Source organism: Streptomyces sp. NPDC048420 (assembly GCF_040651535.1).
GTDB lineage: Bacteria > Actinomycetota > Actinomycetes > Streptomycetales > Streptomycetaceae > Streptomyces.
Genome location: NZ_JBEZKG010000019.1, coordinates 1 through 114,144, shown reverse-complemented (window position 1 = coordinate 114,144; position 114,144 = coordinate 1). Strand labels below are relative to the sequence as shown.

The following is a 114,144-nucleotide window of genomic DNA, read 5'->3' as shown; positions in this document are numbered from 1 at the left end:
ACGCCCAGACCGCGACCTTTGCCACCGACGCGGACGGGCAGGCGTGGACTCCGCCCACCTGGGAGGAGATCGTCAGCACGCACAGCGGCCGCGTCTACCGCCTCGCGTACCGCCTCACCGGCAACCAGCACGACGCCGAGGACCTCACTCAGGAGGTCTTCGTCCGCGTCTTCCGCTCGCTGTCCACGTACACACCGGGCACCTTCGAGGGCTGGCTGCACCGCATCACCACCAACCTCTTCCTGGACATGGTGCGCCGCAAGCAGCGCATCCGCTTCGACGCCCTCGGCGAGGACGCGGCCGAGCGCCTGCCCAGCCGCGAGCCGTCGCCCCAGCAGGTCTTCAACGACGCCCACTTCGACGCGGACGTCCAGCAGGCCCTCGACACCCTCGCCCCGGAGTTCCGCGCCGCGGTCGTCCTGTGCGACATCGAAGGGCTGTCGTACGAGGAGATCGCCGCGACCCTGGGCGTCAAGCTCGGCACCGTCCGTTCACGGATCCACCGCGGCCGTTCCCAGCTGCGCAAGGCCCTGGCGCACCGCTCGCCGGAGGCCCGCGCCGAGCGCCGCTCCTTCATGGCCCGGGTCCCCGCGCTGGGGGGAGGGGGCGCGTCCGCGTGAGTGGATCACTGCCCAAACCCGGCGAGGGCAGCCTCGCGGAACAGCATCTGGGAGACCGACTCGCCGCCCTGGTGGACGGCGAGCTCGGTCATGCAACGCGGGAGCGCGTCCTCGCGCACCTCGCCACCTGCCCGAAGTGCAAGGCGGAGGCGGACGCCCAGCGCCGCCTGAAGAACGTCTTCGCGGAGGCCGCCCCGCCACCCCCCTCCGAGAGCTTCCTGGCCCGCCTCCAGGGGCTGCCCGGAGGTGATCCGGAGGACGGCGACAGCTCGCCGTTCGGCGGGGGAGGGCTCACCGGTGGATTCTCGGGACGACCCGGCGCCGCCGGCGTCTTCGGCGTGAGACGTGGCGAGCGCTTCGAGTTCGGCTACGTCCCCGCCGGCCCGCACGCCGCGGTGCTTCCGCCGTCCGCCGGCCGGGGCTTCCGCATCCATGACGTCAGCCGTCACGAGGCCGAGCGCTCGGCGTCGCGCGGCATGCGGTTCGCGTTCGTCGCCGCCGGTGCGGTGTCGCTGGCCGCGATCGCGCTGGGCGGCGTCACCACCGGAGTGCCCGGCGACACCGACGCCCGCGGGGGCGGCAGCAATGTGACTCCGGCGCGCAGCCCGGGCACGGGGGCCGCGGTGCCGGAGAACCAGCGGCGCCGCGGCGTGGGCCCACTGCTCGCGCAGGAACAGGGGCAGCGGTCGCTCGGCGACACCCCGGTCGCCCCGACCGAGGCGTCCGCACCGCTGCTGCCGGGGATACCGGCCCAGGTCCAGGACGCGGCCCTGCACACGCTCACGGCGCCCGTGGTCGCCGGTGCGGCCGCGATGTCCCCTCTGATACGTCCGCTCAGCGCGACTCCGCCGCTCACCCTGACCTCCTGGTCCACGACCCCGGACCTCACCAACCCCGGTCTCCTCGCCGCACCCGTCCCCCACACCACCTCCGCGCCCTCCAGCACCCCCCGCTGACCGACGCCCTGCTCCGCGGCGCGTGAACCTGGTTGAATCCACAGGTAGGTCGACGTGCCGCGCACCGCGGCCGGTCAGCTGTGGGGAGAGCATGAACGAGGGGAAGCCCACGAAGGCGAAATGGTGGAGCCGACCTCGGCCGCAGGGGGGTCCGGGAGCCGGCGAGGGGGCCGTACCGGCAGCCGGCCCGATGGGGTCGGACGGGGACTTCGCGCCGCCGGCTCCGGTCGGCCGGGAGAACTCGGAGGGTGACTTCGAGTTGACGCCTCCGCAGAGCACGGACGGCGATTTCGAGCTCAGGCCTCCGCAGACCTCGCCTGTCGCGGAAGGCGGTGACGAGTCGGCGCGGCCCGCGGTGGGCGTCGGCCCGGTGGAGGGCTCCGGCTCGTCTGCCCTCACCCTCGACAAGGCTCCCGTCCAGCCCGTCACCGAGTCCCCCGAGCCGCTGCCCGACTCGGACTCCACCAGCACCCCGCCCTACGGCGTGCCCGGCCCCTGGGCCCCTGCTCCGCCGGTCCAGCACCCGGCGACCACACCCGCGCACGGCACACAGACGCCGACACGGACACCGCCCGCAGGCCCGTCCGCCCTGCCTTCAGACACCTTGGCCCCGCCGCCCGACACCCCAGCCCCTGACACCCCCACCCCCTGGCAGAACTACGACCCCTGGGCCCCCGTGGCCGCCCCCCTCCAGCAGAACGGTGCCGCCGTCGGTCCCAAGGGGGCGCGGGTGCGGCGAGGGCTCGTCGGGGCCGCGGCGGTGCTCGCGCTCGTGGCGGGCGGCGTCGGAGGGGTCGTAGGGGCGTATCTGGAGCGGAACGGTGTCGGGGGTGACGTCGTGGAGTTGCCGCAGGCCGGGCGGGAGGACAGCGGACGCGCTCCGGACAGCGTCGCCGGGATCGCCGCCCATGCGTTGCCCAGCGTGGTGACCCTGCATGTCAGCGGGACCGCGGAGTCCGGCACCGGGACCGGGTTCGTGCTGGACGACCGCGGCCACATCCTCACCAACAACCACGTCGTGGAACCCGCCGCGGCCGGCGGCGAGATATCGGTGACCTTCCACAGCGGGGACACCGCCAAGGCCACGGTCGTCGGGAGGGACAGCGGGTACGACCTCGCCGTGGTCAAGGTGAGCGGGGTCCGCGGGCTGAAGCCCATGCCGCTTGGCAACTCCGACAACGTTCGGGTCGGGGACCCCGTGGTCGCCATCGGCGCCCCCTTCGATCTGGAGGGGACAGTCACCTCCGGCATCATCAGCGCGAAGGAACGGCCCATCACCGCCGGCGGCGACAGCGCGGGCGGCAGTGACGTGTCGTATGTCGACGCCCTGCAGACCGACGCTCCCATCAATCCCGGCAACTCCGGGGGCCCGCTCCTCGACTCCCGGGCCCGTGTCGTCGGCATCAACTCCGCGATTCGTTCCGCCGCCGACGGCGTCGGCTCCGAGAGCGGTCAGTCAGGGTCCATAGGCCTCGGATTCGCCATCCCGGTCAACCAGGCCAAGCGGGTCGCGGAGGAACTGATCAACACCGGCAGGGCGACCCACCCCGTCATCGGCGTCACCCTCGACATGGGCTACACCGGCGACGGCGCCCGCGTCGGGACGAAGGGCGGTGACGGCGGCCCCGCCGTCACCGAGGGCGGCCCGGGTGACCGGGCAGGGCTCCGGGCGGGCGATGTCATCACCGAGGTCGACGACCGCCGTATCCACTCGGGTGACGAGCTCATCGTGAAGACCCGCGCCCACCGACCCGGCGACCGTCTGCGGCTCACGCTGGAGCGCGCCGGCAAGGAGATCACGGTCTCACTGGTTCTTGGATCCTCGGACGGCAGCTGACGCGCACCGATTGACACAAACCTCACAGGCACGGCTCCGAATCCTGTTCCACAAGGCAAACAACCCGGAAAACCGTTCACCGACCCGTGCTCGGAGCGCTCAGGACAGTACCGGTCATACGGGAACGGCAGGTACCGTGGTCCTGGCCCGGATCCCAAGGAGCTTCAGGTGTTCAATGACATAGGACCGCTCGAGCTGATCACGCTCGTTGTCCTCGCCGTGCTCGTCTTCGGTCCGGACAAGCTCCCGAAGGTCATCCAGGACGTCATGCGGACCGTGCGCAAGATCCGCGAGTTCTCGGAGAGCGCCAAGCAGGACATCCGCTCGGAGCTCGGCCCGGAGTTCAAGGACTTCGAGTTCGAGGACCTCAACCCCAAGACGTTCATCCGCAAGCAGCTGGACAACGACGAGCTGGGGCTCAAGGAGATCCGCAACGGCTTCGACCTGAAGAAGGAGATGGCCGAGGTCACCGATGCCGTGCACAGCACGGACACCTCGCCGTCCTCGTCCTCCTCCGGTGGCCGGATCGACATGACCAAGAAGCCCGAGGAACCCGGCAAGGACGACCGCCCGCCCTTCGACGCGGACGCCACGTAAGCCGTACGCCCCACCGGAAGGCGCCTGCCGAGCAGTTCAGCTCGCGGGCGCCTTTTCCCGTCGTACGTGACGCGTTTCATACCCCGATCGCACCTCGTAGGGCCCCTCGTACGGCCTGAACCGACCCCCCGTGCGCCCCGCGCGCCGGGCGGTTTCCCGGCAGCTCGGAGCGGTGTGGCTATGCTGCCGAGTTGTTGTGCGGGCCGTACGCGAACCAGCGACGCCGCCCGAAGGGGGGCGGGGCCGGTCCGGTCCGACGAGAGCTAGTAGGAGGCGTCCGGCACATGGAGACGACGAGTGGGGCAGTCGCGCAGGCGCCGGCCGCGGAGGGTGGCCAGCAGGTTCCCTCCGCCCGGCGCACGGTCGACGGCTACCTTCAGGCGCCCTTCCCCTGGTACGGCCTCGACGAGGCCTTCACGGGGCCGCGCTGGCTGATGCAGGTCGGCACGTCGGCCGACGGGGCCGTCGAGCACGGCTCCATCGGGCACGGCGACGAGCCCTCGGTGAAGAACGAGGCGGGTTCCACGGGAGAGCCGAAGGAGAAGTTCGCGGTCGTGGTGACCGTCGCCGCGAGTCCGTCCCGGAGGAGCGCCGATGGGACGGGGCTGCTTGAGGCCACGTCGGTGTCTTCGGCGGCCTGGCTTGCAGGAGTGGGCTTGCTGTCGTTCACCTGGCCCGGGCAGATGGACCACTCCCTGAGGGACGACTGGCTGGATCAGCAGACCGAGACGGCGTGGGTGCTGGCCGACGACCTTGAGGGGCCCGACTGGTCGACCTTGTCGCTGCCGGTGGACGGAGTTCCTACGCCCTTCCACTACCGGGAGTCCGAGTTCGGGTGGGTGCTCGCCGGGTCCACGTCGGAAGGGGTGCATGTGGGGGCGTACGGGAGAGGGATGAGCGCGTACGGACTCGGCTTCGCCGTCGTGAAGGACATCGGCGAGTACGCATGAATGTGAGTGGGGAACTGCGGGCCGTATGTGGCTGGTCGCGCAGTTCCCCGCGCCCCTGAGGGTACTTGTCTAGAACTTGTTCTTCGGGGTGATCCCCAGCGACAGCCCCGAAAGGCCCCTCTGCCTGCCTCCCAGCTTTCCTGCGATCCCCCGCAGGGCCGCGCCGGCCGGGGAGTCGGGGTCGGTGAGCACCACCGGCTTGCCCTCGTCGCCGCCCTCGCGGAGGCGGACGTCGATGGGGATCGAACCCAGGACGGGGACCGTGGCACCCGTGGTCCGCGTCAGTCCGTCGGCCACCGTCTGGCCGCCGCCCGTGCCGAAGACGTCGACCATCTCGCCGCAGTGCGGGCAGGGCAGGCCGGACATGTTCTCGACCACGCCGACGATCTTCTGGTGGGTCTGGACCGCGATGGAGCCCGCGCGCTCGGCGACCTCCGCCGCCGCCTGCTGAGGCGTGGTCACGACCAGGATCTCCGCGTTCGGGACCAGCTGGGCCACCGAGATCGCGATGTCGCCCGTGCCCGGGGGCAGGTCGAGCAGGAGGACGTCCAGGTCGCCCCAGTACACGTCCGCCAGGAACTGCTGGAGCGCGCGGTGGAGCATCGGGCCCCGCCACACCACCGGTGCGTTGCCCGGGGTGAACATGCCGATCGAGATGACCTTCACGCCGTTCGCCGACGGCGGCATGATCATGTTCTCGACCTGGGTCGGGCGGCCGTCCGCGCCCAGCATGCGCGGCACCGAGTGGCCGTAGATGTCGGCGTCCACGACACCGACCTTCAGGCCGTCGGCCGCCATCGCAGCCGCGAGGTTCACCGTCACCGAGGACTTGCCGACGCCGCCCTTGCCGGAGGCGACCGCGTACACGCGCGTGAGTGAGCCGGGCTTGGCGAAGGGGACCTCGCGCTCGGTCTGGCCGCCGCGCAGCGCGGTCGCCAGCTCCTTGCGCTGCTCGTCGCTCATCACGTCGAGCGTGACGTCGACGCGCGTGACACCCTCGACGGCCGAGACCGCGTCGGTCACGCGCTGCGTGATCGTCTCGCGCATCGGACAGCCGGAGACAGTCAGGTACACGGTGACCGCGACCGCTCCGTCCGCGCCGATGTCGACCGACTTGACCATCCCGAGTTCCGTGATGGGCCGGTTGATCTCGGGGTCGTTCACCGTCGCCAGTGCCTCGCGCACCGCGTCTTCGCTAGCCATACAGACGATGGTACGGCCCCTGACAGGCCCTCCAGTAAGGCCGTCAACGGTCGTCTACGTCACGTACCGACGGCCGATCCGACCGTTCTGCCGGGAATACGACATGCCCGTCGTGCTGCCGCCGTGCCTCCAGTTCCTTCATCAGGTCCTGGAGCTCCGAGCGGATCCAGTCGCGGGTGGCCACCTCCCCGAGACCGATCCTGAGCGCCGCGATCTCCCGGGTCAGGTACTCGGTGTCCGCGATCGACCGCTCGTTCTGCTTGCGGTCCTGTTCGAGGTTGACCCGGTCCCGGTCGTCCTGCCGGTTCTGCGCGAGCAGGATCAGCGGGGCGGCGTAGGAGGCCTGGAGGGACAGCATCAGCGTGAGGAAGATGAACGGGTAGTGGTCGAAGCGCAGGTGGTATGGGGCGAAGATGTTCCACAGCACCCACAGGATGATGACGACCGTCATCCAGACGATGAACCGCCCGGTGCCCAGGAAGCGGGCGATCCGCTCCGAGAGACGCCCGAAGGCTTCCGGGTCCCATTCGGGCAGCACCCTGCGGCGCGGTGCGCGCGGCTGGTCGAGGCGGGCGCGGGCGCGGCTGGTCGCCGTGGCGCCGGAAAGTGTGCGCTCGCGGTTCGGGGTCTCGCGCTCAGGCGTCATGGTGGGCCCCCTCCGCGTCGAACTCCGTCTCCCGCCAGTCCTCCGGCAGCATGTGGTCCAGTACGTCGTCCACGGTCACCGCGCCGAGCAGTGAGCCCGAATCGTCGACCACGGGCGCCGCGACCATGTCGTACGTCGCGAAGAACCCGGCGACGACCGGCAGCGTCGCGTCCGGATCGAGGGCCTGGAGGTCGTCGTCGACGAGCGAGCTGACCAGGGTGTACGGAGGGTCGCGCAGCAGTCGCTGGAAGTGGACCGTGCCGAGGTACTTGCCGGTCGGGGTCTCGTCGGGCGCGCGGCACACGTAGACCTGGGCGGCGAGGGCGGGGGAGAGATCGGCGTTGCGGACGCGGGCGAGCGCGTCGGCGACGGTGGCGTCCGGTCGTAGGACGATCGGTTCCGTCGTCATCAGACCGCCGGCCGTGTGCTCCTCGTACGCCATCAGGCGCCGCATGTCGGCCGCGTCCCCGGGCTGCATCAGGCTCAGCAGCCGCTCCTGCTCCTCGGTGGGGAGCTCGGCGAGGAGGTCGGCCGCGTCGTCCGGGTCCATGGCCTCCAGGACGTCGGCGGCCCGTTCCTCCTTGAGCTTGCCGAGGATCTCGATCTGGTCGTCCTCGGGGAGCTCTTCCAGTACGTCGGCCAGGCGGTCGTCGTCGAGAGCCGCCGCGACCTCCGCGCGCCGCTTGGGGGAGAGGTGGTGCAGGACGTTGGCGAGGTCCGCCGCGCGCAGCTGTTCGAAGGTGGCCAGGAGGCTCTCGGCGCCCTGTCCGTGCTCCTCCAGCGTGAAGCCGGTGACCGCCGACCACTCGACGGTCAGCGCCTCGCCCTTGCGCCGGAACGCCCCGCCCTTGCCGCCCTTGCGCACGAAGACGCGGTCGATCTCCCAGTCCCGGCGGGCCGGCAGGTGGTGCACCGACGCGTCGAGGACGGTGACCTGTTCGTCGGTCTCCACGAGGGTCACGCGCCGGTCGAGGAGCTCGCCGAAGACGAGGCGCTCGGTGGGCCGTTGCTCGAAGCGGCGGACGTTGAGTACGCCGGTGGTGATGACCTGACCGGACTCGATGCTCGTCACCCGGGTCATGGGCAGGAAGATGCGGCGCCGGGTGGAGAGTTCGACGACGAGCCCGAGCACCCGGGGTGGCCTGCGCCCGACGCGCAGTACGACGACCAGATCGCGCACGCGGCCCACCTGGTCGCCGTTGGGATCGAAGACGGCGACACCGGCGAGGTGCGAGACGAAGATCCGGGGGGCTCCCGCTGCCATGGCTGTGCTTCCTTCGGTTGGTCGTTCGTTGTCCGGTTTGCCCGCTCGGGAGGGCTTAAGGCTAGCCCGTACCGATCGGATACGCCCTGGTGAGGGGTCCGGACGGACTGGCTCCGCCCGCGGTCCCCGGCCCCGGTACGCTGCCGTACGCCGCTGAAGGACCCTCGTCGGAAAGGCAGCCCCACCTGTGACCGCGATTCCCCAGGGCCGTACCCGCAGGACCGTACTGGTGAGCGCGATGTGCGCCCTGGTCGTGACGGGGACGGGACTCACGGGGTGCAGCGAGGACCCCGACGCGGGCACCAACGGCGTCGGCAAACTGCCCGCCGAGCAGATCCAGTCCAGGACCCGCGCGGCCGCAGAGTCCGCCGACGCGCTGCGCCTGTCGGGGAACGTGGTCACCAGCGGACGTACGTACAGACTCGACATGCGCCTCAATGCCGACGGCGGCTCGGGATCGGTCACCGCCGAAGGGGCCACCTTCCAGCTGCTGCGGATCGGCGAGGAGCTGTATCTGAAGGCCGGCGCGGACTTCTGGACCCAGGCCGACGGCAAGGGAGACGACTCGGACGCGGCCGCCGACAAGCTGGACGGCATGTACGTGAAGGTGCCGTCGGGCGACCCGGCGTACAAGAAGTTCAGTGGGTTCACGGACAAGGACGTTCTCCTCGACGGGCTTTTGACCCTGCACGGCAAGCTGGGCACCGACGGGCATCACGAGCAGGCGGGTACCCGCACGATCCGCATCACCGGTGACGAGGGCGACGGCGGCACGCTGGACGTCTCGCTGGAGGGGCAGCCGTACCCGCTGCGCCTGGCACGGGCGGGCGGCGCGGGCACGCTGACCTTCTCGGCCTGGGGCAGGAACTTCGCCCTGACCGAGCCGAAGAAGGACGAGACGGTGGACTACGGCAGGCAGCTGCCGACTTCCTAGCCGCGTTTGCGGCGCTTCAGGAGCAGCCGGGGAAGCCCGGCCGGGATCGGTTCACGGGTGGTCGCCGGTGTCGGCAGCGGCGGTTCGGCGAGGTCGCCGTCGGGCAGCGGGCCCGTGACCCCGGTGGGCTCCAGCCGAACCACCCGGCACTCGCGGGACCAACGCTCCGTCATGGCCTCGCCGTCGGGGGCGTTCAGCCGTTTCCCCTTGAGCTCGGCGACGGCCGCTTCCCACGCCTCGGACCCGGGCGCGAGCTCCACGACCTTCGCCGTCCAGGAGACCAGTCGGCCGCCCTTGTCCTTGCTGCGGACGGTCACCTCGGCCGGGCCGCCGTCGGCAAGACCCGGCAGCGGCTGCTCCCCGGGCCCGTCGCCCACCAGGCAGGCCGCACCTTCGTGCCACACATGCCACAGCGCGCGGACCGGGCTCCCGGGCCCCTTGACCCAGACGAGGCCGGACTTCTTGGTGGCCTCCTCGACGAGGGCCCGGTCGAGCAGCTCACTGGTCATGGCTCCCACTCTAGAGCCAGCCGTTGCGCTTGAGGGTGCGGTGGATGCCGAGACAGAGGACCACGGTGATGCCCATGATCACGGGGTAGCCGTACCGCCAGTGCAGCTCCGGCATGTGGTCGAAGTTCATGCCGTAGACCCCGCACACCATCGTCGGTACGGCGATGATCGCGGCCCAGGACGTGATCTTCCGCATGTCCTCGTTCTGGGCGACGGACGCCTGCGCGAGGTTGGCCTGGAGGATCGAGTTGAGGAGCTCGTCGAAGCCGAGGACCTGCTCCTGGACGCGGGCGAGGTGGTCGGCGACGTCCCGGAAGTACTTCTGGATGTCGGGGTCCACGAGCCGCATCGGCCGCTCGCTGAGCAGCTGCATGGGCCGCAGCAGCGGGGCGACCGCGCGCTTGAACTCCAGCACCTCACGCTTGAGCTGGTAGATCCGGGCCGAGTCGACACCGCGCGAGACCTTGCCGCCGCGTCCCGGGGTGAACACCTCGGTCTCCACCTCGTCGATGTCGTCCTGCACCGCGTCGGCGACCGCGACATAGCCGTCCACGACATGGTCGGCGATGGAGTGCAGCACCGCCGAGGGGCCCTTGGCGAGCAGCTCGGGGTCGTCCTGGAGCCGGTGGCGCAGCGCCCTGAGCGAGCCCTGGCCGCCGTGCCGGACGGTGATGAAGAAGTCCCGGCCGGTGAAGCACATGACCTCGCCGGTCTCGACGATCTCGCTGTTGGCGGTGAGCTCGTCGTGCTCGACGTAGTGGATGGTCTTGAAGACCGTGAACAGGGAGTCGTCGTAGCGCTCCAGCTTGGGCCGCTGGTGGGCCTGCACGGCGTCCTCGACGGCGAGCGGGTGCAGCCCGAACTCGCTTGCGATACCGGAGAATTCGGCCTCGCTCGGCTCGTGCAGACCGATCCACACGAACCCGCCGTCGCGGCGCACCTGGCGCATCGCCTCGTGCGGGCCCAGCTGGCAGTCGGTCTCCACGCGCCGGCCGTCGCGGTAGACGGCGCAGTCGACGACGGCGGAGGGCGTCGAGGGGTCGCGCGTCGCGTCGTACGCGCCGGTGTCCTTGCGCAGCGAGGGACGCGACGGGCGTACGGCGGCACGCAGGTCACGGATCATCGACATGGCAGGCTCCTTCGTGACGGGCAACAAAGGGCACCGGCGACGGGTGGAACTACCCGGAATGGGGACGTCCGCAAAATCGGGTGTTTGGCACGTCCGCAAAGCGGGGAGCACCGCACCATCGCGGTGGCGAACTTCGTTACTGATTCAGGTACTGCTGCAGCTACTGCTTCAGATCAGACAGATCAGGCAAAACGAACGAAGTGCTCTTCCGCACGAAGACGCGAACGTGAAAGGCGGCGGTTGCCGAACGTCACAGAGCTGCATCAGCGGCCGGAAGAACGAGTGGTACTACCAGGTCGACTTCGATCCATGACAGCCCCACCTCCTCCGGCCGGTCCCTCGTAAGGGACGATCCATTCCCGCATAGGGAGTCTCACTGGCGTCGGGACTCGATACGCGACGCTTCTGCGTGCTGCCCCGACGACCGGGCCAGAGTATCAGCAGGCCGAAGTGTCAAGGCGCTGCTTTGCCCGGTACTGACGAGTTCTATGCTCGCCGCATGGCTGATGTTCTTCCTCTGGTCGAGGCCCGGTTGCGCAGCGCGCTGGGCGAGCCGGACGCGCGCGCGGCGGTCACCTTCCTGGGCACGGACCGCATCGAGGTGCTCCGTTTCACCGAGGGCGACATCGTCCGCTACGCCACGCTCGGCATGTCCGCCCAGCCGATGAGCGACCCCACCGCGATGCTCGCCGACCCGGTCGCGGGCCCCCGTGCCGAACTGGTCCTCTCGGTACGGGGAGGGCTCGCCGACACCGACAAGGTGCTCCGCCCGCTCGCCGTGCTCGGCGCGTCCCCGCAGGTCGAGGGAGTGATCGTGGCTCCGGGTGCCTCGCTCGACGTGGGCGAACCCCTGTGGCCCGGCGCCCCGTTCACCTCGGTCCTGGTCGCCGAACCGGGCGGCCTCGTCGAGGACCTGGAGCTCGACGAGCCCCTCGACCCGGTCCGCTTCCTGCCCCTGCTCCCCATGACGCCGAACGAGGCGGCCTGGAAGCGCGTCCACGGCGCCCAGGCCCTCCAGGAGCGCTGGCTGACGAACGGGACGGACCTGAGGGATCCCTCCCGCAGGTCCGTCCCACTTGAGTGACTGATCTCACCAACCGGTGGCCGAAAAGCGTCAGTTGGCGAACACCGTGACGCTGTCCTCCACGGCGTGCTTCGGAGACAGCTCCTCCGCCTCGTGTGTGAGCGCCTTCCGCCGTACGACGGCCACGAGCGCACCCAGCAGGGCGGTCACCGCCGCCACCACGAACGGGATGTGGATGTCGGTCCACTCCTCGATCTTCGGCGCGAAGTAGGGCGCCGCGGCGGCCGCGAACCAGCGCACGAAGTTGTAGCCGGCGCTCGCCACGGGCCGCGGGGCGTCCGAGACACCGAGCGCCAGCTCCGTGTAGACCGTGTTGTTCACGCCGATGAAGGCGCCGGACAGGATCGTGCAGACGATGGCCGCGGTGTGGTTGCCGTAGCCGAGGACGAGCACGTCGATCGCGAGCAGGACGAGCGAGCCGCCGAGCACCTTCAGCGAACCGAACCGCTCCTGGAGGCGCGGCGCGGCGAACACCGAGAAGACGGCGAGCAGCACACCCCAGGCGAAGAACACGGCACCCGACTTGTACGGGGTCATGTCCAGCACGAAGGGCGTGAAGGCCAGCACGGTGAAGAACGTGTAGTTGTAGAAGAAGGACGAGGCCGCCGCCGAGGCCAGTCCGCCGTGGCCGAGCGCCTTGATCGGGTCCAGCAGGGACGTCTTCTGGGCCGGCTTCGGCTGCTCCTTCAGGAACACGGTGATGCACAGGAAGCCGACGGCCATCAGGAAGGCCGTACCGAAGAACGGGTAGCGCCAACTGGCGTCGCCGAGCAGCGCGCCGAGCAGCGGGCCGCACGCCATGCCGAGGCCGAGGGCGGACTCGTACAGCAGGATCGCCGCCGCGCTGCCGCCGGCCGCCGCGCCGACGATGACGGCGAGGGCCGTGGAGACGAACAGGGCGTTGCCCAGGCCCCAGCCGGCCCGGAAGCCGACCAGTTCCCCGACCGAGCCCGAGGTGCCCGCGAGCCCCGCGAAGACCACGACGAGGGCGAGGCCGAGCAGCAGGGTCTTCCTGCCGCCGATGCGGCTGGAGACGAAGCCGGTGAACAGCATTGCGATCGCAGTGATCAGGAAGTACGAGGTGAACAGGAGGGAGACCTGGCTCGCCGTCGCGTCCAGGCCCTTGGCGATCGACGGCAGGATCGGGTCCACGAGTCCGATGCCCATGAAGGCGACGACGGACGCACCCGCCGTCGCCCACACGGCCTTCGGCTGGCGCAGGATGCCGCCGGCTCCCGCATCAAAGGGGTCCATGGTCTTTCCTCCACTCCTCACGGAGATAGTTGGTATATGCACATAGTAAGTTAGGTCAGCTAATGAATGCAAGCTACATCTAAATCTTCCTGGTGAGGCCCGGGTGAACCGCTTCCGTCCGGACGGGTGATCGTCCTTGACGTGGGGGAGCGAGGGTAGGACCGTGGGGCCCTATGAGGGGCGAACCCAGTTGCCCGAAGTGTGGTGGCCGGGTCAGGGCTCCCGGACTCTTCGCCGATACCTGGCAGTGCGATGTGCACGGGACCGTGCACCCGCTGCAGCCCGTGATCCCGCCCAGCGTCGAGGCGCTCGATGTCGTGGTGCATCGCACGCAGGTGCCGGTGTGGATGCCGTGGCCGCTGCCGGTGGGCTGGCTGTTCACGGGCGTGGCCTGCGCCGGCGACGACCGCAGTGGCGGTCGCGCCACGGCTGTGGCGTGCACGGGACCCGGACCGCTCGGCGGTGTCGGCGAGCTGATTCTCGTCTCCGAGGAGCTCGGGGTCGGGCTCGGGGCGCGGTACGCGGGCATCGACGGGCCGGATCCGGGGCCGTACATGAGCGTGGAGAAGCCGCCGCAGGCGAAGGTGCTGGCCGCCGGTCGGCCGACTCCGCTGTGGCATGTCTCCGGGGCGCCGGACGACAGAGCCGTGTTCGCGGGGGAGGCGCTCGGGATGTGGCTGTGGGCGGTCGTCTGGCCCGAGCAGTCAGGGCTGCTGATGTACGACGAGCTGGTGCTGACGGATCTGCGGGACGCGGGGGCCGAGGTGGAGCTGGTGCCCTGCGGGGCGTTGTCGCCGCGTTTGTTGAAGCCGTAGCGCCTGTCAGGGTGGGGCTTCTGTCGCCGGGCGGCTGCGGATTCGTTGCGGCTGGTCGCGCCCACGCGGCGGTAGCCGCACATCGATACAGCCCCGCGCCCCTGGGTTGGATACCCTTGGGTGTCCTTTTCTGTTGCAGCCCGTTGGAGTCCCCCCTCGTGCGTATCGATCTGCACTGTCACTCCACGGCTTCTGATGGCACCGACACCCCCGCCGAGCTGGTGCGCAACGCCGCCGCTGCCGGGCTGGACGTCGTCGCGCTCACCGATCACGACACGACCCGGGGGTACGGCGAGGCCATGGCCGCGCTGCCCGCGGGGCTGACCCTCGTCACCGGGGCCGAGCTGTCCTGTCGGATCGACGGGGTGTCCATGCACATGCTGGCCTACCTGTTCGACCCCGAGGAGCCGGAGCTGCTCGCCGAGCGGGAGCTGGTGCGGGACGACCGGGTGCCCCGGGCGCGCGCGATGGTCGCGAGGCTCCAGGAGCTGGGTGTGCCGGTCACCTGGGAGCAGGTGGCGCGGATCGCTGGGGACGGGTCCGTGGGGCGGCCCCACGTCGCCACCGCGCTCGTCGAACTCGGGGTCGTACCCAGCGTGGACGACGCTTTCACGACCGACTGGCTGGCCGACGGCGGCCGCGCCCACGTGGCGAAGCACGAGACCGACCCCTTCGAGGCGATCCGGCTGGTCAAGGGGGCCGGCGGGGTAACCGTGTTCGCCCACCCTGGCGCGAGCAAGCGCGGTCACACCGTCCCGGAGTCCGCGATCGCCGAGATGGCCGCCGCCGGGCTCGACGGCATCGAGGTCGACCACATGGACCACGACGAGGACACCCGCGTACGGCTGCGCGGACTCGCCACCGACCTGGGGCTGCTCGTCACCGGCTCCAGCGACTACCACGGCAGCCGCAAGACGGTCGCGCTCGGCGAGTACACGACGGACCCCGAGGTGTACGGCGAGATCACGCGCCGGGCGACGGGTGCGTTTCCCGTCCCGGGGACCGGCGGGGCCTGAATCGCCCGCGTTCCGTCGTGCCCCTTCTCCTTGTTAGGCCAGTTCCGTCATGTTCGACGTCGCCGTCTTCGGCTCGCTCTTCCTCACCCTGTTCGTCATCATGGATCCCCCGGGGATCACCCCGATCTTCCTCGCCCTGACCGCCGGCCGCCCCGGCAAGGTGCAGAAGCGGATGGCCTTCCAGGCCGTCTGTGTGGCGGGCGGTGTCATCACCGTCTTCGGGCTCCTGGGCCACCAGATCCTGAACTACCTGCATGTCTCCGTGCCCGCCTTGATGATCGCGGGCGGGCTGCTGCTCCTGCTGATCGCGCTGGACCTGCTCACCGGCAAGACGGACGAGCCGAAGCAGACCAAGGACGTGAACGTGGCCCTCGTGCCGCTCGGCATGCCGCTGCTGGCGGGCCCGGGTGCGATCGTCTCCGTGATCCTCGCCGTGCAGAAGGCGGACACCGTGGCCATGGAGGTGTCGGTGTGGTGCGCGATCCTCGCCATCCATGTCGTGCTGTGGCTGGTGATGCGGTACTCGCTGCTGATCATCCGGGTCATCAAGGACGGCGGGGTCGTGCTGGTGACCCGGCTCGCGGGCATGATGCTCTCCGCGATCGCCGTGCAGCAGATCATCAACGGGGTCACCCAGGTGATCCGGACCAGCTGAAAGGGCCCCGGTCCGAGAACCGGGGCCCTGAAGCGTCTACGGTGATCCGCGTCTGTTACGAGGCCGAGGTGTCGGCCGGGCGGATCCACAGCCGCTGCCCTATGGCGGCGGCCTGCTGAACGATCCGGTTGACGGAGGCGGCGTCCACGACGGTGCTGTCCACGGGCGTACCGTCGACGTCGTCGAGTCGCATGATTTCGAAGCGCACAGGCTTCTCCCTTCGTCTGGTCATCCTCCTGCGGAGAATTGCTGCGTACGTTGGTAGTCAACGGGGTGCGTGTTACAAACATTCCCTACGCTAAAGAAATTTTTCGAACGACTAACTACTGATCGGTAAGGGAGTTTTCGGAGACTCCTTGGGACCGGTTGTGTTCGCAGCGTGACCGCCGGGACAATGGAGGCGATGAACGACGACCTCGCGCCCCTGAGCGCCCGCATCGACCGCACGAACGAGCTGCTCCAGCGCATGCTCGCCGAGGTGGCGAAGACACCCTCGACCCATGCGATCTTCGTCGACGCGGGATACCTCTACGCGGCCGCCGGGCGACTCGTCGCCGGCACCGAGGACCGTCGCGCCTTCGACCTCGACGCCGAGGGCCTGATCGAGGCCCTCATCGACCGGGCCCGCACCATCTTCGCGGACAGCAGACTGCTGCGCGTCTACTGGTACGACGGCGCGAGACGCCGTATCCACACCGCGGAACAGCAGTCCATCGCCGAACTCCCCGACGTGAAGGTCCGGCTGGGCAACCTCAACGCCAACAACCAGCAGAAGGGCGTCGATTCGCTGATCCGCACCGACCTGGAGTCCCTCGCCCGCCACCGCGCCATCAGCGACGCTGCCCTGCTCGGCGGCGACGAGGACCTGGTGTCGGCGGTCGAGGCGGCCCAGGGGTACGGCGCCCGCGTCCACCTGTGGGGCATCGAGGCGCCGGAGGGCCGTAACCAGGCGGAACCGCTGCTGTGGGAGGTCGACAGCCAGCGCACCCTCGACCTCGACTTCTTCAAGCCGTACGTCTCCCGCCGCGCCGCGTCCACTTATGAGCCGGCGGCCACTCGGCCCACCCGCGAGGACGTGCGTTTCGTGGGCGCGCAGATCGCCGCGAAGTGGCTGGCGGAGCGGGGTCGGGCGGCGCTGCAGGAGTTGCTGCCCGGGCATCCGTATCTGCCGGGCTCGGTGGACCAGGACCTGTTGGTGGAGTCGGAGGGGCTGCTGCAGTACTCGCTGCGGGGGCAGGCGGATCTGCGGCGGGCGCTGCGGGACGGGTTCTGGGAGCATCTGCAGGGGCAGTACTGACTGCCCAGCGCCTAACGGCCGAGCGTGTCCCAGAAGTCGGCCAGGGCGTTCGCCGTGGGCTCGGGCCGGTCGGCGTTCGGGGAGTGGTCCGCCCCCGGGATCACCGTGCGGCGGGCGTGCAGTCGTACGGCCATGTCGTCGAGGAGACTCACCGGCCAGGTGTCGTCCTGGGAACCCGACAGGACGTGGAACGGCAGCGGGACAGCGGCCAGTTCGGCGACCCGGTCCGGTTCGGCGCACAACTGGCGTCCCGTGGCGAGGAGTTGGGCGGGCTTGTTGCCGAGCCAGCGGCGGCGCAGCTGCTCGATGTTTCCGATGCCCTTCGCGGGGCCGCCGACCTCCTCCGGTGGGCCCATGGCCAGGATCGCGTCCCACACCTCGGCCATCGTCATGACACCGAGCGCGTCCCGCAGCAGCTTCACGCGCTGCTGCTGGGAGTCGGAGATCTGCGCGGGCCCGGAGGAGACGAGGGTGAAGGACAGGAAGGGGGAGTGGTCGAGCAGTACGGCCGCGCGGGCGATCTGGCCGCCGAGTGAGTGGCCGACGAGGTGCACGGGGGTGTCGAGGGCTGCGGCCTGGGCGAGCACGTCCCGCGCCAACTCGCTTCGTGTGTAAGCCGATTCGTCGGTCTCCGGCCCGTCCGACTCGAACTGTCCCCGCCCGTCCAGGGCGACGACCCGGTATCCGCGCGCCGTGAGCGGCTCGTGGAGCAGCGTGAAGTCCTCCTTGCTGCCCGTGAAGCCGGGCAGCAGCAGCGCGGTGCCCTTCTGGGCGACACCGGGGGCCACGGCGGAGTCCACCGCCGCGAAGTCCCCGCGGGTGGTGTGGAGGGGGTGGACGCGGGCGCCGGGGGGTGGGGTGAAGACGGCTCGGGTGCTCACGGGGTGAGGGTATCCGCGGTAGGGGGTGGGGCGGGGTGTTGGGGGGCGGCTGCGGGTGTGGGGGGCTTGTCGCGCCCACGCGGCGGAGCCGCAGATCGGTACAGCCCCGCGGTCCCGGTGGGTGCGGTCGGCGTGAGCCGTGATGGGGAACGCCGAACGGCCCGGCTCCTGTGAGGAGGCCGGGCCGTTCGGGTGTGGGATCAGCTGTCCGCGGGCTCCGCGGCGGCCGTCTTGCGGGTCCGGCGGCGCGGGGCGGCAGCCTTGGGCTCCTGGTCCGCCTGGGCCGGGATGTCGGCGGTCACCGCGGGCTCGGCGGCCTTGCGGGTGGTACGGCGACGGGGCTTGGCCTCCGTGGCCTCTGCGGTGTCCACGGCGGCTTCGGCGGCGGGAGCCGGGGCAGCGACCTTGCGGGTGCGGCGGGGCTTGGTTTCGGTGGCCTCCGCCGTGTCGACGGCCGTCTCCGCCGGGGCGGTGGTGGCCTTGCGGGTGCGGCGCGGCTTGGTGGCCGTGCCCTCCGCGGTGTCCACGGCTGCTTCGGCGGCCTTTGCGGTGCTTGCCGCCGCCTTCCGGGTACGCCGGGGCTTGACCACCTCGGCCGCCACCTCCGGCTCCTGGACCGTCTGGGCCGGGATCTCGGCGGGCTCGGCGGCCTTGCGGGTGGTACGGCGGCGCGGCTTGGCCTCCGTGGCCTCTGCGGTGTCCACGGCGGCTTCGGCGGCGGGAGCCGCGGCAGCGACCTTGCGGGTGCGGCGGGGCTTGGCCTCGGTGGTCTCGGCCGTGTCGACGGCCGTCTCCGCCGGGGCGGTGGTGGCCTTGCGGGTGCGGCGCGGCTTGGTGGCCGTGCCCTCCGCGGTGTCCACTGCCGTCTCCGCCACGGCCGCGGTCTTGCGGGTGCGCCGCGGCTTGGTCTCAGCGACCTCTGCGAGTGCCGCGACCTCCGCGATGGCCGTGGTCTCCACCGTCTCCACGGCGGGCTCGGCGGCCTTGCGGGTACGGCGGCGCGGCTTGGCCTCCGTGGCCTCGGCGGTGTCTATGGCGGCTTCGGCGGCCGGAGCCGCGGCAGCGACCTTGCGCGTACGGCGCGGCTTCGTGGCCGGAGCCTCCGCGGCCGGAGCGACCTCGGTGACCGGTGCGGTCTCGACGACCGGCTCCACCGCGGCCGGCGTCTCCGCGGACTTGCGGGTCCGGCGGCGGCGCGACCTGGCCGGAGCCTCGGTGGTTCCGGACGTCTCGGCGTCGAGGGACGGGCCCTCCGCCGTCGTGACAGCCGTCTCCGCGGCCTCGGACGCGCTCGGCGCCGAAGCAGTGACCGGCGCCGCGTCGGCCGCTCCGCCGCGGGTGCGGCGACGGCGGCGCGGGGTGCGGGGCGCGGTGGTGACCTCCGCCGCGACGCTTTCCGCCGCGGTGGTCTCCGAAGGGGTGACCACCTCGGCGGTGGCCGTCGCGTCCAGCGGGGTCCCGCTGCGCATACGACGGCGACGGCGCGGCGTACGCTCTCCGCGCTCGCGGTCGGCGGAACGGGACTCGTCCCGGCCACCACGTCCGCGACCTCGGTCCCGGTCGCCGCGGCCACGCGCACCGCGTCCGCCCGGCTCGCCCAGGTCCTCCATCTCCTCCGCGTCGAGTCCGGCGCGAGTCCGCTCCGAACGCGGCAGCACACCCTTGGTGCCCGCGGGGATGTTCATCTCCTCGTAGAAGTGCGGGGAGGTGGAGTACGTCTCCGGCGGGTCGTTGAAGTTCAGCTCCAGCGCCTTGTTGATCAGCTGCCAGCGCGGGATGTCGTCCCAGTCGACGAGGGTGACCGCGATGCCCTTGGCACCGGCGCGGCCCGTACGGCCGATGCGGTGCAGGTACGTCTTCTCGTCTTCCGGCGACTGGTAGTTGACGACGTGGGTCACGCCCTCGACGTCGATGCCGCGGGCGGCGACGTCGGTGCAGACCAGGACGTCCACCTTGCCGTTGCGGAAGGCCCGCAGCGCCTGCTCGCGGGCGCCCTGGCCGAGGTCGCCGTGGACCGCGCCGGCGGCGAAGCCGCGCTGCTGGAGCTGGTCGGCGAGGTCGGCCGCGGTGCGCTTGGTGCGGCAGAAGACCATGACCAGCCCCCGGCCCTCGGCCTGCAGGATGCGCGCCACCATCTCGGGCTTGTCCATGTTGTGCGCGCGGTACACGTGCTGCTTGGTGTTCGCGACCGTCCTGCCCGCGTCGTCGGGCGAGGTGGCGTTGATGTGCGTGGGCTGCGACATGTAGCGGCGGGCGAGACCGATGACCGCGCCCGGCATGGTCGCCGAGAACAGCATCGTCTGGCGGCGGGCCGGCAGCATGTTGATGATCTTCTCGACGTCAGGCAGGAAGCCCAGGTCGAGCATCTCGTCGGCCTCGTCGAGGACGAGCGCCTTGATGTGGCTGAGGTTGAGCTTCTTCTGGCCCGCGAGGTCCAGGAGCCGGCCCGGGGTGCCGACGACGACGTCGACGCCCTTCTTCAGGGCCTCGACCTGGGGCTCGTAGGCGCGGCCGCCGTAGATGGCGAGAACGCGTACGTTGCGTACCTTGCCCGCGGTCTGCAGGTCGTTGGTGACCTGCGTGCACAGCTCGCGCGTGGGGACGACGATGAGCGCCTGCGGGGCGTCGGTCAGGGCCTCGGGCTTGGCGCGGCCGGCCTCGACGTCGGCGGGCACGGTGACGCGCTCGAGGAGCGGGAGGCCGAAGCCCAGCGTCTTGCCGGTGCCGGTCTTGGCCTGGCCGATGACGTCGGAGCCGGAGAGGGCCACCGGGAGCGTCATCTGCTGGATGGGGAAGGGGTTGATGATGCCGACGGCTTCGAGGGCCTCGGCCGTCTCGGTCAGAATGCCGAGATCGCGGAAAGTCGTAGTCAGGGTGCTGCCTCTTCTGTGTGCGCGGTGCGAGGCGAGCGCGGGGGTCGTCTTCAACCGTGCTGGGGACGTCGGCTGCCTTACGGGCTAGCCGTAATGGCACGGGACCACTGCCGACGCTCTAGCGCTCGTACCGCTGAGGGTCCCCCTCCGAACTCCGTACGCACTGTGCCGTACGGGCGAGGAGGGCTTGTCGGGTCGGAGCCGATCGGGCCACCGACCGGGCATCCTCATACGTGCAGCCCGTCGAATACTCGGCAGGCGCATTACCACCATACCCCGGAATCACGCACATGCGATGGCCGATTTGGTCACGTAGTCGTCGTCACACTGATTGACCAGGGACTTCCACGACTCGGCAAGCGGACTATTGTGCGCTTCATGACGACGCCTGACAACACCGCTGACGCACCCGCCGAGCACACCGGAGTGGCCGCCCAGGACTGGGCCCAGGCCTCCGCGGAACCGCAGTACCGGGCCGCGGTCGTCGATCTCCTCGGCGCTCTCGCCTATGGCGAACTCGCGGCCTTCGAGCGGCTCGCGGAGGACGCGAAGCTGGCGCCGACGCTGGCGGACAAGGCGGAGCTGGCGAAGATGGCGTCGGCCGAGTTCCACCACTACGAGAAGCTGCGCGACCGGCTGGCCGGGATCGGCCAGGAGCCGACGCTCGCCATGGAGCCGTTCGTCGCGGCGCTGGACGGGTTCCACCGGCAGACGGCTCCGTCGGACTGGCTGGAGGGGCTCGTCAAGGCGTACGTCGGCGACTCGATCGCCAGTGACTTCTACCGGGAGGTCGCGGCGCGACTCGACTCGGACACACGCGAGCTGGTGCTGGCCGTGCTCGACGACACCGGGCACGCGGAGTTCGCCGTGGAGAAGGTGCGGGCGGCGATCGACGCGGATCCGCGGGTGGGCGGGCGACTCGCCCTGTGGGCGCGGCGGTTGATGGGGGAGGCGCTGTCGCAGTCGCAGCGGGTTGTCGCCGACCGGGACGCGTTGTCCACCATGTTGGTGGGCGGGGTGGCCGACGGGTTCGATCTCGCCGAGGTGGGGCGGATGTTCTCCCGGATCACCGAGGCGCACACCAAGCGGATGGCTGCGCTGGGGTTGGCCGCGTAGCGCCTGAGGGGGCGGGGGCCTGGGGACGCCGGGCGACTGCGGGTTGTCCGTGACCGGTCGCGCAGTTCCCCGCACCCCCGAGCGTCTTTACGCCGGGGCCGATCGACGGCGAAGTCTCCCGCTGGGACGCAGGAGCAGCGACAGGGACGCCACCGATACCACTGCCGCGCCGAGCAGGATCAGGAGGATGTTGCCCGGGTCCAGTGCGGTGTGGGTGACGAAGGCGCCGAAGAGGGCTCCCGCGGTGCCTGTCGCGAGGACCAGGGAGCGGGTGGGCAGGCGGTGGGAGAGGCGGTGTACGGCCACCCCCGCCAGCACCAGACCGAGCAGAGCGGAGCCGAGCGCTTCGATCAACATCATGGGGTCCCTCCCACACGGCCACACTGCGCATCACGGTCGTAGCCCGTCATACCCGTGACCTGCGGAATGCAATCCTCCTCTGTGTGCGACCTGTGCTCCATACGTGAACGAAAGAATCTTGTGGACGACAAGCGGAAGGGCCCGGCGACCTGAAGTCGCCGGGCCCTTCCGCGTCTGTCCGCCTACAGCGCGCCGAAGCCCACCTTGCGCGGAGCCGGCTCGCCGAGCTCGACGTACGCGAGACGGTCGGCCGGGACGAGGACCTTGCGGCCGTGCTCGTCCACGAGGCTCAGCAGCTGGGACTTGCCGGCCAGCGCCTCCGCCACCGCCCGCTCGACATCCTCGGCGCTCTGACCGCTCTCCAGAACGATCTCGCGGGGCGCGTGCTGCACGCCGATCTTGACCTCCACGGTATGTCCCTCCGACGGTCAGTGAAGTGCGCGACCTGGCGCGCCGTACCCAGCACACATTAGCCCGGTGAGGGGAGGTACACGCTCCGCGCAAGAACGCCAACAGCGAACACCGGGCGGGAACAAACGACCCGCACACGTGCGTGCCATGTCGATCGGCGCCGCTCTCAGTGGTGGTCGATGCCGTGCAGCGGGAATCCGGCGATGCCCCGCCACGCCAGCGACGTCAGCAGCTGGACCGCCTGGTCGCGCGGGACGCTGCGGTCGCTGTGCAGCCATGACCGGGCCACCACCTGGGCGAGACCGCCGAGGCCCGAGGCGAGCAGCATCGACTCCGCGCGCGAGAGGCCGGTGTCCTCGGCGATGACCTCGGAGATCGCCTCGGCGCACTCGACGGTGACCTTGTCGACGCGCTCGCGCACCGCGGGCTCGTTCGTCAGGTCCGACTCGAAGACCAGGCGGAAGGCGCCGCCGTCGTCCTCGACATACGCGAAATAGGCGTCCATGGTCGCCCGTACGCGCTGCTTGTTGTCGTTCGTCGACGCGAGCGCGGTGCGCACGGCCTGGATCAGCGATTCGCAGTGCTGGTCCAGCAGTGCGAGGTAGAGGTCGAGCTTGCCCGGGAAGTGCTGGTAGAGCACCGGCTTGCTGACGCCGGCCCGCTCGGCGATGTCGTCCATCGCGGCCGCGTGATAGCCCTGTGCCACGAAGACTTCCTGCGCGGCGCCCAGCAGCTGGTTCCGTCGGGCACGGCGCGGCAGGCGCGTCCCTCGCGGGCGTGCTGCCTCTGTCTGCTCGATGGCTGTCACGCCGCCTCCCAATGTCGTCCACATGCGGTGTGCGCCGCGCCGCCATCGTACTTTTCGGTAACCGTGCTGTGCGCGGTGCGAACGCAGAATTTCACGGACCGGACGGTGACGAAAACCGCGCAAAGGTTTCAAACAGGGATGTGACGGGCACCGGCCGTCTCATTCCTGCTCAGGAATGCCCTGATGAGTGCATTGTCGGCTGATCGGCGCCGTCCCGCGGTCACCGATAGTCGTCCTCGTCGATCGAGACGACCCTGGCCTGTTCGATGAGGTCGGCTTCGTCGCCCCGGTCGGGGTTCACGCCGGTCAGCGGGTCGTCGCGGTGCGGCGCGATGTCGGTGTGCTGCTCGGCCGCGTCGCCCTCCGGGGCCTCGACGTCGAGCTCGACGACGTCGTCCTCTTCCTCGAAGGCCTCGGGGTCGGTGGGGTCGTGGGCCATGGCGGGCTCCCTTCCTAGAACGTCCCTGAGCGTCCCTGGTGCGCGCAGGGGGCCACATGCGGGTGCCCTGCGTACGAGCCTAGGAGACACACGATCTGGATGCCATGTGGCGTACCCGCCTTGCCCGACACGCCTCGTACATGTGCTCTGTGACAGCGAACACATGAACCACTGCGTGATCGTCTCGTAACATTGGCGCATGTCTTCGACCGAGCTGCCCTTCGTGCCGCCCGCCACCGTGCTGCCGAAGGTGGCGCCCGTGAGGGTCGGCGAGGGCGAGCGGCTCAGGTCGGTGGGGCTGCCGGGGATCAGTCTCACGGTGCGTTCGAGGCCGGCCGCGCGCGAGGGGCTGCCGCCCGCGTTGTACGTCCACGGCCTCGGCGGTTCCTCGCAGAACTGGTCGGCGCTGATGGAGCAGCTGGAGGGCGATGTCGACGGTGAGGCCGTCGATCTCCCCGGCTTCGGGGACTCCCCACCGCCGGACGACGGCAACTACTCGATCACCGCACACGCGCGTGCGGTGATCCGTTTTCTCGACGCCTCCGGCCGCGGGCCCGTGCATCTCTTCGGGAACTCCCTCGGCGGCGCGGTGTCCACGCGAGTCGCCGCGGTGCGGCCCGACCTGGTCCGCACCCTCACCCTCGTCTCACCGGCCCTCCCGGAGATCCGCGTCCAGCGCACGGCCGTGCCCACGGGCCTGCTGGCGCTGCCCGGCGTGGCCGGCCTGTTCACCCGGTACAGCAAGGACTGGACGGCCGAGCAGCGCGTCCGCGGGGTCACGGCGCTCTGCTACGGCGACCCCGGGCGGGTCACCCCGGAGGGCTTCCAGCACGCCGTCGAGGAGATGGAGCGGCGGCTTCAACTGCCGTACTTCTGGGACGCGCTGACGCGTTCGGCGCGCGGGCTGGTGAACGCGTACACGCTGGGCGGCCAGCACGCGCTGTGGCGCCAGGCCGAGCGGGTCCTAGCCCCGACCCTCCTCGTCTACGGCGGTCGCGACCAGCTCGTCGGCTTTCGCATGGCCCAGAAGGCGGCCCGGGCCTTCCGTGACTCCCGTCTGCTCACCCTGCCGGAGGCAGGACACGTGGCGATGATGGAGTACCCGGAGACGGTGGCGGGGGCGTTCCGGGAGTTCGCCGCGGACAAGGCGGAGACGGAGACTGCGGACAAGGCGGAGACTGCGGGCGAGGGCGACCCTCCTGACGTGGGTGACGCCGCGACGGCCTCCGGCGACGGGGTCGACGCCACGACCGTGGGGAGCTGAGGCGGGGCGTGGGACGCCACAGTCGACGCGGGCCCGTTCCCAAGAAGGGGCCCGACAAGGGCAGTTCGGGCAAGGGCGGTTCGGGCCAGACGGGTGCCGAGGGAGTGCGGGGAGCGGGACGCCTCGGCACCGAGGCGACGGACCGTGGGTGGACGCAGGCAGCCCCGCCTCCGGCGCCGACACCGCGAGCTGCCCGGCAGGGGATGCCGGGGGCGCGGGGGGCGGAGTACGGGGAATCGTCCGGCGCCGGGTCCGGGGGCGGCCCCGGGGGCGGTGCTGGTGGGTACCGGGCGCCTGCGCAGGGGGGTCCGCGGCTTCCGGAGGGCACTCCGGCCCATGGGTTTCCCCGGTTGGCTGACGGGACGGCTGCGCGTGGGGTGCCTCGGCTTGTGGACGGTACTCCGCCGCATGGTTTTCCTCGGCTGCCGGACGGGACGGCTGCGCGTGGGGTGCCTCGGCTTGCGGACGGCACTCCCGCACACGGTTTTCCTCGGCTTCCCGACGGCACTCCCGCGCGCGGAGTCCCGCAGGTGCCCGAGGGGCAGGCCGCCCAGGGGATCCGGCGGTTCCCGGACGGTACGCCCGCGCATGGATTTCCTCGGCTTCCCGACGGCACCCCTGCGCATGGGGTCCCCCGGGTCCGTGGCGGGCACCCCGAGCAGCGTGAATCAGGCAGTGGCTGGGGGGAGTTGAGCAGTCAGGGGCCGGGTGGACCTGGTGTCGCTCTTCCGCGCCAGCGGCAGGCGCCGTCGGCGCCGCGCCAGGCGCCCCGGCAGGACTACCTCGACGCGTTCGACGACGAGGCCGACGTCTTCGCGCCCGGCGGTCCGCAGGGCGTGGGCGGGCCCCGCGGTCCCCGTCCGCGAACCGGTCCCGCGCGAGGGGCCGTGGCGCCCGCCACCGCGCACCCCTCCGGCCCGTACGGCTCCGTCACCGACTGGCCCGACGACACCGGCACGGACGCACGCCCCGGCACGGACGCACGCCCCGGCACGGACGCACGCCCCGGCACGGGCACGCACACGGACTCGGGCGACGCGCCCCCCGCCGACCCGCCGCCGGCGGCCAAGGGCGGCAAGGGCCGGGCGTTCACCGGCATCGCGGCCGCCGCCGTCGTCACCGTGCTCGCCGTCGTCGTGGCCGGACAGGTCACGGACGGTCGCGACACCGCAGCGGGCACACAGTCCGCGACCGACCAGGCCCGGGACGCCCGGGACTCCGCCACGGACGGGCAGCCGACGCCGTCGTCCTCGCCGAGCGTGGCGACGCTGACGTACGAGCAGGCGATGGGCGCGAAGTACCCGCTCAGCGCCAAGCTCGACGGCTCGGGGAGGTTCGACGCGATCCAGGGCGTCGGCAAGGCACCCGGCAAGGGGCAGAAGTACACCTACCGCGTGGACGTCGAGCAAGGACTCGGCCTCGACGGCGAACTCTTCGCCGAGGCCGTGCAGAAGACGCTCAACGACGACCGCAGTTGGGCGCACAACGGCGCCCGGACCTTCGAGCGTGTCTACTCCGGCAAGCCCGACTTCGTGATCACCCTCGCCAGCCCCGGCACCACGGCCGACTGGTGTGCCAAGTCGGGACTCGACACCACGGAGGACAACGTCTCCTGCGACTCGGCCGCCACCGAACGAGTGATGATCAATGCGTATCGATGGGCGCAGGGATCAACCACATACGGTGATCGGATCCATGCGTACCGCCAAATGTTGATCAACCATGAAGTCGGCCACCGGCTGGGGTACTCCCACGTGACGTGCGACAAGGACGGCGAGCTCGCACCGGTGATGCAGCAGCAGACCAAGTTCCTCGACCACGACGGGATCCACTGCCGGGCCAACCCCTGGCCGTATCCGGGGAGTTGACGGATGGCGCCCATGTCACATTGACATGGGTTGATTCGGTCATACATATTGCTGCGCATGTGGTCTAGTCATGCCGTCGAGAACAGCGCCGCCATCGAGCTGGCGCTCATCGGTGTGACCACGCTCTGCGTGTCCGACATTCTCTGTCGCTGACGCCCGCCCTCAGGCGCGCGCGTCGCGAATCCCGCATTTCTCCGTGACCTGGATCACGGCATTTCGACGACCCGACGCCGGGGCAGACGTCCGTCCACTTTCGTCTCACCCTTCGTCAATCCGTCTCGCCATTCGAGACTCGTCATTTCGAGAGGTCGTCTCCGATGCGTCAACCGTCCCTCACAGCGCGCCGTGTGGCCGCGGTATCCGTAAGCCTGGTTCTGGCAGCGGGCGCCGCCGCCTGCGGCCCTGAGGACAACGATGCCAAGAGCTCCGGTGGCGACTCCACGCCCCACAAGGGCGGCACCCTCACGGTCCTGAACTCCAATCCGCAGCAGGACTTCGACCCGGCCCGCCTGTACACCTCCGGCGGCGGCAACGTGCCCTCCCTCGTCTTCCGCACCCTCACCACCCGCAACCGCGAGAACGGGGCCGCCGGCGCCAAGGTCGTCCCCGACCTCGCCACCGACACCGGACGCCCCAACAAGGACGCGACCGTGTGGACGTACACCCTGAAGAAGGGCCTCAAGTACGAGGACGGCACCGCGATCACCTCGGCCGACATCAAGTACGGCGTCGAGCGCTCCTTCGCGCCCGAGCTGTCCGGCGGCGCCCCCTACCTGCGGGACTGGCTGGTCGGCGCGGCCGACTACCAGGGGCCGTACAAGGACAAGAAGGGCCTGTCGGCGATCGAGACGCCGGACGACCGCACGATCGTCTTCCATCTGAACAAGCCCGAGGGCGAGTTCCCGTACCTGGCCACGCAGACGCAGTTCACGCCCGTCCCGAAGGCCAAGGACACCGGTACGAAGTACGAGGAGCACCCGGTCTCGTCCGGCCCGTACAAGGTCGTCACGAACTCGAACGACGGCGAGACCATCGGCCTGGAGCGCAACAAGTACTGGTCCGCCTCCACGGACGCCGAGCGCAAGGCGTACCCGGACAAGATCGAGGTCAAGTCCGGGCTGGACTCGTCGGTGATCAACCAGCGGCTGTCGGCGTCCCAGGGGGCGGACGCGGCCGCGGTCACCACGGACACGAACCTCGGCCCGGCCGAACTCGCCAAGGTGACCGGCGACAAGGAACTCGCCTCCCGCGTCGGGACGGGGCACTTCGGCTACACGAACTACATAGCGTTCAACCCGACGGTCAAGCCGTTCGACAACGTCAAGGTGCGGCAGGCGATCTCGTACGCGATCGACCGGTCCTCCGTGGTGAACGCGGCCGGCGGCAGCGCGCTCGCCGAGGCCGCCACCACCTTCCTGCCGAACCAGAAGTCCTTCGGCTACGAGCCGTACGACCTCTTCCCGGCGGGCGCGACGGGCAACGCGGCGAAGGCCAAGGAGTTGCTCAAGGAGGCCGGTCACCCGAACGGGCTCACCGTCACGCTGACGCACTCCAATGCCAAGGACTTCGAGACCAGCCCCGAGATCGCGACCGCCGTCCAGGACGCGCTCAAGAAGGCCGGCATCACGGTCAAGCTCCAGGGCCTGGAGGAGAACGACTACTCGGACACGATCCACAGCGTGAAGACCGAGCCCGGTTTCTTCCTCGCCCACTGGGGTGCCGACTGGCCCTCCGGCGGTCCCTTCCTCGCCCCGATCTTCGACGGCCGGCAGATCGTCAAGGACGGCGCGAACTTCAACACGGGCCTGCTCAACGACAAGTCGGTCAATGACGAGATTGACGCGATCAACAAGTTGACCGATCTTGACGCTGCCGCCAAGAGGTGGGGCGCACTGGACAAGAAGATCGGCGAGCAGGCGCTGACCGTGCCGCTGTTCCACCCGGTCTACAAGCGCCTGTACGGCAAGGACATCAAGAACGTCGTGATCAGCGACTGGACCGGTGTTCTGGACATCTCGCAGGTCGCGGTCAAGTAACCCGATGAGCGAGGCAATTGTCGCCGCCGAGGTCCCCGGGGCAACCGTCCCGGGGGTCTCGGGGGCCCGTCAGTTCTGGCGGCGGCTGCGGGCGCAGCGCGCCGCCATGGTCGCGGTCGGCGTCGTCGCACTGCTCGTCCTGGTCGCGCTCGCGGCGCCGCTCCTCACCGCGATCGAGGGCCAGGACCCCACCACCTACCACCCGTCACTCATCGACTCCGCGCGCGGGGGCGTGCCCATCGGGTCCTTCGGAGGCGTCAGCGGGGACCACTGGCTCGGCGTCGAACCGCAGACGGGGCGTGATCTGTTCGCACGCCTTGCCTACGGGGCCCGGGTCTCGCTGGGCGTCGCGCTGGCGGCGACCGTGATCCAGGTCGTCGTGGGGGTGGTGATGGGCGTCGGCGCCGCGCTGGGCAGTGGATGGGTTGATCAACTGTTGAGCCGGATCACCGACATCTTCGTCGCCATGCCGTTGATGATCATGTCGCTGGCGCTGCTCGCGATCGTCCCGTCCAGCTTCCCGCGCACCGTTCTGGTCACCCTCGTCATCGGGTTCATCGCCTGGGGCAGCATCGCGAAGATCGTGCGGGCTCAGACACTGACCCTGAAGGGGCTCGACTACGTCTCGGCCGCCCGGCTCAGCGGGTGGGGCACCTGGCGGATCGCCCGCAGGGAACTGCTGCCCGGTCTTGCCGCACCCGTCATCACGTACGCGGCGATCCTCATGCCGGTCAACATCAGCGTCGAGGCCGCCCTGTCGTTCCTCGGCGTCGGGGTGAAGCCGCCGACCCCGTCCTGGGGCCAGATGCTCACCTCCGCGGACGTCTGGTACCAGGCGGCCCCGCAGTACCTGCTGCTGCCCGCGGGCGCGCTGTTCGTGACCGTCCTCGCCCTCACCGTCCTCGGCGACGGTGTCCGCACCGCCCTCGACCCGCGCGCGGCCTCCCGGCTGAGCGTCGGCACCGGCCGAAAGCGCGAGGCCAGAGCCGGTAAGGAGGAGACGTCATGAGCGGCTTCGGAGGCTTCCTGCTGCGTCGTGCCGTCGGCACCGTGATCACGCTGCTGGCCATCTCGGTGATCGTCTACGTCGTCTTCTACGCCACCCCCGGCAACGTCGCCCAGATCACCTGCGGCCCGCGCTGCTCCCCGGAGCAGGTGCACCAGGTGGCCCAGCAACTCAAGCTCGACGACCCGCTGTGGGTGCGCTACTGGCACTTCCTGGAAGGCCTGATCGCCGGCCAGGACTACTCGACCGGCACCTCGGTGGAGCACTGCTCGGCGCCCTGCCTCGGGCTGTCGTACCAGACCGACCAGCAGGTCCTGAGCATCATCCTGACCAAGCTCCCGGTCAGCCTCTCGCTCGTGTTCGGCGCGATGGTGCTCTGGCTGGTCCTCGGCGTCGGCACCGGAGTGCTCTCCGCCTGGCGCCGCGGCCGGCTCACCGAGCGGGCGCTGACCGCCCTCACCCTGGCGGGCTGGGCCACCCCGGTCTTCGTCATCGGCCTGGTCCTGATGATCGTCGTCTGCGGCGAACTGCAACTGCTGCCGTTCCCGCAGTACGTGAACCTCACCGACGACCCCGAGCAGTGGGCGTGGAACCTCCTGCTGCCCTGGCTCTCGCTGGCCCTCGTCGAGGCCGCCGCGTTCGCGCGGCTGACCAGGGCGTCGATGCTGGAGACACTGGCCGAGGACCACATCCGCACCTTCCGCGCCTACGGCGTCAGTGAGCGGAAGATCGTCGGACGTCATGCCCTGCGCGGGGCGTTCGCGCCGGTCATCGCCCTGAACGCCAACAACGTCGGCTCGGCGATCGGCGGCGCGGTCCTCACCGAGACCCTCTTCGGCCTCCCAGGCATCGGCCAGGAACTGGTCCACGCCGTCAATGTCGTCGACCTCCCGGTCGTCGTCGGCATGGTCCTGGTCATCGGCTTCTTCGTGGTTCTCGCCAACGCCCTCGCGGACGTCCTGTACGCGGTGGCCGACCGACGGGTGGTGCTCGCATGAGCCTCGTGGACGTCACGGACCTGACGGTCGAGTTCGGCGACCTGCGCGCCGTCGACGGCCTCTCCTTCCGCCTCGACCGGGGTGCCGCCCTCGCCCTGGTCGGCGAGTCCGGCTCCGGCAAGTCCACCGTCGCCTCGGCCCTGCTCGGGCTGCACCGCGGCACAGGCGCACGCGTGGGCGGCTCGGTCGAGGTCGCAGGAGTGGACGTACAGCGGGCGTCGGACGACGAACTGCGGCGGCTGCGGGGCGCGAAGGCCGCGATGGTCTTCCAGGACCCGCTGTCGTCCCTGGACCCGTACTACGCGATCGGCGACCAGATCGCCGAGGTGTACCGCGTGCACGCGCGTGTGGCGCGACGGGCGGCACGCGCGCGTGCGGTGGAGGTGCTGGAGAGAGTTGGAATTCCGGACGCTGTACGGCGGTCCCGGTCCCGGCCGCACGAGTTCAGCGGTGGCATGCGTCAGCGCGCGCTCATCGCGATGGCGCTGGTCTGTGAGCCCGACCTGCTGATCGCCGACGAGCCGACGACCGCGCTCGACGTGACCGTGCAGGCCCAGATCCTCGACCTGCTGCACACCCTGCGCCAGGAGACCGGCATGGGCCTGCTGCTCGTCACACACGACGTGGGTGTCGCCGCCGAGAGCGTCGACGACGTGCTCGTCATGCGGCACGGGACGGCGGTCGAGCACGGCCCGGTCGGCACGGTGCTCGGCGCGCCCGCGGAGACGTACACACGCGACCTGCTCGCCGCGGTCCCGCGCGTGGACGCCCCCCGGGCACCCTCCCAGGCTTCCGGCGAGGTGGTCCTCGAAGCGAAGGGGCTGCGGCGCGAGTTCGGCCGCGGCAGGAAGGCCTTCGCGGCCGTCGACGACGTCTCGCTGACCGTCCGCCGGGGCGAGACCCTCGGCGTCGTCGGCGAGAGCGGCAGCGGCAAGACGACCTTGGGACGGATGCTGGTCGGGCTGCTGGAGCCCACCGCGGGCGAGGTCCGTCACGAGGGCCACACGCGTGTGGGTGTGAACCCGGCCGTGCAGATGGTCTTCCAGGACCCCGTCTCCTCCCTCAACCCCCGCCGCAGCGTGGGCGAGTCCATCGCCGACCCGCTCCGCGCTCGTGGCGAGCGGGACGCGAGGCGAATCAGGGGGCGCGTGACGGAACTCCTGGAGCGCGTGGGACTCGAAGGGGCGCACTACGACCGCTACCCGCACGAGTTCAGCGGGGGCCAGCGTCAGCGCGTGGGCATCGCGCGGGCGCTCGCGGCCGACCCGCGCGTCATCGTCTGCGACGAGCCCGTCTCCGCGCTCGACGTCACCACACAGGCCCAGGTGGTCGCCCTGCTCGGCGAGTTGCAGCGGGAGCTCGGACTCGCGCTGGTCTTCGTCGCGCACGACCTCGCCGTCGTACGCCAGGTCAGCGATCGGGTCGCCGTGATGCGGCAGGGGCGGATCGTGGAGTCCGGGCCCGCCGACGAGGTGTACGACAGCCCCCGGGACCCGTACACCAAGCAACTCCTGGCCGCCGTACCGGCGCTCGATCCGCGGATCGCGGCCCGGCGCAGGGCGGAGCGCCGGGAAGTGGCCGTGACCTGACGTTCCGTGTCCGCATGATCTCTTAGCGCGACCGAACGCGACCCGCACGGGAAAGTTACGACCGTTCACCCCTTTTGGTGGTGCGATGGACAACCGTCCATCGCACCACCGCCTTGTCCGCATACGTTCGTCCCGCTGCGAGCCGCCGGGCCAACGGCGGCTCTCCACACGGGAGATCGGGGGCGCACTCGTGCGCATAGGACTGCTTACGGAGGGTGGCTATCCGTATGTGAGCGGTGACGCCAGGCTCTGGTGCGACCGGCTCGTGCGCGGGCTCGAGCAGCACGAGTTCGACATCTACGCGCTCAGCCGCAGCGAGCGCCAGGAGGACGAGGGCTGGGTCCAGCTGCCACCGCAGGTCGACAGGGTCATCACGGCGCCGCTGTGGACCGCCGAGGACGACGGGGTCGTGTACGGCAGGCGTGCGCGCCGTCGGTTCGCCGAGTGCTACGGCGAGTTGGCGGCCGCACTGTGCGAAGGGGTCGTGGCGGAGGGCACCACGGAGTCGTCGGCCGCTGAGGCGGACCGTTTCGCCAGCGCCCTGTACGGCCTCGCCGAACTCGCCCGTGACGAGGGCGGGCTGGTGGGCGCGCTCCGCTCCGAGACCGCCGTACGCGCCCTGGAGCGCGCCTGTCGTGCGCCCGGCGCCCGGCAGGCGGCGCGCGAGGCGCGCGTACCCGATCTGCTCGCGGTGGCCGCGCACCTGGAGCGCGCGCTGCGCCCCCTCTCGCTCGACTGGTACGAGGATGACGGCCTCGGCGCGGTCGACCTGTGCCACGCGGCCTCCGGCGGCCCGGCCGCCCTGCCCGGGCTCCTCGCGCACCACTTCTGCGGCATCCCGCTGCTGGTGACCGAGTACGGCGTGCGGCTGCGCACGTACTACCTGGCCGACACCGAGTCCTCGCCCGCCGTACGAGCCCTGCTGGCCGCCTTCCACGGCCGGCTCGCCACCGAGACCTACCGGCGGGCCGCCGTCGTCACACCTGGCAACACCCACGCCCGCCGCTGGCAGGAGCGCTGCGGTGCCGACCGCGAGAAGCTGCGCACGGTCTACCCGGGCATGGACGCCACCCGCTTCTCCGAGGTGGGGGAGTCGGCGGCGTGCGTGGACCCGGACACGCTGGTCTGGGTCGGCCGCGTCGAACCTGCCAAGGACCTCATCTCCCTGCTCCACGCCTTCGCGGAGATCCGCAAGGAGGAGCCCAAGACCCGTCTGAGGATCATCGGCGCGCCCACCGGCCCCGAGGGCGCCGATTACCTCGGGCACTGCAGGGCGCTGGCCGCGCAGCTCTTCCCCGACGAGGCGGACGGGCTGCACGCCGTCGGCGACAACCCCGTCTCCTTCGAGGAGATCGGCGGCCCCGAGGTGCCGACCCTCGCCGACGCGTACGCCTCCGGCGCCGTCACCGTCCTGTCCAGTGTGGTCGAGGGCTTCCCGATCAGCCTGGTCGAGTCCATGTTCTGCGCCCGGGTCACCGTGTCCACCGATGTCGGCGCGGTCGTGGAGGTCATCGGGGGCACGGGGCTCGTCGTCCCGCCGCGCAACCCGAAGGCGCTCGCCGAGGCGTGCGTGACGTTGCTGCGCGACCCCGAGCGCCGGGAGCGCCTGGGCGCCGCCGCACGCGCCCGGGCGCTCGAACTGTTCACCGTGGAACAGAACATCACGGCATTTCACGGCATTTACCTGGAGATCGTCTCGCGCACCCCGGTCCGCAGGGTCGTCCTCGACGGCGCCGGCGAACCCCTGCCGTTCGCCGCCCCCGCCGAGGCCCATGTCCCCGGCCGCTGGACCGAGCACGCCACCCGCGTCGTCGCCCGCGGTGGGCCCGGCTGGGCCGCGGGGCCCCCGGTCCGCGCGACACCCCCCTTCGCTGCCACGGAAGGAGCGGCCGGATGAGCGACCTGGGACTCGACCGCCCCGGCACCCCGGCCGGCCCCGGTGCCTGGGACACGGACGCGGAGGAGTGGCCGGCGGGTGAGCCGGCCGTACGGGACGAACAGGACGCGGGCGGCGGCGCGCCGGACGGGACCGGAAACGGTGCGTCGCGCACCCTGCCGGCGCCCACCTCCGATGCCCCCGAGGGCTCCACCGGCCGCAAGTCCACCCCCACCCCCAGCTCGGTCCGCCGTACCGCAGCCGACCCGGTGAAGGCCCTGATGCACCGTCACCGCGAGCTGTGCGAACGGGCCGTCGACCCCCTGGAGATCGCGGCGGGCCTGGAAGCCCACGGCGTCACCGACCGCACCGCCGTCCGCTTCCGGCACCGGGACGTCTTCTCGCTCGCCGAGGAGATGTACGCCCGCGTCCCGAGGGACGGCGAGACACCCCCGCCTCCCACGGCCGAGAAGGCACCCGGGGCCCGTGCCGACTGGGCCCTGCTCACGCTCCTCCCCGGCGCGATGTGCGCGGCCACAGTGGCCGGCATCCGCCTCACCGACGGCCAGTCCCGGCTCGTCGCCGCACTGGTGGGCGCCCTGGCCGTCTCCTTCGCCGTACGCGCGGCCCTGTCCCGAGGGCCTCTCGCCACCCCCGACCGCGCCCCCACCCCCTCCACCTCCACCTGGGCCTACTGGCTCCTCGCCTATGCCGCACTCGGCGACGGCCTGCTCGCGGCGGCCGTGACCGGTGGCCCCGACGCGCTGCCCACCGGCGCCGCCGACGCCCCCTGGCCCGTGGCCACGGCACCCCTCCTCGCCCTTGCCCTGTCCTGCGCCCCGGCCGCCTGGGCCGCCCACCTCTTCGGGGCCCGCGCCCGCCGCAAACTGACGGTCAGTCGCGGCCTGGAGGACTTCGCGGCCTCCGTACGGCCCCTGCTGCTCGGCACGTTCGCCCTGTACCTGTGCGCCCTGACGGCCCTCGCGGCCCTGTCCGGCGCCGTCCTGGCCGAACCCGTCGCCTGTCCGCAGGTCATCACGCTGGGCGCCCTCCTCTTCCTCGCCCGCCTGCTCACCGTCCACCGCTTCACCCACGCCCCCGTGGTGGTCCTCACCGCCGCCGCGACGGCCCAGGGGACGGCCCTGGCCGCTTCCTTCGCCGCCCGCCTGCCGGGCTGCGCCTTCCTGGCCACGCCGGTGGAGGCCCTCGTGGACCTCTGGGGGCCGGGCGGCATCCAGACCCTGTCCTGCGGGACCGGCGCCCTGGCCCTGCTGATCCACGCGATCCGCAAGCTGACGCGGGCGTCGGCCCACTCCTGGGCGGAGAAGCCATGCTGACCCGGCCCCGCCGCACACACCCGCCGTAGGTGCGACCACCCAGCTGTGGGCGCACCGCCGACCAGCCGTGGACGCACCGCCGACACGCGGTCGGCGTACCACCGGCGCGCGTACCCCCGTGGCGTACCGCCGACCAGCCGTCGTCGCAGCACCCACCCGCCGCAGTCGAGTCCGCCCGCTCCGCCGAACCCCCACAGGCCGCCGCAGGCACCCCGGCCCAGCGCCGAAGGCACACGTACCGCCCCTCCCGAAGGAGAACCCGCATGACCACCTCCCGACCCGCCCCCAAGGCCCCGGGAGCAGCCCGATGAGAGTCCTGCTGATCGGAGCCAACGGCTACCTCGGCCGCTTCGTCGCCGACCGCCTGCTCGCCGACCCCGCCGTCCAGCTCACCGCCCTCGGCCGTGGTGACGACGCCGACGTCCGCTTCGACCTCGCGTCCGGCAGCCCCGGAGCCCTCACCCGGTTCCTCGACGCCGTCCACCCGGGCGTCGTCGTCAACTGCGCCGGTGCCACCCGCGGCGGTGCCCGTGATCTCACCCGCCACAACACGGTCGCGGTCGCCACCGTCTGCGAGGCGCTGCGGCGCAGCGGCTGCGGGGCCCGGCTGGTGCAGATCGGCTGCGGCGCGGAGTACGGCCCCAGCCAACCCGGTTCCTCCACGGCCGAGGACGCCGTCCCCCGCCCCGGCGGCCCGTACGGCGTCAGCAAACTCGCCGCCACCGAACTGGTGCTGGGCTCCGGCCTGGACGCGGTCGTCCTGCGTGTCTTCTCCCCGGCGGGCCCGGGCACTCCCGCGGGCTCCCCGCTGGGCCGGCTCGCCGAGGCCATGCGCAGGGCCATGCAGTCGGGCGACGGCGAACTGAAGCTCGGCGGTCTCGGCGCCCAGCGCGACTTCGTCGACGTCCGCGACGTGGCCCGCGCCGTCCACGCGGCCTCGCTCTCCGCCGCACAGGGCGTCATCAACATCGGCTCAGGCCGTGCCGTCCGTCTCCGCGACGCCGCCGCCGTACTGGCCCGGGTCGCCGGATACGGCGGCGCCCTCCACGAACTCGACGGCCCTCCCGGCCCGCTGCGGGCGTCCATCGGCCACCCCCGTCCCGAACCGGACCACGCGGCGCCGGTCGCGTACCCGTACCCCGACGGCTGCGGCAGCTGGCAGCAGGCCGATGTGCGCACCGCACGCGACCGGCTCGGCTGGCGCCCCCGGATCAACCTCGAAGAGTCCCTCGCCGACATCTGGATGGAGGCGGCATGCCGCATCTGACCAGTACGAAGACCAGCACGTCGAGCACCGAACTGCATACCGGCTTCGGTGTCCCCGGCTTCGCCCACCCCCTGGTCGCCCCCGCCGAATGGGCCGAACTCACCTGCCCGGGCACCCCCCTGCACTGGGCCGTCCTCAACGTCGCCGACGGCCCCGGAGCCCGGCCGGACCCGCACTGCCTCGCATCGTGCGGCCGGCTGCGCAACGCGGGCGTCCGCGTTCTCGGCCATCTCGACACCGCCTACGGGGCCCGTACCTTCGGCGAGCTGATCTCCGAAGCCCACCGCTACATCGACTGGTACCGGGTCGACGGCTTCCTCCTGGACCGCTGTCCGACCGGACGCGCCGCGCTGCCCGAGGTCCGCCGCGCCGTCACCGCGTTCCGCGCGATCCGTGACGATGCCCACATCGTCCTCGGCCACGGCACCCACCCCTACCCCGGGTACGCCGAGAACGCCGACCAGTTGATCACCTTCTCCGGCCCCTGGAGCGACTACCGCTGGTCGCAGGTGGCCGAGTGGACCGCCGACTACCCGCCCGAGACCTTCTGCCACCTCGTCCACGGCCTGCCCGGCCCGCACCTCGACGAGGCCCTGCGGATCGCCCGCTGGCAGGGCGCCTCCACGATCTGGTTCACCGACCGCACGGAGCGCGTCGGCCGCGTCGACCCCTGGGAGACCATGCCCGGCTACTGGGACGAAATCGTCTCGCGGATCGGAACGGGTGTCTCGGAATGAAGAAGCCCATGGCAGTGTTACGAGGAGAACAACTGTAGTGATTGACCGACCAACGGAGTCCCCGTGTCGCTGCCACCCCTGGTCGAGCCGGCCGCCGAGCTCACCGTAGACGAGGTCCGCAGGTACTCCCGCCACCTGATCATCCCCGACGTGGGGATGGACGGGCAGAAGCGGCTGAAGAACGCCAAGGTGCTGTGTGTGGGCGCCGGCGGCCTGGGCTCGCCGGCGCTGATGTACCTGGCCGCGGCGGGCGTCGGCACGCTCGGCATCGTGGAGTTCGACGAGGTCGACGAGTCGAACCTGCAGCGCCAGATCATCCACAGCCAGGCCGACATCGGCCGCTCCAAGGCCGAGTCCGCCCGTGACTCCGTCCTCGGCATCAACCCGTACGTGAACGTGATCCTTCACGAAGAGCGGCTCGAGGCCGAGAACGTGATGGACATCTTCAGCCAGTACGACCTGATCGTCGACGGCACCGACAACTTCGCGACCCGCTACCTGGTCAACGACGCGTGCGTGCTGCTCAACAAGCCGTACGTCTGGGGCTCGATCTACCGCTTCGACGGCCAGGCCTCCGTCTTCTGGTCCGAGCACGGTCCCTGCTACCGCTGCCTCTACCCGGAGCCCCCGCCCCCCGGCATGGTCCCCTCCTGCGCCGAGGGTGGCGTCCTGGGCGTGCTGTGCGCGTCCATCGGCTCCATCCAGGTCACCGAGGCCATCAAGGTCCTCACCGGCACCGGCGAGCCCCTCGTCGGCCGCCTGATGATCTACGACGCCCTGGAGATGCAGTACCGCCAGGTCAAGGTCCGCAAGGACCCGAACTGCGCGGTCTGCGGTGAGAACCCGACCGTCACCGAGCTCATCGACTACGAGGCCTTCTGCGGCGTCGTCTCCGAGGAGGCCCAGGAGGCGGCCGCCGGCTCGACGATCACTCCCAAGCAGCTCAAGGAGTGGATCGACGACGGCGAGAACATCGAGATCATCGACGTCCGAGAGATCAACGAGTACGAGATCGTCTCCATCCCGGGCGCCAAGCTGATCCCGAAGAACGAGTTCCTCATGGGCACCGCCCTGGAGGGCCTCCCGCAGGACAAGAAGATCGTCCTGCACTGCAAGACGGGTGTCCGCAGTGCGGAAGTCCTCGCGGTCCTGAAGTCCGCCGGCTTCTCCGACGCCGTGCACGTCGGCGGCGGTGTGGTCGGCTGGGTCAACCAGATCGAGCCGCACAAGCCGGTGTACTAGGCCAACGATTTCCTGGGAGGGGCTCGGCACCTGGTGTGCAGGGCCCCTTTCCGCTGTCAGGCACAGACCTTGCCGTCCTTCGGCACCGTGCCCTTCAGCAGATACGCGTTCACCGTGGAGTCCACGCAGTCGCTCCCGTTCCCGTACGCCGTATGTCCCTGGCCCTTCCAGGTGAGCTCCACACCGACCCCCTTGCCCAGTTCGTCCGCCATCCTGCGGGCACCCTCGTACGGCGTCGCCGGGTCGCCCGTGTTGCCGACCACCAGCACCGGTGCCGCACCGGATGCGCTCACCTCCGGTGTCTCGGACTGCCCGGACACCGGCCAGTCGTGGCACCAGCCGGCCGAGTCCCAGCCCAGGAAGGGGCCGAAGACGGGCGAGACCCTCTCGAACTCCGGCAGCAGCCTCTTCGCCTCCGCGAGTGTGGGCCGCTGCTTGTCGTCCAAGCACGATATGACCCGTTGCGAGTGCGGCAGCAGGCCGTAGTGGCCCGAGGCGTCACGCTCGTTGTAGTCGTCGGCGAGCGCCAGCAGTTCGGAGCCGTCCCCCTGCTCGGCGGTCTGGAGGGCGCTGGTCAGCGAGGGCCAGCTGTCCTTGCTGTACAGCGGCAGGACGATGCCCGTGAACGCGAGCACCTGGGTCAGTTTCCGCCCGGAGAACGTGTCCAGCGGGTCGGCGTCGATCCGGTCCAGCAGGTCCGCGATCCTGCGTGTGCCCTCTGCGGGGTCCTGGCCGGTGGACTTCAGGTAGTTGTCGAGCGCGCGCTGGAAGCCCCGGGCCTGGTTCTCGCGATGTCCCACCATGTCGGCGCTCGGGTCGACGACCGCGTCGAGCACCAGCCGCCCCACCTTCTCCGGGAACAGGTGGGCGTAGACGCCGCCGAGCTGGGTGCCGTACGAGATGCCGAAGTAGTGCATCTCGCTGTCGCCGAGGACCTGGCGCATCAGGTCCATGTCGCGGGCCGTGTCGGTGGTCGAGACGTGCGCCAGCAGCCGGCCCGCGTCCTTCTCGCAGCCCCGGGCGAAGTCGGCGGCGTCCCGGAGATACGCCCGCTCCTCGGCTGGGGTGTCCGGAGTGGCGTCCACGGCTTCGGCGGCCTGGATCTCCTTGTCACCCCGGCAGCGGACACCCTCGCTGGCACCGACCCCGCGCGGGTCCCAGCTCACCAGGTCGTAGTGCTCGCGCAGGAGGGAGGCGGTGGCGGCGTAGGCGGGCATCGTGCCCACCCCCGTCAGGCCGGGGCCGCCGAAGTTGAACAGGAGCGAGCCGATGCGGTCGTCACCGCGGGCCTTGGCGCGGATCAGCGCGAGGCCGATCGTCTCACCCTCCGGCTTCGACCAGTCCAGGGGTACCTTCAGCGTCGCGCACTGCCAGTCGCGGCCGGGCGGGGAGTTGCCCGCGGTGGCCTTGCAGCGTTCCCAGTCGAGTCTCTGCGAGGTCAGTGCGGCGGGCAGGGCCTTCGCGTCCCTGGTGGTGGATCCGGTGCTGCCGGACGGGTCGTCCCCCTCATTGCCGGACGAGCCGCCGCTGCATCCCGCCGCCAGCAGTGCGGTCGCGGCGGTCGCGGCCGCCCACCGTACGAAACGCCCCATCGCAATCCCCCTCCCAAGCCGTCCGCACCGAGCAGCGGATGGCGTTGCGGCCATGGTAGGCCGATCACGAGACACCCGTCGGGGCCTGTGGATAACCTTCTGACCAGCAGATTTCAAGGGTTCTCCGTAGGGTGGTGCTAGGAGCAGACGGTCCCCGCGGCCGGCGCCTTCCCGGTCAGGAGATAGCCGTTCACCGCGTCCTGCACGCACTTGTTCTTGCTGTCGTACGCCCCGTGGCCCTGTCCCTTGTAGGTGAGCTCGACCCCGACGCCCGCACCGAGCGCCTCGACCATCTTCCGTGCTCCCTCGTAGGGGGTGGCCGGGTCGCCGGTGTTGCCCACGACGAGGATCGGTGCCGAGCCGGGGGCGCTCACGTCGGGATGGTCGGCGGCGCCCGCCACGGCCCAGTCGGTGCAGTTCACCATCGACCAGGCCATGAAGTCGCCGAAGAGGGGAGACGCGGCACGGAACTCGGGCAGCTTCCGCTCGACGTCGGCGGCGGTGTACCGGGGCTTGTCGTCGGCGCAGTCGATGGAGATGTTGGCAGCGGTGAGGTTGTTGTACTCGCCGTTGTCGCTGCGCCCGTTCATCAGGTCGGACAGCAGCATCAGGACCCTGCCGTCGCCGTCGTACGCCTGCTCCAGGCCCGAGACGAGGTACTCCCAGAAGTCCTTCGAGTACAGCGCCTGCGCGATGCCGTTGGTCGCCGCGGTCTGCGTCAGCACGCGTTGGCCGATGCCGGGGATCGGCTTCTTGTCGAGGTCCGTGAGCAGTGTGGCGATACGGTCCTTGACGTCCTGCGCGGTGTCTCCGACGGGGCATTCCTCTGTCTTGGAGGTGCAGTCCTCGGCGAAGTTGTCCAGCGCGAGCTGGAAGCCCTCGGCCTGTCCGAGCGAACCCTGCTCGCTGTTCTGCGTCGGGTCCACGACCGCGTCGAAGACCGCGCGCCCCACGTTCTCCGGGAACAGGTGGGCGTAGACGCCGCCGAGTTCGGTGCCGTACGAGATGCCGAAGTAGTACAGCTTGTCGTCGCCGAGGACCTGGCGCATCAGGTCCATGTCGCGGGCCGCGTCGGTGGTGCGCACATGCGCCAGCATCTTCTTGGAGTTGTCCTCGCAGGCCGCGTTGAACTCCTTGGTGTTGGCCAGTAGGGCGGTGCGCTCGGCCGAGTCGTCCGGGGTCCCGTCCTGCTGGAAGTAGACGTCGAGCTGAAGGTCGTTCAGGCACTCCACCGGCGCGCTGCGGCCGACTCCGCGCGGGTCGAAGCTCACCAGGTCGTAGCGGGTGCGCAGTTTCGCGTAGTCCGCGGCGAAGGCGGGCAGCGTGGTGACGCCCGAGCCGCCGGGGCCGCCGAAGTTGAAGACGAGCGAGCCGATGCGCCGGCCCTCGGTGCCACTGGCCTTCGCCCGGATCAGCGCGAGGCCGATCGTGTCCCCCTTGGGCTTCGCCCAGTCCAGGGGGGCCTTGAGCGTGGCGCACTGCCACTCGTCGCCGCCCGGCAGTGGGGAAGGGGCGTCGCCGCCGCCCTCGGCCCGGGACGGGGCCGGGCAGTCCTTCCAGTTCAGCTTCTGGGCCGAGAGGTCCTCGTCCTGCGATTCGTCGCCGCAGCCCGCCAGCACGGAGGCCAGCAGGAGGGCGGTGACGGTCAGGGCCGCGACGCGCAGGCGAGGGGGGTTCGGCATGATCCCATCCTGTGGTCGCGCGCGTGGGTGCGCTCGGGGCGCGAGCCGTACGAGGTACGTGCCGTGGATCAGGCTGCGGGCGCTACAGCGCGCCCTTCCTGGACAGGTGGTTGAAGGCCAGCCAGCCCGGCAGCACGGGCAGCCACAGCGTCAGCAGACGGAACAGCAGGACGGCCGGGGCGGCGACCTCCTTGGGGAGCCCCACGGCGATCAGACCGACCGTCAAGGTGGCTTCCACGGCGCCCACGCCACCGGGCGTCGGGGCCGCCGAACCGAGCGCGTTGCCGGCGAGGAAGACGACGGCGACGCTGGCGATGCTGAGCGACGTGCCCTCCTGGCCGAAGGCGCGGATCGAGGCGTCCAGGCACATCACGAAGCAGGCCGTCAGCAACAGCATGCCGCCGATGCCGGTGACCAGCTTCTGCGGCCGCTGGAGCACGTCCAGCATGCGCGGGACGACACCCGCGAACAGCGACCTCACGCGCGTGACGACGAATTTCCTGAGGAACGGCACCGAGGTGACCACGAGCACGAACACCGCGACCGTCAGCAGACCCGCGATGACCGTGCGGGACGGCGACAGCGAGGGCGTCTTCTCGGTGCCGGTCAGATAGCCGAAGGACAGCAGCATCAGGATGTGGCAGCCGAGCCCGAACAACTGCGAGGCGCCGACACTCGCCACCGCGAGCCCCGGTCGCACCCCCTGGCGTTGCAGGAAGCGCGTGTTGAGAGCCACCCCGCCCACCGCGGCCGGCGCGACGATCTTCACGAACGACCCGGCGACCTGGGCCGCCACCGTCCGCAGGAACCCCACCCGTTCGGGCACGAAGCCCAGCAGCGCCATGGCCGCCGCGAAATAGCTGCACGCCGAGAACAGCACGGCCGCCGCGACCCAGCCCCACTCGGCGTTCTCGATGAGCGGTCCGAACTCGATGTGGGTGAGCTGTGTCAGCAGGAAGTACGCGCCGATGGCACCGGCGATGAAGCTGATCAGCGTGCGCGGCTTCACCCGTTCCAGACGGGCCGGCTCGACCGGTGCCTGTGGCCTGATCAGCAGCACCTGGTGGCGGATCTGCGTCAGCAGGTCCTCCTCGCGCGCCTCCTCCAGGGCCTCGTCGATGGCCCGCTTCTCGGCCCGCGCCTCCGCGCGCACGGCCTTCTTGTCGGGCTTTTCCAGTACCGGCCTCGCGTCCTCCGGCACCTCCTCCAGACGGGCCTGCCTGGCCTGCTGGGAGGCCTCCAGGACCGCCTCGCGCTCGCGCTGGGCCCGCTCCCGGGCGAGTCTGCGCAGCGTCGCGCGCGTGGAACGCGTCAGCGCGATGGGCTGGAGCATCGGCAGACAGTCCGCCACGGCGTCCGGGCCGAGGACGCTGACCGCCGAGGCCACCGCGCGCTCCGCGCCCGTCAGCAGCCCCAGGGTGGTCACCAGCTGGGCGACGTCCATGCGCAGCAGCAGGGTGCTGGCCGCGATCTCACCGCCGCGCAGGTCGGTGAGGACCACCGCGCCGGAACGATCCACCAAGATCGCGTCACCCGCGAGCCTGCGGTGCGCGATGCGCCGCGACTGGAGCGCCTGCACCTGACGCCAGGTGTTGCGCAGCAGGTCGTCGGTGATCTCGTCCTCGGTCAGGGATTCGAGCGTGCGCCCGCCGGTGTGCTCGTAGACGAGCATCACGGCGTCGGGGCCGAGTTCGGAGGTGGCGATCAGCTTGGGCGCGTTGGCGCCGGCCGCGATGGCCGCGTAGGCGAGCAGAGCCTCCTGCTCCAGGGCCTGCCGCAGCGACTGGAGACTGCTGCGGGTCGCGAAGCCGCGCAAGGTGAGGTTGCGCCACACCCGGTAGAAGAAGCCCTGAGCCTGCTGTTCCCGGTCGACGACCGTCACGTCCAGCGGCGGGCCGTCTTCCAGGGTGACGTAGTAACGCCGGCCGCGGTCGCCGTTCTCCGCGGACTCCAGGGACTCCTCGCGAGCCGCGCCGACCGGGTGGAAGCCGACGGTCCTGAGTCCCGCCATCAGCGTCTGCCCGGTGGGGCGGACATTGGGCGAGCCGACCGCGTACAGCGTGCCGTAGGCCACCGTCCAGCCGATCAGCACCGTCAGGATGATCGAGAACGGGGTGGTGTAGCCGGTGACGAGCATCGAGAACGCGTCGAGCATCAGCACGATCCACAGCACCGCCCGCCAGCGCGGCCTGCGGGACATGCCGACGGCCGTCATATAGGCGATGACGGGCGCCAGATAGCCGTGCACGGGGTCGGTGAGGGCGTGGATGTCGCCGGGGGAGGGCTGGGTGAGCGCCTCCTGGATCGAGTCCGGGGCGGCCTTGGCGACCCACAGGTCGGTGGCGAGGGTCACACCGTGGGCGAGGACCGCGGCGAGCACACCGTCGGCGATCCGCAGCCCGTCGCGCTTGATCAGGCGTTCGATCGCGAAGGCGACCGGGACCAGGAGGATCGCGATGCTGGAGGCGAGACCGGCGATCTTGATGAGCAGGTCGGGCGCCTGCCCGGTGCCCTTGTTGATGTCCTGTTCGAGCCCGGAGGTGGTGCCGTGCGCGAACGCGGCGATGGCGAGCAGGATGACGACGGCCAGCACACCGACCAGCAGCCGCATCAGGTCGGAGGGCCGGTGCACGCGCGCGGGGAGCAGCGGCTCGTCGCCCTCGACCTCGTCGACGGGCACTTCCTCGGCGCAGTCGTCGGTGTCCTTGCCGGCCGCGTCGGCGGTGCCGGGGCGCGAGGAAGCGTCAGAGGTGCTCTCGGCGTCCTCCGGGTGCACACCCTGTGGCTTCATCGTCTCTTCTTGATCTCGTATCACCAGTCACCGCCCGCACGATGGTGGCATGCCCCACCGACACACGGGGGTGTCAGGGTGCACAAGCGGGGGCGCACAGTCTGCCTGAAGCGCCGTTCCCGGGCGAGGGATACGCACGGTCGCGGGCCCGTCACATTGTCGGTGGGGTGGGGCAGGATGGGGCGGATGAGCGAGCAGAGCCTTCCTCAGGACCCCCACCCGGAGTACGCGGACGCACTGCCGGAGTACGCCGAGCGGGTCCTCGACGTGGCCGAACGCATCCCGCCCGGGCGCGTCATGACGTACGGCGACGTCGCCGAGTGGCTCGAGGAGGGCGGGCCCCGCCAGGTCGGCCGGGTCATGGCCCTGTACGGCGGCGCCGTACCGTGGTGGCGTGTCGTTCGCGCGGACGGCGCCCTGCTCCCGGGGCACGAACTGCGGGCGCTCGACCACTACCGCACCGAGGGCACACCCCTGAAGGAGGCGAGCAGGGCCGCCGAGGGCCATCTGCCGCGCCTGGACATGCGGCGGGCGCGCTGGGACGGCGGCGAGCGGGCGGAGGGTCACACCTGACAGCTTCCGCCATCGCGCGGCCCCAGGGGCACCCTGAGGCCCGGACGGGGGAAACGGGGCACGTCCGTGGCATGCCGTACGTTCGTGGGGCGAGGGACGTACGGGTCGCGAGCGTCGTGTGGGCCGCGCGGGAAGAAGAGGAAGCCCTGCTTCCGCACTCTGCGTCGGCGTAGCGTCGGCTGCACGCGTCCCCCTCATCCCCCGCCCACCGCCCTCCACGCGCGGGGGGCCGCCCAACAGCACACCCACCAGGACCGGCGAACCACGTGAGCTCCTCTTCCTCCACCAGGCGTCTGTCGCACTCCCAGGTGCGACAGGGGGCCCGTGGCGCTTATCGACTGGTGCGTACCCAGCCGGCCCGCGTGGATCCCCCTCGTCTGGACGCCGCACAGCGCGCGGTGGTTGAGCACCGGACCGGCCCTTTGCTCGTTCTTGCAGGTCCGGGCACCGGGAAGACCACCACGCTCGTCGAGTCGGTGGCGTCACGAATCGCCCGCGGAGGGGACCCCGCGCGCGTGCTCGTGCTGACGTTCAGCCGCAAGGCGGCCGTCGAACTGCGTGATCGCATGGCCCTGCGCATCGGGGCCGCCCGAGCGCCCCAGGCGACCACCTTCCACTCGTTCTGCTACGCCCTGGTCCGCGCCCACCAGGACAGCGACCTGTTCGTGGAACCGCTGCGGCTGCTGTCGGGACCCGAGCAGGACGTCACCGTGCGCGAACTGCTGGCCGGCCAGCCCGACCTGGAGCGGCTCGGCCTCGCCCATGTGCGCTGGCCGGACGAACTGCGCGCCTGCCTGACCACCCGAGGCTTCGCCGACGAGGTCCGCGCGGTCCTCGCCCGCAGCCGCGAACTGGGCCTCGGACCCGGCGCCCTGGACGCCTTCGCCCGCCGCATCGGCCGCCCCGACTGGCGGGCCGCGGCCGCCTTCCTCGCCGAGTACCTCGACGTCCTCGACCTCCAGGGCGTCCTCGACTACGCCGAACTGGTCCACCGCGCGGTGCTCCTCGCCCGCCGCCCCGAGGCCGCCGCACAACTCGCCGCCCAGTACGACGCCGTGTTCGTCGACGAGTACCAGGACACCGACCCGGCCCAGGTGCGGCTGCTGCAGGCCCTCGCGGGCGGCGGCCGCACCCTCGTCGCCTTCGGCGACCCCGACCAGTCGATCTACGCCTTCCGCGGCGCGGACGTGAACGGCATCCTCGACTTCCCGGACGCCTTCCCGCGCGCGGACGGCCGGACCGCCCCCGTCGAGGTCCTGCGCACCTCCCGCCGCTCCGGAGCCTCCTTGCTGGCCGCGACCCGGCTGGTGACCCAGCGCATGCCGCTGACCCGGCTGCCGTCCGAGAAGGTCCGCGCCCACCGTGAACTCGCCCCGGCCCGGGACGGGGGGCACGTCGAGGTGTACACGTACCCGACGTCCGGCACCGAACTGGACAACATCGCGGACATCCTGCGCCGGGCACACCTGGAGGACGGCGTGCCCTGGGGCGAGATGGCGGTCCTGGTGCGCGCGGGCTCGCTCACGATCCCGACGGTCCGACGCGCTCTCACGGCGGCCGGAGTGCCCCTCGACATCGACGGCGACGATCTGCCGCTGCGGCACGAACCGGCGGTCGCGCCGCTGTTGACCGCGCTCCGGGCGGTGGCCGCGGCGGAGGCGGCGGGGGATGTCGTACGGACTGAGGACGGCGCTGCCGCCGATGACGAGCCGCAGCCGGTGTCCGACGAGCCGCAACAGGTCTCCGACGGCCCGCCGCAGGAGGTCTCCGAAGAGCCGCAGTCGGCCACCTCCTGGCTCGACACCGAGACCGCCCTCACCCTCCTCGCCTCGCCCCTCGCCGCTATGGACGCCGCCGACCTGCGGCGTCTCGGACGTGCCCTGCGGGACGAAGAACGGGCCGCAGGCAACGCCCTCCCGCCGCCCTCGGACGAGCTGCTCGCGCGGGCCCTGGCCGAGCCCGAGCGGCTGGCTGTGCACGACCCCGCGTACGCGCGCGGGGCCCAGCGGCTCGGTGCGCTGCTCAAGAAGGCGCGTGAGCGTCTGGCAGGCGGCGGCAGCGCCGAGGAGGCGCTGTGGGACCTGTGGGAGGACACCCCGTGGCCCGGGCGCCTGGAGCGGGCCGCCCGGCGCGGCGGTGCGGCGGGACGCAACGCGGACCGTGATCTCGACGCCGTGTGCGCGCTGTTCGCGACCGCCGCGCGCGCCGAGGAGCGCACCGGAGGCCGCGGCGCCCTGAACTTCCTGGAGGAGATCGATGCCGAGGACATCGCCGCCGACACCCTCACCCGGCGTGCCGTACGCCCCGACGCCGTCCGTCTGATGACCGCGCACCGCTCCAAGGGGCTGGAGTGGCGCCTGGTCGTCGTAGCGGGCGTCCAGGAGGGCCTGTGGCCCGATCTGCGCCGCCGCGGCTCCCTCCTGGAGGCCGACCGCATCGGCCGCGACGGTCTCGCCGAACCGCTCACCCCGGGCGCCCTGCTCGCCGAGGAGCGCCGCCTGTTCTACGTCGCCGCCACACGCGCGCGTGAGCGCCTGGTCGTCACCGCGGTGAAGGCGCCGGCCGACGACGGCGATCAGCCCTCCCGCTTCCTGACCGAACTCGGCGTAGAACCCAAGGACGTGACGGGCCGCCCGCGCCGCCCCCTGTCCGTCGCCGCCCTGGTCGCCGAACTCCGCGCCACCACGGTCGACCCGCGCGTCTCCGACACCCTCAGGGAGGCCGCCGCCCGCCGCCTTGCCAGGCTCGCCGCCCTCGCCGACGAGGACGGCCGCCCGCTCGTCCCGTCGGCCCATCCCTACCGCTGGTGGGGCATGTTCGAGCCGACCGAGTCCAAGGTGCCGCTGCGCAACCGCGACCAGCCCGTCGTGCTCTCCGGAAGCGCCCTCGACCAGCTCGCCAACACCTGCGCCCTGCAGTGGTTCCTGGGCCGCGAGGTGAAGGCCGACGCGCCCGCGACGGCCGCCCAGGGCTTCGGCAACGTCGTGCACGTCCTCGCCGACGAGGTCGCCTCCGGACACACCCCGGCCGACCTCGCCGTCCTCATGGAGCGTCTCGACTCCGTGTGGAACGCGCTCGCCTTCGACGCGCCCTGGAAGTCGGCGCAGGAGAAGGAGAACGCGCGCGTGGCGCTCGAACGCTTCCTGAAGTGGCACGTCATGGACCGCACCGGCCGCACCCCGGTGGCCAGCGAGCACGACTTCGACGTCACCCTGGAGGCCGGCGAGGTCGAGGTGCGCATCCGCGGCCAGATGGACCGCGTGGAGGCCGACGGCGAGGGCCGCGCGTACGTCGTCGACTTCAAGACCGGTAAGCAGCCGGTGAGTTCCGCCGAGGTGGAACACCACCCCCAGCTCGCCGTCTACCAGCTCGCCGTCCGCGAGGGCGCCGTGGACGAGGCCTTCGACGGCGTACGGCCCGAGCCGGGCGGCGCCGAACTCGTCCAGCTGCGTCAGGGTGCCCCCAAGCGGGACGGCGGCGAGACCCTGCCCAAGGTGCAGGCCCAGGAGCCGCTGGAGGGGGAGTGGGTCGGCGACCTGCTCGCCACCGCGGCCGGCAAGGTCCTCGACGAACGGTTCACACCGAACGCCGGGCAGCACTGCTCCCACTGCGCTTTCCGGGCTTCGTGCAGCGCCCAGCCGGAAGGCCGGCACGTGGTGGAGTGAGCGGGGCACACCGGTGTGATCGGTCGCACCCCACGTGCTGACCAGCGCTTCTTCCGGCCCGAGAGGCGACCCGAGGGGCGATTCGTCCTCCGTTGTCAGTGCGCGCCGCTAGCCTCTCCGACATGGCCGCCCGTATCACCGATCCCGATCAGCTCAAGGAGCTCCTCGGCATCCCGTTCACCCCGGAGCAGACGGCCTGCATCACCGCGCCGCCCGCCCCGCAGGTGATCGTGGCGGGCGCGGGCTCGGGCAAGACGACGGTGATGGCGGCCCGCGTGGTCTGGCTGGTCGGCACCGGCCAGGTCGCCCCCGAACAGGTCCTCGGCCTCACCTTCACCAACAAGGCCGCCGGTGAACTCGCCGAGCGCGTCCGCAAGGCGCTCATCAAGGCGGGCGTCACCGACCCCGACGTCATCGACCCGGACAACCCCCCGGGCGAGCCCGTGATCTCCACCTACCACGCCTTCGCGGGCCGCCTGCTGGCCGACCACGGACTGCGCATCGGCCTCGAACCGACGTCCAGGCTGCTCGCTGACGCCACCCGCTACCAGCTGGCCGCGCGCGTGCTGCGCGAGGCCCCCGGCCCCTACCCGGCCCTGACCCGCTCCTTCGCCGACCTGGTCAGCGACCTCCTGACCCTCGACGCCGAACTCGCCGAGCACCTGGTCCGCCCCGAGCAGGTGCGAGCCCACGACGCCGAACTGCTGCTGACCCTCCAGGGCGCCAAGCTCACCAACGACGCCCTGCGGAAGGTCCCCGAGGCGGCCGCGGCCCGGCGTGAACTCGCCGATCTGGTGGTCCGCTACCGCGCCGCCAAACGCGAGCGCGACCTGCTGGACTTCGGCGACCAGATCGCCCTGTCCGCGCGGCTCGCTGGGATCTCCGAGGTGGGCCGCATCCTGCGCGACGAGTTCCGGGTGGTGCTCCTCGACGAGTACCAGGACACCTCGGTCGCCCAACGCGTCCTGCTGGCAGGCCTGTTCGGTGACGGCACCGGCCACCCGGTCACCGCCGTCGGTGACCCCTGCCAGGCCATCTACGGCTGGCGCGGTGCCTCCGTCGCCAACCTCGACGACTTCCCCGAGCACTTCGCCCACCCCGACGGGCGCCCGGCCACCCGCCAGGCGCTCAGCGAGAACCGCCGCAGCGGCGGCCGCCTCCTCGACCTCGCCAACGGCCTCGCCGAGCCCCTGCGCGCCATGCACGCGGGCGTGGAGGCCCTCCGCCCGGCCCCCGGCGCCGAACGCGACGGCATGGTGCGCTGCGCCCTCCTGTCCACCCACGCCGAGGAGATCGGCTGGCTTGCGGACTCCATCGCCCATCTCGTGCGGACCGGGAAGGCGCCCGGCGAGATCGCCGTCCTGTGCCGCACCGCGACCGACTTCGCGGAGATCCAGGGAGCGTTGGTCGAGAGGGACGTCCCGGTGGAGGTGGTGGGCCTCTCCGGCCTGCTGCACCTGCCCGAGGTCGCCGACCTCGTCGCCGTCTGCGAGGTCCTCCAGGACCCCGGCGCCAACGCCTCCCTGGTCCGCCTGCTGACCGGCCCGCGCTGGCGCATCGGCCCGCGCGACCTCGCCCTCCTCGGTCGGCGTGCCCGGCGTCTGGTGTCCCACGCGCGCGTGGAGGGCGACGAGGACCGCGACCGCCGGCTCGCCGAAGCCGTCGAGGGGGTCGACCCGGCCGAGGTGATATCGCTCGCGGACGCCCTGGAGACCTTCCTGGAGACGCCTCTCTTCGGTGACGACGAGGACGACGACGGGCTGCCCTTCTCGCCGGACGCGCGTGTGCGGTTCGCCCGCCTGGCCGCCGAACTGCGGGATCTGCGCCGCTCGCTCGCCGACCCCCTGATGGACGTCCTGCACCGCGTCCTCGCCGTCACCGGCCTGGAGGTCGAACTGTCGTCGTCCCCGCACGCGTTGGCCGCCCGCCGCCGCGAGACCCTGTCCAACTTCCTCGACATCGCCGCCGCCTTCGCGGCCGGCGACAACGAGGCGAGCCTGCTCGCGTTCCTTGCCTTCCTGCGCACCGCCGCCCAGTACGAGAAGGGCCTCGACAACGCCCTGCCGGGCGGCGAGAACACCGTCAAGGTGCTCACCGCGCACAAGTCCAAGGGCCTGGAGTGGGACGTCGTCGCCGTCCCCGGCCTGGTCACCGGAACCTTCCCGAGCAGCCAGGGGCGCGAGAAGTGGACCGCCCAGGGCAAGGTTTTGCCACACGCGCTCCGCGGCGACGCCGACACACTCCCCGACATCGCCTCCTGGGACTCCCGCGGCATGAAGGCCTTCCACGAGGCCATGAAGGACCACCAGCACACCGAGGAACTCCGCCTCGGCTACGTCACCTTCACCCGCCCCCGCTCCCTCCTCCTCGGCTCCGGCCACTGGTGGGGCCCCACGCAGAAGAAGCCCCGGGGGCCGTCCGACTTCCTCCAGGCCCTCCACGACCACTGCACCTCCGGCCACGGCGAGATCGAGGCCTGGGCCGACGAACCCGCCGAGGACGAGGAGAACCCGGCACTCCACAGCCAGACCGCCGACCAGGTCTGGCCCCTGCCCCTCGACGACCTGGCTCTGGCCCGACGCCGGGCGGCCGCCGAGACCGTCCTGGCCCACCTCGAACGGCTCGCCTCCCACACGGACGCCCACCCCGCCGCCGTACACGACCCGGACGCCTACGACGACCCCGAGTGGCCGCCACCGCCGGACGACGAGGAGCCGCCGTACGCCGAAGAGCCCTCCGCCGAGGACTGGGACACCTGGACGACGGACCGCCCGGCCGTCCCCCACCAGGCGGCGTCGCCGGAAACCCCCGCCGCTCCGGCCCGCCCCCACCCCACGGAACCCGAACCCGAGCCCCTCACCCCCGAGGAAGCCCGCACCGTCGACTCCTGGGACCGTGACCTCGACGCCCTCACCGGGGAACTCCTGCGCGCGCGGGAGGCAGTCACCGACGTGCCGCTGCCCGCGTCGCTCACCGCGTCCCAGGTGATCCTCCTGGCCTCGGACCCGGACGGGCTCGCGAAGGAGCTCGCGCGCCCCATGCCGCGCCCCCCGCAACCCGCCGCACGTCAGGGCACCCGGTTCCACGCCTGGGTCGAAGCCCGCTTCGAGGCGCTGACCCTGCCCATGCTGGAGCCGGACGACCTACCGGGCAGCGACGCCGAGATCGCCGACGAGCGCGACCTGGAAGCCCTCAAGGACGCCTTCGAGCGCACCGAGTACGCCCACCGCACCCCCTACCGCCTGGAGACGCCCTTCCAGCTCGCCATCGCGGGGCGCGTGGTCCGCGGCCGTATCGACGCCGTCTACCGGCACACGGACGGGGGCGAGACGACGTACGAGATCGTCGACTGGAAGACCAGTCGCACCCGCACCGCCGACCCCCTCCAGCTCGCCGTGTACCGGCTCGCGTGGGCCGAGCGGCAGGGTGTGCCTGTGGAATCGGTCACGGCCACGTTCCTTTACGTCCGCACCGGAGAGGTCGTACGACCCAGGAATCTGCCTGACAGAGCGGCCCTGGAGCGGCTGCTCACACGGGAACCGGGCGGGCTGGAGGACAGTTCCGCGCAAGCAAACTGTGAGGAACCGCCCAACGAGGATGTCGGTGCGGGCCGATAGGCTCATGACCATGAGCCATCCCGTTGACAGTGCCGTCAGCGCCGTCCGCACGTACATCGAGCAGCACCGCGCCGCCTTCCTCGACGACCTCGCCGAATGGCTGCGCATCCCGTCCGTCTCGGCCCAGCCCGACCACGGACCCGATGTCCGCCGCAGTGCCGACTGGCTCGCCGCCAGGCTCAAGGAGACCGGCTTTCCCACGGCCGAGGTCTGGGAGACCCCGGGTGCGCCCGCCGTCTTCGCCGAGTGGCCCGCCGAGGACCCCGCGGCGCCCACGATCCTTGTCTACGGCCACCACGACGTGCAGCCCGCGGCCCGCGAGGACGGCTGGGACAGCGACCCCTTCGAGCCGGTCGTCCTCGAGAACCGCCTCTACGCGCGCGGGGCGGCCGACGACAAGGGCCAGGTCTTCTTCCACACCCTCGGCGTCCGAGCGCACCTCGCCGCCACCGGCCGCACCGCACCCGCGGTGCATCTGAAGCTGCTGATCGAGGGCGAGGAGGAGTCCGGCTCCCCGCACTTCCGGGTTCTCGTCGAGGAGCACGCGGACAGGCTCGGCGCCGACGCCGTGATCGTCTCCGACACCGGCATGTGGTCCGAGGACACCCCCACCGTGTGCACCGGCATGCGGGGCCTCGCCGAGTGCGAGATCCGGCTGTACGGCCCCGACCAGGACATCCACTCCGGGTCCTTCGGCGGCGCCGTCCCCAACCCGGCCACGGCCGTCGCCCGCCTGGTCGCCGCCCTGCACGACGAGCACGCGCGCGTGGCGGTCCCCGGCTTCTACGACGGCATCGTCGAACTGACCGACCGCGAGCGGGAGCTCTTCGCCGAGCTGCCTTTCGACGAGGAGCAGTGGCTGCGCACCGCCAAGTCGCGTGCCACCCACGGCGAGGCCGGACACACCACCCTGGAGCGCGTCTGGGCCCGCCCCACCGCCGAGGTCAACGGCATCGGCGGTGGCTACCAGGGTCCCGGCAGCAAGACGATCGTCCCGTCCTCCGCGATGGTGAAGCTCTCCTTCCGGCTGGTGGCCGGCCAGGACCCCGACCACATCGAGAAGGCGGTCCGCGCCTGGGCCGCCGACCAGGTGCCCGCCGGGATCCGGCAGGAGATCACCTTCGGCGCGGCCACGCGCCCGTGCCTGACCCCGCTGGACCACCCGGCCCTGCAGTCCGTCGTACGGGCCATGGGCCGCGCTTTCGACAAGCCGGTCCGCTTCACCCGTGAGGGCGGTTCCGGCCCCGCCGCCGACCTCCAGGAAGTCCTCGGCGCGCCCGTGCTGTTCCTCGGCATCTCCGTCCCCTCCGACGGCTGGCACGCACCGAACGAGAAGGTCGAGCTCGACCTGCTCCTCAAGGGCGTCGAGACCTCCGCGTACCTGTGGGGTGATCTCGCCGAGCACTGGAGCCACGCCCCCTGACCACCGGCGCCGCCCGCGCCGCTCGCACTGCGAAGCCCCGCCGGGCCCGCTCGCCCCACGACATACGTCCCGCCGAAACAATCCGCTGCACCGGGGGAGTTGGAAGCACCCGTGACCACCTGGACCGACCACACCGCCGACCGTCCCATCTCGCTCACCGCTCCTGGTGGCATCGACCGCGCCGCGCACCACCGGCTCGACGAGGCCTGGCTCGCGGCGGCGTGGAGTCACCCCACGACCCGCTGCTTCGTGGTCTCCGGCGGCCAGGTCCTCATCGACGAGACGGCGGACGGCCGTACCGAACTCGTCATGACGCCGTCCTTCGAAGCCCCGCTCACCGAGGCCCACCGCTACTTCCTCGGCATCGACGAGGAGGGGGTGCGCTACTTCGCCCTCCAGAAGGACGCCCTGCCCGGCCGGATCGACCAGTCCGCTCGCCCTGCGGGCCTGCGCGAGGCCGGGCTGCTGCTGTCCGCACGCGACGTGGGGCTGATGGTGCACGCGGTCGGCCTGGAGAACTGGCAACGCACCCACCGCTTCTGCTCCCGCTGCGGCGAGCGCACGGTCATCGCCGCGGCCGGTCACATCCGCCGCTGCCAGGCCTGCGGCGCCGAGCACTACCCGCGCACCGACCCGGCCGTGATCATGGCTGTCACGGACGACCAGGACCGCATTCTGCTCGGCCGCCAGGTGCACTGGCCGGAGGGCCGCTTCTCGACCCTCGCCGGCTTCGTCGAGCCCGGCGAGTCCATCGAGCAGTCGGTGCGCCGCGAGGTCTTCGAGGAGGCCGGCATCACCGTCGGCCAGGTCGAGTACGTCGCCAGCCAGCCCTGGCCGTTCCCCTCCAGCCTGATGCTCGGCTTCATGGCCCGTGCGACCTCCACCGAGATCGACGTCGACGGCGACGAGATCCACGAGGCCCGCTGGTTCTCCCGCGACGAACTGGGCGCCGCCTTCGAGTCCGGTGAGGTCCTCCCGCCGTACGGCATCTCGATCGCGGCCCGGCTGATCGAGCTCTGGTACGGCAAGCCGCTGCCGACGAGGAGCTTCGTCTGACACAAGAAGGCGGTTCCTGAGCTGCCCCAGGAACCGCCCGTGTCTCGCAGCGCTTACGCGCCGATCTTCTGCTTGACCTGCGCCAGCGACGGGTTCGTCAGCGTAGAACCGTCTCCGAACAGCACAGTCGGAACCGTCTGGTTCCCGCCGTTCGCCTTCTCCACGAACGCCGCGGACGCCGGGTCCTGCTCGATGTTGATCTCGGTGTACGCGATGCCCTCGCGGTCCATCTGCTTCTTCAGCCGCTGGCAATAACCGCACCACGTGGTGCTGTACATCGTCACAGTGCCCTGCATGTCTCGCGCGCTCCTCTGGGGGCTCGGGGAAGAGGTCGTCCGATGACGGAACGTATGCGGGCGGGCCACCATTCCCGGCCGCGTGACGCCTGCCGCATTAGTACGACTGCGGCCGGCTGCCTGTGGACAACCGGCTCACCCGTCTCCGTCGACCTGGCAGCATGGCCGTGTGACAGCAGCAACGCACTCCACGCTCTTCCCCCGCGACCCCGACGGTTCCCCGTACGCGGCTTCGTCGGGTGGTGCCGACGCGGTGCTCGAAGGGCTCGACCCTGAGCAGCGCGAGGTCGCCACCGCCCTGCACGGGCCGGTGTGCGTGCTGGCGGGTGCGGGCACCGGCAAGACCCGGGCGATCACCCACCGCATCGCCTACGGGGTGCGGGCCGGAATCCTCCAGCCCTCCAGCGTGCTCGCCGTCACCTTCACCAACCGCGCCGCCGGAGAGATGCGCGGGCGACTGCGCCAGCTCGGCGCGGCGGGCGTCCAGGCGCGTACGTTCCACTCGGCCGCCCTGCGCCAGCTCCAGTACTTCTGGCCGAAAGCCGTCGGCGGCTCCCTGCCCCGGCTCGTCGACCGCAAGATCCAGCTCGTCGCCGACGCGGCCGCCGCCTGCCGCATCCGCCTCGACCGCGGCGAGCTGCGGGACGTCACCGGTGAGATCGAGTGGTCCAAGGTCACCCAGACCGTGCCCGCCGACTACGCCCTCGCAGCCGCGAAGGCCGGCCGCGAGACCCCCCGCGCCGCGGCCGAGATCGCCCAGCTCTACGCCGCCTACGAAGACCTCAAGCGCGACCGTGCCGTCATCGACTTCGAGGACGTGCTGCTGCTGACCGTCGCCATCCTCCAGGACCGGCACGACATCGCCGACCAGGTCCGTTCCCAGTACCAGCACTTCGTCGTCGACGAATACCAGGACGTCAGCCCCCTCCAGCAGCGCCTGCTGGAACTCTGGCTGGGGCAGCGGGACAACCTGTGCGTCGTCGGCGACGCCAGCCAGACCATCTACTCGTTCACAGGCGCAACTCCCGACCATCTGCTCGACTTCCGCACCCGCCACCCCGGCGCCACCGTCGTCAAGCTGGTCCGCGACTACCGCTCCACCCCCCAGGTCGTCCATCTCGCCAACGGCCTGCTCGCCCAGGCCAGCGGCCGCGCCGCCGACCACCGGCTGGAACTGATCTCCCAGCGCCGGCCGGGCCCCGAACCCGTCTACACCGAGTACACCGACGAGCCCGCCGAGGCCGAGGGCGCCGCCCGCCGCATCCGCGACCTCATCGACGCGGGCGTCCGGGCCAGCGAGATCGCCGTCCTGTTCCGCACCAACTCCCAGTCCGAGACCTACGAACAGGCCCTCGCCGACGCCGGAGTGCCCTACCAACTGCGCGGTGCCGAGCGGTTCTTCGACCGGCCCGAAGTGCGCAGGGCCATCGTCAACCTCCGGGGCGCGGCCCGCTTCGGCGGCAACGACTCGCGGCTCGACGAAGCAGTGGACCTCCCCTCCCAGGTGCGGGCCGTCCTCTCGGGCGAGGGCTGGACCACTGAACCGCCGGCCGGTTCCGGGGCCGTCAGAGAGCGCTGGGAGTCGCTGGCCGCCCTGGTGAACCTCGCGCAGGACTTCGCCGCCGCGAGAGCCGGCGCCACCCTGAACGACCTCGTGGCCGAGCTCGACGAACGGGCCAGTGCCCAGCACGCCCCGACCGTCGAGGGCGTCACCCTCGCCTCCCTGCACTCCGCCAAGGGCCTGGAGTGGGACGCCGTCTTCCTGGTCGGCGTCGCCGAGGGCATGATGCCGATCACCTACGCCAGGACGGACGAGCAGATCGAGGAGGAGCGCCGGCTCCTCTATGTCGGAGTCACCCGCGCACGGGAGCGCCTCCATGTCTCCTGGTCGCTCTCCCGTGCGCCCGGCGGCCGGCCCAACCGCCGTCCCAGCCGATTCCTGGACGGACTGCGCCCCGGCTCCACCGCCACCGTGGGGCGGGCCGCCGGGGGCGGCCCCGGCGGTGTCGAGCGCGGCTACACGACCCCCGCGGGCGCCGTCCCCCGACGCACCCAGCGCACCCCGGCGCGCTGCCGGGTCTGCGGGTGCACGCTCACCGACGCGGGCGAGATGAAGCTCATGCGTTGCGAGGACTGTCCCTCCGACATGGACGAGGGTCTCTACGAGCGATTGCGCGACTGGCGTGCCGTGCAGGCTCAGCGCAGCGGACAGCCCGCCTTCTGCGTCTTCACCGACAAGACCCTGATGGCGATCGCGGAGGCCGTCCCCGACGAGGAGCACGAGCTGGCGCGGATCCCAGGCGTCGGCATGCGCAAGCTCAACCGCTACGGAGCCGATGTCCTGGCCATCTGCGCAGGCCAAGAGGTCGCGGAAGAAGAGGACGAGGACTGATCCCAACTCGTCGAAAAAATAGTTTGCGCATGCCCCAGCAATCCCCATAGGTTCTTAGCCACGGGGACGGAGGCCTTCTCGGAGGCCCCGATTCCGTGTTCTACTTGCATATCCGTCGGACAGCGGCTCGCGCCGCGGTCCCCAGAGACGCCGAGAGGAGGCGATTGAAGTGATCAGCATCAACAGCAAGACCGTCAGCACCGCCAAAATGACCGATCTTTCGGTCGTCTCCACGTGCATGCTCGGCGTTTCGAACCTGGGCACCGGTGTGTCCGGCATTCCTGCCGTGCGTCCGGCGTCCTCCCTGTCTCTCGCGGGCCTTCCCGTCCGTGAGCGCAATGAGCGACCGACCAAGGCACTGGAAGCAGTAGTGGCACAGGCGAAGACCTATGCCTTTGCGGCGGCCGGTGCCGGATTCCGGAAGCAGACGACGCAGCACCACCAGATGTGGGCCTTCCGTGGGCCAGAACCCTGGAGTGATCCAGCCTGATCGACTCAGGCCGGCGCCTTCAGGGCCGCGGAACCCCATCCGGGATCCGCGGCCCTTCTGTTTTCCCCGAACCGGGAGAGCGGAGCGAAGGGGCCTCGGGACAAGAAAAGAACCCGGTACCAAGCCGACTACCGGCCCAACAGGGCCGGACCGACAGACGAGGAAGACGAACCGTGCAACTCGAAGCGCACGCCCCGTCCGTACCGCCTTCCGAAACGATCCCCCCGCCCGGCCCCACGGAGGACTCCACCTTGATCCCGCTCACTGCGCTCACCGCGCTCGACGACGCCATCGAGAACCTCGGCGTACCCGTCCCCTGCCGTTCCTACGACCCGGAGGTCTTCTTCGCCGAGTCGCCGGCCGACGTCGAGTACGCCAAGTCCCTCTGCCGTACCTGCCCGCTGATGGAGGCCTGCCTCGCCGGCGCCAAGGAGCGGCGTGAGCCCTGGGGCGTCTGGGGTGGCGAGCTGTTCGTCCAGGGCGTCGTCGTCGCCCGGAAGCGGCCGCGTGGCCGCCCGCGCAAGAACCCGGTCATGGCATGAACACCATCGCAGGAACGATCGACCGCCCCCTCACGAACGACCCCAAGAAGCAGGCCCCGATGAAGCCGTCCACCAGCGAGCCCGCAGGCTCCGCGATCCCAGACTTCACCACCACCGGCGCGATCGACTCGCGTCAGAACAGGACCCGCGAGATGCAACTCATCCCAGAAGCCCTGGCTCGTGCGCATATGCACGACCGGCTGCGTGAGGCCGAGCAGGAACGTCAGGCGATCCGCCTGGTGAACGCCCGCCGGATGCAGCGCCGGGCCGAGCGCGCCTCCAGGCGTGCCCGCCGCGCGCTCGCCATGGCCGTCATGCAGTAATCCGACCCGGTAGTACCCCGTGGGGGCCCGTCCGTGCGAACGGACCGGCCCCCACGGTGCGTTGTGCACGGCGAACCGTAGGCCCCGGCGTTATCGTCGGCGAGTGACGAGTCTTCCCGGAGACAGTGACAACCGCGACCTTGAGGCGGAGCCCCTCGTGTGCGCCCGCTGCGGTACACGGACCGAGGGCCCGCGGCCCACATGGACCTGCTCCGTGGAGAACGGCGTCCGCCAGTACTTCTGCGACACCTGCTCCCGGGAGAACCTCAGGGCCATCGAGGGAAGGCTCGACTCGGCCTGGTGGTAGACCGATCCGCGTCACGCCTCCGCGGCCGACTCCTCCTCGTCCCCGTCCCACTCCGGCACGAACCCCGGCAGCCACTCCTCCAGTTCCTCGCGCAGCCGGACCGTCGCGCCCAGCTGGCACAGCACGCCGATCGTGCTCAGCGTCACCCGGTGTATCAGGAGGTAGGCCGGCGGCAGGTTGAGCTGCTTGCCCAGCTGATGGGCGGGGGAGCGGGGATCGGCGATCCGGGCGGCCTGGCTGCGCATCCAGCCGCGGGTGAAGGTGAACTCGTCGACCTCGGCCGGTTCGATGATCGGCAGAAGGTAGTCGAGGACGGCGTCGGGATCCAGTTCGATGGACGCCTTGACGAAACCCTCCGCGCACAGGAGCTCGTAGACGGCCTCAGCCTCGCCGTCCAGCGTCATGCGCAGGGAGGTGCCGATGGTGTCCGGCAGCCCGCCCGAGAGCCGGTCGACCGTGCCGAAGTCCAGGACGCCCAGGCGCCAGTCGTCCTCGCCGTCGGGGCCGCCCGGCAGGAGGCGGAAGTTGCCGGGGTGCGGGTCCGCGTGCAGCAGGCCGGTGCGGGCAGGGCCGGAGAAGAGGAACCGGGCCAGGAGCTGCCCGGCGCGGTCACGCTGCTCCTGTGTGCCCTCGGAGATCACCTCCGACAGAGGGACGCCGTCGATCCACTCCGTGATCAGGACCTGGTCGCTCTGGTGGACCACCCCCGGCACCACGACGTCCGGATCGTCCGCGAACTCCTCGGCATGGGCCTGCTGGGCCTGCGCCTCCAGGCCGTAGTCGAGTTCCTCCGAGACCCGGTCGCGCAGTTCGGCGATGAGGGGCTTGATGTCGATGCCGGGGACGAGGGGCCCCAGCAGGCGGGCGAAGCGGCCCAGTTGGTTCAGGTCGGACAACAGGGCCTCGCCGGCTCCCGGGTACTGGACCTTGACGGCCACCTCACGCCCGTCGTGCCACACGGCCCGGTGCACCTGCCCGATCGACGCCGCCGCGGAGGGCTTGTCGTCGAACTCGGCGAACAGTTCCCGCCAGTCCTCGCCCAGACGCTCCCCCAGCACCGTGTGCACGGTGCGGGTCGGCATGGGGGGCGCGGCCTCCTGCAGTTTCGTCAGGGCCGCGCGATAGGGGCCGGCGACCTCCTCGGGGAGCGCCGATTCGAAGACGGACAGGGCCTGGCCGAACTTCATGGCACCGCCCTTGAGCTCGCCGAGCACCTTGAACAGCTGGTCGGCGGTGCGCTGTTGCAGCTCTCGGCCGACGATCTCCGCGGACTCGCCCACGATCCGCTTGCCGAGTCCCCAGGTGGCCCGTCCGGCGAAGCCGAGCGGGAGCGCGGCGAGCTTGGCGGTACGGGTGACCGCCTTCCGGGGAAGATCAGACATGCGCCCTCCAGGTCCCAGCCGGCCGTGGCGCGGTTGCCTTACGGGACAACTCCTACGACGACCGTTGCTCCGTCATTGTCTCGTGCGCATCCTCGTCCTTGGAGGTGTGTTCTCCCTTACCTTTCTCCGCGGCGCCGCACCGGCATGCGGGATGCGGCCAGACCGGCCGCGTGTGCCAGTTCAGGCCGGGAAGCGAGACCTCCCAGCGGGCGCCCGCGCTCGACGGGAGGCGACCGTCCAGGAAGGCGAGCGCGTGAGCGGCGGCCAAGCCCGCGACCGTGGTGGCCAGTGCCAGGTCACAGGGCCGCGCCTGGTGCGGTCGGCGCCCCGAGCGCCATTGGGCGACCAGCCGGGGCCAGGCCCGGTCCCGGTCGGTCCGGGTCTCATGCAGACAGCCGGCGCAGCCCGTCCCGCCCGGCAGCACGAAGGGGCCGACCACGCCCGTCGCCTCGACCACGCCCGCGTACAGATGGGGTGTCCCGGATTGGACCAGCGGTTCCGCGGTGGCCGGGGCGGGCGCGTGCACGTCGACGTCGTCCCGTGGGGCGAGGATCACCAGGGAGAAGCCGGGATCGTCCTCCCCGGCCGAGGCCCGGGAGGCGCGGCGCGGCAGGCGGCCGGGAGCCGCCGCGGACACCGCCCGGCGCGCGGCTGTGTCCCTGCGGTCTCCGACGGAGGTGGCGGGCAGCCCTCCCGGGGTCACGTCACCCGGTTCGACACGGCCGCAGTCCCGCACGTCGACCTCCCCGACCCCGGCACCCGAGAGCAGCGCGGCCAGCACCGAGCCCACCCGGCCCGCGCCCCTGACCTGCACGCGCAGCGCGCGGCGGGCGGCGAGAAGCCTGATCGCGTCACCCGGCTCGGACGTGGTCAGGGAAAGGGACTCCAGGTCGGGTGCCAACCGGTCGAGGACCTCTTTCTTCCCGCGCAGCGCGTCCGCGGCCGGTCCGCCGCCTCTCGCGTCGTCGACGAGCCCCGCCCGGGCCAGCCGCCCCACCAGCGTGTCGACATGGCCCTCCGGCAGATCCATACGGTGTCCCTCCTCCCGCAGCAGCGCGAGACCGCGCGTGCCGTTGATCAGGTCGAGGAAACTGCCCGTCGCCGTGTCCATCGGACCCAGCGTCAGCGCGTGCGCCGGGGTCATCCCGAACTGGACGGTGTTGAGATCGCGCCAGCCGCGCCGGAGCGCGGGCTTCACCAGCGGAACCATGGTGGGTGCGAGCGGAACCGAAGTTTGCATGACAGGCCCCCGTAGACCTCGTAGAACGTCCCCGTCCGCCGCCGGAGCCGGGCGATGGTCGGTCGCGGTTCCGGTGGCGATGCCAGCATGCCCGGACCCGGCCGTCACGTGCCGAAAGTTGTCCACAGGTGAGGGCTATTCGTCGTACAAATCAGACGCATGGTGGGCGATCGGAACCGAACCGTCCCGGAGTCGGGACTTCCCCCGTGTGCAGCGGGTAACGTCAGGGCGTGCCCGCCGACCCACTGCACAGCGCCGGAACGCCACAGCGCAGCACGACGAGCCAGCCGCCGAGCGGCTCGGGGGCGAGCGCGATCGAGGTGCGCAGGAGCAGCCGTCGCCGTCGGACGGTCTCCGCGTACCGCGAGGGCGATCGCACCGTCGTGCTCATCCCTGCCCGGATGTCCGAGGCCGAGGAGCAGCGCTGGGTGAGCGTCATGCTCGACAAGCTGGCCGCCCAGGAGAGCAAACGGGTCCTCGGTGACGCCGAGCTCTCCGAGCGGGCCCAGCGGCTGTCGGCCCAGTACTTCGACGGGCGGGCGCGGCCGGCCTCGGTCCGCTGGGTCACCAACCAGAACACGCGCTGGGGCTCGTGCACCCCGTCCGAGGGCAGCATCCGGTTGTCGCACCGGCTGCAGGGCATGCCGGAGTACGTCGTCGACTACGTCCTGCTCCATGAGCTCGCGCATCTGCTCGTGCCCGGCCACGGGCCGCGTTTCTGGCGGTTGCTGGAGGCCTATCCGCGCACCGAGCGGGCCAAGGGCTACCTCGAAGGCGTGGTTGCCGCGGAGCGGTTGCCGCATCCGCCGGCCACCCGCGGAGAGTGACCGCCGGGTCGAACGGGTTTTTGTACCGGATCTGTACCGACCTCCACCGGTGTCCGAGTTTGCCGTTAGCCTGTCGCGACGCACTCGCTTTCGGGATGGGGGACGGTCGTTACGCATGGCCAGGGAATTCCAACGCGGCCACAAGGCCAAGATCAGTGACCTGACCGCGGGCACGGACCTGTACGTGGGCGTACAGATCTCCGGCCCCGGACTGACCTTCGACATCAGCTGCTTCGGCCTCGACGCCGAGGAACGGCTCTCTGACGACCGGTACTTCATCTTCTTCAACCAGCCGAAGTCGCCCGAGGACTCCATCCAGCTCCTGGGCGCCCAGTCGGGGGACACGGAGTCGTTCCGGGTCACGCTCGATCAGATCCCGTCGCAGATCCAGAAGCTGTCGTTCACGGCGACCATCGACGGCGACGGCCAGATGTCGCAGATCGCCCCCGGCTATCTCCGTATCGTCGCCGGCGGCGAGGAAGTCGCCCGGTACTCGTTCGACGGCAGTGAGTTCTCCACCGAACGTGCCGTGATGGTCGGTGACCTGTACCTGAAGGACGTCTGGCGGTTCGCCGCGGTCGGCCAGGGTTTCGACGGCGGGCTGGACGCGCTGCTGAAGAACTTCGGCGGCGAGGTCGCCGAGGAGGAGCCCGAGCCGCAGGCCGCGGTCCCGGCCCAGTCCCAGGCGCCGGCCTTCGCCCCGCCCCCACAGGCCGCGGCACCGCCCGCGCCCGCACCGGCGCCTTCGTTCGGCGCGCCGCCGGCCCCCGCGCCCGCCCCCGCTCAGCCTCCGTCCGCACCCGCCGCGCCGACGAGCCCGCAGACGTTCACTCCTCCGGGTCAGACCTTCACGCCGCCCGGCGCACCTCCGGCGGGTCAGTTCGCGCCCCCCGGCGCGCCCGCTGGTCAGTTCACGCCTCCGGGCGCCGTCGCCGGTCAGTTCGCGCCCCCCGGCGCTCCCGGAGCCTTCCCCGGCCAGGCGCAGCCCTTCGGCGGCGGTACACAGTTCGCCCCCGTGCCGCCGGAGGCGAACGTCCGTGTCGTGCTGACGAAGTACGCCGAAGCCCCCGTCGGCGACCGCTGGACGGAGCAGAACGCCAACCTGGTGCGGGCCACCCTCACCAAGGACGCGCCCATCCTCGCCAAGCAGGGCAGCATGGTGGCCTACCAGGGCGACATCGACTTCGCCCACAAGGGCTCGGGACTCCTCGGCAAGCTCACCGGGGCGCTCACCGGCCAGGGCATGTCCCTGATGCGCTGCACCGGCAACGGAGAGGTGTTCCTCGCCGACGAGGCCAGCCGGGTCTTCGTGATCCGCCTCCAGGGCGAGCAGCTCTACACCAGCGCCCAGGGCGTGCTCGCGTTCGACGAGTCCCTGGAGACCGAGGTCCGCCGCATCGAGGGCGCGGGACTGCCCGGCGGGGGCTTCTTCAGCATGCTCTTCTCCGGCACCGGCGCGGTCGTCGTCAAGACGCGCGGGGTGCCCGTGGTCCTCCCCGTCGGTGCGGCCACCTATGTCGACGGCAACGCCGTCATCGCCTGGTCCGCCGGTGCCCAGGCGGTCACCACGACCTCGCTCAGGCTGCGCCGCTCCGGGTACGCCCGGCGGACCACCGAGGCCGTGAACCTCCAGTTCCGCGGCGCCCCCGGCAACTTCGTCGTCGTACAGCCCTTCGAGGTGTGAGGACATGGACTCCCAGACACTGACCGCGCACCGGGCCGCTCCGACCGGCCTCCGCATGAGTGTGCACAGCTCCAAGACGCTCAAGGTCACCATGGTCACCGGCCAGGACCTGATCGCCAAGGCCGGCTCGATGATCGCCTACGACGGCTATGTGCAGTTCGACGGGGCGCCCGCCAGTGTGCGCCGTGCCGCGGAGGAGATGGTCACCGGTGAGGGCGGCCGGCTGATGCTGGCCCGCGGCGACGGCGACCTCTACCTGGCCGACTACGGCGGCGACATCCTCGTCCTCCACCTCAACGGTGAGGCATTGTCGGTCAACGGTGCCACGCTCCTCGCGTGCGACGCCTCGCTGGAACTGGCCATCGAACCGGTCAAGGGCCTCGCCAAGCTGTCCGGCTCGGGACTGACCAACCTCGTCATCAAGGGCACCGGCTGGGTCGCCCTGGTCAGCCGGGGCATCCCGATGGCCCTGGACTGCGCCGAACGCGAGACGTACGTCGACCCGGACGCGCTCGTCGCCTGGACGACCGGCCTGGAGATGAAGGCCCGCCGCACCATCAAGGCGGGCGCCCTCATCGGCCGGGGCAGTGGCGAGGCCTTCCAGATCGGCTTCAAGGGGCAGGGCTTCGTCGTCGTGCAGCCGAGCGAGGACACCGGCGACCGATTCAAGATCCGGGGCTGAGGGGAGCACCAGGCACATCATGCACAGCACACTCTTCGCACACGTCCCGGTCGAGTCGACCGGGCGCTACACCCTGCAGAACCCGCAGCTCCTGAAGACCGACGTCGCCCAGGGCAGCAGCCCGGTGCTCGCCCGCCAGGGCGCCATGGTGGCCTTCGAGGGGCAGGTCGAGTTCGACAGCCAGTACCGCAACCGCAGCTGGCGCAACGTCGAGCGGATGACCGGCGAGGGCCTCGACCTCATGCGCTGCAAGGGCAACGGCATCGTCTACCTGGCCAACGTCGCCCAGCACCTGCACATCATGGAGGTCGGCCGCGGCATCACCGTCGACAGTTCCTACATCCTCGCCTTCGACGGCTCCCTCGGCGTCGGCATCGTCGCGGTGGACAGCGCAGTCGAGGTGGCCTCCGCCGGCGCCTACAACCTGGAGCTGTCCGGCTCCGGGCAGGTCGTCCTGATGACCTCGGGCGAGCCGCTGGTGCTGGAGGTCGGACCGGACAAGAACGTCTGCGTCGACTCCGACGCCGTCATCGCCTGGTCCACGTCCCTGCGCACCCAGCTCCAGGCACCCACCTCCACCTCCGGAGTCTGGCGCCGCAGGGGCACCACGGGCGAGGGCTGGGAGATGCATTTCGGCGGCACCGGACACGTCCTGGTCCAGCCCAGCGAGCTCCTGCCGCCGCAGGGCATGCGCAACGGCGGGGTGCTCGGCCAGTTCGGCATGCGCGGCAACTCCCTCGGGGGCAGCAACAGCTAGGCACGCGTAAGGGGCGCCCACTGTTGCGGGGCGCCCCTTACACCTGTGCGAGAAGAAGCTCACAGCCTCGCGCGGGTCGCTTCCAGCAGTCGTACGACGGACTCGTCGGCGACCTCCGCCACCTCGTCGTAGGCGAACCAGCGCACGTCGAGGGACTCCGCGCTGATCGTCTCCACGGCGCCGGACGGAGCGAGTGCCGCGTACTGGACGTCGAGGTGCCAGTTGCAGGGGGCCGGGATGGGGTGCCGGTCGAGGCGGACCGGGCCGCCGGGAAGCAGGGTCAGACCGGCGACGCCGGACTCCTCCGTCGCCTCGCGCAGAGCCGCCTCCTCCAGGGAGACGTCCTGCGGCTCGCAGTGGCCGCCCATCTGGAGCCACATCCGCAACTTCTTGTGCAGGGTGAGCAGGACCTGCCCCCGTGACGGGTCGATCACCAGCGCGCTCGCCGTGATGTGCCCCGCCTCGCAGGCCTTCCACATGCCGTCCGGATGCGCCGCGAGATGGTCCAGGTAGGCCTGGCGAAGATCTGCCTGGTCCTCGTAGTCCTTGAGAACCAGGACCGCGTCGTCGTACAGGCTCACTCGGTGTCGTCGTCCTTCTTCTTCAGGTCGGGCTTGTCCGCCGCCTCCCCGAGCATCTTGTCCAGCTCGGAGAAGTCCAGCTGCTCGCGGTGCACGAAGCCGTCCGGGTCGTCCAGGTCGGAGGCGGTCGGCAGCATGTCCGGGTGGGCCCACAGGCCGTCCCTGCCGTCGACACCGCGTGCGTCCGTGAGCGAGGCCCACAGGCGGGAGGCGTCGCGCAGCCGGCGCGGACGCAGCTCCAGGCCGATCAGCGTGGCGAACGTCTGCTCGGCCGGGCCACCCGAGGCGCGCCGACGGCGCAGGGTCTCGCGCAGCGCGTCGGCGGACGTGAGGCGCGGCTTCGCGGCCGCGTGGACCACCGCGTCCACCCAGCCCTCCACGAGCGCCAGGGCCGTCTCCAGACGAGCCAGGGCCGCCTTCTGCTCCGGGGTGTCCTCAGGCTGGAACATGCCCTGCTGGAGGGCGTCCTGGAGCTGCTCGGGGTTCTGCGGATCGAACTGGCCGACCACGTCCTCCAGCTTGGCGGTGTCGACCTTGATCCCGCGCGCGTAGCCGTCGACCGCGCCGTACAGGTGCGAGCGCAGCCACGGCACGTGCGCGAAGAGGCGCTGGTGGGCGGCCTCGCGCAGGGCGAGATACAGCCGCACCTCCTCCTTGGGCACGCCCAGGTCCTTGCCGAACGCCTCGATGTTCACCGGCAGCAGCGCGGCCTTGCCGGCCGGGCCGAGCGGCAGGCCGATGTCGGTGGAACCGACGACCTCGCCCGCGAGAACCCCGACGGCCTGCCCGATCTGGGTGCCGAACATGGCGCCGCCCATCGAGCGCATCATGCCGATCAGCGGGCCCGCCATGGCCTGCATCTCCTCCGGCAGGACATCGCCCATCGCGGCGCCGACCCGCTCGGCGACCGGGTCGACGAGCTCCTTCCACGCGGGCAGGGTCGCCTCGACCCACTCCGCGCGCGACCACGCCACCGCGGAGCCCGCGCCGGACGGCAGCGACGTCGCGTCGTCGAGCCACAGGTCCGCCAGGCGTACGGCCTCCTCGACCGCGCTGCGCTCGGCCGGGCCGACGCTCGCGTCCTTGGTGCCGTCAGAGGTGCCCTGGGACACCGTCTGGCGGGCGATCTGCTTGGCCATGTCCCAGTTCACCGGGCCGCCCTCGTAGGAGAGCATCTGGCCGAGCTGCTGGAAGGCGGCGCCCAGGTCGGTGGGGTTCAGTGATCCGAACATGGCTGCGAGCGGATTGTCGGCACCAGGGCCGCCAAAGCCTCCGGCGCCGGGCAGCCCGCCAAAACCGAACGGGTTGGCCGGGCCCTGACCACCACCGCTCTGCTGGTCCTTCTTCTTGCCCTCGTCGCCGTCGTCCGGCTCCTCCGGCGGAAGGCCGAATCCGAATGGGGTGTCACTCACGGGATTCCTCGGCTGGTAAGGCCGCCGGTTTCCCTCCGGCGGCGCGGCTGCCCGATAACACCACCCAGCGTAGACACCGACGGCCGTTCGGGCCTCGGTGCTCCGCCGACTCTCCGCCTGCGGCAGGATGGATGCCACCTGGTACGTACGCGTCACTCGCGTTCCTACTGAAGACAACCGCTGGAGACGCCCGGTGAGTTCCCCTGATCCGCAGGTTCGCGCAGCGCGAAACCAGTCAACCAATCCCGCCACGCGCGGGCCAGTCGTCGCGATCACCGGCGCCGCGTCCGGCATCGGCGCGCTGCTCACCGAGCGGCTCGCCGCCTCGGAGGAGATCAAGCAGGTCATCGCGCTGGACGAGCGGCGCGGTGAGTGCGCGGAGGCGCAGTGGCACATCCTGGACGTACGAGATCCGGCCATCGCGGAGAAGCTGCGCGGGGCCGACGTCGTGGTCCATCTGGCGCTCGACCTCGATCTGGAGACGGACCCCGCGGCCCGTACGGCGTACAACGTGCGCGGGACGCAGACCGTGCTGACCGCCGCGGCGGCCGCCGGTATCCACCGGGTCGTGCTCTGCACCTCCGCCATGGTCTACGGCGCGCTCCCGGACAACGAACTGCCACTGTCCGAGGACGCCGAGCTGCGGGCCACCGCGGAGGCGACCGGGGTCGGGGACCTGCTGGAGATCGAGCGGCTCGCGCGGCGGGCCCCTAGGGCGCACCCCGGACTCAACGTCACCGTCGTACGGCCCGCCGTGCTGGTGGGCGGCGGCACGGACACCGCTCTGACCCGGTACTTCGAGTCGCCGCGGCTGCTGGTGGTGGCCGGGTCCCGGCCCGCCTGGCAGTTCTGCCATGTCGAGGACCTGTGCAGCGCTCTGGAGTACGCCGTCCTGGAGAAGGCCGACGGCGAGCTCGCCGTCGGGTGTGACGGGTGGCTGGAGCAGGAGGAGATCGAGGAGCTCAGCGGGATCCGGCGGATGGAGCTGCCGTCGGCGGTCGCGCTCGGCGCGGCGGCTCGGCTGCACCGGATCGGGCTGACGCCGTCTCCCGCGGGGGATCTCGCGTACACGATGTATCCCTGGGTGGTGAGCGGGAGCCGGCTCCATGACGCCGGGTGGCGGCCGCGGTGGAGCAACGAGGAGGTGCTCGCGGAGCTGCTGGAGGAGGTCGCGGGGCGGCACACGGTGGCCGGGCGGCGGCTGGGGCGGAAGGATGCGACGGCTGCGGGGGCGGCGGGCGCCACGGTGGCGTTGTTGGGCGCGGCGGCGGTTGTACGGCGGGCCCGGAAGGCGCGGCGACGCATTTGACGCTCGTATGGCGGCTGCGGGCCGGTGGGGGCTGGTCGCGCAGTTCCGCGCGCCCCTGGGTTGGTGCAAGCGCCTGCGACAGAACATGCACGCCTGTACGAAAGCTCTATTCCGGGTTGTCCGAGCCGTGCGGCACGATGGAGGCATGGCACCCACTGACGATCACCCCGGTGAACTGGCCGCTGACGAACCGATCAAGCTCATCGGCGTCCGGGACACCCCGCTCTCCCTCGACGAGGTCTTCCGGGCCGTAGGGGACCACGCGGCCGGGGGGACCGCGCTGTTTGTCGGGACCGTGCGGAATCACGACGGGGGAGCCGATGTCGACAAGCTCGGGTATTCCTGTCATCCCAGTGCCGAGGCCGAGATGCGGCGGGTCGCCGAGAAGGTCGTGGCGGAGTTTCCGGTGCGGGCGCTTGCCGCCGTGCACCGGGTCGGGGATCTCGGGGTCGGGGATCTCGCCGTCGTCGTCGCCGTGTCGTGTCCGCACCGTGGTGAGGCTTTCGAGGCCTGCCGGAAGCTGATCGACGATCTCAAGCACGAGGTGCCGATCTGGAAGCACCAGACGTTTTCTGACGGTACGGAGGAATGGGTCGGCGCCTGCTGAACCCTTCCTTCACCCCTCCGGTTGCGTAACCGCACCCCTGGCCCGAGCGTTGTCAGTGCGGATGGTTAATCTGCTGATCTGTCAGTTTTTCGCGGTCGCTTCAGTGGTCGCTCGGTGTGGGGTCGGAGGTCGGCATGGGGGCGCTCATCTGGTTGTTGATTCCGTTCGTGGCCGCGGTCGCCGCCGGGCTGTGGGGCAGTTGGGCCAACCGCACCCGCAAGGTGCGCAGCGACGGCCCCGAGCTCGACGGATACGCCCGTTTCCGCGCCGCCATGGAGAAGTCGCATTCCGGTACCTGACGATGGTCTGACAGGAGCGTCCCGTACTGTCGTGCCATGCCACGCCGCACCGCGACGATGCTCGCCTCCACCCTGATGCTGATCGCGCTCCTGTGCGCGGGAGTCTTCATCAACGTGCCCTATTCCGAGATGTCACCGGGCCCCACGGTGAACACCCTCGGGGACCACGGCGGCGAGCCGGTGCTGCAGATCTCCGGACGCAAGACGTATCCGGCGAGCGGCCACCTGAACATGACCACCGTCCGGGTCACCAGCGCCGACTTCAAGATGAACCTCGTCCAGGCCGTGTACGGCTGGCTCGCGCACGACAGCAAGATCGTGCCGCACGACACCCTCTACCCGGACGGCAAGACCGAGGAGCAGTCGACCCAGGAGAACGCCGAGGAGTTCAGCCAGTCCCAGGAGAGCGCCAAGGTCGCCGCCCTGAAGGAGCTCAAGGTCCCGGTGCAGTCCTGGGTGATCGTCTCGACCGTCGTCAAGGACTCGCCGGCCGAGGGCAGGCTGCATGCCGGTGACGTCATCAAGGCCGTCGACGGTACGACGGTGAAGGCGCCGGACGATGTCGCGAAACTGGTGACGAAGCACAAGCCCGGCGAGGACGTCGTCTTCACCGTCGTGCCCGCCAAGGAGCAGGCGGCCGCCGAGAAGGCCCACAAGACGGCGACGAAGACCGAGAAGATCACGATCACGACGAAGACCTCGCACGACGAGGGCGAGAAGCGGGCCATCGTCGGGATCGCCGCCGGGACCGACCACACCTTCCCGTTCACCATCGACATCAAGCTCGCCGACGTCGGCGGGCCGAGCGCCGGCCTCATGTTCGCGCTCGGCATCTACGACAAGCTCACCCCGGGCGACCTGACCGGCGGCAAGTTCGTCGCCGGTACCGGGACGATCGACGACGACGGCAAGGTCGGTCCGATCGGCGGCATCGAGATGAAGACGGTCGGCGCGCGCGACAAGGGCGCGCAGTACTTCCTGACGCCCGCCGACAACTGCGCGGCCGCCGCCAAGGACACCCCCGACGGGCTCACCCTGGTCAAGGTGAGCACCATCGACGACGCCCTCGGCGCGCTCAAGGACATCCGCGAGGGCAAGACGTCCGACCTGCCGAAGTGCACGAAGGGATAGCCGCGAGGGCTACTCCTCGAACGTCGCCGCCAGCGCCTCCGCCAGGCCCGGCACCAGGTCGCCGCCCGTGAGGACCTCCGTGGGGGAGTCCTTCTCACGCAGCCGCAGGGCCGAGTCACGGGCGCCGTCGCGCAGCACCGCCACCGTCATGCGGACCTCCTGGCGGTCCGGGTGCTCGGCGACCCACTTCGCCAGCTTGGCCTCGCTCAGCCCCTGCGGGACGGACGCCTCGGCGGACGGCGGCAGCATCAGGCGCTCCACGGTGAGCGCGCAGCCGACGACCGCGTCGGGCCAGGCGATGGTGCCGAGGAACTCGTCGAGCGCCTTGCCCGCGGGAATCTCGTCCTGCTCGATGGGGGTCAGGCCCGAGGACTCCTGCGCGTCCTCCAGACCGAGCTGGCTCGCGAGAGCGGGTTCCTGGACGCGCAGCCGTGCGGTGTCTACGAGGGCGAAGAGGCGAGCGGGCTGGTCCCAGCCGAGGCCGGAGGCGTACTCGTCGATCTCGAGTACGGCCCGGGTGAGCGGGCTCGCCGCCATGGGAGTGTTGGACATGGTCACAATCCTGCCTCGTTAGTCACCGGAATCGGGAACCGAGTAAACGGTGAGTAAGTTGCATAGGTGTGGGCCCGCGATCACGGGGGGCCACCCAGGGGCCCGCGAACACGAGGGCCTGACGGATCGACAGCGAACTTCGAGGTGCGCACCTTGGCTTTCCAGATGCCGGACCGCGGCGGAGGCCCCACGGGGCCGCGGATGAGAGTGGGCCGCCCGTCCCGGCGTGCCAGGACCCTGCTCATGACGCTGGGCGTCCTTGCCGTCCTCGGCATGGCGTTCACCATGTTCGCGGGCTTCTGGACGGACTGGCTCTGGTACCGCTCGGTGAACTACTCCTCCGTGTTCACCACCACCCTGTGGACCAAGATCGGGCTGTTCTTCGTCTTCGGTCTGCTCATGGCCCTCGCGGTCGGATTCAACATCTGGCTGGCCCACCGGCTGCGCCCGCCGCTGAGCGCCATGTCGATGGAGCAGCAGAACCTCGACCGCTACCGGATGGGCATCGCGCCCTACAAGAAGTGGCTGCTGCTGGGGATCGTCTCCCTGGTGGGCCTGATCGCCGGTGCGTCCGCCTCCAGCCAGTGGCGGACCTGGCTGATGTGGGTCAACGGCGTCTCCTTCGGCCAGAAGGACCCGCAGTTCCACCTCGACATCTCCTTCTACACCTTCGACCTGCCCTGGTACCGGTTCCTGCTCGGCTTCGGCTTCGCCGCCGCGATCCTCTCCGTGATCGCCGCCGCGCTGACCCACTACCTGTACGGCGGTCTCAGGATCACCTCCCCGGGAGCGCGGGCCACGGCCGCCGCGACCGGACACCTCTCGGTGCTGCTCGGCGTCTTCGTCGCCCTGAAGGCAGTCGCCTACTGGCTCGACCGGTACGGCCTCGCGGTCAAGTCCAGCGACTTCAAGGCGACCGACAGCTGGACCGGCCTCAGGTACGTCGACGCGAACGCCTACCTGCCGGCCAAGACGATCCTGTTCTGCATCGCCGTCATCTGCGCACTGCTGTTCTTCGCCACTCTGTGGCGGCGCACCTGGCAGCTGCCCGTGATCGGCTTCGGCCTGATGGTCCTCTCGGCGATCCTGATCGGCGGCCTCTACCCGGCCATCGTCCAGAAGTTCCAGGTCCAGCCGAACGAGCAGGCCAAGGAAGCGCCGTACGTCGACAAGAACCTCAGGGCGACGCGTGAGGCGTACGGCATCGACGACGCCTCGGTGACCGAGTACGACGGCAAGCCCACCACCACGGACAAGACCAAGCTGCGCGACGACGTCGACGCCACGGCGAGCATCCGGGTCGTGGACCCCAACGTGGTCTCGCCGACGTTCCAGCAGCTCCAGCAGATGCGGAACTACTACGCGTTCCCGACCAACCTGGACGTCGACCGGTACAGCAAGGGCGGCAAGAACGCTGGGGATCAAGACACGGTCATCGGTCTGCGTGAGCTGAACCTGGCCGGTATCCCGAAGAACAACTGGATCAACGACCACTTCCGCTACACGCACGGCTACGGCGTGGTCGCCGCCAAGGGCACCGAGGCCGACAGTGAGGGCCGCCCGGTCTTCACCGAGTCCAACCTGCCGTCCCAGGGCGACCTCGGGACGTACCAGCAGCGTGTCTACTACGGCGAGAAGACGACCGAGTACTCGATCGTCGGCGGTCCCCAGAAGGAGATCGACTACTCCGACGACGACGGCGAGAAGACCTACAGCTACAAGGCCAAGAGCGGGGTCAACCTCTCCAACCCGGTCAACCGGGCCGCGTACGCGGTGGCGTTCAGCGAGCCGCAGATCCTCTACTCCGGAGCGATCGGCGAGGGCTCGCGGATCCTGTACAACCGCACGCCCAAGCAGCGCGTGGAGGCGGTCGCCCCCTGGCTGACCATCGACGGCGACGCCTATCCGGCGGTGGTGAAGGGAAAGATCCAGTGGATCGTCGACGCGTACACGACGACGAACGGCTATCCGTACTCCTCGCGTACGACCCTCGGTGACACCACGGCCGACTCGCTGACCGCGACGAACAACCAGCGCGCGGTGGTGGCCCAGCAGAACCAGGTCAACTACATCCGCAACTCGGTGAAGGCGACCGTCGACGCGTACACCGGCGAGGTCAAGCTCTACCAGTGGGACACCAAGGACCCGGTCCTCAAGACCTGGATGAAGGCGTTCCCGGGCACGGTGGAGCCGAAGAAGGACATCTCCACCGACCTCATGGACCATCTGCGGTACCCGCAGGACCTGTTCAAGGTCCAGCGTGAACTGCTGGCCCGCTACCACGTCGAGGACGCGGACACCTTCCTCAGCGGCAGCGAGGTGTGGCAGGTGCCGGACGACCCGACCAACAAGTCGGGCGACGCGGTGCCGCCGTACTACCTGAGCATGAAGATGCCCGACCAGTCGTCGCAGGCCTTCTCGCTCACGACGACGTTCACACCCAACGGCCGGGACAACCTCAGTGCGTTCATGTCGGTCGACGCCGAGGCGGGCACCCCTGACTACGGCAAGATCAGAATCCTGAAACTGCCGACCAACACGACGGTCAACGGGCCCAAACAGGTGCAGAGCCAGTTCAACTCCGAACAGGACATCGCCGAGACCATCAGCCTCCTCAACAGAGGCGATTCCAACGTGGAGTACGGCAATCTCCTGACGGTGCCGCTCGACGGCGGACTGCTCTACGTGGAGCCGGTCTACGTACGCGGTGGTGGACTCAAGTACCCACTGCTGCGGAAGGTGTTGGTGACCTACGGAGGCAACACCGCCTTCGAGGACACCCTCGACGAGGCCCTCAACAAGGTCTTCGGAGCGGACGCCTCGACCACCCCGCCACCGGAGGATGACGGCGGGGACACCACCACACCGCCGCCGACATCCAGTGATCCGACGGTCCAACAGGCACTGCAGGACGCCCAGAAGGCCTTCGACGCCGGCCAGGAAGCCCTGAAGAAGGGCGACTGGGAGGCGTACGGCCGGGCCCAGGATGATCTGCAGGACGCGCTCAAGCGGGCCGAGGACGCGCAGGCCGCGGCGGACAAGAAGGGCAGCAGCGCGAAGCCCGGCAGCAGTCCGAGCGCCAGTGGCAGCCCGAGTCCGAGAAGCAGTCCGAGTGGCAGTCCCAGCGGCTGATCAGCCGCTGGTCAAATGCCCACCCCCACGCCGTGATACGGTTGCGACACAACGGCGCGGGGTGGAGCAGCTCGGTAGCTCGCTGGGCTCATAACCCAGAGGTCGCAGGTTCAAATCCTGTCCCCGCTACTGGAAACGAAGGCCCGGATCCTCAAGAGGATCCGGGCCTTCGTGATGTGCGAACGCATGTACCGGCCCACCGGAAGGTCGCGCCGCCTCGGGGAGTTGGGGGACCTGTGTTTGACTTGTCTCTCTGTGGGCATGTCGACAAAACGCTGAAGTGACCTCAATGGCTGCGGTATACCAGGTGTACCCAGGTTGCAGGTGGTGCGACGATGGACGTTATGGGGGACAAGGCAACTCTGTTGGAGACAGGGCGTTTTGTGCAGCCTGCCGATTTTTCGGAGTCGACGGGCGACTTGTCGCAGCCCATGGACCGGGACGAAACCGGTGAGGCTGCCGAGGAGGCGCGCCGGCGTCTGGCCGCGGAGACCGGTGACGTCGAGGCGATGAGCGTCCTCGGCGCCCTGCTGCTGCGCCGCGGCGATCTCGACGGAGCCGAACCCCATCTGCGTGCCGCCACCGCCGCGGGCGACCGGGCCGCCGCCAACAACCTGGGCGTCCTGCTGCACCAGCGCGGATACGCCGACGACGCGGCCGGCTGGTGGCGGATCGCCGCCGTCGCCGGGTCCGCCGCGGCCGCGCACGCGCTGGGCCGCCACCACCGCGAGCGGGGCGACGAACCCGCCGCCGAGTACTGGCTGCGCCAGTCCGCCGAGCAGGGACACGCGCTGGGCGCCTACGCACTCGCCGACCTGCTGGAGCACCGCGGGGACGCGGGTGCCGAGCGGTGGATGCGGACCGCCGCCGAGCGGGGACACCGGGAGGCCGCCTACCGGCTGGCCCGCGCGCTCGACCGCCGGTTGGCGCCCGAGGGGGACGTCGGCGACGACCACGGCGCCGGGGCCGAGGCCGAGCAGTGGTACCGGCAGGCCGCCGCGCGCGGGCACCGGCGGGCTGCCCTGCATCTGGGGGCGATCCTGGAGCGGCGCGGTGCCCTCAAGGAGGCCGGGCGCTGGTATCTGACCTCCGCCAAGGACGGCGAGGCGCGGGCCGCCTGCGCCCTCGGCTTCCTGCTGCGGGACGCCGGCGACACCGAGAGCGCGGCCGTGTGGTGGCTGCGCGCCGCCCAGGACGGGGACGGCAACGCGGCCAACGCGCTGGGCGCGCTGCATGCCGAGCGCGGGGAGCCGCAGACCGCCGAGCGCTGGTACAGGGCGGCGATGGACGCCGGCGACGACAACGGCGCGTACAACCTCGGGCTGCTCTGCGCCGAGCAGGGTCGGACCGCGCAGGCCGAGCAGTGGTACCGGCGGGCCGCGTACGCGGGGCACCGGGAGGCGGCCAACGCGCTGGCCATCCTGCTGCTGCAGGGCGGCGACACGGCCGGTGCCGAGCCGTGGTTCTCCAAGGCCGCGGAGGCCGGGAGCGTGGACGCCGCGTTCAACCTCGGGATCCTGTTCGCGGGGCGGGGCGAGGAGTCCGTCGCGCTGCGCTGGTACGAGCGGGCGGCCGCCGCCGGGCACACCGAGGCGGCGCTGCAGGTCGGCATCGCGCGGCTGCGGGACGGGGACGAGAGCACCGCCGAGCGGCATCTGCGGTGTGCGGCGGGGGGTGGCAGCGCGGAGGCCGCGTACCGGCTGGCGACCGTGCTCGACGCCCGGCGGCCGCCGACGCCCGCGCACTCGCTCGGGGAGCCTGTGCATCTGGAGAAGAGCGAGTGCGAGGAGTGGTACGAGCGGGCGGCTTCTCAGGGGCATCGGCGTGCGCAGGTGCGGGTGGGGATGCTGGCCGCTTCGCGGGGTGATGTCGTGGAGGCGGCTCGGTGGTACCGGGAGGCCGCCGAGGCGGGGTCTCGGAACGGAGCCTTCAACCTGGGGCTGCTGCTCGCTCGGGAGGGGAGTGAGCCGGAGGCCGCCGTGTGGTGGACCCGGGCGGCGGATGCGGGGCATGGGCGGGCGGCGTTGCGGCTTGCCCTGGTCTACGCGCGTCGGGGGGAGCTGGCGGAGGGGCAGCGGTGGGCTGACCTGGCGGTGACTGCTGGGCCGGCGGAGGTTTCCGAGCGGGCGGCTCGGCTGCGGGACGCTCTGCGGGAGGAACTGTCCGCGTAGCGCTCCGCGGGGGGTGCCGTGACAGGTCGTGCGGCGGCTCCGGGCCGGTGGGGGGCTGGTCGCGCAGTTCCCCGCGCCCCTGGGTAGGTGCAGCTAAGCGATTTGCTTCTGGTCTCCCCCTTCACGTAACGTTGCATTCATCGCCGCGGGGTGGAGCAGCTCGGTAGCTCGCTGGGCTCATAACCCAGAGGTCGCAGGTTCAAATCCTGTCCCCGCTACTGAAGGCCGAGGGCCGGAATCCGATCAAGGATTCCGGCCCTCGGTGTTTTCAGGGGGTGTGGCCCACCGCCTCCTCGTACAGGGCGCGGTTCACCGTCCGGGATTCCGGGAGCGGGGCGGACTCCGACACTCCCTGGGTCTTGTACGCCGCCTGCAGCCGGTCCGTCGTGCCGGCGCGGATCTCCCAGTCCATGCGGAGGGGCGGGGTGGATTTCAGGATCTCCTCGTCGGTCTTCAGGAGTTTCGCGAGGTAGGTGACGAAGGTCGCATCCGACTTGTAGTCAGCCGCGAAGTAGGTGTTCACCGTGCGGATGTACGCCCGGAGCAGGGCGACTCCCGCGTCCACGTCGTCGTTCAGCAGGCCGGGGCCGTAGAGCATGCCGCCCAGGGGCTCGCCGAGGGGCTGGCCGCCGAGAAAGGCGTAGCCGGGGTTGTCGTCGACTCTGCGCCACACCGGGTCGAGGAGCCAGGCCGAGTCGACGCCGCCGTTCTGGAGGGCCGTGAGGACGTCCGCCGAGCCGAGTTGCTGGTACTGGATCCGGTCGAGGCCGCCGCCGTGCTTCTCGAGGGTCTTCTCCATGGGGTACGCGATCACCGAACCCTTGCCGATCATCGTGCCCATCCTGCGGCCGGCCATGGTCACGTCGTTCGCGGTCTCCCCGTCCTTCAGCCTCACCCACAGGCCGCTCTTCGACCTCGGGTCGGGGGAGAAGTTCGCCGCGACCCAGCGGATGTCGAAGCCGCCCCGGATGCCGTTCATCACCGCCGCCTCGGGGGCCGCCCAGAGCGCGTCGATGTCGCCCTTGGCGAGCAACGGCAGTGAGTCCGGGGTCGGCAGCACCTTCAGGGTGACATCCAGGCCCTCCTTCTTGAACTCGCCCTTGTCCAGTGCCACTTGGAGGGGTGCCACGTACTCCGCGCTCAGGGTGCCCGTCGCGATCGTCAGCCTGCGCGGCTTCGTCAGGGCCCGGGGGGGCGGGGGCGCCCGTGGCGCAGCGGGCCGGGGTGCGGGTGAGGGAGAGGTCCGACGGGTCGGTCCAGGAGTCCGCGCCGCAGCCCGCCACCGGACGGACGGTCCGTGTCCCACCCCCGCTCGCCTTCGACTCCGGGCTTCCCGAGTCCTGGGGCGCCGCGCAGGAGGCCGACGTCAGCAGGACTCCTGCGGCCACCACTGCGCCGTACAGCCGTGTTTTCATGATTGGCCTCTTCCGCGGTCCCTTGGTGCCCAGGGGGTGAGCAGGCGGCCCAGGATGCGGACCAGTTCGGAGAAGACGACTCCGAGGACGGCCACGCAGACGATGCCGACGAACATCACGTCGTTCTGGAACAGGGCGCGTGAGTCGAAGATCAGGTGGCCCAGGCCGTTCGTCGCGGCGATCTGTTCCGAGGCGACGATGACCAGAACCGCCACGCCCGCGGCGATGCGCGCGCCGACCAGGACCGCGGGGAGGGAGGCGGGGAGCAGGACGTGGCGGAACATCTGCCACGGTGAGGCGCCGAAGACCTGGCCCGCGTCGCGGTGGCCGGAGGGGATCGACACGACCGCCGACATCGTCTGGATCCAGACGAAGAAGAAGACCGTCGCCGCGACCAGAGCGACCTGGGGGCCCTCGCCCAGGCCGAACATGTTCAGGAAGACGGGGAGCAGGGCCAGTTTCGGGACGACGTACAGGGCGTCCAGGAGGGGTTCCAGGGCCGCTCTCACCAGGGACAGTGAGCCCATCAGGAGGCCCAGCGCGTAGCCGGCGGCGGTGCCGATCGCGTAGCCCGCCAGGACGCGTTTCAGGGTCGCCCACACGTCCGGCCACAGATCGCCTGCCGCGGCCCGGTTCCAGCCGTCCTCCAGGATCGTGGAGGGGGCCGGGTAGACGCGGTCGTCGATCCAGGCCTGGGCGGCGGCCAGTTGCCACAGGAGGACCAGGAGCAGGGGGACGGTCACCGCCAGGGTCAACTCCAGGGCGCGTCTGCGGCGGTGGCTGCGTACGGGGTGCAACTCCTGCGGGCCCGGGCGGCGGACGAGGACTGATTCCCTGCCGGGAGCCACGGTCGTCATGCCGGCACCGCCTCCTTGCGCAGCAGGTCCCACAACTCGCTCTTCAGGGAAGTGAATTCGCGGGCCGCGCGGATGTCGCCGGTGCGGGGGCGGGGGAACGGCGGGCGGTGCTCGGCGATCAGGCGGCCCGGGCGGGCGGACATCACCAGGACGCGGTCGCCGAGGACGATCGCCTCCTCCAGGCTGTGGGTGATGAACAGGGTGGTGGTGCGCAGGGTCTGCGTGATCGTCCTGGAGGATCATGCGGAGTTGGGCGTCCAGGGCGGCGAAGGGCTCGTCCATCAGGAGGAGTTCGGGCTCCACGGCGAGGGCGCGGGCGATCGCCACGCGCTGACGCATGCCGCCGGAGAGGGTGGCCGGGTAGGCGTCGGCGAACTCCGTGAGGCCCATGCGGGCCAGCCACTCGGCGGCCCGTCTGTTCGCCTCGCGGCGCGGGACGCGCTGGATGTCCAGCCCGAAGCGGACGTTCGCGCGGACGGACTTCCAGTCGTAGATGCCGTAGTCCTGGAAGATCATGGCGGCCGGGCGGGGTGAGGAAGTGCGGATCTCCAGGGTGCCCGTGCTCGGTCGGAGCAGGCCCGCGGCGATGCGCAGGAGCGTCGACTTGCCGCAGCCCGAGGGGCCGACCAGGCAGACGAACTCACCGGGGGCGACGGTCAGGTCGAGGGGGCCGAGGGCCTCGACCGAGCGGGGCGGGCGGCCGAAGGTGCGGGTCAGGCCGGTGGCGTGGAGTTTGGGGTGCGGATCTCCCACGGTTGCTCCCTGAGTCAGGAGTTCGGTACGGAGAGGTGGCCGCACGACGATATGACGGACCGTCAGATTCAGGAACCCCGCGGGCAGTACAAAGCCCCGGCACCCGTGAAGGGGGCCGGGGCTTTCGTGAAGGCCGTTATGCCGCCGCGCAGTTCGGGCACACGCCCCGGTACGTCACCTCGACGTCCGAGACGGCGAAGCCGAAGCGCTCCGAGTCGGGGAGGTCGGCGAGCGGGTTGCCCGTGGGGTGGACGTCCCGGATGGCGCCGCACTGGGCGCAGACCAGGTGGTGGTGCGGCTGGTGGGCGTTGGGGTCGTACCTCTTGGCGCGCTTGTCCGTGGCGACTTCGAGCACCTCGCCGAGGGAGACCAGCTCACCCAGCGTGTTGTAGACGGTCGCCCGGGAGATCTCGGGCAGCTTGGCCACGGCGCGTGCGTGGACCTCGTCGGCCGTCAGGTGGACGTGTTCGCCGTCGAGGACCTCGGCCACGACGCGCCGCTGCGCGGTCATCCGCCATCCGCGGCCGCGCAGTCGTTCCAAAAGGTCGCTCATGGGTCCCAGCCTAACAGTAAGCGACCAGAATCCGAATGGGTGTGAGTTTGGATGCCTGCTTGACTTGGATTGAGTCCAGTCTAGGAGCGGGCCGGTACGCGCTGTCGCATCGGTGCCCAGCAGCGGATGATGTCGCGGACCGAGACGATGCCCGCGGGTTCGCCGCCGTCGAGGACGATGAGGTGCCGGAAGCCGCCGTGGGCCATCGCCTGCCCGGCCTCCTCCAGGGTCCAGGTCGGGGCGGCGAAGACGACGTCGGTGGTGGTGTGGGCGTGGGCGTACTCGGTGTCCGGGCTCTGGCCCAGGCCCACGGAGTTGAGGATGTCGCGCTCGGTCAGAATGCCGATGCCGGTGCCGTCGGGATCGAGGACCACGGCCGCGCCCACTCTGCGGGCGGACATCAGGGTGGCGGCCTGGCGGAGGGTGTGGGTGGGGCCGATGGTGAGGACCACCGTGCTCATGGCGTCGCGGACGAGCATGGGTTCGCAGTCACCTCCTGGGAGCCGATGAGTTAGTTCATCGGTTCACAAGTTCACAAATGAGGGTCCTCTCAGAGTCGCAGGTAAAGCGAGGGTCAACAAGAGGGCGCGCGTCGCCGATTGAGGGCGTGCGCGCTCAGATGTGCTCCCCGAGCCCTGCTCGGCTCTAGTAGCGCTCGTTGAGATAACCCAGCAGTTCGTCGTGGAGCAGTCCGTTGGAGGCGGCCGCGTTGCCGCTGTGCGGGCCGGGGCGGCCGTCGAGGCCGGTGAAGGTGCCGCCCGCCTCCGTGACGACGATCGCGTTCGCGGCCATGTCCCAGAGGGAGAGTTCCGGCTCGGCGCAGATGTCGATCGAGCCCTCGGCGACCATCATGTACGGCCAGAAGTCGCCGTATGCGCGCGTGCGCCAGACCTCGCGGGTCAGGTCCAGGAAACCGCCGAGGCGGCCCTGGTCCTCCCAGCCGGTCAGCGAGGAGTACGCGAAGGAGGCGTCCGAGAGCTTGCCGACCTGGGAGACGCGCAGGCGGGAGGCGGAGGAGAGGCTGCGGCCGGTGAAGGCGCCGTGCCCCTTCGCGGCCCACCAGCGGCGGCCGAGGGCGGGGGCGGAGACCAGGCCGACGACGGGCTGGTAGCCGCCCTCCGACGCCTCCGTCAGGGAGATCAGGGTGGCCCAGACGGGGACGCCCCGCACGTAGTTCTTCGTGCCGTCGATCGGGTCGATGACCCAGCGGCGGGGGCCGGTGCCCTGTACCCCGTACTCCTCGCCGAGGATGGCGTCCCGCGGGCGGGCGCGTTGGAGGTGGCCGCGGATGAGTTCTTCCGCCGCCTTGTCCGCCTCGCTCACCGGGGTCATGTCGGGCTTCGTCTCGACCTTGAGGTCCAGTGCCTTGAAGCGGTCCATGGTGGTCGCGTCGGCCGCGTCGGCGAGGACGTGGGCGAGGCGGAGGTCGTCGAGGTAGTCCGGCATGTGGCGAACGGTATCTGCCGACGTCGGTACGGTGCTATAGGGGTCGGAGTGTGGACGCCTCAGGGGGTGCCGGGGCGGGTGGGGTGGCGGCTGCGGGTGCGTCGTGGCTTGTCGCGCAGTTCCCCGCGCCCCCAAGAAGGTGTGTGCAGCTGAGGCGCCTACGGAATTCGCGCGCTCCCCCATGCTCTCGCGAACCCTTGACAGTGCCCTCGTGCGCGTCAAATCTGGGCGCAGAGCTAGCCGCTCCCTGGGAGGCGATGATGCCTGCTGCGCGGGAATCCCTGCTGGATGCCGCTTACGCGGCGTTGGCGCGTCGGCCGTGGTCCGCCGTGAGGATGGTGGATGTCGCGGCGACGGCCGGAGTGTCCCGGCAGACGCTGTACAACGAGTTCGGGAGCAAGGACGGGCTGGCTCGCGCTCTCGTCAGGAGAGAGGCCGACGGGTATCTCGTCGGCGTGGAGCGGGCGCTCACCGCGCACGGCGACGCCCGGGAGCGGCTGACCGCGACCGCCGAGTGGACCACCGCGTCCGCCCGGGAGAACGCGCTCGTACGGGCCATGCTCACCGGCTGCTGGAGCGAGCGGCTGCCCTCCCCGACGCTCTCCGCGGTGCCGTCCTCCTCCGCCGTACCGGCACAGCGCCGGGCCGACGGAGCGCTGCCGTCGCCCGGTGACTTCGTGGCGCTGGTGCGCGACCGGGCCGTGACCGTCATCGCCGGGCCCGGGGTGCACAAGTCGGACGCCGCCGACCTCGCCCGCTCCTGCGAACTGGCCGTCCGGCTCGCCCTGTCCTGCGTGGCGGCGCCACCGGGTGAGGGCGGGGTCGCGGACCTGGTGCGCAGCGCGCTGCACCGACAGCCGGTGTGACCCCGAGCCGTCTGAAGCGGTCTAGGGCCTGTCCGGCGGATCATGCCGGCGGCGCGGGGCCTGGCACGCACACCTGCCGCGTTGTCGTCACTCGCCGACGCTCCGCGTCGACTCCCTCCTCCGCCTTGCAGCTGCACACACCAGACCCCGCTCACCTGCACTGACAAGGCGCCGTTCCTTGGAGCCGGCCTGATCCGCCGGACAGGCCCTAGTGCTGCGAGCCCGACAGCTGCAGTCCGATCACCCCGATGATCACCAGGCTGATCGAGACGATCTTCAGGGTCGAGACCAGGTCGTCGAGGAAGACCATCCCGTAGATCGCGGTCCCCGCCGCTCCGATGCCGGTCCACACCGCGTACGCGGGGCCCACGTCGAGCTTCTTCAGGGACAGGGTCAACAGGCCGAAGCTGCCGAGCGCGAAGATGCAGAACGCGATCGTCGGCCACAGCCGGGTGAAACCGTGGGAGAGCTTCAGGCACACGGCGAAACCGGTCTCGAGCAACCCGGCCACCACCACCAGCAGCCACGCCATGTGCTGTCCTCCCGTATGTCCGGCTCGGTGCGCTTATGCACTTACCGAACTCGCGTACAGCCAAACAACCCGGAGGTCAGTCCCCCTCCGTGCGCTCCCGCGTCGAGAGCAGCCGGCGCAGGGAGTACAGCCGGGCCGGGTCTGCGTGCCCCTGTGCCACCCACTCGTCCAGGGCGCAGTCCGGCTCATCATGACTGCACGCGCGCGGACAGCCCTCGGTTCCCGGTTCCAGGTCGGGGAACGCGTGGATCACCCGGGACGGGTCCACGTGGTGCAGCCCGAACGACCGTAGGCCCGGGGTGTCGATCACCCAGCCGTCGTCGCCCGCCAGGGGCAGCGCCAGGGCCGAGGTGGTGGTGTGGCGGCCACGGCCGGTCACCGCGTTCACATGGCCTGTCACCCGGCGGCGGTCCTCAGGGACCAATGCGTTCACGAGAGTGGTCTTTCCCACGCCCGAGTGACCGACGAACGCCGTGACCTTGCCGTCCAGTTGCTCGCGCACCCGGCCCGCCGCGTCACCGTTCTCCAGCTCCTCGCGGCTCGTGACGACGTAGGGGATGTCGAGGTCGCCGTAGAGCTCCAGGAGCTTGTCCGCCGGGGCCAGATCCGACTTCGTCAGGACCAGGAGAGGGGTCAGGCCGCCGTCGAACGCCGCGACCAGGCAGCGGTCGATCAGACGCGGGCGGGGTTCCGGGTCGGCGAGGGCCGTGACGATGGCGAGCTGGTCGGCGTTGGCGACGACCACGCGCTCGTACGGGTCGTCGTCGTCGGCCGTACGGCGCAGGACCGACGTCCGCTCCTCGATGCGGACGATCCGCGCGAGGGTGTCCTTCTGGCCGGAGAGGTCGCCGACGATCGCCACCCGGTCGCCCACCACCGCGGCCTTGCGGCCCAGTTCGCGGGCCTTCATCGCCATGACGACCCGGTCGTCGACCAGACAGGTCAGCCGGCCCCGGTCGACGGTGAGGACCATGCCCCAGGTCGCGTCCTCGTGCTTGGGGCGGATGTGGGTGCGCGGCCGGTTGCCCTTGCGGTTGGGGCGGCTGCGGATGTCGTCCTCGTCGGTGTGCTTGCCGTAGCGGCGCATCTCCTTGTGCCCCTACGCCCGGTCGCTTCCGAGCATCCCGGTCCACATGTCCGGGAAGTCCGGCAGGGTCTTGGCCGTCGTCGCGACGTTCTCGATCCGCACGCCCTCCACCGCGAGGCCGAGGATCGCGCCGGCCGTGGCCATGCGGTGGTCCTCGTAGGTGTGGAAGATCCCGCCGTGCAGCGGGCGCGGGCGGATGTGCAGACCGTCGGCGGTCTCGGTGACGTCACCGCCGAGTTCGTTGATCTCCTTGGTGAGCGCGGCCAGCCGGTCCGTCTCGTGCAGCCGCAGATGAGCCACCCCGCGCAGGGTCGAGGGGGAGTCCGCGAGGGCCGCGACCGCCGCGATGCCAGGGGTCAGCTCGCCGACCTCGCCCAGGTCGACATCGATGCCGTGGATCGCACCCGAACCGGTGAACACCAGGCCGTACTCGGTGAGTTCGCAGGAACCACCCATCTCGGTGAAGATCTCACGCAGCCGGTCGCCGGGCTGGGTGGTGCGGGCCGGCCAGTCCGGGATCACGACCTTGCCGCCCGTCACCAGGGCCGCCGCGAGGAACGGCTGGGCGTTGGAGAGGTCGGGCTCGACGGTGAGGTCCCGGCCCAGCAGGGCGCCCGGCGTGACCCGCCAGACGTTCGGCTCGCCGCCCGACTCCGGGGTGTCCACCTGGGCGCCGACCGCGCGCAGCATGTCCACGGTCATGCGGATGTGCGGGAGGGAGGGGAGGGTGGAGCCGATGTGGCGGACCTCCACGCCCTGGTTGAAGCGGGGTCCGGACAGCAGCAGCGCGCTCACGAACTGGGACGAGCTCGACGCGTCGATCTCGACAGGTCCGCCGTCCAGCGCGCCCCCGCCGTGCACCGTCAGCGGCAGCGCGCCGCGGCCGTCGTCGTCGATCCGGGCACCGAGGACGCGCAGGGCGTCGATCACGCCGTGCAGGGGGCGCTCGTACGACCTCGGGTCGCCGTCGAAGCGGATCTCGCCGTCGGCGAGGGCGGCGACGGGGGGGAGGAAGCGCATGACGGTGCCGGCGTTTCCGACGTCGACGGTGGCGGGGCCGCGGAGGCCTGCCGGCAGGACGCGCCAGGTCTCGCCGGTGCCGTCGGGGCCGACCCCTTCCTCGATGCCTACGCCCATCTCGCGGAGGGCCGCCGCCATGAGGAGGGTGTCGCGGGAGCGGAGGGGGCGGCGGAGCCAGCCTGGTTCGCTTGCGAGGGCGGCCAGTACGAGGGCTCGGTTGGTGACGGACTTCGACCCCGGGACGTGGACCGTTGCGTCGACGGCTCCGCTTGCTTGGGGGGCGGGCCAGAGGGCGGTTTCTGCGGGGTTCAAAGCCATAGGGTCACTTTAGTAGGGGGTTGCGTATCGGGTGCGGCGCCGTTGGGGCTGGTCGCGCAGTTCCCTGCGCCCCTGACGCCTGCCCCTTCGGGGCGCGTCATACCTCCAGCAGCCACCGGCCTCCACCTATGAGCGAACACAGCGACACCGCGTGGAACAGGAACAGCCACAACCCCGCCGGGACATGGGTCAGGCGGGACAGCTGGTCCGCGTCCGAGTCTCCCGCGCCGCCCCGCGCCCGCTTCGCCTGTAGCTCGAATGCGGGACGCACTCCGCCGAGCAGGAGGAACCACACCACCGCGTAGGCGAAGGCCGCCTGGACCTGGGGGCCGGCGAGCCAGGAGACCACCACGAAGGTGCCGCCGGTGAGGACGACCGTCAGGGCCCCGTACGCGTTGCGGATCATCACCAGCATGGCCACCAGGAGGACCGTGGCCAGCCACAGGAGCAGGGTGATGCGGCCCGCAGCCAGGAGGGCCGCGCCGCCCAGGCCCAGCAGCGGGGGAGCGGTGTAGCCGGCCGCCGCGGTGAGGATCATGCCGATGCCGTGCGGCTTGCCCCGGCTGACCGTGAGGCCACTGGTGTCGGAGTGCAGCCGTATGCCGGTGAGCTGACGGCCGGTGCACAGGGCGATCAGTCCGTGGCCGCCCTCGTGGGCGATGGTGATCGCGTTGCGCGAGAGCCGCCACAACGGGTGCGGGACCACGATGGCGAGGGCCGCCACCATGGTGGCCAGCACCACCCACAGATCGGGGTCGGGCTGGGTGCCGATGAGCTCGTCCCACAGGGAGGTCGCAGTGCTGGTGTCCATGTTTCCCGGTGGCTCCCTCTCCTCGTACGGAGTCTGGCAGTCTGGCACGTATGTGCGGACGGTATGCAGCGAGTCGTGGGCCCGAGGATCTCGCAGGAATCTTTGAGATCGAGAAGTGGGAACCCGAGGAGACCCTGGAGCCCGACTACAACGTGGCCCCGACCAAGGAGGTCTACGCCGTCCTCGACCGCCCTCTCAAGGACGTCGAGGACCCGCACCCGGTTCGACAGCTGCGGAAGCTGAAGTGGGGACTGGTCCCGAGCTGGTCCAAGACGCCCGAGGGCGGGGCCCGGATGATCAACGCCCGCGCGGAGACCGTGCACGAGAAGCCGTCGTACAAGAGGGCCTTCTCCACCCGCCGCTGCATCATCCCGGCCGACGGCTACTACGAGTGGGTCACCGGCACGCAGGAGCGCGACCTGGAGGTCGAGGGGAAGAAGAAGCGGCCACGCAAGCAGCCGTACTTCGTGCTGCCCGCCGACGGGTCGGTCTTCGCGATGGCCGGGCTGTACGAGTTCTGGCGGGACAAGACCCTGCCCGACGACCACCCGGGGGCCTGGTGGGTGACCTGTTCCGTGATCACCACCGAGGCGGAGACCGGCCCGCTGGCCGTCTCCCCGGCCGACGGACCTCGCGCGCTCGCCGACATCCACCCCCGGATGCCGCTCATGCTCACCCCCGACCGCTGGGACAGCTGGCTCGACCCGTCCCGCACGGACGTGGAGGACCTGCGCTCGCTGCTCGCGCCCCCGCCGGAGGGACTCATGCGCGCCTACCCGGTCTCCACCGCCGTCAGCAACGTCCGCAACAACGGCCCGGAGCTGCTGAAGGAGCTGGAGGGCCCCGAAGAGGGCACACTCTTCTAGCGTGACGACCAGCGAGATCATCAGCACCGAGGCGGGGGACGCCCGCATCACCTGGCATCCGGCACGACAGAAGGCGCGGCTCGTGCTGGCCGTGAGCCATGGCGCCGGCGGTGGCATCGAGGCGCGGGACCTCCAGGCGCTCGCTCGGGTGCTCCCCGGCCATGGCGTGAGCGTCGCTCTGGTGGAGCAGCCCTGGCGGGTGGCCGGCAAGAAGCTCGCGCCCGCGCCCAAGACGCTGGACACGGGGTGGCGGGGCATCTGGCCCGCCCTCGTGCGACCCGGCCTGCCGGTGGTCTCCGGCGGCCGCAGCGCCGGGGCCCGCGTCGCCTGTCGTACGGCGACGGAGCTGGGTGCCCATGCCGTGCTCGCCCTCGGCTTCCCGCTGCACCCGCCCGGCAAGCCGGAGAAGTCGCGCGCCGACGAGCTGCTCGGATCCGGGGTGCCCACCCTGGTCGTACAGGGCGGCAACGACCCGTTCGGGAAGCCGGAGGAGTTCCCCGCCGGGTCCTTCGAACTGGTCGAGGTGCCGTACGGCGATCACGGCTTCGCGGTGCCGAAGCGGGCCGGGATCACTCAGGAGGAGGCCGTGACGGTCATCACGGACGCGGTCGTGAAGTGGGCCGGGTCACTGGGGTGAAGGCCCGGGAATGTTGAGCCGCGGACCTCTGTTGAGGCGGACAGAAGTGCTGAGAAACCAGCACCGACCGTCGTAGAGAGGAAGTCCGCCGCATGGGTTCGACCTTCTGCCCGAGCCGCAGCAGCCGAGCTGACCTGGACTGGACGGTGCTGCACGCGACCAAGACCACCCCTATTCGAGGGGCGGCCGGGGCGGGTAGTCGTCTATCCTCCAATTCCGGTGGCACCGGTTTCGGTGCTGCCCGGAATCTTGAGGAGGTGGGTCCGGTCACTGGGACCGACGCAGGGACCGACAACGGTCAGGCGGAGCAGCCCGAGGGCCAGGGCACGAGCACGGAGACCACGGCGGAGCGCAGCGCGCGCTTCGAGCGGGACGCGCTCGAATTCCTCGACCAGATGTACTCGGCCGCCCTGCGCATGACGCGCAACCCGGCCGACGCCGAGGACCTGGTGCAGGAGACGTATGCCAAGGCGTACGCGTCCTTCCACCAGTTCCGTGAGGGGACCAACCTCAAGGCGTGGCTGTACCGGATCCTCACCAACACGTTCATCAACTCGTACCGCAAGAAGCAGCGTGAACCCCAGCGCTCCGCGGCCGAGGAGATCGAGGACTGGCAGCTCGCCCGCGCCGAGTCGCACATGTCGACCGGTCTGCGCTCCGCCGAGTCGCAGGCGCTCGACCACCTGCCCGACTCGGACGTGAAGGAAGCACTCCAGGCGATCCCCGAGGAATTCCGCATCGCCGTCTATCTCGCCGATGTCGAGGGCTTTGCGTACAAGGAGATCGCGGACATCATGGGGACACCCATCGGTACGGTGATGTCCCGCCTGCACCGCGGCCGCCGTCAACTGCGCGGCATGCTCGAGGACTACGCCCGTGAGCGCGGGCTCGTCCCGGCCGGTGCCGGAGAGTCGAACGAAGCGAAAGGCTCGGGCTCATGAGCTGCGGAGAGCCGCACGAGACGGACTGCTCTGAAGTCCTGGACCATCTCTACGAGTTCCTCGACAGTGAGGTGCCGGACGCCGAGCGCGCCAAGTTCAAGCAGCACTTCACGGAGTGCTCGCCGTGCCTGGAGAAGTACGGCCTGGAAGCGGCCGTGAAGAAGCTCGTCAAGCGGTGCTGCGGTCATGACGACGTGCCGACCGACCTGCGCTCCAAGGTCCTGGGCCGGCTCGACCTGATCCGCTCCGGACAGGCCGTGCCCGACCACGACGTGACGGCTTCGCCTCAGGAATCCTGAACTCCCGCTCAGGGAACGCGCTCGCGTCACTCGAACGTGCTAATCGGCAGGTGATCACCCCGCGCCGCCTCCCCGCACCGTCCTAGGCTCCTCGCAGCTGTGCGGACTGGGGCTGGAGGGGCGACATGGAGGCGGTGCCGGCACGCGCGCGTGCGTACGTCGCCTGTGTCGCCGTAGCCGCACTGCTCTGTCTGCTGCCGCTGCCGACCGTCCGCACTCCCTGGTGGGCGCTTGCCCTGCTCGCCGCGTTGTATGCCGGATGCGAGCAGGTGGCCGCCCGCTGGCGGTTCGCGGGCACCTTCTATCCCGTGCTGCTCGCCGGCGCCTTCCTGCTGCCGCCTCCGGCCGCCGCCCTCGTGGCGCTGCCGGGGGCGCTGCTGTCCCCGGCGGAGCGCCGCCCGCGCGGCCTGCGCCGGATCTGGCGGGCCGCGCAGCTCGCGGTGAGCGGGTGGGCGGCCGCGCGGGTGCACTGGGCGACGGGCGGCCGGGACGCGGTCGTGGAATGCGACTTCCCTTACGCGCTGGTCCCGGCCGGCATCGCGGTGCTCGTCTTCTGCCTGGTGCTGAGCCTGCTGGACGGAGGAATCCTGGCGCTCGCCGACCGGATTCCCGTACGGCGGGCCTGGCGCGGTCTCTTTCTCCGCTCCCTCGCCCCCGTCGTCGTGCACGGGCTCGCCGGGCTGATGATGGCCGTGCTGTGGCGCAGTCCCTACGGTCCGGTCGCCGCGTTGCTCGTGCTGTTGCCGATGTGCGTGTCGTGGTGGGTGTTCGCGCAGTACCACCGGGAGCGGGCCGCGCACCAGGCCACCATCCGGGCGCTGGTGCAGGCCGTCGACATCAAGGACGAGTACACGCGCGGGCACAGCGAGCGGGTCGGGCAGGCGTCGATGATGATCGCGCGGGAGCTCGGCATGGACGACGCCCGGATCGAGGTGCTGCGGTTCGCCGGGATCCTGCACGACGTGGGCAAGCTCGGGGTGCCGACACGGCTGCTCAGGAAGGACGGGCCGCTGACGCCCGAGGAGCGCCGGGTCATCGAGCTGCATCCCGAGTACGGGCACGAGATGGTGCGGGGCATCTCCTTCCTCGGGGAGGCCAGGGCCGCCGTACTGCACCACCACGAACGGCTGGACGGAAGCGGGTACCCGTATGGGCTGAGGGGAGGCCAGATCCCGGAGTCGGCACGGGTGGTGGCCGTCGCCGACGCCTTCGACGCGATGACGTCCACCCGGTCCTACCGGCGGGCCCGGCCGGTGGGGGCCGCGCTGGAGGAGCTGGAGCGGTGCGCGGGCAGCCAGTTCGACCCGCGGATGGTGACGGCCCTCGTCCGCGCGCTGACCCGGCACGGCTGGCACCCGGCGGTCACGGCGGACGAGGCGGGTGAGGTGGACGAGGCCGGTGTGCCGCGTCCCCGGCCGACCATCGCGGGGCGGCCGGGGGCACGCCGGTGAGCGCGCCCGGGGTGCCCTGTCGGCCGCCGCTCCTCGCCCTCGTCCACGGCTCCGCCGCCCTCCTCGCCCTCGGCTCCCTCTCCTACGTCCTGTGGACCGGTCTCGAGGAGCGCGGCACCGCCCTCGCCTTCGGGGTGCTGATCACCGTGGGTGAGCTGAACCGGCGCAGCGGGCCCCACGTCAGGGAGGCCGCGCCGCTCGGTGCCGCCGGGGCGCTGTCGTACGCCCTGCTCGGGGAGAACGCCGGCGCCCCCACCCACCACGGCGCCGCCCAGGTCGTCACCGTCGTCCTCGCCGCCTCCCTCGTCGGCAGCGTGCCGCACGTCGGACGCGGTCAGGGACCCACCGCCGACCAGCTGGCCCGCCGCGTCCTCACCGTCGGATTCGCCGCGGTGTGCTTCCAACCCCTCTACAACCAGGGCACCTTCGCCGACTGGAGCGGGCCCGCGTACGCCCTGCTGCTGCTCGCGCTGCTCTCCCTCACCGCGCTGTGCGACGCCGTGCTCGCGGCCGCCCTGGCCCACTCCCGCACCCGCTGGCCCTTCGGTCCGCTGCTCAGGGACGAGCTGCGTGCCCTGCTCGGGATCGGGTCCGCCGTCGTGGCCACCGGGGCCGTGATGGCCCTCGCGGTCGCCGTCGCGGGACTGTGGGCGCTGCCCGTCTTCTCGGTGCCCCTGCTGCTCACCCAGCTCTGCGTCCGCCGGTACGCCGCCGTCCGCGCCACCAACCGGCAGACCATCGCCTCCCTCGCCCGTGCCACCGAGATAGCCGGGTACACGCCCGCCGGACACGCGCGCAGGGTCGCCGCGCTCAGCCGGGAGGTCGGGCGTGACCTGGGGCTGTCCCGGCCCGAACTCACCGTCCTGGAGTACGCCGCCCTCATGCACGACATCGGCCAGCTGAGCCTCGTCGACCCGGTGCCCGCCGGTGCCACCGCCGGGCTGTCCGTCGCCGAACAGCGCCGCATCGCGCTGCTCGGCGGGGCCGTCGTACGGCAGACGGGTGTGGACGCGGCCGTCGCCGTGGTCGTCGAACGGCAGGCGGACCCCTTCCGGGAGCAGCCGCTCGCCGCGCGGATCGTCCGGGCGGTGAACGCGTACGAGGAGAAGGCGCGCGACGCGGGGCCAGGCGGGCCACTGACCGCGCTGGAGGAGCTGCGCCTGGGCACCGCGGGGGACTACGCTCCGGAGGTCGTGGAGGCGCTGGCCAGGGTCCTGTCAAGAGACTGTCTGACCTCCCCCGTGACGGGGTAACCCATGGGTAATGAGCGCCCTTCCAACCACACGTGGTTGGATGCGAGAGAGAGGGTGTCCGGGGGCACAGCCAACCCACTCGACGTAACTGGCAGGCGGGAATCGTGAGGATCTTCGGCAAGGGACGGCACCGGCCCTCCGCCTCCTGGCGGCAGGCCACGGACCGCGCGTTCACGCTGATCGGCGACGGTCGCTACGAGGACGCGGGCGCGCTGCTGACACGTGCCGCGGACCTGGAGCCGTGGCTGTCCGAGTCCTGGTTCAACCTCGCCCTCCTCCACAAGTTCCGGCACGACTGGGAGCAGGCGCGGGCCGCGGGCCTCAGGGCCGTCGCGCTGCTCGACCGGGAGACCGGGGCGCCCGACTGGTGGAACGTCGGCATCGCCGCCACCGCGCTCCAGGACTGGCCGCTGGCCCGGCGGGCCTGGCAGGCGTACGGGCTGCGGGTGCCCGGGGGCGCCACGGCCTCGGGTGAGCCGCTGGGGATGGACCTGGGCAGCGCGGCCGTGCGGCTGTCTCCCGAGGGGGAGGCCGAGGTGGTCTGGGGGCGGCGGCTGGACCCCGCGCGCATCGAGGTGCTGTCGATTCCGTTGCCGTCCTCGGGGCGGCGGTGGGGTGAGGTCGTGCTGCACGACGGGGTGCCGCACGGGGAGCGGACGACCGCGTCGGGCCACGCCTATCCGGTGTTCGACGAGATCGAGCTGTGGGCGCCGTCGCCTGTGCCTACGTGGGTGGTGCTGCTTGAGGCGGCCACCGAGGCGGACCGGGACGCGTTGGAGCAGCTGGCGGCTGACGCGGGGTTCGCGGCGGAGGACTGGTCCTCCTCGGTGCGGCTGCTGTGTCGGATGTGCTCCGAGTCGCGGATGCCGTCCGATGAGGGGGACGGGGAGCATCTGGATCCGCACGATCACAGTGAGCCGGGGCATCCCGGGCCGCTGGGGCATCGGACGGACGGGCAGTTGTGGGTGCCGGAGCGGGAGTGCGGGGTGGCTGCGCCTGCCTCGCTGGTTCGGGGGTTGTTGGACGGGTGGGTTGCCGACAGCCCTGATTCCCGGGACTGGCGCGATCTTGAAGAGGTGTGCTGACGGCTTTCGACCGCGGGTCCGTTGTGGCTGGTCGCGCAGTTCCCCGCGCCCCTACGGGGCACGGTCCCCTTACCCTGTATCAGCAGCTCCCCCTGTTTTTGTTTAGGAAGGCATCCGTAGGTCATGGCCCAGCAGGACACCGATCAGCAGCACGTGGGCGTGCTCCCCGTCGATGACGAGGGGTTCGTCGTCGACACCGAGGAGACCGAGGAGCGGGAGAACGCCTGGCGTGAGCGCGGCACCTCGCGGCCCATCACCGTCGTCGGGAACCCCGTACTGCACAAGGAGTGCAAGGACGTCACCGAGTTCGGCGCGGAGCTGGAGCAGTTGGTGGCGGACATGTTCGCCTCGCAGCGCACCGCCGAGGGCGTGGGTCTCGCCGCCAACCAGATCGGTGTCGATCTGAAGGTCTTCGTGTACGACTGCCAGGACGACGAGGGGCGGCGGCACGTGGGTGTCGTCTGCAACCCGAAGCTCGTGGACCTGCCCGCCGACCGGCGCCAGCTGGACGAGAGCAACGAGGGCTGTCTGTCGGTGCCCACCGCGTACGCGCCGCTCGCCCGCCCGGACTACGCCGAGGTCACCGGGCAGGACGAGAAGGGCAACCCGGTCAAGGTCCGCGGCACCGGGTACTTCGCCCGGTGTCTTCAGCACGAGACCGACCACCTGTACGGCTATCTCTACATCGACCGGCTCTCCAAGCGCGAACGCAAGGACGCCCTGCGGCAGATGGCGGAGAACGAGCCCCGCTACCCCGTGGTCGCCAACGACTGACGTCCCACAACCCCCGTACGCACGGCGCCTGTTCAGGAAGCACCCTCTGAACAGGCGCCGTTCGCGTGTGCGTCGCACGTTCGATCGGATGTGCTCATCCAGTGATCTGATTCGTGTCACACAAGGGGAGAATTCAGGCGCCTAGGGGTAGTGAATGGAGCAGGTCCGTTCTCAGAACGGTCAGTTGTGGTGCTGAATGGGAAGTGCGGGGATACGCAACGGCGCACGCCCGGTTCGGCGAGGGGCGTGCGTCAACTGGCGGCTGGAAGGGGTTTGTTCGTGCCTGCTTTCCCACACGGCATCACGTCGTCGGCGCCGTCGCCGACGGCGATCGGGGTTCCACCGTCGCTCTCTCTCCCGGTGATCGAGGCAGCGTTTCCCAGGCAACTGCATCCGTATTGGCCGAGGCTCCAGGAGAAGACCCGCACCTGGCTTCTGGAAAAGCGGCTCATGCCGGCGGACAAGGTGGCGGAATATGCCGATGGACTGTGCTATACGGACTTGATGGCCGGGTACTACCTCGGTGCCCCCGACGAGGTCCTCCAGGCGATAGCGGACTACAGCGCGTGGTTCTTCGTCTGGGACGACCGGCACGACCGTGACATCGTCCACCGCCGGCCGGCGGCGTGGCGGCGGCTCAGGTTCCGCTTGCACGCGGCGCTCGACTCGCCCCGCGACCATCTGCACCACGACGATCCGCTGGTCGCCGCCTTCGCGGACACCGTGGTGCGGCTGTACTCCCTCCTGCCGCGGACGTGGAACGCCCGGTTCGCACGGCACTTCCACGAGGTGATCGAGGCCTACGACCGGGAATTCCGCAATCGCACCGAGGGAATCGTCCCGCCGGTCGGGGAATACCTGGCCCTGCGCCGGCTCACTTTCGCCCACTGGATCTGGACGGATCTCCTGGAGGCGAGCGCGGGCTGTGAACTACCGGACGCCATAAGGAAGAAGCCGGCGTATCGGCGGGCGGCACTGCTGAGCCAGGAATTCGCCGCCTGGTACAACGACCTCTGCTCGCTTCCCAAGGAGATAGCGGGGGACGAGGTCCACAATCTCGGCATCAGTCTCATCACCCACGAGGGGCTGACCCTCGAAGAGGCGATCAGGGAAATGCGGCGGCGCGTCGAGAAATGCGTGGACGCGTTCCTCGTCGCAGAAAGGGACGCTTTCCGTCTCGCCGACGGCCTCGACGACGGCACCGTGCGGGGAAGGGAATTGAGCGCCGCCGTGCGGTCCTGTGTCGGGAACATGCGCAATTGGTTCAGCGCCGTCTACTGGTTCCACCACGAGTCCGGTCGCTACCTGGTCGACAGCTGGGACGACCGGTCCACACCCCCGTACGTCGACAACGAAGCGGCAGGTGAGAAATGACCGTCGAATCCGTGAAACCCGAAGCCACGGTGGTTCCCGGGGCGGGTGAGCCGCGGTTCGCGGGCGGGGGCGTCCCCGTCCTCGGCCACGGCTGGCGTCTGGTCCGCGATCCGCTGAGCTTCCTGGCCGGGCTGCGGCGGCACGGCGATGTCGTACGCCTCAAGCTCGGCCCGAAGACGGTGTACGCGCCCACCACCCCGGAACTGACCGGAGCGGTGGCGCTCAACCCGGACTTCATCATCGCCGGGCCGCTCTGGGAGTCCCTGGAGGGCCTGGTCGGCAAGGAGGGGGTGGCCACCGCCAACGGCCCGCAGCACCGGCGTCAGCGGCGGACCATCCAGCCCGCGTTCCGGCTCGACGCGATACCGGCGTACGGGCCGGTCATGGCGGAGGAGGCACAGGCACTGGCCGAGCGCTGGCAGCCCGGCGAGACGGTCGACGCCACCCTGGAGTCCTTCCGGGTCGCCGTGCGCATCGCGGCCCGCTGTCTGCTGCGCGGCGACTACATGGACGAGCGTGCCGAGCGGCTGTGCGTAGCGCTCACGACCGTCTTCCGGGGCATGTACCGGCGGATGGTGATACCCGCGGGACCGCTGTACAAGCTGCCGCTGCCGGCCAACCTCGCATTCAACCGGGCGCTGGCCGATCTGCATCTCGTGGTCGACGAGATCGTCGCCGAACGCCGGGCATCCGGTCAAAAGCCGGACGATTTGCTGACGGCATTGCTGGCGGCGAAGGACGCGAATGGCGACCCCATCGGGGAACAGGAGATCCACGACCAGGTCGTCGCGATACTCACCCCGGGCGGTGAAACCGTCGCGTCCACGATCATGTGGCTGCTTCAGGTGCTCGCCGAACATCCGGAACACGCGGACAAGGTGTGCGCGGAAGTCGAATCGGTCACCGGTGGCCGTCCTGTGGCATTCGAGGACGTACGGTCGCTCAGGTACACGAACTATGTGGTGGTCGAGACCATGCGTTTGTGGCCCGCGGTATGGATATTGACGCGGCGGGCGGTACGGGACACCGAACTCGGTGGCTATCGCATTCCGGCCGGGTCCGACATCGTCTACAGTCCGTACGCGATCCAGCGCGACGCGAAGTCCTTCGACGACAGCGCGGAGTTCGACCCCCTGCGGTGGAGTCCGGAACGGGCCAGGGCGGTTCCGAAACACGCCATGAGCCCGTTCAGCACCGGCAACCGGAAGTGCCCGAGCGACCACTTCTCGATGGCCCAGCTGACGCTGCTCACGGCGGCGCTGGCCCGGAAGTACCGCTTCGAGCAGGTGGCCGGGTCCGACGACACCCCCCGGCCCGGCATCACCCTGCGCCCGAACCGGCTCATGGTGAGGCCCCTGCTCCGGTGACGGGTCAGGCCACCGCCTCCGGCCCCTGGAAGGTGCGCCGGTAGGCGTTCGGGGTGGTGCCCACGGCACGCAGGAACTGGTGACGCAGCGCGGCCGCGGTACCGAACCCCGTTCGGCCCGCGATCGCGTCCACCGTCTCGTCCGTCGCCTCCAGCAGCCGCTGGGCCAGCAGCACCCGCTGGCGCAGGATCCAGCGGTAGGGAGTCGTACCCGTCTCCTGCTGGAAGCGGCGGGCGAACGTGCGCGGGGACATCAGCGCCCGCTCGGCCAGCTGCTCGACGGTGACGTCCTCGTCGAGGTGGCCCTCCATCCACACGAGCACCTCGCCGACGGTGTCGCACTTCGACCGGGGCAGCGGCCGCTCGATGTACTGCGCCTGACCGCCGTCCCGGTGGGGCGGTACGACCATGCGCCGGGCGATCTTGTTGGCGACCTCGGTGCCCTGTTCCTTGCGCACGATGTGCAGACAGGCGTCGATGCCGGCCGCGGTGCCCGCGGAGGTGATCACCGGGTCCTCGTCGACGTACAGGACGTCGGGCTCGACGGTCAGCCGCGGGTACGCGCGCGTCAGCTCGGCCACGTGCTTCCAGTGCACGGCGCAGCGCCGCCCGTCGAGCAGTCCGGCCGCGGCGAGCAGGAAGACGCCGGAGCACACGCTGAGCACCCGCGTCCCGCGGTCGACCGCGTCGCGCAGGGCCTGGAGCAGCTCGGGCGGAAAGTCCCGCGACTCGTAGCGGGCGCAGGCCGGCACGGTGATCAGGTCGGCCGACTCCAGCCGCTCCAGACCGTGCTCGACATGCAGGGAGAAGCCCGATCGCGAGGCCAGCGTCGGGCCCTCGGCGGAGGCGACCGCGAAGTCGTACACGGGCAGTCCGTCGTCACTGCGGTCGGTGCCGAAGACCTCGCAGACGACACCGAGCTCGAAGGGGTTCACACCGTCCAGGACGACGGCGGCCACGTTCTTCAGCATGCTGCCAGTGTGCCTCAGGGTTGGCAGTAAATCGAGGGTGTGCGGCAGTCCTGCCACTGTTTGTAAGGAGTGTGCGGCGCGACAGTAGTGACATGACTTCAGCGCAGACAGAAGGACTGATCGCCATGCTGACTGTTTTCGCCATCCTCGTCCTCCTGGTCCTCCCGTCGGTGATCGGGATCGTCCACGACAAGCGGGTCGACCGTCAGATCCGGGAGGCGCAGAGGCGTTACTTCACCTCCACGGCGACCCACCACTCCTGAATGCCCTTGCAGGACACCTTGCCTGTCTCGGTGGCGCACAGGGGGCGCTGTGAACTCAGGCGCACCTGGCCGGCCGAGACCGCCTTGAACGCGGAACTCGCGTCGCCGGGCAGCAGAACGATTCCGCTGTTGGTGGCCTCCAGCCCACTGCCCTCGGTGGTGACCGGCTTCCAGGGGCGGCTCTTCGTCCCGTCCAGCGAGACGCGGATGGTGTCGCCCACCGCGAGGCAGACCGTGTCGCCGCTGTCGGCCGCGTCGAGCTCCGAGGCGGCCGTACAGCCGGGTGACGGCGAGCCGGACGGGGGTGACGAGGAGGGCGGCGGCGACACGGTGTCGCTGCCGCCCCCTTCGCTTCCGGCCTCGGTGCCGCACCCCGCGAGCAGCAGCGTCAGTGCCGCGAGGGCGAGGGTCGTGCGGTGAGTCGTACGGCGCATGGGGATCTCCTCTCCCCCCTTGGACGTACGACACCTACTCCTGGATCCGGGTCAGCTGGTCGTCACGGCGGTGTCGTCGAGGACGAAGCTGGTCTGGAGCGAGGAGTCCTCCACGCCGCTGAACTTCAGGGCGACGGTGGAGCCGGCGTACGAGGAGAGGTCGAAGGACTTCTGGACGTAGCCGGAGGCCGCGTTGAGGTTGGAGTAGGTGGCCAGGGTGGTCGATCCGGCGGTGACCGTCAGCTTGTCGTAGGCGGTGCTGCCGGTCTCCGCGGTGTCGACGTGCAGGTAGAAGGTGAAGGTGGCCTTGCAGCCGCTCGGGACGGTCACCGACTGGGAGAGCGTGTCGGTGTGGCTCGATCCGTAGCCGTCCAGCCAGGCGTAGTAGGAGCCGGCGTGCGCCGACTCGTCGGTGGAGTTGGTGATGACCCCGCTGGAGGAGGTCCAGGTGGTGCTGCCCGACTCGAAGCCGGGGTTGCCGAGCAGCTGGGCCGAGGTGCAGGTGCCGCTGCTGGAACCGACCGTCCAGGTGAAGGAAGCGGAGCCGGAGGCGCCGGTCGAGTCCTTCGCGGTGACGGTGACCTGGTAGGTGCCCGCGGTGGACGCCGTACCCGAGATCTTGCCGGTGGAGCTGCTGATGGACAGCCCGGTCGGCAGGCCGCTCGCGCTGTAGGTCAGGGCCGCCCCGGCGCTGTCGGTCGCGCTGATCTGCAGACTGGCGGAACCGCCGGTGGTGGTCGACTGGCTGCCCGGGTTGGTGACGGTCACCGTGTTGCCGGTGGTGGTGCCGGCGGTGAAGGCGGTGGTGCCGTTGGGCGTGCCCCAGCCGGTCGGGCCGTCGTAGCCGGTGGCCGCGGTGCAGAAGTACGAGGGGGAGCAGGAGCCGTTGTTGCCGCTGGTGACGTCGTACAGGTTGCCGGTGTGGGAGTACGGGTACTTCGCCGGGTAGTCACTGGAACCCGGGGTGCCGGCGAGGGCGTACACACCGGCGATGATCGGCGCGGAGGCGCTGGTGCCGCCGTAGACCGCCCAGCCCGAGCCGCCGTAGGTGTCGTAGACCGCGACGCCGGTGGCCGGGTCGGCGACCGCGGAGACGTCGGCCTCCATGCGCTTGGAGCAGCCCGTGTCGGTCTGCCAGGTGGGCTTCGGGTCGTACGCCGAGCAGCCGGAGCCGGTCCCCTCGGTGCTGCTGGTCTTCCACACGGACTCGGTCCAGCCGCGGGAGTTGGAGGACGTCGACAGGGCGGTACCGCCGACTGCCGTCACGTACTGGGAGGTCGCCGGGTACTCGGCGCCGTAGGCGGAGTCACCGGCGGAGACGGTGATGGCGACACCGGGGTGCTTGAAGTACGAGGTGTCCTCGCTGGTCTGGGACGAGGCCTCGTCGCCGCCCCAGCTGTTGGAGACGAACTTGGCGCCCAGGGTCACGGCCTCGTTCTCGGCGATGCCGAGGTCGGAGTCGTTGGCCGAGTTGGCCTCCACCAGGATGATGTTGCAGTTCGGGCAGACCGCGCTGACCATGTCGATGTCCAGCGCCTCTTCACCGGCCCAGCCGGTGTCGTTGGTGGGCAGCGAGGTGGTCGAACCGGTCTGACTGACCTGCTTGAAACAGCCGTTGGCCTTGGTGCAGGCGGAGAGGCCGTACTGCGAGCGGTAAGTACCCAGGTCCGACTCGGCGTTGGGGTCGTTGTACGCGTCGACCACGGCGACGGTCAGGCCGGAGCCGCCCGTCGAGGGCAGGTTGTAGGCGCTGTGCAGGTTGGCCGGGCTGAGCCCGGAGGGGGTCGCGGCGGCGGAGGCGAGCGCGGTGGCGAGGCGCTGCTTGATGTCCGTGCGGCGCTGCGCGAAGCAGGACGCGTGGCCCGCGGCCGGGGTGGCGCACAGGTGGGTGGTCGGCACCTTCTGGCCGGCCTTGCCGGTGGTGTGGAAGGTCTGCCGGCCGGGGGAGGTGAGGGCGGTGGCGTTCTGGGTCACGCGGGAGGTGTGGGTGGTCGCCGGTGTCGCGTGCGCCGGTGCGGCCGCGAAGCCGGTGAGGCCGAGGGCGAGGGCGGATATCGCGGTGGTCAGGAGTCTTCGCAGGCTCCGTCGGGGCATTTCACGCATGGGGTACTGCCTCCATCGGTGGGGTTACAGGCAGGCCCGTGACGCGCGTAGCGGCGGCAGATCACGCAGTCATGAGCATGACGTGCCCGAAGCTAGCCGTGTGTGGGAAGGCGGGAGAAGCGGCGAAGGGAGATCTTTGCTGCTCCATAGCAGGCTCATGGACGGCCCATGGAAGCTCCATGGGCCGTCCATGCGCTTGGAGTCAGAAATCCTCGTCGAGGTCGACCGTGCCCTCGACCGCGACCTGGTACGCCGAAGGCCGCCGCTCGAAGAAGTTGGTCAGCTCCTGGACGCCTTGGAGCTCCATGAAGGAGAACGGGTTCTCCGAGCCGTACACGGGGGCGAAGCCGAGGCGCGTGAGGCGCTGGTCGGCGACGCACTCCAGGTACTGGCGCATCGACTGGGTGTTCATGCCCGGCAGCCCGTCCCCGCACAGGTCCCGCGCGAACTGCAGCTCCGCCTCCACGGCCTCCGCCAGCATGTCGGTGACCTCCTGCTGGAGTTGCTCGTCGAAGAGCTCCGGCTCCTCCTTGCGGACGGTGTCGACCACGTCGAAGGCGAAGGACATGTGCATGGTCTCGTCGCGGAACACCCAGTTGGTGCCGGTCGCGAGGCCGTGCAGCAGGCCTCGGCTGCGGAACCAGTAGACGTACGCGAAGGCGCCGTAGAAGAAGAGGCCCTCGATGCACGCGGCGAAGCAGATCAGGTTGAGCAGGAAGCGGCGGCGGTCGGCCCGGGACTCCAGCCGGTCCAGCTTCTCCACCTCGTTGATCCACTTGAAGCAGAACTCGGCCTTCTCGCGGATGGAGGGGATGTTCTCGACGGCGTCGAAGGCCGCCGCCCGGTCCTCCGGGTCGGGGAGGTAGGTGTCGAGCAGTGTCAAGTAGAACTGGACGTGCACGGCCTCCTCGAAGAGCTGCCTGCTCAAGTACAGGCGCGCCTCGGGGGAGTTGATGTGCTTGTAGAGCGTCAGCACCAGGTTGTTCGCGACGATCGAGTCGCCCGTCGCGAAGAACGCGACCAGCCGGCCGATCAGGTGCTGCTCGGCGGGGCTGAGCTTCGCGAGGTCGGAGACGTCCGAGTGGAGGTCGACCTCCTCGACGGTCCAGGTGTTCTTGATGGCGTCCCGGTAGCGCTCGTAGAAGTCCGGGTAGCGCATGGGGCGGAGGGTCAGCTCGAAGCCCGGGTCGAGAAGGTTCTTGGCAGTCATGTCAGTCGGCGCGAAGCGCTGTCCTTCAGGGGCGGTGGTCGGGCGACGGGTGGGCATTACTGGCAGGCCTCGCAGGACTCGGGGTTTTCCAGGGAGCAGGCGACATCAGAGGCCACTGGTTGTACGGGGACCGTCGCCTGGGCGGCACGGGCGATACGAGTCGCCGGGCGCGAGCGCAGGTAGTACGTCGTCTTCAGCCCGGACTTCCAGGCGTACGCGTACATCGAGGAGAGCTTGCCGATGGTCGGCGTCTCCAGGAAGAGGTTCAGGGACTGGGACTGGTCGAGGAACGGGGTCCGCGCCGCCGCCATGTCGATCAGAGAGCGCTGCGGGATCTCCCACGCCGTGCGGTACAACGCCCGTACGTCCTCGGGAATCCAGGCGAAGCCCTGCACCGAGCCGTTGGAGTCGCGCAGCGCCTCACGGGTGCGGGCGTCCCAGACGCCGAGTGCCTTGAGGTCGTTCACCAGATACGAGTTGACCTGGAGGAACTCGCCGGACAGCGTCTCACGCTTGAACAGGTTGGAGACCTGCGGCTCGATGCACTCGTACACGCCCGCGATCGAGGCGATGGTCGCGGTGGGCGCGATGGCCAGCAGCAGACTGTTGCGCAGGCCGGTGGTGGCCACACGTTCCCGCAGTGCGGCCCAGCGCTCGGGCCAGTTCGACGTGACGTCGTAGTGGTCGGGGTGCAGGACCCCCTGCGCGGTACGGGTCTTGTCCCAGGCCGGCAGCGGGCCGTTGCGTTCGGCGAGGTCGGCGGAGGCCTCGTAGGCGGCGAGCATGATGCGCTCGGCGATCCGCGTGGACAGCGCCTTGGCTTCCGGGGAGTCGAAGGGCAGACGCAGCTTGAAGAAGACGTCCTGGAGGCCCATCGCGCCGAGGCCGACCGGGCGCCACTTGGCGTTGGACCGTCCGGCCTGCTCGGTCGGGTAGAAGTTGATGTCGACGACCCGGTCGAGGAAGGTGACGGCGGTGCGGACGGTGGCGTCGAGCCGCTCCCAGTCGATGTCGTTTCCGTCCACGAACGCACCGAGGTTCACCGACCCCAGGTTGCAGACCGCCGTCTCCCCGTCGTCCGTGACCTCCAGGATCTCCGTGCAGAGGTTGGAGGAGTGGACCGTGTGTCCGGGCAGGGCCGTCTGGTTGGCCGTGCGGTTGGCGGCGTCCTTGAAGGTCATCCAGCCGTTGCCGGTCTGCGCGAGAGTGCGCATCATGCGGCCGTAGAGATCACGGGCGGGGATGGTCTTGCGCGCGAGCCCCTGCGCCTCGGCCTTCCGGTACGCCGTGTCGAACTCCTCGCCCCACAGGTCGACCAGTTCGGGCACGTCGGCGGGGGAGAAGAGGGACCACTCGGCGTCGGCGTTCACCCGGCGCATGAACTCGTCCGGGATCCAGTGCGCGAGGTTCAGGTTGTGCGTACGGCGGGCGTCCTCACCGGTGTTGTCCCTGAGCTCCAGGAACTCCTCGATGTCGGAGTGCCAGGTCTCCAGGTAGACCGCGGCCGCGCCCTTGCGCCGGCCGCCCTGGTTCACGGCGGCGACACTCGCGTCCAGCGTCTTCAGGAACGGGACGATGCCGTTGGAGTGCCCGTTGGTGCCGCGGATGAGCGAACCGCGGCTGCGGATACGGGAGTACGCGATGCCGATGCCACCGGCGTGCTTCGAGAGCCGGGCGACCTGGTGGTAGCGGTCGTAGATGGAGTCGAGCTCGTCCTTCGGGGAGTCGAGGAGGTAGCAGGACGACATCTGGGGATGCCGGGTGCCGGAGTTGAAGAGGGTGGGGGAGGAGGGGAGGTAGTCGAGGCGGCTCATGAGGGCGTAGAGCGCGGCGACCTCGTCCAGGGCACGGGCGGTGTCGTCCTCGGCGAGGCCGGACGCGACCCGGAGCATGAAGTGCTGGGGCGTCTCGATCACCTTGCGGGTGATCGGGTGCCGCAGGAGATAGCGGCTGTGGAGGGTACGCAGGCCGAAGTAGCCGAAGCGGTCGTCTGCCTGAGGGTCGATGAGCGCGTCCAGGCGGTCGGCGTGCACCCGTACGAACTCGGCCGTACGGTCGGCGATGAGGCCCTCGCGGTGCCCGACCGCGACCGATCCGGTGAACGACGTGACGCCCTGCGAGGCGGCCTCGGCGGCGATGCTGATGGTCAGCAGCCGGGCGGCCAGCCTGCTGTACGCCGGGTCCTCGGAGATGAGGCCGGCCGCCGCCTCGGTGGCCAGCTCACGCAACTCCGACTCGTCGGCCCGTGCGGACCGGCCACGGAGCGCGGCGGCGGCGACCCGGCCGGGGTCGGCGTCGGGAAGGTCGGCGGTCAGCGCGGTCAGGGTCCGCAGGAGCGCGGTTCCGGGACCGTGCTCTTCCACGAAGGTGGTCGCTGAAGCCGGATCGGCTGGCGCGATGGTCACGTGGGGCTCTCCCTCGCTGGGCACGGGGCCTTGAGGGCAGGGGGCGGCACACGAGCGCGCACGGCCTCGCGTCCACCGGCCCACTCCACGAGGCCCGGACGTCATGACACCCGGGCCACGGTGGCCGGGCGTACTGTCGGCAGGTCCTCGGACTGACGCTCATGTGCGCTGATACACGCATGAGTACACCGTTGCGGGACAGTTCCGGATTCGCACCGGATTCCCCTGCGGCGACAGCGAGCATGAGCATACATCTTGTGCCGGGTTTCGGTGACGCCCCCAGATGTTGTGTCGCGTCGGTCTCAGAGCGTCAACTCGTAGGTGAGGAGAGTGAAGTCGGGGGACTCCGGAACGGGGTGCCAGTCCCGCTCGGGGGCGCGGGTGAAGCCCAGGCGCTCGTAGATGCGGTGGGCCGTGTGCATGGTGGGCTGGGTGCACAGGACGAGGTCGGTGCCGGCGGCTGCCGCGCGGTCGACGCAGGCCTGTACGAGGGCTTGTCCGACGCCTCTGCCGCGGGCCGCGTGGGACACGGCGAGCATGCGGATCTCCGCCTCTCCGGGGCGCGCTATTTCGGACATGGGGCCGCCGTCGGGGACGTAGGTGACTCCGCCGAGGATGTTGTCGTCGGCTGTGGCGACGAGGACCTCTGCGGTTTTCGCTCGCTTGGCCACGTCCTTGAGTTCGGTCAGGTACCAGTCGTCCTCGTCGCCGAAGGCCAGGAGACCGTCGTCCAGGTAGGCCTTTGCGGTGATGTCGCCGAGGGGTTCGTAGTCGGTGGGTTCGGCGGGGCGGATCACGATGGTCATGGGGGTGAGTGTGCACGAAAGGAGCGGGCCGCCGAGGGTCTTGCTCCTCGGTGGCCCGCTGCCGGTTGTGTGTGGTTGCTCGCGCAGTTCCCCGCGCTCCTGAAGGCCCTTAGTGCGAGGTACCTGCTGTCGCGGGAGGGAGTTCTACCTCAACCCCCGGGTCGCCCGCGTCCGCCGTGTAGTCCTCCGGCCTGGTCTCGTCGATGCCGTCGGGAGCCTTCGCCGCCTTCAGGACGAAGGTCAGGATCACCGTGACGACGACGTTGAGCACGAACGCCGTGAGGCCGATGTAGCCGATCTCGCCGATGCCCGGGATCTCCTTCGCCGAGCCGCCGAAGTGCTTCTGGGTCGGGGAGGCGACGCCGTACGCGGCGACCGTGCCGTAGATCATGCCGACCGCCCAGCCGGCGAGCAGCGCCCAGCGGTGGAACCAGCGGGTGAAGAGGCCGCCGACCAGGGCCGGGAAGGTCTGGAGGATCCAGATGCCGCCCAGGAGCTGGAAGTTGATGGCCACCGTCTTGTCCATGGTGAGGACGAAGACCAGGGCGCCGACCTTCACCAGGAGCGAGACCAGCTTGGAGACCTTCGTCTCCTGGGCCGGAGTGGCGTCCGGCTTGATGAAGTCCTTGTAGATGTTGCGGGTGAAGAGGTTCGCGGCCGCGATGGACATGATGGCCGCGGGGACCAGCGCGCCGATGCCGATCGCGGCGAAGGCCACGCCCGCGAACCACGCCGGGAACATGTTCTCGAACAGCTGGGGGATGGCGAGCTGGCCGTTGGTGACCTTGATTCCGGCCGCGATCGCCATGAAGCCGAGCAGGGCCAGCAGGCCCAGCATCAGGGAGTACAGCGGCAGGATCGTGGTGTTGCGGCGGATCACCTCACGGCTCTTGGAGGAGAGCGTCGCGGTGATGGAGTGCGGGTACATGAAGAGCGCCAGCGCGGAGCCCAGCGCCAGCGTGGCGTACGTCCATTGGCCCGGCTCGGCGGGGGCCAGCGCGCCGCGCGGCTTCCCGGTCGCCGGGTTGGTCTGGCTGAACGCCTCGCCCGCCTTGGCGAAGATGTCGTCGAACCCGCCCAGCTTGATCGGGATGTAGATGATCGCCACCGCGATGACTATGTAGATCAGCGTGTCCTTCACGAACGCGATCAGCGCGGGCGCCCTGAGGCCCGAGGAGTACGTGTAGGCCGCGAGCACGCCGAAGGCGATCAGCAGTGGGAGGTCCTTCACGAACCAGTTGGTGTCCTCACCGCCGCCGACGCCCATGACGTCGAGGACCGCCTGGATGCCGACCAGTTGGAGCGCGATGTACGGCATGGTCGCCAGGATGCCGGTGACCGCCACCGCCAGCGACAGGCCCTTGGAGCCGAACCGGCCGCGCACGAAGTCCGAGGTCGTGACGTATCCGTGCTTGTGGGAGACCGACCACAGGCGGGGCAGGAACGTGAAGATCAGCGGGTAGATGAGGATGGTGTACGGCACCGCGAAGAAGCCGGCCGCGCCCGCCGCGTAGATCGCCGCGGGCACCGCGACGAAGGTGTACGCCGTGTAGAGGTCACCGCCCAGCAGGAACCAGGTGATCCAGGTGCCGAACGAGCGGCCGCCCAGACCCCATTCGTCGAGGCTGTCGCTCTCCGCCTTTCGCCAGCGCGCGGCCAGGAAGCCCATGACCGTGACGGCGAGGAAGAAGATGATGAAGACGGTGAGTGCCACGCCATTGACGCCGTCGTTCACTTGGCACCTCCGTGGCGGGCGCGCTGGTCACGCTGCCAGAGCTTGTACGCGATCATCGTCAGCGCGGTGGAGATCAGCACCCACGCCATCTGGTACCAGTAGAAGAAGGGGATCCCGATGAAGGTCGGGTCCACCTTGGCGTACGAGCCGACCCACAGCATCGCCACGAACGGGGCGACGAGACAGAGGGCGATGACCACCCTCGCCGGTGTCACCACCGGTGGTCTCACTTCAGGCGCATCCGACATTCCGCGACTCCGTCCCCTCGCCGATCACCTGTGTAACGCGCAGGCAATCTAGGCGAGGGCGTCGTGCATGTGGAAGACCTCGTCCGCATATCGGTATGTCGATTCTGTGAAGCACCCCTTCCTGGGCAGCTCAGCAACAGCGGAAGCTCTGCCGCGGGTCCCCTTCCTGGCGTTCCGTCCGCATACGTTCGCACGTGCGCGACATAGTGGTCGTACGCCGACTCGTCGGTCAGCTCCTCCTTCTCCTCGCGGGTCGGGACCAGACCGGCCGGGGCGACGATCTTCGACTCGACGTACGGCGCCTCGCTGAGCGTGGAGAGCGCGGGACGGCGTAGGTGCCGGACGCAGACCCGCAGGGCGTCGGCGATCACCACGACGATCAGCAGGGCCAGGACCGCCGTTGGCGGGCGGCAGGACCTTGCCGTCGTCGATGGCGTCCTGGAAGACCGAACGCTGTTTGAAGCAGCCCACCTTGGGGTCGCTGGAGAACGTCCCAGGCGAGCGGGATCGCGGTGATCCAGGCCCACTTGAGGCGCCCGGACTTCACCAGCAGGGTGGTGTAGACGGCCAGGGCGACCGCGGCGAGCAGCTGGTTGATCCCGCCGAGGGGTTCGTGGACGCCGACCCAGAGGAAGTAGCCCCACAGGGCGCAGACGATCCCGCTCGTGATGACCAGGCCCGGTTTCCAACTGATGTTCTTGAAGGGCCGGATGACGTTGCCCAGCATGTCCTGGAGCATGAACCGGCCCACGTGCATGCCGGCGTCCAGCGCGGTCAGGATGAACAGCGCCTCGAACATCTCCGAGACGGCCGCGACCGTCCAGGCGGCCGAGACGTCCTCACCCCGGGCGAGCGCGAGCACGGACCAGCCGGCCGCGCCGACCAGGGCGGCGAGGGTCCAGGTGACGACGGTTCGGACGTTCGCGGTTACGCACGAGGCGGTCCTCCCGTCCAGTCGGAGTCGGGAGGACCGTAGAGCAGGATGTGCGGTTGCGCTACAGGGTGTGCATCAGTCCACGGGCCGCTTGAGCCGGGCCACGAACTTGTACCGGTCCCCCCGGTACACCGACCGCACCCACTCCACCGGCTCGCCCGTCCTGTCGACCGAGTGCCGGGACAGCATCAGCATCGGCAGGCCCACGTCGGTGCCGAGCAGGCCGGCCTCGCGCGGGGTGGCCAGCGAGGTCTCGATGGTCTCCTCCGCCTCGGCGAGATGGACGTCGTAGACCTCGGCGAGCGCCGTGTACAGGGATGTGTACTTGACGAGCGACCTGCGCAGGGCCGGGAAGCGCTTGGCGGAGAGGTGGGTCGTCTCGATGGCCATCGGCTCGGCGTTCGCCATGCGCAGCCGTTCGATGCGCAGCACCCGGCCGCCGGCCGTGATGTCGAGGAGCTCGGCGAGCCGGTCGTCGGCGGTGATGTAGCCGATGTCGAGGAGCTGCGAGGTGGGTTCGAGCCCCTGGGCGCGCATGTCCTCGGTGTACGAGGTGAGTTGGAGCGCCTGCGAGACCTTCGGCTTGGCGACGAAGGTGCCCTTGCCCTGGATGCGCTCCAGCCGCCCCTCGACCACCAGCTCCTGGAGGGCCTGGCGCACGGTCGTGCGGGAGGTGTCGAACTCGGCTGCGAGCGTTCGCTCGGGCGGTACCGGGGTGCCGGGCGACTGGGTCTCCGTCATGTCCAGCAGGTGCTTCTTCAGGCGGTAGTACTTGGGCACGCGCGCGATACGGACGCCTGCCCCGCCCTCGGTCTCGGCACTGCTGACGTCGCTGCTCATGGTCTGCCTTCCCGGCTCCGGATGCGGGTCACTTCGTGATCCCTTCTGTATACCGTCGCCGCCTCTTTTGGTCTAGTCCACAGAGGTGAGTGGTATAGCGGACGAGATTACTCCGGCCGCGCCGTTTTCGCTGGCTTCTTTACTAATGGTTCCTGCATATGTAGCTCGCATAACAGCTGGTCAGAGCGTTTTCGAACACTCTTGACAGGCTTCGTGGTCTGGTCCAAGCTCCCCCTACTGGTCTACACCATTGGTCCAGGTCCCGGCCCGTGGGCAGGGGGGTGTGGGCATCCCTGAGGAGGGTGGCGTGAAGCGCAAGCTGGCAGCCGCGATCGGTGTCGCGGGCATGATGGTTGCGGTCGCTGCATGTGGGGGCAGCGACAGCGGAAGTTCGGACAACAGCGGTGCGGACGCCAAGGAGCTGACCGTCTGGCTCACCGTCGACGCCCAGAACAACTGGCCCGAGCTGGTGAAGGCCGCGGACGCCGCGGTCCAGAAGAAGCACCCCGGCATCAAGATCAACCACGAGTACTACGGCTGGCCCGACAAGAACACCAAGCTCGACGCGGTCCTCGCCACCGACAAGGCCCCCGACGTGGTCGAGATGGGCAACACCGAGATGCTGGGCTACATGGTCAAGGGGGCCTTCGCGCCCCTGGACGCCTCGAAGTTCACCAACTCGTCCGCCTGGCTCGACGGCCTCAAGGCCTCGGTGACCTACGACGGCAAGACCTACGGCGTCCCGTACTACGCGGGCGGCCGGGTCGGCAACTGGCGCAAGGACCTCTTCGCCTCGGTCGGCGTCAAGTCCACCCCGAAGACCTACGCGGAGCTCGCCGCAGCCCTCGACAAGGTCCAGAAGAAGGAGGGCGACAAGTTCTCCGCCTGGTACCAGCCCACCCGTGACTGGTACGCGGCCATGTCCTTCGTCTACGACGCCGGCGGCTCCATCGCGGTCGAGTCGGGCGGCCAGTGGAAGGGCAACCTCTCCTCGCCCGAGTCGATCAAGGGTCTCACCGAGTTCAAGAACGTCGTCGACAAGTACATGCACGGCGACAAGACCAAGGACGAGTCCGACCGTTACATCGTCTACGGCCAGGGCAAGTCCGGCATGATCTTCGGCGCGGCCTGGGAGGGTGCGACCTCCGCCGACCCGAAGAACGACAAGACCGGCAAGCTCAAGGACAACCTCGAGAACTTCGTGATGCCCGGCCCGTCCGGCAAGAACATGCCCGTCTTCCTGGGCGGTTCGGACCTCGCCGTCCCGGTGAAGTCCAAGGCGCAGGCCGTCGCCGCCGAGTGGATCAACGCCTTCACCGGTCCCTCCGGTCAGAAGGGCCTGATGGCCAAGGGCAACCTGCCCAACAACAAGACCGACCTCGCCACCCTGAAGAACGACCCGGCGACCGCGGTCCCGGCCACCGCGGCCGAGTCCAACTGGTTCGTCCCGATGGCACCCGGCTGGGGCCAGGTCGAGAAGGCGCAGGTCCTGCAGAACATGCTGCAGGAGATCGGCACCGGCAAGAAGTCGGTCGAGGCCGCCGCGAAGGACGCGGACGCCGCGATCGACAAGGTCATCAACACGAAGTGACCTGACAGCAGGGCCCCGCACGCCTACTCGGCCAGGGCGGGGCCCTGCTTCCCGTACGACCGTGCGGGCTTCGCTTTCGTACGACCAGAAGGACCGCTGAGGAGCGCGCCATGAGTGCCGCAGACACGACCACCCCCACCGAGGTGCCGCCGCCGATGTCGGTACCACCGCCCTCCCCGCCGGCGGCGCCCCGCAGAAGGCGGAGCTCCGGCGCCACCCCCTGGCTGCTGCTCGCGCCCTGCCTGCTCATCCTCGGCCTGGTCATGGGCTATCCGCTGGTCCGCCTGGTGACGCTGTCGTTCCAGAAGTTCGGGCAGTCCCAGCTGTGGGGCTTCCAGCCCGCCGAGTGGGTCGGCTTCGACAACTTCACGGCTGTGCTGGACGACGGCGAGTTCTGGGCGGTCGTCGTCCGGACCATCGTCTTCGCGGCCGGTTGCGTCATCTTCACGATGGTCGCCGGCATGCTGATCGCGCTGCTGCTCCAGCGGGTCTCCGGCTGGGTGAAGACCCTTGTCAACATCGCCCTGGTGGCCAGCTGGGGCATGCCGATCATCGTCGCCACCACGGTCTTCAAGTGGCTGTTCGACGCTGACTACGGCATCCTCAACGCGCTGCTCAGCAAGTTGCCCGGGGTCGAGATGATCGGCCACAACTGGTTCGCGAGCGGTCCCCAGGGTCTGGCCGTGATCATGCTCCTGGTGGTCTGGGGCGCGGTGCCCTTCGTCGTGATCACCCTCAGCGCCGGGCTCACCCAGGTCCCGGCCGAACTGGAGGAGGCGGCCCGGCTCGACGGCGCGGGCGCCTGGGGCGTCTTCCGGTATGTCACCCTGCCGATCCTCAAGCCGATCATCGTGATGCTGACGACCCTCTCGGTCATCTGGGACATGGGTGTCTTCCCCCAGGTGTTCGTCATGCGCAACGGCCACCCGGAGCCGGAGTTCCAGATCCTGCCGACCTACTCCTACGACCGCGCCTTCGTGGTCAACGACTACGCGCAGGGCTCGGCGATCGCCCTCATCACCGTGCTCCTGCTGCTCGGGGTCGTCGCCGTCTACATGCGTCAGATGCTGAAGATCGGAGAGGTCGAATGAGCACGCTCGCTCCCGGGGCCCGCCGGAAGTCCAAGGCCGGCTGGAACCTCCTCGGCCTTCTCGTCTTCGTCACCGCCGGTTTCCCCGTCTACTGGATGCTCAACACGGCGTTCAAACCGGCCAAGGACGCCATCGACCCGGACCCGAGCCTGCTGCCGACGGGCATCACCTTCTCCAACTTCAGCCGCGCGCTGGACATCGCCGACTTCTGGGGCCCGGTCGGCCGCAGCCTGATCGTCTCCCTCTCGGTCGTGGCGATCGGCGTCGTGGTCGGCACCCTGGCCGCCCTCGCCATCTCCCGCTTCCAATTCCGCGGCCGCAAGGTCGTGATCGTGGCCATCCTGGCGGTCCAGATGGTCCCCCTGGTCGCGATGATCATCCCGGTCTTCCTGCTGCTCAACGACCTCGACCAGTACGACAGGCTGTCGGGCCTGATCATCACGTACCTGACCTTCATCCTGCCCTTCACGGTGTGGACGCTGCGCGGCTTCATCGTCAACGTCCCGAAGGAACTGGAGGAGGCGGCGATGGTGGACGGCTGCTCCCGCACCAGCGCCTTCATCCGCGTGGTCTTCCCGCTGCTCGCCCCCGGCATGGTCGCCACGTCGGTCTACGGCTTCATCCTGGCCTGGAACGAGTACCTGTACGCCCTCATGCTGCTCAGCCAGAAGAACCAGACCGCGACCGTCTGGCTCGGCAACTTCACCACCAAACACGGCACCGAATACGCCCCGATGATGGCCGGTTCCACCATGATGGCCGTGCCGATCGTGGTCCTCTTCCTCCTCGTCCAGCGCAAGATGGCCGCGGGCCTCACCGCGGGCGCCGTGAAGGGATAACGCCCCCGATGACGACATTCGCCAGCGGCACCGACACCTTGACGAGAGACGCCCTCACCGTCCTCCAGCCAGGCTTCACCGGCACCACCGCCCCCGACTGGCTGCTGCGCCGCCTCGGCGAGGGCCTCGCCTCGGTCGGCCTGTTCGGCCGCAACATCGCCTCGCCGGAACAACTGAGCGCGCTTACGGCCCAGTTGCGCGCCGAACGCGACGACGTCCTGGTCGCCATCGACGAGGAGGGCGGCGACGTCACCCGCCTCGAAGTGCGCACCGGCTCGTCCTTCCCGGGCAACAACGCCCTCGGCGCGGTGGACGACGTGGCACTGACGAGGGAGGTGGCCGCGGAACTCGGCCGCCGTCTCGCGGCCTGCGGGGTCAACCTCAACTGGGCTCCGTCGGCCGACGTGAACTCCAACGCGTCCAATCCGGTGATCGGCGTCCGCTCCTTCGGGGCCTCCCCGCAGCTGGTCGCCCGGCACACCGCCGCCTATGTCACCGGTCTCCAGTCGGCCGGCGTGGCCGCCTGCACCAAGCACTTCCCGGGCCACGGCGACACGGCGGTCGACTCCCACCACGCGCTGCCGCGCATCGACGTGGACGAGTCGGTACTCCTGGAGCGCGAACTGCGGCCCTTCCGCGCGGCCATCGCCGCCGGCACCCGCGCCATCATGACCGCCCACATCCTGGTCCCGGCCCTGGACCCGGACCGCCCGGCGACCCTGTCCCACCGGGTGCTGACCGACCTGCTGCGCCGCGAACTCGGCTACACCGGCCTCATCGTCACCGACGGCATGGAGATGCAGGCCATCGCCGGCACCTACGGCATCGAACGCGGCAGCGTCCTGGCCATCGCCGCCGGTGCCGACGCGATCTGCGTGGGCGGCGGCCTGGCCGACGACGACACGGTACGGCGCCTGCGTGACGCCCTGGTCTCGGCGGTCCGCTCGGGTGAACTCCCCGAGGAGCGGCTCGCACAAGCGGCGGAACGCGTGCGCACGCTGGCCCACTGGATGGCGGCCGGCGCGGCCGAGGCCCGGCTGGCGGCCGACGAGGAGGTGGGACTGCGCGCGGCCCGAAGGGCGTTGCGCATCACCGGCGCGGACGGTTTCACCCCCCTCACCACAGCGCCCTACGTCGCCGCCTTCACCCCGATCGCCAATGTGGCCGTCGGCGACGAAACACCCTGGGGCGTCGCCGCCGAACTCACCCGACTGCTCCCCGGCACGGAAACGGGCAGCTTCGCCGGTGCGGACGCGGGTCTCGCCACCCTGGCCGCGGCCGGCCCCCGCCGCATCGTGGCCGTGGTCCGCGACGAACACCGCCACCCCTGGATGGGGGCGGCCCTGGACACCGTGCTGCGGACCCGCCCCGACACGATCGTGATCGAGATGGGCCTGCCTCAGGCCCCCGCCCGAGGAACCCTGCACATCGCGACCCACGGCGCGGCCCGCGTCTGCGGAAGGGCGGCGGCGGAGGTCATCGCGGGGGGCGGTCCGACCGGCGGGGCCGGTGCGCCGTACGACTTCGCCGTCATCCATGTGACGCCGGAGGAGGGTGGCACGGGCAAGTCGCTGGAGGAGA

The 114,144-nt window shown here is 70.6% G+C and carries 99 protein-coding genes, 2 tRNA genes, 3 pseudogenes and 1 riboswitch (1 of these 105 only partly in view); of the genes and pseudogenes, 62 read left to right on the top strand and 42 right to left on the bottom strand.

Translation table 11 applies throughout. The features are described from left to right. From sigE to AB0D34_RS32575, 5 genes are all read left to right on the top strand, one after another. Window positions 1-620, top strand: partial view of an RNA polymerase sigma factor SigE gene (sigE, locus tag AB0D34_RS32595; RefSeq protein WP_125194850.1) — the 3' portion only. The gene continues 79 nt to the left of window position 1, outside the view; only the last 620 of its 699 coding nucleotides appear in the window; the start codon falls outside the window, past its left edge; it ends in the stop codon at window positions 618-620. Continuing rightward, the gene (locus AB0D34_RS32590) at window positions 617-1,576 is read left to right on the top strand and encodes a zf-HC2 domain-containing protein (protein ID WP_362668089.1); all 960 of its coding nucleotides are present in this window, start codon (window positions 617-619) and stop codon (window positions 1,574-1,576) included. Before sigE ends, AB0D34_RS32590 begins: the two co-directional genes overlap by 4 nt. A gap of 91 nt (window positions 1,577-1,667) precedes the next feature. Next, a complete protein-coding gene (locus tag AB0D34_RS32585) occupies window positions 1,668-3,413 on the top strand; it encodes a trypsin-like peptidase domain-containing protein (protein WP_362668086.1) in 1,746 nt (581 codons plus the stop codon). A gap of 168 nt (window positions 3,414-3,581) precedes the next feature. Further along, window positions 3,582-4,010 carry a sec-independent translocase gene (locus AB0D34_RS32580; protein WP_362668084.1) on the top strand — a complete coding sequence of 143 codons (429 nt, stop codon included), beginning with the start codon at window positions 3,582-3,584 and terminating at the stop codon, window positions 4,008-4,010. Window positions 4,011-4,294: 284 nt separating this feature from the next. Further along, on the top strand, window positions 4,295-4,960 hold the full coding sequence (locus AB0D34_RS32575) for a hypothetical protein (RefSeq protein WP_362668082.1): 666 nt from the start codon (window positions 4,295-4,297) through the stop codon (window positions 4,958-4,960). 69 nt (window positions 4,961-5,029) lie between these two features. Here AB0D34_RS32575 and AB0D34_RS32570 read toward each other — a convergent pair whose 3' ends face one another. From AB0D34_RS32570 to AB0D34_RS32560, 3 genes are read right to left on the bottom strand one after another with little or no spacing between them, the layout of a single operon-like run. Then, on the bottom strand, window positions 5,030-6,163 hold the full coding sequence (locus AB0D34_RS32570; RefSeq protein ID WP_362668080.1) for an Mrp/NBP35 family ATP-binding protein: 1,134 nt from the start codon (window positions 6,161-6,163) through the stop codon (window positions 5,030-5,032). 43 nt (window positions 6,164-6,206) lie between these two features. Next, a complete protein-coding gene (locus AB0D34_RS32565; RefSeq protein ID WP_362668078.1) occupies window positions 6,207-6,809 on the bottom strand; it encodes a DUF1003 domain-containing protein in 603 nt (200 codons plus the stop codon). Next, entirely contained in the window at window positions 6,799-8,073 is a 1,275-nt protein-coding gene (locus tag AB0D34_RS32560) for a CBS domain-containing protein (RefSeq protein ID WP_362668075.1), read from the bottom strand. Before AB0D34_RS32560 ends, AB0D34_RS32565 begins: the two co-directional genes overlap by 11 nt. Window positions 8,074-8,260: 187 nt before the next feature. Between AB0D34_RS32560 and AB0D34_RS32555 the strand changes: the two genes are divergently transcribed. Beyond that, complete coding sequence (locus tag AB0D34_RS32555; RefSeq protein WP_362668073.1) at window positions 8,261-9,007, top strand: hypothetical protein; 747 nt, start codon at window positions 8,261-8,263, stop codon at window positions 9,005-9,007. On the opposite strand, the gene AB0D34_RS32550 is transcribed toward AB0D34_RS32555, so the two are convergent. Continuing rightward, window positions 9,004-9,516: a hypothetical protein gene (locus AB0D34_RS32550; RefSeq protein ID WP_362668071.1), complete on the bottom strand. Its 513-nt coding sequence runs from the start codon at window positions 9,514-9,516 to the stop codon at window positions 9,004-9,006. The two genes, AB0D34_RS32555 and AB0D34_RS32550, sit on opposite strands and share 4 nt — an antisense overlap. A gap of 10 nt (window positions 9,517-9,526) precedes the next feature. Then, entirely contained in the window at window positions 9,527-10,645 is a 1,119-nt protein-coding gene (locus AB0D34_RS32545) for a magnesium and cobalt transport protein CorA (RefSeq protein WP_362668069.1), read from the bottom strand. A gap of 499 nt (window positions 10,646-11,144) precedes the next feature. On the opposite strand from AB0D34_RS32545, the gene AB0D34_RS32540 reads away from it, so the two are divergent. Continuing rightward, a complete protein-coding gene (locus AB0D34_RS32540) occupies window positions 11,145-11,729 on the top strand; it encodes a suppressor of fused domain protein (protein WP_362668067.1) in 585 nt (194 codons plus the stop codon). A 30-nt stretch (window positions 11,730-11,759) separates the two neighbouring features. Here AB0D34_RS32540 and AB0D34_RS32535 read toward each other — a convergent pair whose 3' ends face one another. Beyond that, window positions 11,760-12,983 carry an MFS transporter gene (locus AB0D34_RS32535; protein WP_362668065.1) on the bottom strand — a complete coding sequence of 408 codons (1,224 nt, stop codon included), beginning with the start codon at window positions 12,981-12,983 and terminating at the stop codon, window positions 11,760-11,762. 173 nt (window positions 12,984-13,156) lie between these two features. Between AB0D34_RS32535 and AB0D34_RS32530 the strand changes: the two genes are divergently transcribed. From AB0D34_RS32530 to AB0D34_RS32520, 3 genes are all read left to right on the top strand, one after another. Further along, a complete protein-coding gene (locus tag AB0D34_RS32530) occupies window positions 13,157-13,798 on the top strand; it encodes a DUF6758 family protein (RefSeq protein ID WP_362668062.1) in 642 nt (213 codons plus the stop codon). Window positions 13,799-13,956: 158 nt separating this feature from the next. Continuing rightward, window positions 13,957-14,814, top strand: coding sequence for a PHP domain-containing protein (locus tag AB0D34_RS32525; RefSeq protein WP_362668060.1), 858 nt, complete (start codon window positions 13,957-13,959; stop codon window positions 14,812-14,814). 49 nt (window positions 14,815-14,863) lie between these two features. Beyond that, window positions 14,864-15,469 (top strand): MarC family protein, encoded by a 606-nt coding sequence (locus tag AB0D34_RS32520; protein ID WP_362668058.1) that lies wholly within the window; start codon window positions 14,864-14,866, stop codon window positions 15,467-15,469. A 55-nt stretch (window positions 15,470-15,524) separates the two neighbouring features. On the opposite strand, the gene AB0D34_RS32515 is transcribed toward AB0D34_RS32520, so the two are convergent. After that, window positions 15,525-15,677 (bottom strand): hypothetical protein, encoded by a 153-nt coding sequence (locus tag AB0D34_RS32515; protein ID WP_007384531.1) that lies wholly within the window; start codon window positions 15,675-15,677, stop codon window positions 15,525-15,527. Window positions 15,678-15,872: 195 nt separating this feature from the next. On the opposite strand from AB0D34_RS32515, the gene AB0D34_RS32510 reads away from it, so the two are divergent. Then, window positions 15,873-16,766 carry an NYN domain-containing protein gene (locus AB0D34_RS32510; protein ID WP_362668055.1) on the top strand — a complete coding sequence of 298 codons (894 nt, stop codon included), beginning with the start codon at window positions 15,873-15,875 and terminating at the stop codon, window positions 16,764-16,766. 11 nt (window positions 16,767-16,777) lie between these two features. Here AB0D34_RS32510 and AB0D34_RS32505 read toward each other — a convergent pair whose 3' ends face one another. Both AB0D34_RS32505 and AB0D34_RS32500 read right to left on the bottom strand, forming a co-directional pair. Beyond that, complete coding sequence (locus AB0D34_RS32505; RefSeq protein WP_362668053.1) at window positions 16,778-17,647, bottom strand: alpha/beta hydrolase; 870 nt, start codon at window positions 17,645-17,647, stop codon at window positions 16,778-16,780. Between the two features lie 200 nt (window positions 17,648-17,847). Beyond that, window positions 17,848-20,427, bottom strand: coding sequence for a DEAD/DEAH box helicase (locus AB0D34_RS32500; RefSeq protein ID WP_362668230.1), 2,580 nt, complete (start codon window positions 20,425-20,427; stop codon window positions 17,848-17,850). A 471-nt stretch (window positions 20,428-20,898) separates the two neighbouring features. Here AB0D34_RS32500 and AB0D34_RS32495 point away from each other — a divergent pair, with 471 nt between their 5' ends. After that, window positions 20,899-21,636, top strand: coding sequence for a ferritin-like fold-containing protein (locus AB0D34_RS32495; protein ID WP_362668050.1), 738 nt, complete (start codon window positions 20,899-20,901; stop codon window positions 21,634-21,636). An 87-nt stretch (window positions 21,637-21,723) separates the two neighbouring features. Here AB0D34_RS32495 and AB0D34_RS32490 read toward each other — a convergent pair whose 3' ends face one another. The 4 genes from AB0D34_RS32490 to AB0D34_RS32475 form a co-directional block, all read right to left on the bottom strand. Then, entirely contained in the window at window positions 21,724-21,996 is a 273-nt protein-coding gene (locus AB0D34_RS32490) for a hypothetical protein (RefSeq protein WP_362668047.1), read from the bottom strand. A 182-nt stretch (window positions 21,997-22,178) separates the two neighbouring features. Then, window positions 22,179-22,406 (bottom strand): DUF3107 domain-containing protein, encoded by a 228-nt coding sequence (locus AB0D34_RS32485; protein WP_123762915.1) that lies wholly within the window; start codon window positions 22,404-22,406, stop codon window positions 22,179-22,181. A gap of 167 nt (window positions 22,407-22,573) precedes the next feature. Next, window positions 22,574-23,215, bottom strand: coding sequence for a TetR/AcrR family transcriptional regulator (locus tag AB0D34_RS32480; RefSeq protein WP_362668045.1), 642 nt, complete (start codon window positions 23,213-23,215; stop codon window positions 22,574-22,576). Between the two features lie 220 nt (window positions 23,216-23,435). Beyond that, the gene (locus AB0D34_RS32475) at window positions 23,436-23,654 is read right to left on the bottom strand and encodes a hypothetical protein (protein ID WP_362668043.1); all 219 of its coding nucleotides are present in this window, start codon (window positions 23,652-23,654) and stop codon (window positions 23,436-23,438) included. Window positions 23,655-23,853: 199 nt separating this feature from the next. Between AB0D34_RS32475 and AB0D34_RS32470 the strand changes: the two genes are divergently transcribed. The 12 genes from AB0D34_RS32470 (at window position 23,854) to moeZ (ending at window position 38,874) form a co-directional block, all read left to right on the top strand. Beyond that, entirely contained in the window at window positions 23,854-24,918 is a 1,065-nt protein-coding gene (locus AB0D34_RS32470; RefSeq protein ID WP_362668040.1) for an alpha/beta hydrolase, read from the top strand. 449 nt (window positions 24,919-25,367) lie between these two features. After that, window positions 25,368-26,786, top strand: a complete 1,419-nt coding sequence (locus tag AB0D34_RS32465; protein WP_362668038.1) for a DUF3152 domain-containing protein — start codon at window positions 25,368-25,370, stop codon at window positions 26,784-26,786. A 57-nt stretch (window positions 26,787-26,843) separates the two neighbouring features. Continuing rightward, window positions 26,844-26,939, top strand: a complete 96-nt coding sequence (locus AB0D34_RS32460) for an Ms4533A family Cys-rich leader peptide (RefSeq protein WP_362668036.1) — start codon at window positions 26,844-26,846, stop codon at window positions 26,937-26,939. 164 nt (window positions 26,940-27,103) lie between these two features. After that, on the top strand, window positions 27,104-28,822 hold the full coding sequence (locus AB0D34_RS32455) for an ABC transporter substrate-binding protein (protein WP_362668033.1): 1,719 nt from the start codon (window positions 27,104-27,106) through the stop codon (window positions 28,820-28,822). A 4-nt stretch (window positions 28,823-28,826) separates the two neighbouring features. Next, the gene (locus tag AB0D34_RS32450; RefSeq protein ID WP_362668031.1) at window positions 28,827-29,831 is read left to right on the top strand and encodes an ABC transporter permease; all 1,005 of its coding nucleotides are present in this window, start codon (window positions 28,827-28,829) and stop codon (window positions 29,829-29,831) included. Further along, on the top strand, window positions 29,828-30,826 hold the full coding sequence (locus AB0D34_RS32445) for an ABC transporter permease (RefSeq protein WP_362668028.1): 999 nt from the start codon (window positions 29,828-29,830) through the stop codon (window positions 30,824-30,826). Before AB0D34_RS32450 ends, AB0D34_RS32445 begins: the two co-directional genes overlap by 4 nt. Beyond that, entirely contained in the window at window positions 30,823-32,415 is a 1,593-nt protein-coding gene (locus tag AB0D34_RS32440; RefSeq protein WP_362668025.1) for an ABC transporter ATP-binding protein, read from the top strand. Before AB0D34_RS32445 ends, AB0D34_RS32440 begins: the two co-directional genes overlap by 4 nt. A gap of 190 nt (window positions 32,416-32,605) precedes the next feature. Then, window positions 32,606-34,312 (top strand): DUF3492 domain-containing protein, encoded by a 1,707-nt coding sequence (locus AB0D34_RS32435; protein ID WP_362668022.1) that lies wholly within the window; start codon window positions 32,606-32,608, stop codon window positions 34,310-34,312. Continuing rightward, entirely contained in the window at window positions 34,309-35,628 is a 1,320-nt protein-coding gene (locus AB0D34_RS32430; RefSeq protein ID WP_362668020.1) for a hypothetical protein, read from the top strand. The genes AB0D34_RS32435 and AB0D34_RS32430 overlap by 4 nt, the downstream gene beginning before the upstream one ends. Window positions 35,629-35,935: 307 nt before the next feature. Then, entirely contained in the window at window positions 35,936-36,895 is a 960-nt protein-coding gene (locus tag AB0D34_RS32425; protein ID WP_362668017.1) for an NAD-dependent epimerase/dehydratase family protein, read from the top strand. Then, a complete protein-coding gene (locus AB0D34_RS32420) occupies window positions 36,883-37,632 on the top strand; it encodes a spherulation-specific family 4 protein (protein WP_362668015.1) in 750 nt (249 codons plus the stop codon). The genes AB0D34_RS32425 and AB0D34_RS32420 overlap by 13 nt, the downstream gene beginning before the upstream one ends. 63 nt (window positions 37,633-37,695) lie before the next feature. Further along, window positions 37,696-38,874 (top strand): adenylyltransferase/sulfurtransferase MoeZ, encoded by a 1,179-nt coding sequence (moeZ, locus tag AB0D34_RS32415; protein ID WP_362668013.1) that lies wholly within the window; start codon window positions 37,696-37,698, stop codon window positions 38,872-38,874. A 56-nt stretch (window positions 38,875-38,930) separates the two neighbouring features. On the opposite strand, the gene AB0D34_RS32410 is transcribed toward moeZ, so the two are convergent. The 3 genes from AB0D34_RS32410 to AB0D34_RS32400 all read right to left on the bottom strand — a co-directional run bounded on the left by AB0D34_RS32410 (window position 38,931) and on the right by AB0D34_RS32400 (window position 44,939). Then, window positions 38,931-40,466, bottom strand: a complete 1,536-nt coding sequence (locus AB0D34_RS32410) for an alpha/beta hydrolase (RefSeq protein WP_362668011.1) — start codon at window positions 40,464-40,466, stop codon at window positions 38,931-38,933. Between the two features lie 137 nt (window positions 40,467-40,603). Then, window positions 40,604-42,148 carry an alpha/beta hydrolase gene (locus AB0D34_RS32405; RefSeq protein WP_362668009.1) on the bottom strand — a complete coding sequence of 515 codons (1,545 nt, stop codon included), beginning with the start codon at window positions 42,146-42,148 and terminating at the stop codon, window positions 40,604-40,606. 82 nt (window positions 42,149-42,230) lie between these two features. Then, complete coding sequence (locus AB0D34_RS32400; protein ID WP_362668007.1) at window positions 42,231-44,939, bottom strand: lysylphosphatidylglycerol synthase domain-containing protein; 2,709 nt, start codon at window positions 44,937-44,939, stop codon at window positions 42,231-42,233. 186 nt (window positions 44,940-45,125) lie between these two features. Between AB0D34_RS32400 and AB0D34_RS32395 the strand changes: the two genes are divergently transcribed. The 5 genes from AB0D34_RS32395 (at window position 45,126) to nudC (ending at window position 55,273) form a co-directional block, all read left to right on the top strand. Next, window positions 45,126-45,512, top strand: a complete 387-nt coding sequence (locus AB0D34_RS32395; RefSeq protein ID WP_362668004.1) for an MGMT family protein — start codon at window positions 45,126-45,128, stop codon at window positions 45,510-45,512. 266 nt (window positions 45,513-45,778) lie between these two features. Then, window positions 45,779-49,177, top strand: coding sequence for an ATP-dependent DNA helicase (locus tag AB0D34_RS32390; protein WP_362668001.1), 3,399 nt, complete (start codon window positions 45,779-45,781; stop codon window positions 49,175-49,177). Window positions 49,178-49,299: 122 nt separating this feature from the next. Further along, the gene (locus tag AB0D34_RS32385) at window positions 49,300-52,794 is read left to right on the top strand and encodes an ATP-dependent DNA helicase (RefSeq protein ID WP_362667998.1); all 3,495 of its coding nucleotides are present in this window, start codon (window positions 49,300-49,302) and stop codon (window positions 52,792-52,794) included. Between the two features lie 4 nt (window positions 52,795-52,798). Further along, window positions 52,799-54,217: a dipeptidase gene (locus AB0D34_RS32380; protein ID WP_362667996.1), complete on the top strand. Its 1,419-nt coding sequence runs from the start codon at window positions 52,799-52,801 to the stop codon at window positions 54,215-54,217. Between the two features lie 111 nt (window positions 54,218-54,328). Next, window positions 54,329-55,273 carry an NAD(+) diphosphatase gene (gene nudC, locus AB0D34_RS32375; RefSeq protein WP_362667993.1) on the top strand — a complete coding sequence of 315 codons (945 nt, stop codon included), beginning with the start codon at window positions 54,329-54,331 and terminating at the stop codon, window positions 55,271-55,273. A 53-nt stretch (window positions 55,274-55,326) separates the two neighbouring features. Here the strand turns inward: nudC and AB0D34_RS32370 are convergent, their stop codons facing one another. Then, entirely contained in the window at window positions 55,327-55,569 is a 243-nt protein-coding gene (locus AB0D34_RS32370; protein WP_020136719.1) for a mycoredoxin, read from the bottom strand. Window positions 55,570-55,738: 169 nt separating this feature from the next. Here AB0D34_RS32370 and AB0D34_RS32365 point away from each other — a divergent pair, with 169 nt between their 5' ends. From AB0D34_RS32365 to AB0D34_RS32345, 5 genes are all read left to right on the top strand, one after another. Beyond that, window positions 55,739-57,961, top strand: coding sequence for an ATP-dependent DNA helicase UvrD2 (locus AB0D34_RS32365; protein WP_362667990.1), 2,223 nt, complete (start codon window positions 55,739-55,741; stop codon window positions 57,959-57,961). A gap of 169 nt (window positions 57,962-58,130) precedes the next feature. Next, window positions 58,131-58,451 (top strand): hypothetical protein, encoded by a 321-nt coding sequence (locus AB0D34_RS32360; protein WP_362667987.1) that lies wholly within the window; start codon window positions 58,131-58,133, stop codon window positions 58,449-58,451. Between the two features lie 173 nt (window positions 58,452-58,624). Further along, window positions 58,625-58,993 carry a WhiB family transcriptional regulator gene (locus AB0D34_RS32355; protein ID WP_362667985.1) on the top strand — a complete coding sequence of 123 codons (369 nt, stop codon included), beginning with the start codon at window positions 58,625-58,627 and terminating at the stop codon, window positions 58,991-58,993. Next, window positions 58,990-59,316, top strand: a complete 327-nt coding sequence (locus tag AB0D34_RS32350) for a hypothetical protein (protein WP_362667983.1) — start codon at window positions 58,990-58,992, stop codon at window positions 59,314-59,316. The genes AB0D34_RS32355 and AB0D34_RS32350 overlap by 4 nt, the downstream gene beginning before the upstream one ends. Before the next feature lie 103 nt (window positions 59,317-59,419). Continuing rightward, window positions 59,420-59,623 carry a hypothetical protein gene (locus AB0D34_RS32345; protein ID WP_362667981.1) on the top strand — a complete coding sequence of 68 codons (204 nt, stop codon included), beginning with the start codon at window positions 59,420-59,422 and terminating at the stop codon, window positions 59,621-59,623. Window positions 59,624-59,634: 11 nt separating this feature from the next. Here the strand turns inward: AB0D34_RS32345 and AB0D34_RS32340 are convergent, their stop codons facing one another. After that, a complete protein-coding gene (locus tag AB0D34_RS32340) occupies window positions 59,635-61,005 on the bottom strand; it encodes an AarF/ABC1/UbiB kinase family protein (protein ID WP_362667978.1) in 1,371 nt (456 codons plus the stop codon). Between the two features lie 52 nt (window positions 61,006-61,057). Further along, a complete protein-coding gene (locus AB0D34_RS32335; RefSeq protein WP_362668228.1) occupies window positions 61,058-62,215 on the bottom strand; it encodes a TOMM precursor leader peptide-binding protein in 1,158 nt (385 codons plus the stop codon). 260 nt (window positions 62,216-62,475) lie between these two features. Between AB0D34_RS32335 and AB0D34_RS32330 the strand changes: the two genes are divergently transcribed. The 4 genes from AB0D34_RS32330 to AB0D34_RS32315 all read left to right on the top strand — a co-directional run bounded on the left by AB0D34_RS32330 (window position 62,476) and on the right by AB0D34_RS32315 (window position 66,195). Further along, window positions 62,476-63,072, top strand: coding sequence for a M48 family metallopeptidase (locus AB0D34_RS32330; RefSeq protein WP_362667975.1), 597 nt, complete (start codon window positions 62,476-62,478; stop codon window positions 63,070-63,072). A 115-nt stretch (window positions 63,073-63,187) separates the two neighbouring features. Beyond that, the gene (locus AB0D34_RS32325; RefSeq protein ID WP_362667973.1) at window positions 63,188-64,756 is read left to right on the top strand and encodes a TerD family protein; all 1,569 of its coding nucleotides are present in this window, start codon (window positions 63,188-63,190) and stop codon (window positions 64,754-64,756) included. 4 nt (window positions 64,757-64,760) lie between these two features. Further along, complete coding sequence (locus tag AB0D34_RS32320; RefSeq protein ID WP_362667971.1) at window positions 64,761-65,438, top strand: AIM24 family protein; 678 nt, start codon at window positions 64,761-64,763, stop codon at window positions 65,436-65,438. 19 nt (window positions 65,439-65,457) lie between these two features. Continuing rightward, window positions 65,458-66,195, top strand: coding sequence for an AIM24 family protein (locus tag AB0D34_RS32315; protein ID WP_362667969.1), 738 nt, complete (start codon window positions 65,458-65,460; stop codon window positions 66,193-66,195). 59 nt (window positions 66,196-66,254) lie between these two features. Here the strand turns inward: AB0D34_RS32315 and AB0D34_RS32310 are convergent, their stop codons facing one another. Both AB0D34_RS32310 and AB0D34_RS32305 read right to left on the bottom strand, forming a co-directional pair. Beyond that, window positions 66,255-66,776, bottom strand: coding sequence for an NUDIX hydrolase (locus AB0D34_RS32310; RefSeq protein WP_362667966.1), 522 nt, complete (start codon window positions 66,774-66,776; stop codon window positions 66,255-66,257). Beyond that, window positions 66,773-68,188 carry a zinc-dependent metalloprotease gene (locus AB0D34_RS32305; RefSeq protein WP_362667964.1) on the bottom strand — a complete coding sequence of 472 codons (1,416 nt, stop codon included), beginning with the start codon at window positions 68,186-68,188 and terminating at the stop codon, window positions 66,773-66,775. The genes AB0D34_RS32310 and AB0D34_RS32305 overlap by 4 nt, the downstream gene beginning before the upstream one ends. Window positions 68,189-68,381: 193 nt before the next feature. On the opposite strand from AB0D34_RS32305, the gene AB0D34_RS32300 reads away from it, so the two are divergent. The 4 genes from AB0D34_RS32300 to AB0D34_RS32285 all read left to right on the top strand — a co-directional run bounded on the left by AB0D34_RS32300 (window position 68,382) and on the right by AB0D34_RS32285 (window position 71,534). Further along, the gene (locus AB0D34_RS32300; protein ID WP_362667961.1) at window positions 68,382-69,497 is read left to right on the top strand and encodes an SDR family oxidoreductase; all 1,116 of its coding nucleotides are present in this window, start codon (window positions 68,382-68,384) and stop codon (window positions 69,495-69,497) included. A gap of 145 nt (window positions 69,498-69,642) precedes the next feature. Next, window positions 69,643-70,104, top strand: a complete 462-nt coding sequence (locus AB0D34_RS32295; RefSeq protein WP_362667958.1) for a molybdenum cofactor biosynthesis protein MoaE — start codon at window positions 69,643-69,645, stop codon at window positions 70,102-70,104. 134 nt (window positions 70,105-70,238) lie between these two features. Further along, entirely contained in the window at window positions 70,239-70,403 is a 165-nt protein-coding gene (locus AB0D34_RS32290; RefSeq protein ID WP_362667955.1) for a hypothetical protein, read from the top strand. 36 nt (window positions 70,404-70,439) lie between these two features. Next, window positions 70,440-71,534, top strand: coding sequence for a PDZ domain-containing protein (locus AB0D34_RS32285; RefSeq protein ID WP_362667952.1), 1,095 nt, complete (start codon window positions 70,440-70,442; stop codon window positions 71,532-71,534). Window positions 71,535-71,543: 9 nt separating this feature from the next. Here AB0D34_RS32285 and AB0D34_RS32280 read toward each other — a convergent pair whose 3' ends face one another. Then, entirely contained in the window at window positions 71,544-72,086 is a 543-nt protein-coding gene (locus AB0D34_RS32280) for a PPA1309 family protein (protein ID WP_362667950.1), read from the bottom strand. A 165-nt stretch (window positions 72,087-72,251) separates the two neighbouring features. Here AB0D34_RS32280 and AB0D34_RS32275 point away from each other — a divergent pair, with 165 nt between their 5' ends. The 4 genes from AB0D34_RS32275 to AB0D34_RS32260 all read left to right on the top strand — a co-directional run bounded on the left by AB0D34_RS32275 (window position 72,252) and on the right by AB0D34_RS32260 (window position 77,607). Then, the gene (locus tag AB0D34_RS32275) at window positions 72,252-75,218 is read left to right on the top strand and encodes a UPF0182 family protein (RefSeq protein WP_362668226.1); all 2,967 of its coding nucleotides are present in this window, start codon (window positions 72,252-72,254) and stop codon (window positions 75,216-75,218) included. 55 nt (window positions 75,219-75,273) lie between these two features. Then, window positions 75,274-75,347, top strand: a tRNA-Met gene (locus tag AB0D34_RS32270). A 206-nt stretch (window positions 75,348-75,553) separates the two neighbouring features. Then, on the top strand, window positions 75,554-77,389 hold the full coding sequence (locus tag AB0D34_RS32265) for a tetratricopeptide repeat protein (protein ID WP_362667947.1): 1,836 nt from the start codon (window positions 75,554-75,556) through the stop codon (window positions 77,387-77,389). A gap of 144 nt (window positions 77,390-77,533) precedes the next feature. After that, window positions 77,534-77,607, top strand: a tRNA-Met gene (locus AB0D34_RS32260). Between the two features lie 50 nt (window positions 77,608-77,657). On the opposite strand, the pseudogene AB0D34_RS32255 reads toward AB0D34_RS32260, so the two are convergent. The 6 genes and pseudogenes from AB0D34_RS32255 to hisN form a co-directional block, all read right to left on the bottom strand. Further along, window positions 77,658-78,804 (bottom strand): annotated as a pseudogene (locus AB0D34_RS32255) (ABC transporter substrate-binding protein). Next, window positions 78,801-79,661, bottom strand: a complete 861-nt coding sequence (locus tag AB0D34_RS32250; RefSeq protein ID WP_362667945.1) for an ABC transporter permease — start codon at window positions 79,659-79,661, stop codon at window positions 78,801-78,803. The pseudogene AB0D34_RS32255 and the gene AB0D34_RS32250 overlap by 4 nt, the downstream one beginning before the upstream one ends. After that, window positions 79,658-80,414 (bottom strand): annotated as a pseudogene (locus tag AB0D34_RS32245) (ABC transporter ATP-binding protein). The gene AB0D34_RS32250 and the pseudogene AB0D34_RS32245 overlap by 4 nt, the downstream one beginning before the upstream one ends. Before the next feature lie 136 nt (window positions 80,415-80,550). Continuing rightward, the gene (locus AB0D34_RS32240) at window positions 80,551-80,967 is read right to left on the bottom strand and encodes a Fur family transcriptional regulator (protein ID WP_362667942.1); all 417 of its coding nucleotides are present in this window, start codon (window positions 80,965-80,967) and stop codon (window positions 80,551-80,553) included. Between the two features lie 80 nt (window positions 80,968-81,047). Continuing rightward, entirely contained in the window at window positions 81,048-81,446 is a 399-nt protein-coding gene (locus tag AB0D34_RS32235; RefSeq protein WP_362667939.1) for a CBS domain-containing protein, read from the bottom strand. Window positions 81,447-81,612: 166 nt separating this feature from the next. Further along, window positions 81,613-82,413, bottom strand: a complete 801-nt coding sequence (gene hisN / locus AB0D34_RS32230) for a histidinol-phosphatase (RefSeq protein WP_362667937.1) — start codon at window positions 82,411-82,413, stop codon at window positions 81,613-81,615. 257 nt (window positions 82,414-82,670) lie between these two features. Here hisN and AB0D34_RS32225 point away from each other — a divergent pair, with 257 nt between their 5' ends. Then, window positions 82,671-83,279, top strand: coding sequence for a TetR/AcrR family transcriptional regulator (locus AB0D34_RS32225; RefSeq protein ID WP_362667935.1), 609 nt, complete (start codon window positions 82,671-82,673; stop codon window positions 83,277-83,279). A gap of 208 nt (window positions 83,280-83,487) precedes the next feature. On the opposite strand, the gene AB0D34_RS32220 is transcribed toward AB0D34_RS32225, so the two are convergent. From AB0D34_RS32220 to AB0D34_RS32205, 4 genes are all read right to left on the bottom strand, one after another. Continuing rightward, window positions 83,488-83,811, bottom strand: coding sequence for a multidrug efflux SMR transporter (locus tag AB0D34_RS32220; RefSeq protein ID WP_356461782.1), 324 nt, complete (start codon window positions 83,809-83,811; stop codon window positions 83,488-83,490). Window positions 83,812-83,887: 76 nt separating this feature from the next. After that, window positions 83,888-84,898, bottom strand: a complete 1,011-nt coding sequence (gene rsgA / locus AB0D34_RS32215) for a ribosome small subunit-dependent GTPase A (RefSeq protein ID WP_362667933.1) — start codon at window positions 84,896-84,898, stop codon at window positions 83,888-83,890. Window positions 84,899-84,910: 12 nt separating this feature from the next. Continuing rightward, window positions 84,911-86,236: a 3-phosphoshikimate 1-carboxyvinyltransferase gene (aroA, locus tag AB0D34_RS32210; protein WP_362667931.1), complete on the bottom strand. Its 1,326-nt coding sequence runs from the start codon at window positions 86,234-86,236 to the stop codon at window positions 84,911-84,913. A 97-nt stretch (window positions 86,237-86,333) separates the two neighbouring features. Beyond that, window positions 86,334-87,047, bottom strand: coding sequence for a M50 family metallopeptidase (locus AB0D34_RS32205; protein WP_362667928.1), 714 nt, complete (start codon window positions 87,045-87,047; stop codon window positions 86,334-86,336). A gap of 50 nt (window positions 87,048-87,097) precedes the next feature. On the opposite strand from AB0D34_RS32205, the gene AB0D34_RS32200 reads away from it, so the two are divergent. The 10 genes from AB0D34_RS32200 (at window position 87,098) to AB0D34_RS32155 (ending at window position 97,094) form a co-directional block, all read left to right on the top strand. Then, window positions 87,098-87,913 (top strand): SOS response-associated peptidase, encoded by an 816-nt coding sequence (locus tag AB0D34_RS32200; RefSeq protein WP_362667926.1) that lies wholly within the window; start codon window positions 87,098-87,100, stop codon window positions 87,911-87,913. A gap of 1 nt (window position 87,914) precedes the next feature. Continuing rightward, window positions 87,915-88,550 carry an alpha/beta family hydrolase gene (locus tag AB0D34_RS32195; protein ID WP_362667923.1) on the top strand — a complete coding sequence of 212 codons (636 nt, stop codon included), beginning with the start codon at window positions 87,915-87,917 and terminating at the stop codon, window positions 88,548-88,550. Window positions 88,551-88,807: 257 nt separating this feature from the next. Continuing rightward, entirely contained in the window at window positions 88,808-89,491 is a 684-nt protein-coding gene (gene sigR, locus AB0D34_RS32190) for an RNA polymerase sigma factor SigR (protein ID WP_362667920.1), read from the top strand. Continuing rightward, complete coding sequence (rsrA, locus tag AB0D34_RS32185; protein WP_362667917.1) at window positions 89,488-89,790, top strand: mycothiol system anti-sigma-R factor; 303 nt, start codon at window positions 89,488-89,490, stop codon at window positions 89,788-89,790. Before sigR ends, rsrA begins: the two co-directional genes overlap by 4 nt. Before the next feature lie 125 nt (window positions 89,791-89,915). Next, complete coding sequence (locus AB0D34_RS32180; protein WP_362667915.1) at window positions 89,916-91,241, top strand: HD-GYP domain-containing protein; 1,326 nt, start codon at window positions 89,916-89,918, stop codon at window positions 91,239-91,241. After that, window positions 91,238-92,494: an HD domain-containing protein gene (locus tag AB0D34_RS32175; protein ID WP_362667912.1), complete on the top strand. Its 1,257-nt coding sequence runs from the start codon at window positions 91,238-91,240 to the stop codon at window positions 92,492-92,494. The genes AB0D34_RS32180 and AB0D34_RS32175 overlap by 4 nt, the downstream gene beginning before the upstream one ends. Before the next feature lie 104 nt (window positions 92,495-92,598). Beyond that, window positions 92,599-93,579, top strand: a complete 981-nt coding sequence (locus tag AB0D34_RS32170; RefSeq protein WP_020119821.1) for a hypothetical protein — start codon at window positions 92,599-92,601, stop codon at window positions 93,577-93,579. 123 nt (window positions 93,580-93,702) lie between these two features. Beyond that, on the top strand, window positions 93,703-94,353 hold the full coding sequence (gene def / locus AB0D34_RS32165; RefSeq protein WP_362667909.1) for a peptide deformylase: 651 nt from the start codon (window positions 93,703-93,705) through the stop codon (window positions 94,351-94,353). A gap of 279 nt (window positions 94,354-94,632) precedes the next feature. Continuing rightward, window positions 94,633-95,727, top strand: coding sequence for an epi-isozizaene synthase (gene cyc1 / locus AB0D34_RS32160; protein WP_362668224.1), 1,095 nt, complete (start codon window positions 94,633-94,635; stop codon window positions 95,725-95,727). Then, window positions 95,724-97,094, top strand: coding sequence for a cytochrome P450 (locus tag AB0D34_RS32155; RefSeq protein ID WP_362667906.1), 1,371 nt, complete (start codon window positions 95,724-95,726; stop codon window positions 97,092-97,094). The genes cyc1 and AB0D34_RS32155 overlap by 4 nt, the downstream gene beginning before the upstream one ends. Before the next feature lie 4 nt (window positions 97,095-97,098). Here the strand turns inward: AB0D34_RS32155 and AB0D34_RS32150 are convergent, their stop codons facing one another. Further along, window positions 97,099-98,064 carry a helix-turn-helix domain-containing protein gene (locus tag AB0D34_RS32150; RefSeq protein WP_362667904.1) on the bottom strand — a complete coding sequence of 322 codons (966 nt, stop codon included), beginning with the start codon at window positions 98,062-98,064 and terminating at the stop codon, window positions 97,099-97,101. Between the two features lie 92 nt (window positions 98,065-98,156). Here AB0D34_RS32150 and AB0D34_RS32145 point away from each other — a divergent pair, with 92 nt between their 5' ends. Beyond that, complete coding sequence (locus AB0D34_RS32145; RefSeq protein WP_362667902.1) at window positions 98,157-98,327, top strand: hypothetical protein; 171 nt, start codon at window positions 98,157-98,159, stop codon at window positions 98,325-98,327. Here AB0D34_RS32145 and AB0D34_RS32140 read toward each other — a convergent pair. From AB0D34_RS32140 to AB0D34_RS32100, 9 genes and pseudogenes are all read right to left on the bottom strand, one after another. Then, window positions 98,294-98,761, bottom strand: a complete 468-nt coding sequence (locus tag AB0D34_RS32140) for a hypothetical protein (protein WP_362667899.1) — start codon at window positions 98,759-98,761, stop codon at window positions 98,294-98,296. The genes AB0D34_RS32145 and AB0D34_RS32140 overlap by 34 nt on opposite strands. 51 nt (window positions 98,762-98,812) lie before the next feature. Then, a complete protein-coding gene (locus tag AB0D34_RS32135) occupies window positions 98,813-100,864 on the bottom strand; it encodes a putative Ig domain-containing protein (protein ID WP_362667897.1) in 2,052 nt (683 codons plus the stop codon). Window positions 100,865-101,066: 202 nt separating this feature from the next. After that, entirely contained in the window at window positions 101,067-102,074 is a 1,008-nt protein-coding gene (locus AB0D34_RS32130; protein WP_362667894.1) for a ribonucleotide-diphosphate reductase subunit beta, read from the bottom strand. A 56-nt stretch (window positions 102,075-102,130) separates the two neighbouring features. Then, a complete protein-coding gene (locus AB0D34_RS32125; RefSeq protein WP_362667892.1) occupies window positions 102,131-104,479 on the bottom strand; it encodes a ribonucleoside-diphosphate reductase subunit alpha in 2,349 nt (782 codons plus the stop codon). A 142-nt stretch (window positions 104,480-104,621) separates the two neighbouring features. Continuing rightward, window positions 104,622-104,704: riboswitch (cobalamin riboswitch) on the bottom strand. 77 nt (window positions 104,705-104,781) lie between these two features. Further along, window positions 104,782-105,285 (bottom strand): GNAT family N-acetyltransferase, encoded by a 504-nt coding sequence (locus AB0D34_RS32120; RefSeq protein WP_362667890.1) that lies wholly within the window; start codon window positions 105,283-105,285, stop codon window positions 104,782-104,784. A 109-nt stretch (window positions 105,286-105,394) separates the two neighbouring features. Continuing rightward, window positions 105,395-107,020 (bottom strand): monocarboxylate uptake permease MctP, encoded by a 1,626-nt coding sequence (gene mctP / locus AB0D34_RS32115; protein ID WP_362667887.1) that lies wholly within the window; start codon window positions 107,018-107,020, stop codon window positions 105,395-105,397. Continuing rightward, the gene (locus tag AB0D34_RS32110) at window positions 107,017-107,268 is read right to left on the bottom strand and encodes a DUF3311 domain-containing protein (protein WP_362667884.1); all 252 of its coding nucleotides are present in this window, start codon (window positions 107,266-107,268) and stop codon (window positions 107,017-107,019) included. Before AB0D34_RS32110 ends, mctP begins: the two co-directional genes overlap by 4 nt. A 230-nt stretch (window positions 107,269-107,498) precedes the next feature. Continuing rightward, window positions 107,499-108,079: pseudogene (locus AB0D34_RS32105) on the bottom strand (carbon starvation CstA 5TM domain-containing protein); the annotation flags it as partial. Between the two features lie 198 nt (window positions 108,080-108,277). Next, window positions 108,278-109,042, bottom strand: a complete 765-nt coding sequence (locus AB0D34_RS32100) for a GntR family transcriptional regulator (protein ID WP_362667882.1) — start codon at window positions 109,040-109,042, stop codon at window positions 108,278-108,280. A gap of 307 nt (window positions 109,043-109,349) precedes the next feature. Between AB0D34_RS32100 and AB0D34_RS32095 the strand changes: the two genes are divergently transcribed. From AB0D34_RS32095 to AB0D34_RS32080, 4 genes are all read left to right on the top strand, one after another. Then, window positions 109,350-110,633 carry an extracellular solute-binding protein gene (locus tag AB0D34_RS32095; protein ID WP_362667880.1) on the top strand — a complete coding sequence of 428 codons (1,284 nt, stop codon included), beginning with the start codon at window positions 109,350-109,352 and terminating at the stop codon, window positions 110,631-110,633. 110 nt (window positions 110,634-110,743) lie between these two features. Beyond that, the gene (locus tag AB0D34_RS32090; protein ID WP_362667878.1) at window positions 110,744-111,724 is read left to right on the top strand and encodes a sugar ABC transporter permease; all 981 of its coding nucleotides are present in this window, start codon (window positions 110,744-110,746) and stop codon (window positions 111,722-111,724) included. Then, window positions 111,721-112,563, top strand: a complete 843-nt coding sequence (locus tag AB0D34_RS32085) for a carbohydrate ABC transporter permease (RefSeq protein ID WP_362667875.1) — start codon at window positions 111,721-111,723, stop codon at window positions 112,561-112,563. The genes AB0D34_RS32090 and AB0D34_RS32085 overlap by 4 nt, the downstream gene beginning before the upstream one ends. A gap of 8 nt (window positions 112,564-112,571) precedes the next feature. Further along, window positions 112,572-114,144 (top strand): glycoside hydrolase family 3 protein (locus AB0D34_RS32080; RefSeq protein ID WP_362667873.1); only part of this gene is annotated, 1,573 nt, incomplete at its 3' end.

Coding starts and splice junctions, on each gene's coding strand:
- rsrA (WP_362667917.1), top strand. CDS start 89,488: ATGAGCTGCGGAGAGCCGCACGAGACGGACTGCTCTGAAGTCCTGGAC.
- AB0D34_RS32100 (WP_362667882.1), bottom strand. CDS start 109,042: ATGAGCAGCGACGTCAGCAGTGCCGAGACCGAGGGCGGGGCAGGCGTC.
- AB0D34_RS32265 (WP_362667947.1), top strand. CDS start 75,554: ATGGACGTTATGGGGGACAAGGCAACTCTGTTGGAGACAGGGCGTTTT.
- AB0D34_RS32290 (WP_362667955.1), top strand. CDS start 70,239: ATGGGGGCGCTCATCTGGTTGTTGATTCCGTTCGTGGCCGCGGTCGCC.
- AB0D34_RS32575 (WP_362668082.1), top strand. CDS start 4,295: ATGGAGACGACGAGTGGGGCAGTCGCGCAGGCGCCGGCCGCGGAGGGT.
- AB0D34_RS32315 (WP_362667969.1), top strand. CDS start 65,458: ATGCACAGCACACTCTTCGCACACGTCCCGGTCGAGTCGACCGGGCGC.
- AB0D34_RS32380 (WP_362667996.1), top strand. CDS start 52,799: ATGACCATGAGCCATCCCGTTGACAGTGCCGTCAGCGCCGTCCGCACG.
- AB0D34_RS32395 (WP_362668004.1), top strand. CDS start 45,126: ATGAGCGAGCAGAGCCTTCCTCAGGACCCCCACCCGGAGTACGCGGAC.
- AB0D34_RS32295 (WP_362667958.1), top strand. CDS start 69,643: ATGGCACCCACTGACGATCACCCCGGTGAACTGGCCGCTGACGAACCG.
- AB0D34_RS32500 (WP_362668230.1), bottom strand. CDS start 20,427: ATGACGCTCCCGGTGGCCCTCTCCGGCTCCGACGTCATCGGCCAGGCC.
- AB0D34_RS32250 (WP_362667945.1), bottom strand. CDS start 79,661: ATGACGACCGTGGCTCCCGGCAGGGAATCAGTCCTCGTCCGCCGCCCG.
- AB0D34_RS32560 (WP_362668075.1), bottom strand. CDS start 8,073: ATGGCAGCGGGAGCCCCCCGGATCTTCGTCTCGCACCTCGCCGGTGTC.
- AB0D34_RS32320 (WP_362667971.1), top strand. CDS start 64,761: ATGGACTCCCAGACACTGACCGCGCACCGGGCCGCTCCGACCGGCCTC.
- AB0D34_RS32145 (WP_362667902.1), top strand. CDS start 98,157: ATGACTTCAGCGCAGACAGAAGGACTGATCGCCATGCTGACTGTTTTC.
- AB0D34_RS32425 (WP_362668017.1), top strand. CDS start 35,936: ATGAGAGTCCTGCTGATCGGAGCCAACGGCTACCTCGGCCGCTTCGTC.
- def (WP_362667909.1), top strand. CDS start 93,703: ATGGCCCAGCAGGACACCGATCAGCAGCACGTGGGCGTGCTCCCCGTC.
- AB0D34_RS32135 (WP_362667897.1), bottom strand. CDS start 100,864: ATGCGTGAAATGCCCCGACGGAGCCTGCGAAGACTCCTGACCACCGCG.
- aroA (WP_362667931.1), bottom strand. CDS start 86,236: ATGGCTTTGAACCCCGCAGAAACCGCCCTCTGGCCCGCCCCCCAAGCA.
- AB0D34_RS32535 (WP_362668065.1), bottom strand. CDS start 12,983: ATGGACCCCTTTGATGCGGGAGCCGGCGGCATCCTGCGCCAGCCGAAG.
- AB0D34_RS32585 (WP_362668086.1), top strand. CDS start 1,668: ATGAACGAGGGGAAGCCCACGAAGGCGAAATGGTGGAGCCGACCTCGG.
- hisN (WP_362667937.1), bottom strand. CDS start 82,413: ATGCCGGACTACCTCGACGACCTCCGCCTCGCCCACGTCCTCGCCGAC.
- AB0D34_RS32235 (WP_362667939.1), bottom strand. CDS start 81,446: ATGCTCGTCCGCGACGCCATGAGCACGGTGGTCCTCACCATCGGCCCC.
- AB0D34_RS32440 (WP_362668025.1), top strand. CDS start 30,823: ATGAGCCTCGTGGACGTCACGGACCTGACGGTCGAGTTCGGCGACCTG.
- AB0D34_RS32150 (WP_362667904.1), bottom strand. CDS start 98,064: ATGCTGAAGAACGTGGCCGCCGTCGTCCTGGACGGTGTGAACCCCTTC.
- AB0D34_RS32240 (WP_362667942.1), bottom strand. CDS start 80,967: ATGAGCGACCTTTTGGAACGACTGCGCGGCCGCGGATGGCGGATGACC.
- AB0D34_RS32550 (WP_362668071.1), bottom strand. CDS start 9,516: ATGACCAGTGAGCTGCTCGACCGGGCCCTCGTCGAGGAGGCCACCAAG.
- AB0D34_RS32200 (WP_362667926.1), top strand. CDS start 87,098: ATGTGCGGACGGTATGCAGCGAGTCGTGGGCCCGAGGATCTCGCAGGA.
- AB0D34_RS32430 (WP_362668020.1), top strand. CDS start 34,309: ATGAGCGACCTGGGACTCGACCGCCCCGGCACCCCGGCCGGCCCCGGT.
- AB0D34_RS32280 (WP_362667950.1), bottom strand. CDS start 72,086: ATGTCCAACACTCCCATGGCGGCGAGCCCGCTCACCCGGGCCGTACTC.
- AB0D34_RS32450 (WP_362668031.1), top strand. CDS start 28,827: ATGAGCGAGGCAATTGTCGCCGCCGAGGTCCCCGGGGCAACCGTCCCG.
- AB0D34_RS32420 (WP_362668015.1), top strand. CDS start 36,883: ATGCCGCATCTGACCAGTACGAAGACCAGCACGTCGAGCACCGAACTG.
- AB0D34_RS32490 (WP_362668047.1), bottom strand. CDS start 21,996: ATGATGTTGATCGAAGCGCTCGGCTCCGCTCTGCTCGGTCTGGTGCTG.
- AB0D34_RS32495 (WP_362668050.1), top strand. CDS start 20,899: ATGACGACGCCTGACAACACCGCTGACGCACCCGCCGAGCACACCGGA.
- AB0D34_RS32445 (WP_362668028.1), top strand. CDS start 29,828: ATGAGCGGCTTCGGAGGCTTCCTGCTGCGTCGTGCCGTCGGCACCGTG.
- AB0D34_RS32335 (WP_362668228.1), bottom strand. CDS start 62,215: ATGGTTCCGCTGGTGAAGCCCGCGCTCCGGCGCGGCTGGCGCGATCTC.
- AB0D34_RS32120 (WP_362667890.1), bottom strand. CDS start 105,285: ATGACCATCGTGATCCGCCCCGCCGAACCCACCGACTACGAACCCCTC.
- AB0D34_RS32085 (WP_362667875.1), top strand. CDS start 111,721: ATGAGCACGCTCGCTCCCGGGGCCCGCCGGAAGTCCAAGGCCGGCTGG.
- AB0D34_RS32460 (WP_362668036.1), top strand. CDS start 26,844: ATGTGGTCTAGTCATGCCGTCGAGAACAGCGCCGCCATCGAGCTGGCG.
- AB0D34_RS32400 (WP_362668007.1), bottom strand. CDS start 44,939: ATGAAGCCACAGGGTGTGCACCCGGAGGACGCCGAGAGCACCTCTGAC.
- AB0D34_RS32090 (WP_362667878.1), top strand. CDS start 110,744: ATGAGTGCCGCAGACACGACCACCCCCACCGAGGTGCCGCCGCCGATG.
- AB0D34_RS32325 (WP_362667973.1), top strand. CDS start 63,188: ATGGCCAGGGAATTCCAACGCGGCCACAAGGCCAAGATCAGTGACCTG.
- AB0D34_RS32370 (WP_020136719.1), bottom strand. CDS start 55,569: ATGCAGGGCACTGTGACGATGTACAGCACCACGTGGTGCGGTTATTGC.
- AB0D34_RS32565 (WP_362668078.1), bottom strand. CDS start 6,809: ATGACGCCTGAGCGCGAGACCCCGAACCGCGAGCGCACACTTTCCGGC.
- AB0D34_RS32140 (WP_362667899.1), bottom strand. CDS start 98,761: ATGCGCCGTACGACTCACCGCACGACCCTCGCCCTCGCGGCACTGACG.
- AB0D34_RS32530 (WP_362668062.1), top strand. CDS start 13,157: ATGAGGGGCGAACCCAGTTGCCCGAAGTGTGGTGGCCGGGTCAGGGCT.
- AB0D34_RS32180 (WP_362667915.1), top strand. CDS start 89,916: ATGGAGGCGGTGCCGGCACGCGCGCGTGCGTACGTCGCCTGTGTCGCC.
- AB0D34_RS32410 (WP_362668011.1), bottom strand. CDS start 40,466: ATGGGGCGTTTCGTACGGTGGGCGGCCGCGACCGCCGCGACCGCACTG.
- AB0D34_RS32520 (WP_362668058.1), top strand. CDS start 14,864: ATGTTCGACGTCGCCGTCTTCGGCTCGCTCTTCCTCACCCTGTTCGTC.
- AB0D34_RS32130 (WP_362667894.1), bottom strand. CDS start 102,074: ATGACTGCCAAGAACCTTCTCGACCCGGGCTTCGAGCTGACCCTCCGC.
- AB0D34_RS32285 (WP_362667952.1), top strand. CDS start 70,440: ATGCCACGCCGCACCGCGACGATGCTCGCCTCCACCCTGATGCTGATC.
- AB0D34_RS32455 (WP_362668033.1), top strand. CDS start 27,104: ATGCGTCAACCGTCCCTCACAGCGCGCCGTGTGGCCGCGGTATCCGTA.
- AB0D34_RS32225 (WP_362667935.1), top strand. CDS start 82,671: ATGATGCCTGCTGCGCGGGAATCCCTGCTGGATGCCGCTTACGCGGCG.
- AB0D34_RS32405 (WP_362668009.1), bottom strand. CDS start 42,148: ATGCCGAACCCCCCTCGCCTGCGCGTCGCGGCCCTGACCGTCACCGCC.
- AB0D34_RS32545 (WP_362668069.1), bottom strand. CDS start 10,645: ATGTCGATGATCCGTGACCTGCGTGCCGCCGTACGCCCGTCGCGTCCC.
- AB0D34_RS32155 (WP_362667906.1), top strand. CDS start 95,724: ATGACCGTCGAATCCGTGAAACCCGAAGCCACGGTGGTTCCCGGGGCG.
- AB0D34_RS32275 (WP_362668226.1), top strand. CDS start 72,252: ATGCCGGACCGCGGCGGAGGCCCCACGGGGCCGCGGATGAGAGTGGGC.
- AB0D34_RS32350 (WP_362667983.1), top strand. CDS start 58,990: ATGAACACCATCGCAGGAACGATCGACCGCCCCCTCACGAACGACCCC.
- AB0D34_RS32540 (WP_362668067.1), top strand. CDS start 11,145: ATGGCTGATGTTCTTCCTCTGGTCGAGGCCCGGTTGCGCAGCGCGCTG.
- AB0D34_RS32510 (WP_362668055.1), top strand. CDS start 15,873: ATGAACGACGACCTCGCGCCCCTGAGCGCCCGCATCGACCGCACGAAC.
- AB0D34_RS32205 (WP_362667928.1), bottom strand. CDS start 87,047: ATGGACACCAGCACTGCGACCTCCCTGTGGGACGAGCTCATCGGCACC.
- AB0D34_RS32340 (WP_362667978.1), bottom strand. CDS start 61,005: ATGTCTGATCTTCCCCGGAAGGCGGTCACCCGTACCGCCAAGCTCGCC.
- AB0D34_RS32385 (WP_362667998.1), top strand. CDS start 49,300: ATGGCCGCCCGTATCACCGATCCCGATCAGCTCAAGGAGCTCCTCGGC.
- AB0D34_RS32475 (WP_362668043.1), bottom strand. CDS start 23,654: ATGGCCCACGACCCCACCGACCCCGAGGCCTTCGAGGAAGAGGACGAC.
- AB0D34_RS32570 (WP_362668080.1), bottom strand. CDS start 6,163: ATGGCTAGCGAAGACGCGGTGCGCGAGGCACTGGCGACGGTGAACGAC.
- AB0D34_RS32110 (WP_362667884.1), bottom strand. CDS start 107,268: ATGTCGGATGCGCCTGAAGTGAGACCACCGGTGGTGACACCGGCGAGG.
- AB0D34_RS32470 (WP_362668040.1), top strand. CDS start 23,854: ATGTCTTCGACCGAGCTGCCCTTCGTGCCGCCCGCCACCGTGCTGCCG.
- rsgA (WP_362667933.1), bottom strand. CDS start 84,898: ATGCGCCGCTACGGCAAGCACACCGACGAGGACGACATCCGCAGCCGC.
- AB0D34_RS32220 (WP_356461782.1), bottom strand. CDS start 83,811: ATGGCGTGGCTGCTGGTGGTGGTGGCCGGGTTGCTCGAGACCGGTTTC.